An 82,732-nucleotide genomic window follows, 5' to 3' on the forward strand; every position below is an offset into this window, starting at 1 on the left:
TTCGGCGCCGACGGCAAGCCGCTGGGTGGCAGCACCCTGGCAGGCAGCGGCGACAGCCACCTGAAGGCTCCGGGCCTGCAGGATACGAATGGCAATGGCTTCCTGACAATCGGCAAGTAAGCCCGGCCGCGAGCGGGGCGGCGCAAGACGCCCCGCTGGCAGCGCAAAACGGCGACGGCATCCACGTCGCCGTTTTTTTTTGCAGTCACAATGTTGAATCTGGGATACAAATCCCTCCATGGCGCGGGCGCATCGCGGTAGAATCGCCCATGCGCTCCGCGCCACGTTTCCCAATTCCCGACGATGCAAGCAAAACATTCCCACACCGTCATCCAGTGCCTGACGGCGATCGCACAGCACCATGGATTGCAGATTAACCCGGAGCGTGTGATCGATGATTACGCACTGCAGACCGAAGAACCCTGGGGAGCCCGCCTGCTGCGCATCGCAGCGGATATCGGATTGAAAGCCAAGCATGCCAAGCTGTCATGGGACAACCTGCTGGCCCAGGGGGGCGTGTTTCCGCTGATCGCGCGCTTGAACAACGGCAATGCGGTGATCGTGGTGGGCGCGCGTGCCGATGAAGGCGATGGCAAGGTGGCCATCCTCGATCCGCTGGAGCAGGGCGCGGGCGTGATCCTGCTGCAGCGCTCGCAGTTCTGCACGCGCTGGGAAGGCGAAACTGTCTTCGTCAAGCGTCAGCACGCGCTGACCGATCCCAACCAGCCGTTCAGCCTGCGCTGGTTCATTCCCGAAATCCTGAAGCAGAAGGCGGCCTTCCGCGATATCGCGATTGCCGCCATTGCCATGCACATCCTGGCGCTGGCTTCGCCCATCTTCTTCCAGCTGGTGATCGACAAGGTGCTGGTGCACCAGAGCGCATCCACGCTGACGGTGCTGGGCTTCGGCATTATCGGCGCGCTGGCCTTCGACGCCACCTTCGGCTACTTGCGCCAGCTGCTGACGCTGGCGGCCACCAACAAGATCGATATGCGTCTGACGCGGCGCACCTTCGGCCACCTGCTGTCCCTGCCGATCGATTATTTTGAGACGACGACCGCGGGTATCATCACGCGCCACATGCAGCAACTGGAGAAGATCCGTGGCTTCCTGACCGGCAAGCTGTTCTTCACGGCGCTGGACTGCACGGCGCTGCTGATCTTCATGCCCATCCTGTTCAGCTACTCTGTGAAGCTGGCGCTGATCGCGCTGGCCTTCACTGCCGCCATTGGCACCACCGTGGCCATCATGGTGCCGCCATTCCAGCGCCGCCTGAACGCACTGTATGCGGCCGAGGGCAAGCGCCAGGGCATGCTGGTGGAGACCGTACACGGCATGCGCACCGTCAAGGCGCTGGCCATCGAACCGGCCCAGCGCAAACTGTGGGACCAGCGCTCGGCCGAAGCCATCACGCTGCATTTCAAGGTGGGCCAGATTGCCATTACCGGCAACTCGGTGGTGGACTTCCTCGGCAAGCTGCTGCCGGTGGTCATCATCATCATCGGCGCCGGCGACGTGTTCACCAACACGCTGTCGGTGGGCGCGCTGATCGCCTTCCAGATGCTGACCCAGCGCGTGACCCAGCCGTTGATCGCATTGGTCGGCCTGATCAACGAGTACCAAGAAACCGCGCTGTCGGTGCGCATGCTGGGCGAGGTCATGAACCGTGCGCCGGAAGGCCGCGGCGGCAACGCCGGATTGCGTCCCACGCTGCAGGGCAATATCACTTTCGACGCCGTCACCTTCCGCTACCCGGGCGCCGCCAACACGGCCCTGGACCGCGCCAGCTTCACCATCAAGGCTGGCACGGTGGTCGGCATTGTCGGTCGCAGCGGCTCCGGCAAGACCACGCTGACCAAGCTGATGCAGGGCCTGTATCCAGTGCAGGAAGGGCTTATCCGCTTCGATGCGGTAGACGCGCGCGAAATCGACCTGGCCCATATGCGGCGCCAGATCGGCGTTGTGCTGCAGGAGAACTTCCTGTTCCGTGGCACGGTGCGCGAGAACATTTGCGCCACCAAGCCGGAAGCGACCTTTGAGGAAATTGTCGAAGCGGCCAGCGCGGCCGGCGCCGACGAATTCATCGAGCGCATGCCGCAGGGCTACGATACCCTGCTGGAAGAAAATGCATCCAACCTGTCCGGCGGCCAGAAGCAGCGCCTGTCGATTGCTCGCGCGCTGCTGGCCAAGCCGCGCATCCTGATCCTGGACGAAGCGGCTTCTGCGCTGGATCCGGAAAGCGAAGCGATCTTCATTGCCAACCTGTCCAAGATCGCAGTTGGCCGCACAGTGGTGATGATCTCGCACCGCCTGTCCACGCTGGTCAACGCGGACGCCATCCTGGTCATGCAGCGCGGCAGCCTGATGGACAGTGGGCGCCACGAAGAACTGTTGCAACGTAGCGAAACTTATCAGCACTTATGGAACCAGCAAACAAGCCACCTGTAAGCCAGGTCGCGGTGCGCCGCAAGAAGCAGCCGGACGTCGAATTCCTGCCGGACGCCGACGAAATCGAGCTGCGTCCGCTGCCGGCTTTCGCCCGCATCACACTGCCCGTCCTGGCCGCGGCCTTGCTGATTGCCATCTTGTGGAGCAGCTTTTCCCAGGTCGACCAGGTGGTGGTGGCGCGCGGCCGTCTGATCAACCCCTTGCCGAATATCGTTGTGCAGCCACTGGAAAATTCCATCGTGCAGACGGTCGATGTGCGCGTTGGTCAGATCGTCCGCAAGGGCGAAAAGCTGGCCACGATGGATCCGACTTTCACCGAAGCTGATGAAGCCCAGTTGCGCACCCGCCTGGCCAGCCTGGATACCCAGCTGGGCCAGCTGCAGGCCGAACTAAGCGGCGGCAACAGCGTCCAGCACGGCAACAGCGCCGACAGCCAGCTGCAGTCGCGCCTGGCCGCCGAGCGCCGCGCGAACTTCCAGGCCCAGAGCGCGCGCATCGAGGAGAACATCGCCAAGCTGCAAGCCTCGCTGGAAACCAACAAGCGCGACCAGCAGGTGCTGACGGCGCGCCTGAAATCGGCGCAGGAAATGGAAACGATGCAGGAAAAGCTGGTGGCCCAGCAGTACGGCGCCCGCATCAAGTTGCTGGAAGCGCGCGATAAACGCCTCGAAGTCGAGCGCGACCAGCTGCTGGCCAACAACCGCGAGCAGGAGATCAAGAAGGACATCGCTTCGCAGCAGGCCGAGAAGTCCGCCTTCGACAAGGGCTGGCGCCAGAAGGCGATGGAAGACATGCTGGTCATCTCGCGCGAACGCGCCGATGTGGCCGAACAGCTGGCCAAGGCCGACAAGCGCCATCAGCTGGTCAGTCTGAGCGCGCCAGCCGATGCGGTGGTGCTGGAAATCGCCAAGCTCTCGCCGGGCTCGATCGCGCGCGGCACGGAAGCCTTCTTCACGCTGGTGCCGCTGTCGGCCGAGCTGGAGGCCGAAGTGCAGATCGATGCACTGGACGTCGGCTATATCAAGAAGGGCGATCCGGTGCACGTGAAAGTGGAAGCTTTCCCCTTCCAGCGCCATGGCTCGCTCGATGCCAAGGTGCGCACGGTGTCGGAGGACGCTTTCCGCCGCGACAGCGCTTCACCCAGCGCCCCCGAATCCTATTACCTGAGCCGCATCGCGCTCGGCAACAAACCGCTGAAGAATATGAAACCGCAATCGCGCCTGCTGCCCGGCATGACCATCTCCGCCGAGATCGTGGTCGGCAAGCGCTCGGTGATGTCTTACCTGATCTGGCCGCTGACCAAGGCGCTGGACGAATCGATCCGCGAACCATGACCACTCGCATCAATATCACGCTGTTCCAGCCTGACCATCCGCGCTTTACCGTGATGCAGGCATACCAGGAAGTTATCGACAGCCTGGTCTGGGGTTTCCAGTCGCTGGGCTACCCTGTCACCACGCTTCGCAACGCTGTCGATGGCCGCGCCGTCAACATCGTGTTCGGCTGGATGCCGGCCTTCGCCATGGGCGGCATGCCCGAGTTTCCGCCCAATACCATCCTGTATAACCTGGAGCAGGTTTCGGTTGGCAGCATGAAAGGCTCGAAGGTGCTGGAGGCCGCCGCTGCCGGCTTCCAGATCTGGGATTACAGCGCCGCCAATGTGCGCAACTGGCGGCAGCTCAACCCGCGCCTGCCGGTCTACTACGCGCCGGTGTCGTATGCGCCCACGCTGGATCGCGTGCCGCAGCGCGAGGAAGAAATCGACCTGCTTTACATCGGCAGCCTGGGACCAAAGCGCAGCGAAAAGCTGATCCAGATGCAGCATGAGCGTAACAATGTGTCGATGGTGACCCTGGCCAATGTGTGGGGCCGCCAGCGCGACGAATTCATCGGCCGTGCGAAGATCCTGCTGAACGTATCGAATGAAAACCCGCGCTTCAAGGTGTTTGAAGTGGCGCGCGTGTCGTATTACCTTGCGAATAACAAGGCGGTGCTGTGCGAGCTGCTGCCGGACCAGGACATCGAGCCGGATCTGCAGCGCGTGCTGCGCTTTGCGCCGGCCGCGGAACTGGGCGATGCAGCCGATATGTTGTTGGCTGATCCACAGTTGCGGCACCGCTATGCGCAAGAGTGCGGCGAAGTGTTCCGCCAGCGAGACGTACGCCAAGTAATCCGCCAATTCTTCGGCTAATTCCCTCCCCCGCCGCCCCGGTGAACGGGGCATAATACGGCGGTAAATGATGACCACGAATGGACTAACTCATGCTTAACAACAAGACTATCCTGATCACCGGCGGCACCGGCTCGTTCGGCAAGCAATTTGTCAAAACGATCTTCGAGCGCTTCCAGCCCAAGAAAGTCATCATCTACTCGCGCGACGAGCTGAAGCAGTTTGAAATGGCGCAGACCTACAATGCGCCGCAGATGCGCTACTTTATCGGCGACGTGCGCGACCAGGCGCGCCTGATGCAGGCGATGGATGGTGTCGACTACGTGATCCACGCGGCCGCGCTGAAGCACGTGCCGGTAGCCGAATACAACCCGATGGAATGCATCAAGACCAATATCTACGGCGCGGAGAACGTGATCCACGCAGCCCTGGCCGCCAATGTGGAAAAGGTTATCGCACTGTCCACAGACAAGGCCGCCAATCCGATCAACCTGTATGGCGCCACCAAGCTGGCATCAGACAAGCTGTTCGTGGCCGCCAACAATATGGTCGGCAACCGCCGCACCACCTTTGCCGTGGTCCGCTACGGCAATGTGGTCGGCTCGCGCGGTTCCGTGATCCCCTTCTTCCAGAAACTGCTGGACAACGGCGCCACCGAACTGCCCATTACCGATGCACGCATGACCCGCTTCTGGATCACGCTGCAGCAGGGCGTGGACTTCGTGATCCGGAATTTCGAGCGCATGCACGGCGGCGAAATCTTCGTGCCGAAGATCCCGTCGGCCACTGTCACCGCGCTGGCGAACGTGATGGCGCCCACGCTGCCGACCAAGATCATCGGCATTCGTCCCGGCGAGAAGCTGCATGAAGTGATGTGCCCGATGGACGATTCGCACCTGACGCTGGAATTCCATGATCACTTCGTGATCCAGCCCTCGATCGCCTTCACCACCCGTCCCGACTACAAGACGAACAATATCGGCGAGCAGGGCACTCCGGTGGAAACCGGTTTCGAATACAGCTCCGGCACCAATAAGGAAGTGCTGGATGAAACCGGCCTGCGTGCGCTGGTGAAGCTGGGCCTGGGAGCTGCCGAGTGATTCCCTACGGGCGCCAGACCATTTCGGAAGAGGACATCGCCGCCGTCGTCGACGTGCTGCGGTCGGACTGGATTACCCAAGGCCCCAGTATCGACCGTTTCGAGCAGGGCCTGGCCGCCTATTGCGGCGCGCGACACGGCGTGCTGGTGTCGAACGCCACGGCGGCGCTGCACATCGCCTGCCTGGCGCTGGGCGTGGGCGAAGGCAGCCTGGTGTGGACTTCACCGAACACCTTCATCGCCTCGGCCAACTGCGCACTGTACTGCGGTGCGGATGTGGACTTCGTCGACATCGATCCCGATAGCTACAATATGAGCGTGCCGGAACTGGAGCGCAAGCTGGTGGCCGCGCGCGCCGCCGGCCGCCTGCCTCAGGTCGTGATCCCGGTGCACTTCGCGGGCCAGTCCTGCGACATGGCCGGCATTGCCCGCCTGGCGAAGGAGTACGGCTTCAAGGTGGTGGAAGACGCGTCGCACGCGGTGGGCGCGGATTACCGCGATGGCAAGGTGGGCAGCTGCCAGTACAGCGACATCGCCATCTTCAGCTTCCACCCGGTGAAGATCCTGACCACCGGCGAAGGCGGCATGCTGATGACCAATGATGCGGCCCTTCAGCAGCAGCTGGCGCGTCTGCGCTCGCACGGCATGGTGCGCACGCCCGCGCTGGCCGAGGAGCACGGCCCCTGGTACTACGAGCAGCAGGATCTGGGCTACAACTACCGCATGACCGACATCCAGGCTGCGCTCGGCTTGTCCCAGTTGCGCCGCCTCGATGAATTCGTGGCGCGCCGCCGCCAGCTGGCCGCGCGCTACGACAGCCTGCTGCAAGGCCTGCCGCTGCGTACGCCCTGGCAGCACCCGGAGGGCCGCTCGGCCTTCCACCTGTACCCGATCTGGATCGACGAACAGCGGGCAGGCAAGAGCCGCCGTGCCGTGTTCGAAGCGCTGCGCGCCAGCGGCATCGGCGTCAACGTGCACTACATTCCCGTGCCGACCCAGCCTTACTACCAGCGCCTGGGCTTCCATCCTGGCCAGTTCCCGGCCGCCGAGCGCTATTATCAGGGCGCCATCAGCCTGCCCATGTACTTCAGCCTGAGTGAGGCGGAGCAGGATCAGGTCGTGGCTGCCGTGCGAAAGGCCCTGGCATGAGGATCGCGATCATCCCCGCCCGCGGCGGCAGCAAGCGCATCCCGCGCAAGAATATCAAGCCCTTTGCCGGCAAGCCGATGATTGCCTACGCCATTGATGCGGCGCGCGGCAGCGGCCTGTTCGATCATGTGGTGGTCAGTACCGATGACCAGGAAATTGCCGACATCGCGCGCCGGTGCGGCGCCGAAGTACCCTTCATGCGCCCGCCCGAGCTGTCGGACGACCATGCCGGCACCGTGCCGGTGATCGCCCACGCCATCGAGGCTTGCCGCGCCGCGGGCTGGGATGCGCAACAGGTCTGCTGCATATATCCGGGCGTGCCGCTGCTGCGTACCGAGGACCTGCGCGCCGCGCATGCCTTGCTGGAGGCGGGCGATGCCGACTACGCCTTTACGGTGGCCTCCTTCCCGGCCGCCGTGCAGCGCGCGCTGCGCCGTTCGCCGGAAGGCAAGATGGCGCCGATGAATCCCGAGTTCGTGCGCACCCGCACCCAGGACCTGGAACCGGGCTACTACGACGCCGGCCAGTTCTACTGGGGCACTGCAGCAGCCTGGCTGAAAGGCGATTCGCCGCACCAGAACGGCAAGGGCCTGGTGATTCCGGAATGGCGCGCGGTCGACATCGACACGCCCGCAGACTGGCGCCGCGCCGAGCTGCTGTTCAATGCGCTGGCGGGTGTCGATGACTGATGCGGCGCCCCGGCCCCATGAAAGTCGCAATCCGCACTGACGCTTCCCTGCACATCGGCACCGGCCATGTGATGCGCTGCCTGACGCTGGCCGAACGGCTGCGCGCCGCCGGCGCCGAGGTGCTGTTCGTGTGCCGCGAACACGAAGGCCATCTGTGTCAGCTGGTCGCGGCGCGCGGCTACCAGGTGGCGCGCCTGGCGCCGCCGGCGCCCGGCTGGCAAGCGCCCCCCTGCGCCCGCCCATGCGGCCTGGCTGGGCGCACCCTGGCAGCAGGATGCCGACGATACCGCAGCGGCCCTGCCCTGGCGGCCGGACTGGTTGCTGGTCGACCATTATGGCATCGAGCGCCAATGGCAGCAGGCGCTGCGCCCTGCCGTGGCGCGCATCATGGTACTGGATGACCTGGCCGACCGCGTCCATGACTGTGACCTGCTGCTGGACCAGAACGAGGCCGATCAGCCGCAGACGCGCTACGACGGCCTGGTGCCGGCGCACTGCCAGCGTTTGCTGGGTCCGCATTTTGCCGTGCTGCGTCCCGAATTTGCCGCGGCGCGCGCCACGCTGACCGCGCGCGATGGCCAGGTGCGGTGTGTCTTCGTCTTCATCGGCGGCGCCGACCCGGGCAATGAGACCGGCCGCGTGCTGCAGGCCTTGGCGGCCCTGGGACAACCCGGCCTGCAGATCGACCTCGTGATCGGCGCCGCCAACCCGCACCATGCGGCGCTGGCGGCGCAATGCGCGGCCATGCCGGGGGCCCGCCTGCACCGCCAGGTCGACAATATCGCGCAACTGATGGCGGGCGCCGACCTGGCCATCGGGGCCGGCGGCGGCGCCATGTGGGAACGCTGCTGCGTGGGGTTGCCCTCCATCGCGCTGGCGGTGGCTGACAACCAGCAAGCCGGCTGCGCGGCCATGGCGCGCCGGGGCCGGGTGCTGTACCTGGGCCAGTCCGCCGCGTTGGCACCGGGCGTGCTGCCGGCTGCAGTGCAACTGGCCAGCGCGTCGCCGTGGCTGCTGCAGCATCTGGCTGCCGCCAGCCTGGCGCTGGTCGATGGCCGCGGCGCCGAGCGCGTCGTGCGGCGCATGGCGGCGCTGCAGCTGGCCGGCGGCCTGCAGCTGCGGCGCGCACTGACGGATGACTGCGAGCGTTTGTGGGAGTGGCGCAATGCCGAGCCGGTGCGGCGTTTTTCCGGCGACAGTGCGCCGATTCCGCTGGCACAGCACCGCCAGTGGTTTGCTGCGGCGCTGGCCGACCCGGACCGGCTGCTGCTGATTGGCGAGATCGACGGCCAGGCCGCGGGTGTGTTGCGGTATGATCGCAGGCACCGGCAGGCCACGGTTTCGGTCTACCTGACTCCGGCCTTCCTCGGTCAGGGTATCGGCGCCAGCCTGATCGCCGCCGGCAGCGATTGCGCGGCGCGCCACTGGCCACAACTGGAAGTGATCGAGGCGCAGGTGCGCCCGCAGAACGTGGCCTCGGCCGCCGTCTTCGAGACGGCCGGCTTTGCCAAAGAATTTGACATCTACACTCAGCGGATCAAGGCGTGAACCATGCAAATCCAACATCGAACCATCGGCCCTGACGCCGCCCCCTTCATCATCGCCGAAATGTCCGGCAATCATAACCAGTCGCTGGAACGGGCGCTGGAAATCGTCGAGGCGGCCGGCAAGGCAGGCGCGCATGCGCTCAAGCTGCAGACCTATACCGCCGATACGATGACGCTGGCGCTGACCCAGGGCGAGTTCACCATCCGGGACGAGAACAGCCTGTGGAAGGGCGCCAACTTGCACCAGCTGTACCAGCAGGCTTACACGCCTTGGGAATGGCATGCGCCAATCATGCGGCGCGCGCAGGAGCTGGGCATGATCTGCTTCTCCACACCGTTCGACGAGAGCGCGGTGGACTTCCTGGAATCGCTCAACGTTCCGTGCTACAAGATCGCGTCCTTCGAGAACGTGCACCTGCCCCTGATCCGCAAGGTGGCGGCGACCGGCAAGCCGATGATCATGTCGACCGGCATGGCCAGCATCGCCGAGCTGGATGAAGCGGTGCGTGCGGCGCGTGGGGCCGGCTGCAAAGAGCTGGTGCTGCTGAAGTGCACCAGCACCTATCCCGCCACGCCGGCCAATACCAATGTGCTGACCATCTCGCACATGCGCCAGCTGTTTGGCTGCCAGGTCGGCCTGTCCGACCACACCATGGGCCTGGGCGCCTCGGTGGCGGCAGTGGCGCACGGCGCCACCGTGATCGAAAAGCACTTCACCTTGCGCCGCGCCGACGGCGGCGTGGATTCGACCTTCTCGATGGAGCCGGAAGAGCTGGCGGCGCTGGTCATCGAAACGGAGCGTGCCTGGCAGTCGCTGGGCCAGGTCACTTACGGCCCGACCGAGGCGGAAAAGAAATCGCTGCAGTTCCGCCGTTCCATCTACATCGCGGAAGACATTGCGGCTGGCACCGTGCTGACCGAACAGAATCTGCGCTGCGTGCGTCCGGGCATGGGCCTGGCGCCGAAGTACTACGAGCTGCTGCTGGGGCGCAAGGTCAACCGCGACGTGAAGAAGGGCACGCCGATGAACTGGGATCTGCTCGGTGGCGCCTGACCTGCACCGCGTGCTGCTGGTAGGCCTGGGCCAGATCGGCCTGGGTTACGACCTGCGCCTGGGGGACGACGTGGTGTATTCCCATGCACGCGCCTTCAGCCGCCATGCGGACTTCGCGTTGGCGGCTGGCGTCGACGGCGACGCCGGCCAGCGCGCACAATTCACCGGGGCCTATGGCGCGCCCGCCTACGCCACGCTGGCCGAGGCGCTCGATGCCCAGCCCGCGATCGACGTGCTGGTGATTGCGGTGCCGACCGCCGGCCATGGCGCCGTGCTGCGCGAAGTGCTGGCGCGCTGCTCACCGCGCGCCGTGCTGTGCGAAAAGCCGCTGGCGGACGATATCGGCGAAGCGCGCGCCATGGCGGCCCTGTGCGCCGAGCGCGGCGTGGCGCTGTATGTCAACTATATCCGGCGCAGCGATAGTGCCGTGATCGACGTAGCGCGGCGCATTGCCGGCGGCGCCATTGCCGGCCCCCTGAAAGGCGTATGCTGGTACTCCAAGGGTTTCCGCCACAACGGCTCGCACTTTTTCAACTTGCTGGAATACTGGCTGGGGCCGATGCGCGACTTTACCGTGATGGCGACGGGCCGCCTGTGGCAGGATCACGATCCGGAGCCCGATTTGCGCGTGCAGTTCGAGGGTGGCAGCGTGGTGTTCATGGCCGCGCGCGAGGAAGCCTTTTCGCATTACACCATCGAACTGCTGGCCGCCAACGGCCGCCTGCGCTACGAGCAGGGCGGCCAGCAGGTCGCCTGGCAGCCGGCTGTGGCGGGCGCGCTGGCCGGCTACACGGTGCTGGCGCCGCAGGCGGAGATGCTCGAAAGCGGCATGCGCTGCTACCAGCTGCACGTAACGCAGCAACTGGCCGCCGCCCTGCGCGGCGCGCCGCATGTGCTGTGCAGCGGGGCCGAAGCGCTGGCTACGCTGGAACACATGCAGCCCATCATTGAACAATGTACCCGGATGTAAAGGAAGTGAACATGAAAAACCTCGCAATCGCCGGCGGCGCCCCACTGCGCAGCGCGCCCTTCACTCTGCGCCGCACCATGGGCGAGGAGGAGCGCGCGGCCGTCAACGCCGTGATGGACAGCGACCAGCTGTCGTCCTTCTTCGGCAGTCCTGGCGACCAGTGGCTGGGTGGCCCGAAAGTGAAGGAGTTCGAGGCCAAGTGGGCGAAAAAATACGGCTTCAAGCATGCCATCTCGGTCAATTCCTGGACCACCGGCCTGCAGACCGCGGTCGGCGCCATGGGCATCGGCCCGGGCGACGAGGTGATCGTCTCGCCCTACACCATGTCGGCCAGCGCCACCGCCATCCTGTTCTACGGCGGCATTCCAGTGTTTGCCGATGTCGACCCGGACACCTATAACCTGACGGCCGAAACCATCGCCCAGCGCATCACGCCGCGCACCAAGGCCATTATGCTGGTGCATATCTTCGGCCAGGCCTGCGATATGGACCCGATCATGGAACTGGCACGGCGCCACAAGCTGAAGGTGATCGAGGATGGCGCGCAGTCGCCGGGCGTGCATTACAAGGGCCGGCCGGTCGGTGCGATTGGCGACGTCGGCGGTTTCAGCCTGAACTACCACAAGCATATCCATACCGGCGAAGGCGGCATGCTGGTCACCAATGACGACCAGGTGGCGTTGCGCTGCCAGCTGATCCGCAACCACGCGGAAAACCTGGTGGAAGCGCAGGGCGTCACCGACCTGACCAATATGATCGGCTCCAACTACCGCCTGACCGAGCTGCAGGCGGCAATCGGCATCTGCCAGCTGGACCGCCTGGATGGCTACCTGGCCACGCGCCGCCGGCTGGCCGCGCGCCTGGGCGAGCAGTTGGCCGGCATACCCGGCATCCAGGCAGCGCAGGTGGCGGACGGCGCCGAGCATGCCTACTATGTCTACCCGATCAAGTACGACGCCAGCGTCACCGGCATTCCGCGCGCCCTGTTCGCGCGCGCTGTGAACGCCGAACTGCCGGTGCCGGGGCACCCGGAGCAGGTTGGCCTGGCGCCGGCCTATGTGCGCCCGCTTTACCTGGCGCCGCTGTACCAGAAGAAGATCGCCATCGGCGGCCAGGGCTTCCCGTGGACGGTCAATGCGGATGTCGATTACGACTATCGAAAGGGCCTGTGCCCGGTGGTCGAGCGCCTGCACGAGGAGCAGATGCTGCTGACGATGCTGGTGCGCGAACCGCTGTCGGAAGCCGATATCGACGACTTCGCCGCCGCCATCCGTAAAGTGCTGGCGCACAAGGACGAACTGGCCGGCCTGGCCTGAGGCGCGCATGGCCAGTGCATTGGAGCTGCAGGAGCAGCATGACGACGCGGTTTGGGATGTCCTGGTGGACGCTTCGCCGCAGGGCACGGTGTTCGCGCGCTCGGGTTTCTTGCGCTCGCTGGGCGTGCCGTTCCGCCGCTTTGCCATCACCGCCGGCGGCAAGCCGCAGGCGCTGGTGGTGGGCGTCGAGCATGCCGACGGCACGCGCCTGGGCGGTTTCGACTACACGCCCTACCTCGGCATCCTGTTCCTGAACAGCCCGGACGAACCGGCGCGCCAGCGCGTGCTGGACGAATACCGCCTGACCGAGTTCGCCGTGCAGCAGCTGACGGCGCGCTATGCGGCGCTGGCGCTGCCACTGTCCTGGCTGGTGACCGATGTGCGCCCCTTCATGTGGCACAACTACCACGAGCCGGCGTTGGGCATGTTCCAGCTGACGCCGCGCTACACGGCGGTGCTGGACCTGTACGGCATCGACAGCGCGACCTTCCCGGCCCAGGTCCGTGCCTGCCGCCGCCAGGAATTGCGCAAGGCGGCGGCCTTCACTGTCAGCGATGCGCCGGATATCGAATGTTTCATGCACCTGTACCAGCAGACTTTCGCCCGGCAGGAAATCGCGCTGCCGCCGGCGCAGCTGGCGCTGGTGCGCCGCATCGTGCAGGATGCGCTGGAGCAGGGCTATGGCCGCCTGTCCGGCTGCGCCACGGCGCAGGGCATGGCCGCCATGACGCTGTTCCTGTTCGACCGCCGTCGTGCCTACTACCTGTTCGCCGCCAATGATCCGGAGCAGCGCAACACGGGGGCGGCCACCCGCCTGATGTTCGAGAATATCGCCCATGCCAAGCAGCGCGGCATGCGCGAGTTCGATTTTGTCGGCGCCAATTCGCCGCAGCGCGCCGATTTCAAGCTCAGTTTCAACCCCGAGCTGAAGCTGTATTTCGAGGCGCGCTACCAGCGCCCTGCGGCGCCATGAGTGGCAAGACCGCCATCGTGGCGCATGATGCGGGCGGCGCCGAAGTGCTGAGCAGCTATGTCCGGCAACAGCACCTGGATTGCCTGTTCGCGCTGGCCGGTCCGGCGCTGGCGGTTTTCCAGCGCAAGCTGGGCGCCATTGACAACCGCACGGTCGCGGAAGCGCTGGCCGGCAGTGCGCGCCTGCTGAGCGGCACCAGCTGGCAGTCGGACCTGGAGCGCAGCGCCATAGCAGCCGCGCGCGCGGCCGGCAAGCCATCGGCCGCCTGGCTGGATCACTGGGTCAACTACCGCATGCGCTTCGAGCAGGACGGGCAACTCTGCCTGCCGGACGAAGTGTGGGTGAGTGATGCCGAAGCGCAGGTCATCGCCGCCGCGGCGCTGCCGGAAGTGGCGCTGCGGCGCATGGAGAATCCGTATTTCGCCGAACTGCGCGACACGCTGCGGCAGGAAGCGCCGCTGTTCGCGATGCTGCCGGCGGGTCAGCTCGGAGTGCTGTTCGTGTGCGAGCCGGTGCGCGAACATGCGCTGCTGCGCTTCGGCAACGAGCGCCATTTCGGCTATACGGAGGAAGAGGCGCTGCGCTACTTCCTGTCGCACGTGGCGGCGCTGGGGCATCCGGTGGGGCGCATTGTGGTGCGCCCGCATCCGTCGGAAAAGCCCGGCAAATACGACGCGGTGGCAGCGGAGTTCGCGCTGCCCATCCAGTTCAGCGAGGGACATACGCTGAGTGCGGAAGTGGCCTCCAGCGATTGCGTGGTGGGCTGCAACAGCATGGCGATGGTGGTCGGACTGCTGGGCGGGAAACGCGTGATCAGCTGCGTACCGCCCGGCGGCCAGCCTTGCGTGTTGCCACACCCGCAAATCGAATCGTTGCAGCGGCTGCTGGCCTGAGGGCGCCGTTCAGACCGTTTCGCCGGGCGGCGTGAAATCGTCCCAGAAGCGGTTCAGCGGCGTGTCCAGCCCATTGTAGTAGATCGTGGACGTCATGCGCTCGCCCTGGTCCGGGCGGCCGTGGGCGTGGAAGCAGCGCGTGTCGAAGATGATGATGTCGCCCGCTTCGCCCGTCAGCTGCAGGGTTTGCGGCTTGTAGCGCGTGTACAGCGAGTAGCCCAGGTCGCCGTAGTCGGAACCGGCGGCGTAGCAGGCGAAGTCGATGATGCGGCGGTCCTGCTGGAAACGGTGGGTGCGCGGCACAATCTGCATCGGGCCGTTTCCCGGACTGACCTTGTCCAGCAATACCATCACCTTGTACTGGTTGCGCAGGCGGTCATAATGCCACCACTGGAATTCGTAGGCGGTCGACGGCAGCAGGTTGTCGACCACCATCACGGCGGGAATGATGCGGCGCGTGCGGTTGCCGATCGCGCGCTGCATCACCACTTCGAACAGAGGGTCCCAGCAGATCGACTGCGCCACCGGTGGCAGGTTGCTGGCCGCGAAAGAGGCGCGTGAATTCTGCCCCTGCATCATGCGCGGCCACAGCATGGCTTGCAGTTGCGGGTCCAGCACCTGCTCGCTGGTGACATCCAGCGTGTCCGCACGCTCGCGCACCTGGCGCGACAGCTGACGCATGCTTTCCAGCTGTTCCGGGTCCGTGAAATAGCCGCGGCACACCGTCAGCCCGGACTCGCGCAGCTGCCGCGCCATGATGGTGACGATGCGCTCGCTGTGGCTGTCGTCGTCCGGCTCGATGGGCGGCAGCGGGTAGCGCTCGTACACCTCCTCCACCGCGCTGCAGAAAACAGAATAGTCGCGCCGCAGCAGCGCGATGGCCTCGCTGCGGTCCATGGCATACAGTTGATCCAGGGTGCTCATTGGGCTCTCGGGAGATTACAGCAGCTGGCGCAAGGCGTAGCTGTCGCGGAACAGGCCGACATAATCGGCGAACTGGTGGAGGCGGAAGGCGTGCAAATTGCTGCTGTCGGCAACGAAAGTGTCGAGCAGCGCCAGGATGCCGCCCACGCTGTCGCGCGGCACCACGCGTGTGTCCGCGGTAGCCGCTTCCGCCTTGCCCAGCGGCGCCGGCACCGGGTTGACGACGGGGATGCCCTTGCGCAGGAAGTCGATGTCGGCATTGGTTGGCGCATCGTACATCAGGCACAGGTCGACGCTGTCGGCAAACGCTTGCAGCGAGCAGTTGATGCCAGCCAGCAGCGTCTCGCGCGTGATGCCCGTGCTGCCGCTCAGCAGCTCGACCAGCGACTGGCCCTGGCGGCAGCGCACCGCCAGCTCCAGGCCCTGCGCGCGGCACCAGCTGTCGATCTGGCGGATCCCTGCCAGGTAAGGTGCCCAGGCCGTGCACTGTACGCCGTTCAGTGACAGGCCGTTCAGCAGCAGGCCGACCTTCTTCAATGGCAGCGGCGGCGTGCTGCGCGCCGAGAATTCTTCCGCATAGCCCAGGCGGTGCTGCAGCAGGGCGCTTGCCGCGTCCGTCATACAGCGGCAGGCCCTGGATCGGGTGGGTCAGCATGGTGATGCCGTCGTAGCAGAATTCCGTGTCGTCGCTCGTTTTCGCGTGCGGCACCACCAGCACCGGCAACCGGTGGCGCGCGGCGAAGCTGACCAGCGGCCCGTGGTAGCCGGAGTCATGATCGGACAGCAGCAGCTTGCCCGGCTTGTGCTGCGCGAAATACCCCTCCAGCATGTGCAGCGACACCAGCTGTGACTGGTACAGGTTGCTCAGCTGGCGGGCCTGGCGTGCGCGGAAATCGGGCGTGGCGATATACGGCTGCAGCAACTGATCCAGGCACGCGGTCAGGGCCTGGTCCAGTTCCGCTAGCGGCGGCTGTTCACCATACAGGCGACGCTGGTCCGCCAGGCGCAGCAGGTTGGCGCGCGCCGTGGTTTCCAGCGTCACGCCCCAGTATTTCGGAATCAGGTCCAGGCTGCGTTTGCCGGCTGCCTGCAGCTCTGCGCTGAAGTAGGGGGCGTCGTAAAAACAGGTCGGGACGTGCGTCACGACATCCCAGCATTCGGTGGCCGGAGTCAGCGGATCGAGGTTCAGGACAACCGACGATTCATCCGGCCGCTGGCCGTAGCTTTGCGCCGCGAACGCGATGCGCCAGGTGCGCAGCTGCTGCAGCAGCAACAGCGCCGGCATGAAGGAGGGCCAGTAGTAGCTGGACGGGTTATCGTTCAGGAACACATGGACTTTGTGGTCCTTCAGCCTGGCCAGCACGTCGCGCCACAAGCCGTTGTACCAGTCGCAGGCAGTGAAAAAGTAGTACAGGTTCAGGTGCTGCCAGCCGAACAGCGAGGTGCCCGCCGGCAGCAAGCTGCCGACGGATTCCTGCAGTGCGCGCTCGAAGCTGTTGGCCTGGGCGTGGCCAGCCTTCACCAGCGCAGGATAGTCGGGGCAGGCATCCCACACGACCAGTTCCGTGTTGCGCAGCTGGCTGGCATTGATGGTGTCGACCAGGGTCGGGTCAAAGAACAGTACCCGGTATTTATCCAGCTTTTGCGCATATTCTTCCGCGATCGGGATATCGTAGGAAGCGGTGATGATCAGGATGTCGTCCATGCCCCGCCTGCGCTTAGCGTTTGATCACGAGGCCCTGGCCCGTCGGCAGCGGGAATACGCGGTACTTGCGGGCGTCGAACCAGGCGTCTTCGGCCATTTTCTGCAGGCGGTACTGGCCGGACCATTCATAGTCGTCCAGCACGACCATGCCGCCAGGCGTGACGCGGTCGAACAGCGCATCCAGCACGGCGATCTCGAATTCGGCGCTGTTCAGGTCAATGTGCAGGAAGGCGATCTTGTCCGGCGAATTGCCTTCCAGCGATTGCGGCAGCAAGCCCTTGACCAGGCGCACATTGTCGTAGCCGTCGAAGCGGGCCTGGATTTCCTTGAACAGGCCGTCCGCCTGCCCTTCGAAAGTGTGGTGCTCGACCGGGTTGTAGTCGTAGGTGTCGTAGCCCCAGAAAGTTTTGTTGAAGTTGTCCTTGCCGAAGTAGTCGACCACGGTCTTGATGCCGGTGCCGCGGTACACGCCGCATTCGACAAAGTCGCCTTCCACCTGGGCGCAGTGGTAGGCGGCGCAGGCCAGGATATAGCGGCGCCACGCGATGGCGCGGTCGGCGTCGTTCTGGGTGTTCGATTCCCAGGCCTGGACAAAGGCCTTGTCTTCGAACGGCGAGTTGCTCTTGCCCCAGGTGAACAGGTTGTCGCCCAGGTAGGTACCCGGCACGCACAACGCGCGGGCTTCCTCCATCAGCTGGTAGAAGCGGGCCGGATCGGTCAGGCCCCAGACGGTGCGCACCATGAAGTTGATGACGCGCTCTGGATTTTCGATCGGGGTGTGGGCCGGCAGTTTCATGGTCTTTTCTTTCGGTGCAGTGGTCGTGATGGCTGGCGCGGCGGGAGTCTTCACCACCGAACGCAGGGCGTTTTCCATATGGCGCACGAAGCGCGGGCTGTCGAACAGGATGCAGTTGCTGCGCGTGTCCTGCAGGTGCTGCTTCATGGCGGCGATGCGCTCCGGCTGGGCTGCCAGCTGCACCGCGGTGTCTTCATATTCCTGCAGCGAATGGGTAATCAGTTCCGGCAGGCCGACGGCATGCAGGAGGCTGCCCGCCATGCGCGCGCAGAACGTATTGCCCGCCACCGTCAGCAGCGGCAGGCCGGCCCACAGGGCGTCGCTGGCTGTGGTGCCGGCATTGAAGGGCAGGGTGTCCAGGAACAGGTCGGCCACGCCGTAGCGCGCCAGGTAGGCGGACGGGGTGGCGCGCTCGGCGAAATAGATGCGCTGCGGGTCCACACCCAGCCGCTGCGCCTCGGCGCGCAGGTTGTCGCGCACCACCTGGTGGTCGGACACCAGCCACAGCACGCTGTGCGGTACGCGCTGCAGGATGCGCATCCAGGCCGAGAACACGTCTTCCGTGAACTTGAAGTTGTTGTTGAAGGAGCAGAACACAAAGGCATCGTCCGGCAGGCCGACGTCGGCGCGCGTCGGGCGCGGGCCGATTTCGCGCTTGCGGTCGTTGATCTGGAAGCATTCCGGCACATACAGCGGCTGTTCACTCATGAAGGGCGCCAGATGTTCCGGCAGCACGAAGCGGTCGGCGATCACATAGTCGATGCAGGGCAACGCGGTGGTGCCCGGGAAGCCCAGGTAAGTCAATTGCACCGGCGCCGGGCGGTAGGACAGGATGTTAGGGCGGGTACCCAGCGTCAGCCCGTGCAGGTCGATCAGCACGTCGATCTCGTGGGCGCGGATGCACTGCGCCGCTTCCTCGTCCGTCATGGTGTCGATGCGGATATAGTGGTCCATGGCGGCCTTGACGCGGGCGCGCAGCGGCGTGCCGTCCTCGCGCGTCCAGGAGAAGGCATAGACTTCAAAATGCTGGCGGTCGTGCAGTTCGTACAGCTCCGCCGTCAGGATCGACACCGCATGCGAGCACAGGTCGGACGACAGGTAGCCGATGCGGATGCGCTTGTGCTGGTAGCCTTCGGCCGGCGCCAGTGCCGGCTCGACGGGGGGGATCACTTTCTCGGCCACGAAGCGGCGCGCCGCCTCCAGCTGTACCTGCGGGTCGTCGGAGGCGCTCAGCATGGCCAGCGCTGAAGTGGCATCTACCATTTCCTCGTGCGTGATGCCGGCAATGGGAGCAAACACCGGCCACTTGCACTGCTTTTGACGCAAGTGGATCACGTGCGTCAGCACCTTCGGCTGATGCGGATCGAGCGCCAGGCTCTTCATCATCATTTCTTCGGCCAGCGGCAGGTTCTTGTTGTTCTCCAGTACGCGGCCTAGGTTGTTCAGCGCCTGCACATGAAACGGGCGCTCGCTGGGCACATTAGGATTGGCCAGGGCTGTAGCCTGGTTCCAAACGGCGATGGCGTCGATGACCTGGCCCTTGCGCTCGAGCAGGGTGCCCAGGTTCATGTGCGCTTCGATGAATTGCGGATTCAGCTCGATGGCGCGGCGGTAGCAGGTTTCGGCGCCATGATCGTCGTTCAGGTTGGCCAGGGTCACGCCCAGATTGAACAGCACGGCGTAGGTCCCAGGCGATTGCGTTTGGTCCAGCCATTGGCGGAACAGCGCCACCGATCGCTGGCCGCGGCCGGCCTCGGTTTCGGCGGCGGTCACGGAAAACAGCTCGACGATGGGCAGGGCGCCGAGCGTGCTCAATTGCAGGGCCTGCTCGTAGGCGGCGCTCAGGTCATTGCGTTGCAGGGAAGTTGCCAGCTGCGCCAGCAGTTGTTGCGGGTTGTGATCCGGCTTTGTGCTCATGATGTGTTCTCAGTGGACTGGACCGGCGCCAGCCGATAATTTTCCCCAAGCAACTATTTTAAACCGAAACGGCGAGGTTTTTGCTCTCCGGCGCCACTATAGCGCAGATGTTTTCGTCCACGTGTATCATCGGTGTCTTACTGCCTCGACAATACGCGCCATGCTCCAGACTCCCCCGGGGTTCAGCCCCCTGCTGACGGCCGCCGACAGCGCCGAACCGCTGACTTTCCTGTTTCACCGCGAGCGTCTGCTGCTGCGGGAGTCCGATCTCAGCCTGCCAGCGGCCGAAGTGCTGGCCGCCGCCGGCCTGCTGCCGACCGAAGCCCATCCGCTAGGTATGTGGCAGGAACGCTATTGCCAGGCCGCCTGCGCCCAGCACGACACGCCGCCTGCGCCCGGCTACGCCTACGTCGGCCTGCGCTCCCTGTTCGGCAATGTGGACGACGGCTTTGTCGGCCTGGCCGGACGCGCCTTCCAGATCGCCGAGTGGGCGCGTACCCACCGCTTCTGCGGCGCCTGCGGCACGCCGATGGCGCGCGCGGCGGGCGAGCGCGCGTTCAAGTGCCCGTCCTGCGGCCACACGGCTTACCCGCGCATCTCGCCGGCGATGATGGTGCTGATCCGCAAGGGCGATTCCGTGCTGCTGGCCATGCACGCCCAGTCGCCGTACAAGCGCTACACGGCGCTGGCGGGCTTCCTGGAGGCCGGCGAGTCGGTTGAGGAAGCGATTCACCGCGAGGTGGAGGAGGAAGTGGGTCTGAAAGTGCATAACTTGAAATATTTCGGCAGCCAGAGCTGGCCTTTCCCGCATTCGCTGATGATCGCGTTCACGGCGGAATACCTGTCCGGCGAGATCCGCGTGGACACCAACGAGATTGCCGAGGCGCGCTGGTTCGGGCCGGACGATGAATTCCCCAGCATTCCGCCGGGCGTTTCCATTGCCTCGGAGCTGATCCGGGCTCACCGGCCGGAGCGCCGGTAAAGGCGCGCCTTTCACTGTATACTGGCGGATTGTTTCTTTTCGCACCGAATATCATGTCCCATAACGCAGAATTCACCGAACAAGACTGGCGCCGCTTCCTCGCGAGCATTGGCGAGGACCCCGACCGCCCGGGCCTGCACGAAACGCCGCATCGCGTGGCCAAGGCCTGGAAGCAGTGGACCGCCGGCTATGAGCAGGACCCGGTTGATCTGCTGAAGGCCTTCGAGGATGGCGCCGAGCAGTACAACGAACTGATTTTGGTGAAGAACATCCCTGTGTACTCGCATTGCGAGCACCACCTGGCGCCGTTCTTCGGCAAGGCCACGGTCGGTTATGTCCCGAATGGCAAGATTGTCGGCCTGTCCAAGCTGACTCGCCTGGTGGACTGCTTCGCGCGCCGCCTGCAGGTGCAGGAGCGCATGACGATGCAGATCGCCGAAGCGCTGATGCAGGTGCTGGACCCGAAGGCCGTGGGCGTGATCGTCAAGTGCCGCCACCTGTGCATGGAAAGCCGCGGCATCCGCACGCCGGGCGAAGAAACGGTGACTTCCGCCATGCTGGGCGAACTGCAGCCCAACCTGGCGATGCGCACCGAATTCCTGGCCATGGCGCGGGACTAACGCAATGGGTGGCGCGATCGAGTGGGTGGAGGGCGGTTTTGACGCGGCGATGGAGCTGGCCCGATCGGCCGGCCGTCCTGTGTTCCTGTACTGGGGCGCCGTGTGGTGCCCGCCGTGCAACCGGGTCAAGTCTGAGATCTTTGCGCGCGACGAGTTTGTCGACGCCACGCGCAGCCTGGTTTGCGTGCAGCTCGATGGCGACACGCCGGGCGCCCAGCAGCTGGCTGCGCGCCTGAAGCTGCGCAGCTACCCGACACTGGTGATGGTCCGCCCGGATGGCAGCGAGATCACGCGCCTGCCTTGCGAACTCGATGGCGAACTGTTTACCGAAGCGCTGATGGCGGCGCGCTTTGCCGCGTACACGGCCGCCGAATCGCTGGCCGCTGCGCTGGATGGCACGCGCGTACTGTCCGCTGCCGAATGGACGCTGCTGTCCAACTATTCCTGGGATACCGATGAGGGCGTGCTGCTGGGCGGGCGCGACCTCGGCGTGACCCTGGCGACCTTGTCGCAACTGGCTTTCTCGGCCGCCACTGGCGAAGCAGCTGCCGCTGCGGCGCAGATCGGCGCCGCCTCCGACCGCCTGCGCCTGCACGCGCTGGTGGCGCAGGCCGGCCGCGTGCCGGATGCTTCGGCCACCGAATTCCTGCTGCGCGTGTTCCGCGATGCGGCACTGGCGCGCGCCAATATGGACATCCTCGGCAACAGCGGCCACCAGCTGGTGCGCGCCGCCACTGCGCAGCATGCGGAGCTGGCAACTGCGCTCGCGCTGGCCGCGCAGGCCTGGGCGGACGATATGTGGCTGTCCGTCGCGGATCGCCTGACGGCTGTGCGCCTGCAGATGCGCATGGGGCGCATGGACTTTGCGGCTGAAGGCTTGCCGGCGCTGGTGCGCTCGCGCGTTGAAGCTGCGCTGGCCGAAGTGGACGATGCCTTTGCCCGCCACACGCTGGTCAACACCGCCGTCAGCGCCCTGAATGACGCCGGTCTTGCCGCCGATGCGGAAGCCCTGCTGCAGGCGGAGGCTCCGCGCGCGCATTCGCCTTACTACTTCATGCTGTCGCTGGCCGGCAGCGCCAAGCGCCGTGGCGACGCGGCCGGCATGCTGTCCTGGTACGAACAGGCATGGCGCAATGCCGTGGGCGCCTCTACACGCATCCAGTGGGCCGTGACTTACCTGAGCGCGGTGATCGACTCGGCGCCTGCCGACGCTGACCGCATCGAAGCCGCGTCCACCGCCATCGCCGCCGACTTCACTGCCGCCGGCGCCGATGCCTACGCCCAGCGCAACCTCACCCAAGCCGCCAAACTGCTCGCCAGACTGAACGCGCTCCCGTCCCCCCGGCGGCGGCGCTTCCGCCCTGCACGGGCAGCTGGTCCAGGGTATCCAGCCAGCCTGATCACCCTGGACTGCACGCATGGAGGGTGCCATTCTGTTTTGAGTCAGTCACTCATTCCGTCTCATTTGGGGTCCTCATTCTGTCTCGTTTCTTCTCATTCCGTCTCGTTTTGCCTAGGACTGAAAACGAGACAAGATGAGGAGAAACGAGACGGAATGAGAAGGGCAAACGAGACGAAATGAGTGACCGGCTCGGGAGCGAACAGGCATACACATGGCGCCCAGGCGGCGCCGGCACGACTAGCCGAGCTTCAGGAGATCGGCCAGCCAGTCGACGAAGACGCGCACGCGCGGCGAAAGCTGCTTGTTGTAGATGATGGAGACGGGCAGCGGCGGCGCGCGGTGCGTCGGCAACACCTCTTCCAACTCTCCTGAGGCGAGCATAGGATCGAGGCCGCAGCGCGGCATCTGGGCCAGTCCCAGGCCCGCGAGACAGGCGGCAACGTAGGCTTCCGTGCTGCCGACAGAAACGCGGCTGCGCAGCGTGAGCGTCTGCACGGCGCCGTGATCGTCCACATATTCCCAGGGCAGGTCGCGTCCCGTTTGCGATGAAAAGAAGTTGACCGCATAGTGGGACTGCAGATCCGCCAGCACCTGGGGGCGGCCATGCTCCGCCAGGTACTCGCGCGAGGCGCAATTGATTTGCTCCATGCTGCCCAGCGGCCGCGCGATCAGCGTCGAATCGCGCAGCGTGCCCACGCGCACCGCGCAGTCGATGCCTTCGCCGACGATGTCCGCAAAGCGGTCGTTCGAGTTCACGCGTACATCGATGTCCGGGTACAGCCTGCAGAATTGCGGCAGGGCGGGGATCACGGTCAGGTGGGCGAGGCGCGCGGGCATGTCCACGCGGATAGTGCCGGACGGTTTGCGGCCGGCGCCGACAAACAGGCCGTTGATGTCCTCCAGGTCGTTCAGCAGTGCACGACAGCGTTCCAGATACAGCATGCCCTCCACCGTCAGGCTCACCTTGCGCGTAGTGCGCTGGAGCAGGCGCACGCCGAGCTGCTGCTCGATGGCCTGCACGGCGTTGGTGACGCTGGGGCGCGGCAGGTCCAGCTGCTCGGCCGCCTGGGTGAAGCTGCGGGCGTCGGCCACGGCTTGGAAGATCTGCATGGCGCGGATCTGATCCATTGTTATCTCTAGCCGAACAAAGATGTAAGTAAAACGGCATTTATTGCCGCAATCGATAATAGCACAATGGTCTCCATCAACAACCTCCCTGGAGATCAGCAATGCAAACCCGCAAACTTGGCAAGACCGGTCCTGAAGTCGCGCAACTGGGCCTCGGCCTGATGGGCATGTCCGACCTGTATGGCCCGGCTGACCACGCCGAAAGCATCGCCACCATCCACGCCGCGCTGGACGGCGGCGTCACCCTGCTCGACACCGGCGATTTTTACGGCATGGGACACAATGAAATGCTGCTGGGCGAAGCGCTGCAGGGCCGCCGCCGCGACCAGGTGCAGATCAGCGTGAAATTCGGCGCGCTGCGCGATCCGGATGGCGTCTGGCTGGGGATGGACAACCGTCCCGCCGCCGTGAAGAACTTCGCCGCGTATTCGCTGAAGCGCCTGGGCGTCGAGCACATCGACATCTATCGCCCGGCGCGCCTGGACCCCAATGTGCCGATCGAGGAAACCGTGGGTGCCATCGGCGAACTGGTGAAGAAGGGCTATGTGAAGCACATCGGCCTGTCCGAAGTGGGCGCCGACACGCTGCGCCGCGCGCACAAGATCCACCCGATCGCCGATCTGCAGATCGAATATTCGCTGATCTCGCGCAGCATCGAGAACGGTTTGCTGCAAACGGCGCGCGAACTGGGCATCGGCATCACGGCCTATGGCGTGCTGTCGCGTGGCCTGATCAGCGGCCACTGGAGCAGGCAGCGCGAAGGCGAGAAGGATTTCCGCGGCGCGGCGCCGCGCTTCCAGGGCGAGAACCTGGAGCGCAATCTGGCCCTGGTCGAGCGCCTGCGCGAGATTGCACAGGGACTGGGCGTAAGCGTGGCCCAGGTGGCGATTGCCTGGGTGGCGGCGCAGGGGCAGGACATCGTGCCCCTGGTCGGCGCCCGCACCCGTCAGCGCCTGCAGGAAGCGCTCGGCGCCAACGCCGTCATGCTGAGCCGCGCGGACCTGGAGCGCCTGGAACTGGCCATCCCTGCCGGGGCGGCAGCAGGGGCGCGCTACAACGAGCACGCAATGGCCTCGCTGGACAGCGAACGCTAAGCCGCAAATAGCTCCGCCGCGAAGTCCACGAACGCCGTGACCTTGGCAGCGCGCTGCTGGCGCTGCTGGTAGAGCGCATGCACCACGGGGCCGTCGGCCTGCCAGGGCTCCAGCAGCGGCACCAGTTCGCCGCTGCGCAGCGCGTCCGCCACCGACAGCGACATGAACTGGCCGATGCCCGCGCCAGCCTTGCACATCTCGATCAGTGAATCGACATGGTCAAAGGTGGCGCGGGCGCGCGGCGTGAAGCTCTCGGCGCCGGCAAACTGCCACACACGCAGCCGGCGCGATTGCGGCGAGAGGAAGCCGAGGCAGGGATAATCCGCCAGCGCGGACGGGTCGGCGGGCGCACCCAGCTCGCGCAGGAAGGCAGGCGACGAGCAGCACACCCAGCGCGTTTGCAGCAGCGGCCGCGCCACGAGCCGCGCGTCCGCCACTTCGCCGATGCGGATCAGCACATCCACGCCTTCCTCCACCATATCGACCATGCGGTCGCTGGCGGTCGCGCGCAGCGAAACTTCGGGATACTGCGCCAGGAAGCGGGGCAGGGCGGGGGCTACGTAGAGCCGCGAGATCAGGCCCGGCATATCGACGCGCAGCGTGCCGCTGGGCGTGTCGGCCGCATCATGCATCGACGATTCCAGCTCCGCCACGTCCGCCAGCAGCCGCAAGGCCTGTTCATAGCAGGCGCGCCCTTCGCCGGTGAGGGACATGCTGCGTGTGGTGCGGTTCAGCAGCTTCACGCGGAAGTGGGATTCCAGCCCCGCCACCTGCGCCGTCACGGAGGACGTAGACATGCCCAGCCGCTCAGCCGCCCGGCTGAAACCGCCCGCTTCCACCACCGCGCAGAACACGCGCATCGCATCCAGCCTGTCCATAACTGCCCCCTCAGCAGCGATTATCCACGTTTCCTGGATTCTGTTTGCGGTGCCGGCCCGTTTTTCCGCCGGCGCGCCGCACCTACACTGGGCTCATCGAAAACCACGGAGCCTCACCATGAAAGCAATGATCCTCACCGCCCACAATGCGCCGCTGGCGCTGGCCGACATTGAACGCCCGCAGGCTGCGCCCGGCCAGGTGCTGGTGCGCGTCCACGCCAGCGCCGTCAATCCGCTGGATACCAAGATCGCCGCCGGCAAAGCTGCCCACGCGCAAATGCCGCTCAACGCCATCCTCGGCATCGACATGGCCGGCGTAGTGGAAGCCGTCGGCGAGGGCGTCAGCGCCTTCCAGCCCGGCGACCAAGTCTTCGGTATGACGGGCGGCGTCGGCGGCCACCAGGGTTCGCTGGCCCAGTACCAGGCGGTGGACGCCGCCCTTCTGGCGCACAAGCCGCGCAGCATCGGCATGCGCGAAGCGGCCGCGCTGCCGCTGGTCTTCATCACCGCATGGGAAGGCCTGGTGGACCGGGCCCGCGTCAGCCCCGGCAAGAAGGTGCTGGTGCATGGCGGCGCCGGCGGCGTAGGCCACATGGCGGTGCAGATTGCGCGCGCCTTCGGCGCCGAAGTGTGGGCCACGGGCGCGCCCGCATCGCGCGACATCATCGAAGGCTATGGTGCGACCTTCATCGACTACAGCAGCGAAACGGTGGACGACTATGTGGCAAGCCACACCGCCGGCGAGGGCTTCGACATCGTCTTCGACAACGTCGGCGGCCAGACGCTGGACAATTCCTTCCGCGCCGCCCGCCTGTACCACGGCCATGTGGTCAGCGCGCTGGGCTGGGGCACGCATGCACTGGCGCCGCTGTCCTTCCGCGCCGCCACCTACTCGGGCATCTTCGCGCTGCTGCCCCTCCTGTCCGGCAAGGGCCGCGCCGCCCATGGCGCCATCCTGCGCGAGGCGGCCCGGCTGGTGGACGAGGGCAGGCTGAAGCCGCGCCTCGACCCGCGCCGCTTCACGCTGGCGGCAGCCAACGATGCGCATACAGCACTGCTGGACGGCAGCGCAAGGGGCAAACTGGTAGTCGATATCGAATAAGCAGCCACGCAACACCGGTGAACGATTTTCGCGCAGCATCTCCTGAACAGACGGTATGCTTCTCCCATAACAAGAGGAGACATCAAGCATGAATAATCTGTCGTTCAGGCAGAAGCTGTGGATTCCGCTCGTCTGCAGCCTGCTGTGCATTGCCGCCATCTTCATCTACGACGCCATCCAGATCCGCAATCTGCGCGTCAGCGAGCGCATGGCGGACCTCTCCAATATCGACGACGCCGGCATCGGCGTGCTGAAACTCTACGGCGAGCGTGCCGCCTCCGGCGCCATGACGAAGCAGGCCGCCCAGGCCGAAGCCATCGCCGTGATCAAGAACATGCGCTATGCGAAAGATGGCTATATCACCATCGTCACCGGCGAGGGCGTATCGCTGATGAATCCCGTCAAGCCTGAAACCGACGGCAAGAATGTGCTGGACTTCAAGGACCCGAACGGGACCTATCTCTACAAGGACATCGTGCGCACAGGCGCCAGTGCGGAAGGCAAGGGCTTCGTCAGCTACCACTGGGCGCGGCCGGGCAGCACCGAGCCGGTGCCGAAAGTCAGCCGCGTGGCGCATTACCAGCCCTGGGACTGGAACCTCGTCACCGGCGTCTATACCGACGATATCGACGTGGCCTTCCGCCGCCAGCTGCTGCAATCGGGTGTCGTGCTCCTGGTCGTGGTCGGCATCCTGGCCGCGATTTCCAGCATGATTAACCGCAGCCTGCGCCACACCATCGGCGGCGAGCCGGAATATGCCGGCGAGGTCGCTGCGCGCATCGCTTCCGGGGACCTGAGCGTGGCAGTCGATACCCATGCCAACGACAAGGGCAGCGTGCTGTATGCGATGAAGTCCATGCAGGCCAGCCTGGCCGCCACCATCGGCGAAATCCGCCACAGCGCGGACACCATCGCCACCGCGTCCGCCGAAATCGCCAGCGGCAATATGGACCTGTCGGCGCGCACCGAATCGCAGGCCAGTTCGCTGGAGGAGACGGCGGCCTCGATGGAGGAGCTGACTTCCACCGTCAGCCAGAACGAATCCAACGCCCACCAGGCCAACCAGCTGGCGAAGACGGCTTCCGAGGTCGCGCAGAAGGGCGGCGCCGTGGTATCCGAAGTAGTGTCCACAATGGCGACCATCAACGCTTCCGCCACCCGCATCGTGGACATCATCTCCGTCATCGACGGCATCGCTTTCCAGACCAATATCCTGGCGCTGAACGCCGCCGTGGAAGCGGCGCGCGCCGGCGAGCACGGACGCGGCTTCGCGGTCGTGGCCAGTGAAGTGCGCAGCCTGGCGCATCGCAGCGCTTCCGCCGCCAAGGAGATCAAGGCGCTGATCGACGATTCGGTGGGCAGCATCGAGGCCGGCAGCGCGCTCGTAGCGCAGGCCGGGACGACGATGGAGCAGGTGGTGGCCAGCGTGTCGCGCGTGACCACCATCATGGGCGACATCACGGCCGCCTCCAGCGAACAGTCCACCGGTATCGGCCATGTGAACCAGGCGATCACGGAAATGGATTCGGTCACGCAGCAGAATGCCGCGCTGGTGGAGGAAGCTGCTGCGGCGGCGGGCGCCATGCAGGAGCAGGCCGCTCACCTGGCCGAACTGGTCAGCCGCTTCAAGCTGGGCGCCGGAACGCACGCGGCGGCAGGCGCCCGTCCAGCATCGCGCAGCAAGGCGCTGGCGATCCGCTCCGCTTAATTCGATTCGGCCGGGGACTGCGGCGCCGCGGGCGCTGCCGCCCCTGCCTCTTCCTGGTAGTACATCTTGTCGGCGCTGGCGTGGTAGGTGCCGATCTTCTGGCCCAATGGGTCGCCGCCGGTACCGAGCAGGGAGCAGGTCTGCGTCTCGACCTGCCATACCTGCTTGCCTGAGCGCAGCGACCAGTGATTGTCCCCGCCGGCAAACAGCTCCACTTCCGTATCTTCCAGCGGCAGTTCGGCCAGCGCGATCTGGCGCTGGCAATCCGGCATGCGCGTCGCCATCAGCGTATAGCGCGCTTCCTCGCTCCAGAAATAGTCCTGCTGGCGGCGCACGGTGAGGGTGTGTTCCTGGCTGGTGTCCGCATAGAAGGTGGCGGAATCGTTGTAGCAGCCGGCGAGCAGCAGTGGCAGAACGAAGAGGATCTGGCGCATGGGCGTCGTGGTCACGTGTGAGGAACTTGCGGTCCATTATAAAGGCACACGATTGCGCGGGGGTGCGCCAGTGAAATATCGGTTGGGATACACTCATGCAAAACAATAGCGATCAGACAATACTCTCATGCCGCGTACTGCCATCATCGATGACCTGAATTTCCGGCGCATTCTGGGCCGGAACATCACGCTGCCGCTGGCCGCGGGCGTGGTCACGGCCGGCGTGTTCGTCGCTATTTTCGCCTACCTGCTGAACGCCCTGGCCTGGGTCGAGCACAGCGAGCGCGTGATCGCCCAGGCCAACGAGCTGCGCACGCTGACGGTGGACATGGAATCCGGCATGCGCGGCTACCTGCTGACGGGCGAGGAAACCTTCCTCGCGCCCTACAAGCTGGCGCGCCCCAAGATCGGCACGTCCATCGACGCGCTGGCCGAACTGGTAGCCGACAACAGCGACCAGGTCAGGCGGCTGAAGAATATCCGTGTCCAGCAGCAGCAGTGGGAGCAAAACGCACAGGAAATGATCGCCGCCCGCCGCAGCAACGGCGATTACCTCGGCATGACCCGCTCCGGCCGCGCCAAGGTCGATTTCGACGAGTTGCGGCGCCAGTTCGATGACTTCATGCAGGTGGAGCGCCGCGTGCGCGACCAGCGCACCACCGAGGCGCGCAGCGTCACTTATTTCACCGTGGCCGGCTTCCTGGCGCTCAGCCTCGTGATCAGCGGCCTGCTGGCCTGGTTCGGCCGGCGCGATCTGCTGCGCCTATCATCCATCTACAGCAAGGCGCTGCACGAGCAGGACCTGCACGCGGAAAAGCTGGCGCACCAGGCCTGGGTGCGCTCGGGCCAAAGCCAGCTGGCGGAGCAGGGCATCGGCCAGATGGCGCTGCCCCAGCTGTCCACCACCCTGCTGCGCTTCCTGGCACGCTACCTGGACGTGGCCGTGGGCGCGCTCTATGTGCGCGAGGAGGATGGCACGCTGCGCCGCGCCGCGGCCTATGGTTTCAGCAGCGAGGATGAGGAGCATGGCAGGGTGCTCAAGCCGGAGGAGGGCATTGCGGGCCAGGCTGTGTCCACGCGCCGCCTGGTGCACATGAAGGACCTGCCGTCCGGCTATATCAAGGTCAGTTCCGCGCTGGGCGAGGGCATGCCGCTGGAGCTGATCGTCCTGCCGGTGGACAGTGACGGCGAAGTCAATGGCGTGGTGGAGCTGGGCTTCCTGCGCCCCGTCGGCGAGCGCGAGATCGATTACCTGAATCTCGTGGCGGGAAATATCGGCAATGCCATCGAGGCCACGCTGGCACGCCAGCGGCTGGCCGCCGTGCTGACCGAGACCCAGCAGCTGAACGAAGAACTGCAGGTGCAGCAGGAAGAGCTGCGCACCGCGAACGAGGAACTGGAAGAGCAGTCCCGCGTGCTGGAACAGTCGCAGGTCAACCTGGAGAACCAGAAGGCGGAACTGGAACAGACCAATGACCGCCTGGCCGAACAAGCCATTGTGCTGGATCAGCGGAATGAGTTGCTGGCCGAAGCGCGCGCCCAGCTGGAGGAGCGAGCGCGCGACCTGGAGAAGGCCAGCCAGTACAAGTCCCAGTTCCTGGCCAATATGTCGCACGAGCTGCGCACGCCGCTGAATTCGGCGCTGATCCTGGCCAAGCTGCTGGCCGATAACGAGCAGGGCAACCTGAACGAGGAGCAGGTGCGCTTCGCCAGCACGATCTACTCGTCCGGCAACGACCTGCTCAACCTGATCAACGATATCCTCGACATCTCCAAGGTCGAAGCGGGCAAGCTGGAGCTCTCGCCCGAAGAATTGCCGCTGCAGCGCGTGATCGACAATCTCTCGCAAGTGTTCGATCCGCTGGCGCGCCAGAAGGGTCTCGATTTTGTGATCGACGTGGAACCGGGCGTGCCGGAATCCATCTATACCGACGCACAGCGGCTGGAGCAGATCATGAAGAACCTGCTGTCCAACGCGCTGAAGTTCACGGACGAGGGCAAGGTGCTGCTGCGCGTGTCCGCCGCCGCCAGCGGGCAACTGAGCTTCATGGTGCAGGATACCGGCATCGGCATCCGCCCGGATCAGCAGGATGCGATTTTCGGCGCCTTCCAGCAGGCCGACGGCACGCCCAGCCGGCGCTATGGCGGCACCGGCCTGGGCTTGTCCATTTCGCGCGACCTTGCCACGCTGCTGGGCGGGGCGATCAGTGTCAAGAGCACGCCGGGGCAGGGCAGCGTGTTCACGCTCACGCTGCCCGTGCAATGGGCGGCGCCGCCGCCCCCCGCTTCAGCGCCGGGGGCCAGCATCGGCATTTCCGCTTCCTTCGCCAATGACGCGTCTCCTGCCGACGCTGGCCAGCGCGCCGCCATGATCGACGCGGCCACCGGCGCCGCCTCCACCCGCTCCGCCGCCGATGCTCCCCTCCGTCCGTCCGCCGCCGCGCTTGCCGCTGGCGCCGGCACTGCGGCCAGCGCGCGCACAGCGACGGGCCCTCTGGCGGCGATCGAGGGCGCAAGAGCCGCCGAAACGCCTGCCCCAGCCGCCCGCCCCTTCGACGACGACCGCGGCCTCCCGCCGCCGCCCGAGCGCCTGGTCCTGGTCATCGAAGACGAACCGAATTTCGCGCGCATCCTGTTCGATCTCGCCCACGAAAAGGAATACCGCTGCCTGGTCGCTTTCAACGCCGAAGAGGGCCTGCAGCTGGCCGAAGAACAGCAGCCAGCCGCCATCCTGCTCGACATCCGGCTGCCCGACCGCTCCGGCCTCTCCGTGCTGCAGCTGTTGAAGGAAAATCCGAAAACTCGGCACATTCCGGTCCACGTGGTTTCCGCCGCCGAGCATGGCGAAGCGGCCCTGCACCTGGGCGCCATCGGCTATGCCAAGAAACCGGCCACGCGTGAAGAACTGAAAGGAGTGTTCAGTCGCCTGGAACAGAAGTTCACGCAAAAGGTCAAGCACATCCTGCTGGTGGAAGACGACGACCGCCAGCGCGACAGCGTGGTGCAGCTGATTTCCGATGAAGATATTGACATCCAGGCCGTCGCCAGCGGCCAGGAAGCACTGACGCTGCTGCATGCGAATGTCTACGACTGCATGATCATCGACCTGAAGCTGCCGGACATGCAGGGCAAGGAACTGCTGGAGCGCATGAGCAAGGAGGGCATTGCGTCCTTCCCGCCGGTGATCGTCTATACGGGCCGCAGCCTCACGCGCGAAGAGGAAGCCGACCTGCACAAGTACTCGCGCTCCATCATCATCAAGGGTGCGCGCTCGCCGGAACGCCTGCTGGACGAGGTCACGCTCTTCCTGCACAAGGTCGAATCCGAGCTCTCCAGCGAGCGCCAGAACATGCTGAAGGCCGTACGCAGCCGCGACCGCGTGTTCGAAGACCGCCGCATCCTGCTGGTGGACGACGATGTGCGCAACATCTTCGCCCTCACCAGCGCTCTGGAACAGAAAGGCGCCATCGTGGAAATCGGCCGCAACGGCTTCGAAGCGCTGGAAAAGCTGGACAGCGTGCCGGACATCGACCTGGTCCTGATGGACATCATGATGCCGGGCATGGACGGCCTGGAAGCCACGCGCCGCCTGCGCGCCGACCCGCGCTTCGCGCGCCTGCCCGTCATCGCCATCACCGCCAAGGCCATGAAGGACGACCAGGAGCAGTGCCTGGCCGCCGGCGCCAGCGACTACCTGGCCAAGCCGATCGACCTGTCGCGCCTTTACTCCCTGCTGCGCGTGTGGATGCCCGCCATGGACAGGGTGTAAGCCATGCACAAGCCCCATCACAGCGATACGGAAATCGAGCTGAAACTGCTGATGGAGGCGATTTACCTGAAGTACAGCTATGACTTCCGCGACTATACGCTGGCATCGCAAAAGCGCCGCGTACTGCATGCGATGCGCGAACTGGGCTGCGCCACCATCTCGGCGCTGCAGGAGCGCGTGGTGCACCAGCCGAAGGCGTTCAGCGAACTGCTGCAATACCTGACGATTCCCGTTACTGAAATGTTCCGCGACCCCGGCTATTACGCGGCCCTGCGCGAGCACGTGATACCCGTGCTGCGCACCTATCCCTCGCTGAAGATCTGGGTGGCAGGCTGCAGCACGGGCGAGGAAGTGTTTTCGCTGGCCATCCTGCTGAAGGAGGAGGGCCTGCTGGAGCGCAGCATCATCTACGCGACCGACATCAACCCGAAGTCGCTGGAAAAGGCGCGCAAGTGCATGTTCCCGCTCGAGAATATGCGCGCCTACACGCAGAACTACCAGCAGGCGGGCGGCAAGCGCGCCTTCTCGGACTATTACACGGCCGCCTACAACGCGGCCCTGTTCGACCGCTCCCTGTGCGAGAACGTGACCTTTGCGGATCACAGCCTTGCAACGGACACGGTCTTCGCCGAAACTCAACTCATAAGCTGCCGCAACGTGATGATCTACTTTAAAAAAAAGCTGCAGGAGCGCGCGCTGGGACTGTTCCACGAATCCCTGTGCCACCGCGGCTTCCTCGGCCTGGGCAGCAAGGAAAGCATCGATTTTTCCAGCTATGCACGGCACTTCGAGCCCATTGTGAAACGTGAACGCATTTTCAGGAAACTGTGATGGACAAGCAGCCGTCGCTGGAAGAAGCAGTGCAGGGGCGGCAGCCGGAGGCGGTGATCATTGGCGCCTCCGCCGGGGGGGTAAGCGCCCTGCTGCAAATCCTGCCTGCCCTGCCGGCAAGCTACCGTTTGCCGGTGGTGGTGGTCCTGCATGTGATGGCTGGCCGCCCCAGCCAGCTGGCCGAGGTATTCCAGCAGCGCATGGAAATGAAGGTGGTTGAAGCGGGCGACAAGGACGAGTTGATTCCGGGTACTCTTTACTTTGCGCCGGCAGGCTATCATTTGCTTCTGGAAGCGGAGGGCGCGGTTTCGCTCAGCTGCGATCCGCCGCTGCACTTCGCCCGGCCTTCCATCGACGTCGCTATGGAGTCGGCGGCGGATGCCTATGGTCCGGAGCTGGTGGGCATCCTGCTGACGGGCGCGAACGACGATGGCGCGCACGGGCTGGCGGCCATCGGGGAGGCGGGCGGCCTGACCGTGGCGCAGGACCCTGCGGAAGCGGAAGTGGATGTGATGCCCCGGCGTGCGATTGAAGCGCGCAAGCCGGACCTGGTGCTGCCGCTGGCGGAAATCCAGCGGCTGCTGTTGATGCTGGAGAAGAGTGATGGTGAATGAGCCTGTCAATGTTCTGCTTGTTGACGACCTGCCGGAAAACCTGCGTGCGCTGCACGCCCTGATCCGGGCGGATGACCGCGTGGTCCACCAGGCCACGTCGGGCGAGCAGGCGCTGGCGCTACTGCTGGAGAACGAGTTCGCGCTGGCGATTGTGGACGTGCAAATGCCCGATATGGATGGCTTCGAATTGGCGGAGCTGATGCGCGGGATGGAAAAGACCCGCCATATCCCGATTGTGTTCGTCAGCGCGGCGGGGCGCGAGCTGAATTACTCGTTCAAGGGCTACGAGGCCGGCGCGGTCGATTTCCTGCACAAGCCGCTCGACCCGGACGCGGTGAAGTCCAAGGTCAATGTATTCGTGGACCTGCACAAGCAGAAGCAGGAAGTACGGCGCCGCGTGGAGGAGCAGGTGGCCATCGTGCGCCAGCTGCATGCCACGCAGGAAGAGCTGCAGCATGCGCTGAAGGCGCGCGACGATTTCATGTCCCTGGTGGCGCACGAGCTGCGCACGCCTTTGAATACGCTTTATCTCGAAACCCAGATGCGCAAGATGCAGCTCTCCATGGGCAAGGCCGAGGCGCTGGACCCGGACCAGCTGCAGCGCATGGTTGCGCGGGACGAGCGGCAAATCCACGCGATGATCCGCCTGATTGAGGATATGCTGGATGTGTCGCGCATGCGCAGCGGGATGCTGTCGATCCGTCCCTGCGATATGGACCTGGCGGCGATGCTGGCGCGCGTGGTCAGCGATTTGTCGCGCGCGGCGACCGAGGCGGGCAGCACGCTGGTGCTGAATGCGCCGGCGCCCGTTAACGGCTGCTGGGACGAGTTCCGCATCGAACAGGTGATCGTGAACCTGCTGACCAATGCACTGCGCTATGGCGGCGGCAAGCCGATCGAGATCCGCCTGTCGTCGGACGGCAAGTCGGCAGTCATCGAGGTGACGGACCAGGGCATCGGCATCCCCGAGGATGTCCAGCCGCGCATCTTCGAGCCTTTCGAGCGCGCGGCAGCCAACGAGGCGCCTGCCGGCCTGGGGCTGGGCCTCTATATTTCGCGCCAGCTGGTGGAGGCGCATGGCGGCACGCTTTCCGTGCGCAGCAAGCCGGGTGAGGGCTCGGGTATTTACAGTAGTGTTGCCGCGGGAGGCGCCCTGATGGCGCGGCCGGCGGGAACGCGGCTGGCGCCTGCCCGGCGCGGCGACCATATCCGCGCTTCGGACTTGCAGCATTCGGTGCTGCGCCTGGTGTCGCTTGCGGGCGACTTCTGCGGCGTTATCGACGACAACACCACCTTCACCGAGCAGCGCCAGATCCTGCGCCGCACGCACAGCCTGCTGAACCTGTCCGTGTGGCTTGACCGCGCTGCCGACATCGGCCTGGCGCCCAGCCAGCCTCGCGTCAGCGCCGCGCACGTGAACGGGGCGGTGGACTATGCCTTGTCCGCATACGCCCGCATCGCCGGCCTGGCCGACAGGCTGGCCTTCATCGATGTGCTGCTCGATTTCTTCCAGGCCGTGCTGTCCGGCGAAGGCGAGCGCATGGTCGCCGCCGCGCGCCAGCTGCGCGCCGTGTCTGACTCCGCCTCGTCCCGCGCCGCAGGCAGCGCCGCCATCGCCGCTGACTCAACCGGCGCCGCCGTTGCAGATGCGGCCGGGCCGAGCGGCGCCGTCGCCCCGCCCGCGCGGCGTCCGCTGCCGCCCCTGCCCCTGCTGGCCCCCTACCGCCTGGCCGACTTCCACCGCCGCGACTGGGAAGTCGGCGAATACGTGCTGCTGCCGATCCGCGGCATGCGCTCCCCCGAGCTGGCCGCCGTGCAGCAAACCGTCCCCGAAGTGCGCAACACACCAAAATCCGTCGCCCTGCTGGCCAAGGCCGCAGCGCTGCCGACGGTGCCGGAGCAAGCCATCGTCACGCCCCAGATCCTGCACTCCACCCACGACGACGGCGCCAAGCTGGCCGCCCTGACGCAAGACGAAGTGCTCGAATTGAAGGCCAAGGCCCCCGGCGTGCGCGTGCTGCCGCTGGTGATCTACGAAACCACGCGGCGGCCGATGCTGGAGATCAGCCCCCTGTTCAAGCAGGTCAAGGCCAAAGCCGCCAGGCTTGAGGTGAAGATCGTCCGCGATACGGACGGTGCGCCCGTGCAGGGCGCCCACGTGGTCGCCTTCACCAACTTCGAGCAGCGCGCCGGCGCCGAAGCCACCAGCGACGCGGGCGGTATCGCCAGCCTGGCAATCGACGCCAACCGAATGCTGGACGTGCTGCTGATCTACGGCCCGTCCGGCTACTGGGGCCTCTACAAGACAAAGGTCAAGCTGCGCAACGGAGCGAAGGTCGAGCTGAAGGCCGTCGACCTGAAGGAAGACGACTACCTTTCGCGCCTGTACGGCAAGAAGCCCGCGGATGCGGGCAAAGGTGTCACCGTCGGCATCATCGACACCGGTGTCGCGCTCGACCACCCGGACCTGAAAGTCGCCGGCGGCGCGGCCTTCGTGGTGGCGGAAAACGACGCCGGCGGCCCGGGGCCGGCAGCGGAGGAGGGCGAGCATGGCAGCCACGTGGCGGGCATCGTGTCCAGTCATGGCAAGGCGCCAACGGGCAAGCGCGGCGTGGCGCCCGGCGTGAAGCTGATGAGCTACCGCGTCTTCCCCAACGCGGGCGGCGGCGCCACCAATTACGACATCATCCGCGCCATCGACCGCGGCGTAACGGACGGCTGCGACCTGCTCAACATGAGCCTGGGCGGCGCCGAACGCGATGAAGCCGTGCGCGAAGCGATCAAGGATGCTTTCGACAAGGGCACGCTGTGCATCTGCGCCACCGGCAACGATGGACGCGGCCCGGTCAACTACCCCGCACGCTGGCCGGAATCGGTCAGCGTGTCCGCTATCGGCCGCAAGGGCAGTTTCCCCGAAGATTCCAGCGAAGCGATGGATGTGCAGGAACCCTTCGCGCCGAAGGACAAGGAAGTGTTCGTGGCCGGCTTTTCCAATATCGGCCCGGAAGTGGACCTGACCGGGCCGGGCGTGGGGATCGTGTCCACCGTCCCGGGTGGCGCCTACGCCGTGATGAGCGGCACGTCGATGGCCACGCCGGCCGTCACCGGCGCCGCCGCCGCGCTGCTGGCGCAAAACCCGAAAGTGCTGGCGATGCCACGCGACGGCAAGCGTTCGATTGAGATGCTGAAGGTGATCAACGGCGACGCGAAAAGCCTTGGCCTGGCGCGCGAGTTTGAAGGGCTGGGATTGCTGGACTAAACTGGACTGATGCTCAAGGTTCTTCTACGCCAAACCAAAACCGCATCGCTCTCGGCCGAGGATGCGGAAACGGTCGTGCGCAGCTTCGCCGCAGCCAAGGTGCTGGGGAAGGAAGGCAAGAACCTGCTGATCGATTTCGATCCCTGCGAGCTGGAGGCGCTGCGCCAGCGCCTGCCGGGGTGGCTGGCGGTCGAGCAGGGCCCCCCAACCCCGGTGCCCGACACCTGCCTGCATCCGGATAAACCGGCTTAGAACTCTTCCCACTCGTCCGTTTGCGGAGCAACCGCGACGCGTTTCGTGCTGCCGGTCGCCGTCCGCGCGGGCTTGGCCGCCGGCGCTGCCGTCTGCCGTACCGGCGCCGCCGGCTTCGCCAGGCGCGCCACCGCCGCCGCTTTCGCTACCTTGGCCACCGGCGCCGCCGTCACGTGTCCCGTCTTGAAGAAGCCCACCACCGACGCCAGGCTGGCCGCCTGTTCCTGCATGCTCTGCGAAGCCGCCGCCGCTTCCTCGACCAGGGCGGCATTCTGCTGAGTGACCTCGTCCATCTGCGCAATAGCGGAGTTGATCTGTTCAATGCCCAGCGTCTGCTCCTGCGAGGCGGACGTGATCTCGCCCATGATGTCCGTCACGCGCTGGATGCTGGTGACGATATCGCCCATGGTCTGGCCGGCGTCGTTCACCAGGCGCGAACCTTCGTCCACATTCGCCACGGAAGCCGAAATCAGCTCCTTGATTTCCTTGGCCGCCGCTGCCGACCGCTGCGCCAGGTTGCGCACTTCGGTCGCCACCACCGCGAAGCCGCGGCCCTGTTCGCCGGCGCGCGCGGCTTCCACGGCAGCGTTCAGCGCCAGGATATTAGTCTGGAAAGCGATTCCATCGATGACAGAAATAATGTCGACGATTTTTCGCGAGGAGTCGTTAATCGTGCCCATCGTCGTCACCACCTGGGACACGATATCGCCGCCCTTGGTGGCCACTTCCGAAGCACTGGCGGCCAGCGTGTTGGCCTGGCGCGCATTGTCCGCATTCTGCTTCACGGTGGAGGTGAGTTCCTCCATCGACGAAGCGGTTTCCTCCAGTGAGGACGCCTGTTGTTCCGTGCGGGAGGAGAGGTCCAGGTTGCCGGCCGCGATTTCGCTCGAAGCCGTGGTGATCGCATCGGTGCCGCTACGCACCTGGGACACCACATTTAGCAGCGCATCATTCATCGCTTTCAGCGCCTTCAGCAGGCGTCCCGTTTCATCGCCGCGCGAAGTTTCGATGCGAGAGGACAGGTCGCCCGACGCCACCGTCTCCGCCACTTCCACCGCTTCATTGATCGGCGCCGTGATCGAGTGCGTGATGAACCAGGCCACGGCGGCGCCAATCAGCACGGCCAGCGAACCAAGGGCGATCAGCATGGTCTGCGAGCTGGAATAGACGCTGTCCACTTCCGTGCCTGCTTCCTCCGCCTGCTTGGCCTCGTAGGCGATCAGCGTGTCCAGCGCCTGCAGGGCCTTCACCTGCACCGGGCCGGATTCCTTCAGCAGGTACTCGGTCGCATCCTGGATCTCGCCATCCTTGCGCAGCTGGATCAGCTTATTGTTCGTGGCCGCGCCGGTCTTCAGCGCTTCGTCCACGGCGGCCATCAGCTCTTTCTCCTTGTCAGTGGAGATCTTGCTGGCCAGGACGTCCTTGGCCTTGCCATACTTCTTGCGCGCTTCCGCCACTTTCGCCAGCTCGGCTTCCATCTGCGGCGTGCTGGGCACGACCACCATGGTCGTCAACGCCAGCGTGATGTTGCGGACGTTGTCGACCATATCATTGGCGGCCGCCATTTTTACATTCTTGTCCGTCACGATATCGTGCGTGCGGCTGCCGATGCGGGACATGGCGCCCAGCCCCATCCCCAGTATCACCACCAGCAGCGCAAGCACCGCAGCAAATCCCAGCCCAAGCCGGGCACCGATCTTCAGATTGGCAAACGACATTGATTTCCCCGTAGTCTTTTGTGAAAGAGGGCTCTCGCTATCCCTCGAGCCCTAATTCTCCCCAATTAACGCGCGGTTTTTCGGTTGTTTTGCCTAATTGAAAACGGATTTTTAGCTACTTGTCGTCCAGCAACAACGGCTTGTCAATCAGCCAAAGTTGACCAGATAAGCGTGGGCGTGGACTTCTGGCATAGAATAGGGCCGTGAGGATAGCAGGGGAAAACCGTGAAACGTGACCTGCCGATGGAAGGAAAGGAATGGCTGCTGCGGCGGAACTGTTCGCTCACGCCGGGGCAGCTGGGTGTCGCCTACGCGCTGATGTGCGTGTTCTCTTTCGGCGTGGCCGCCGGCTTCACGCTGGCCGGCTTGTGGCACATCCTGATTTTCACCGCGGTCGAAATGGCGGCCGTTGCAGCCGCCTTCCTCTACTACGCGCGCCACGCCACAGACTATGAGCACATCGTCCTCGCCGACGGCAGCCTGCTGATCGAGCAGGTCAGCGCCGGCCATATGCGCAGCGTGAAACTCGATACCTGCTGGCTGCGCATGCATGCACCGGAGCGCCCCGGCGAGTTGATCCACCTCGAATCGCGCGGAGTGGCCGTGGACATCGGCACCTTCGCCACCGCCCCCCACCGCCGCGCGCTCGCCCAGGAGCTGCGCTACGCCATCACGCACACTTAAAAGCGATAGCCGACGCCGACGCCAAGCAGCACCGGATCAACGCGCACCGCGCTCGCCTTCACGCCGCCGATCAGCACATCGCTGCGCAGGCGCATCTTCTTCACATCCAGGTTCAGTGACCAGTTGCCGGTCAGCTTCACATCCACGCCCGCCTGGACGGCCAGGCCCACGCTGTCATGCTCCAGGCTAGCCGCGCCGTTCAATAACCTGTTCTTCGAGAAGGTGGTCCAGTTCACGCCCGCGCCCACGTAAGGATCGAACTGCGCACCGGGCAGGAAATGGTATTGCGCCAGCAGGGTAGGCGGCAGGTGGCGGAAGGTGCCGATCGATTTGCCGTCCAGGTAAACATCGTGTTTTTGCGGGTACGTAAGCACCAGTTCTGCCGCGATATGCTGCGTGAAAAAGTAGGAAATATCTACTTCTGGTATCGTCCTGGAACTCACGCTGAGCCGGTCGGAAGCGCCCGCGCCGGCTACGGGGTCGGACTTGTCCGCCGTGTCGATGTGCACCGCGCGCGCCCTTACCAGCCAAGGGGTTTCAGCCACTGCATTCAGGGACAGCGCGCCCAGGATCATCGTCATCACTACTCGTTTCATGTCATTCCTCTGTCGTATTAACGAGTGAAAGTCTATTGACGCAGCGCAGCAAAATCTTTGATACAAATCAAAATTGCCCAAATGAATACGCGTATCAAAATTCCGGAGTAAGATGCGCGCTTAACCCACCTTTGGAGGCCGGCATGAAGCTAAACGTCAATGGACAAGTGCGTGAGTTCGAGGCGGAGGAGGACACGCCGCTCCTGTGGGTATTGCGGGAACAACTGGGCCTCACCGGCACCAAGTACGGCTGCGGCGTGGCCCAATGCGGCGCCTGCACCGTGCATATCGACGGCGAAGCGACCCGCAGCTGCGTGCGCCCCGTATCCACCGTTGACGCCAACGCGAAGATCGTCACGATCGAAGGCTTGTCCAAAGATGGCTCCCACCCGGTGCAGAAAGCCTGGGCCGCGCTGGACGTGCCGCAGTGCGGCTTCTGCCAGTCCGGCATGATCATGGCCGCCACCGCGCTGCTGAAGCAGAAACCGAAACCAACGGACGCCGATATCGACGCGGCCATGTCCAACATCTGCCGCTGCGGCACCTACAACCGCGTACGCAAGGCCATCCACGTTGTGGCGAAGGGCGGCGACGTGAAGAGCGCTGGCCTGAACATCGTTGAAGGGAGCAAAGCATGAGCCAGATCGCATCGCCATCGCGCCGCAGCTTCCTGGGCAAGTCCGCCGGCGCCGCCGCTGGCCTGATGTTCGGCTTCCATATCCCGTTTGACGCGATCGCGCAGACCGCCACGGCACCTGAAATCAACGCCTGGGTCGTGGTCAAGCCCGACGACACCATCGTGATCCGCATCGCCCGCTCCGAAATGGGCCAGGGCACGCTGACCGGCCTGGCCCAGCTGGTGGCCGAGGAGCTGGACGCCGACTGGTCCAAGGTCACCACCGAATACCCGACGCCCGGCCAGCAGCTGGCGCGCAACCGCGTGTGGGGCAGCTTCTCCACCGGCGGCAGCCGCGGCGTGCGCGAGTCGCACGAATACGTGCGCAAGGGCGGCGCCGCAGCGCGCATGATGCTGACGCAGGCCGCCGCCACGCAATGGAATGTGCCCGTCGCCGAATGCCTGGCCGAAAAGAGCGTAATCACGCACAAGCCGTCCGGCCGCAAGCTGACGTATGGCGCCGTGGCCGATGCCGCCGGCAAGCTGCAGGCGCCGGTCGACGTCAAGCTGAAAGACCCGAAGGACTGGAAGCTGGCCGGCAAGCGCCTGGCGCGGCTGGATACCGTCGACAAGACCACAGGCAAACAGATTTACGGCATGGACCTGACCATGCCCGGCATGCTGAACGCAGCGATCAAGGATTGCCCCGTCTTCGGCGGCAAGGTCAAGAGCTTCGACGCCGCCGCCATCTCCGGCAAGCCCGGCGTGAAGAAGGTGGTGCAGATCGGCGACTCCGCCGTGGCCGTGATCGCGGATACCTGGTGGCGCGCCCGCAGCGCGCTCGATGCGCTGCCGATCGAATGGGACAAAGGCCCCAACGCCGGCCTGCAGCAGGCGGACGTCAACAAGATGCTGAAGGAAGGCCTGGACGCGACTGAAGCAGCCGTCGGCAACAGCAATGGCGACGTGAAGTCCGGCCTGGCCGGCGCCGTGCGCAAAGTTGAAGCCGTCTACAGCTACCCGCACCAGAACCACGCCACGATGGAAGTGATGAATGCCACCGCCAAGTGGACGCCGGAGCGCTGCGAAGTGTGGACGCCGACCCAGAACGGCGAAGCCGCGCTGGCCGCTGCGTCCGAAGCTGCCGGCCTGCCGCAGAACAAGTGCGAGGTGTACAAGCTGCACCTGGGCGGTGGCTTCGGCCGCCGCGGCGCCGTGCACGACTGGGTGCGCCAGGCAGTATTGATCGCAAAAGAAATGCCAGGCACGCCAGTCAAATTGATCTGGACCCGTGAGGAAGACATGACCCACGGCCGCTACCACCCGATCACCCAGTGCAAGATGACCGCCGGGCTGGATGCGAAGGGCGAGGTAACGTCGCTGCACATGCGCATCTCCGGTCAGTCCATCCTCGCTGCGATTTTCCCGCAGAACGTGAAGGACGGCAAAGACCCGGCCGTGTTCCAGGGCCTGAACGCGCCCGGGCCGGAAGCCTCCATCGGCTACAGCGTGCCGAACCTGCTGATCGACCACGCCATGCGCAACCCGCCCACGCCGCCCGGCTTCTGGCGCGGCGTGAACCTGAACCAGAACACCGTCTACCTCGAATGCTTCATCGACGAAGTGGCCCACGCCACCAAGCAGGACCCGCTGGCGCTGCGCCGCAGGCTGATGAAGGACCATCCCAAGCACTTGGCGGTGCTGAATGCCGTGGCCGAGAAGGCCGGCTGGGGCAAGCCGCTGAAGAAGGGCGTCTACCGCGGCATCGCGCAGACCATGGGTTTCGGCAGCTACGTGGCTGCGGTGGCCGAGGTTTCGGTCGACAAGAAGACCGGCAAGCTGAAGATCCACCGCATCGTCGCCGCCACCGACCCAGGCTACGCCGTGAACCCGCAGCAGATCGAAGCCCAGGTTGAAGGCTCCTTCGTGTACGGCCTGTCCGCCGCGCTGTACGGCGAATGCACGCTGAAGGACGGTCAAATCGAGCAAACCAACTTCGACACCTACAACGTGCTGAAGATGGACGAGATGCCGGCCGTGGAAACCATCGTGATGCCAAGCGGCGGCTTCTGGGGCGGCGTAGGCGAGCCAACCATCGCCGTCGCCGCACCGGCCGTGCTGAACGCCATCTTTGCCGCCACCGGCAAGCGCATCCGCGACCTGCCGCTGAAGAACCACAGCCTGAAGGCATAGCATGCCCTCAACCCGAGGCGTGAACCAGGTGTCTGCCACATCGTGGCAGACACCTGGTTCACGCCTTTGGTTTCTGCTGGCCTACCTGCTCTTCACCAACACCCAGGCACAGGACAACCCCGTCCCCGGCGCCACCGCCGGTGACGCAACGCGCGGCCGTGCCATCGTCGCCAACCGCCAGCTCGGCCTCTGCCTGCTCTGCCACACCGCCCCGATCCCCGAAGAACAATTCCAGGGAAACCTCGCACCCGACCTGGCCGGCATCGGCGACCGCTACACCGCCGCCCAGCTGCGCCAGCGCATCGCCGACTCCAGTCAGCTGAACCCGCATACCATCATGCCTTCCTATTTCCGCACGGACGGCCTCACGCGCGTAGCCCCATCCCACAAGGGCAAGCCTATACTGACAGCACAGCAAATCGAAGACGTCGTCGCCTACCTGCAGACACTACGAAGCAAATGACCATCACAAGACGCCACCTGCTAGCCGCAATCCCCCTGCTGGCGCTGGTCAAACCGGCAGCCGCCACGCCGGAAAGCATGTCCGCAGCGGTCAACGCCTTCACCGGCAACAAGCTCCCCAAAGACGGCAAGCTCACTTTCGACATCGCAAAACTGATCGACAACGGCAACGCGGTTCCGATCACGATCCGCGTGGACAGCCCCATGACCGAGCAAGATCACGTAACGGACATCGCCATCTTCAACGAAAAGAACCCGCTGCCCGAAGTCGCCAGATTCACGCTCGGCCCGCGCGCCGGCAAGGCCGAGGTCTCCACCCGCATCCGCCTAGCCACCTCGCAAAAGCTCACCGCCATCGCGCGCATGAACGACGGCAGCTACTGGCAGCAAACGGTCGACGTCATCGTCACCCTGGCCGCCTGCATCGAAGGGGAGGCCATGTAATGCCCGCCCGCGCCCTGATCCACATGCCCGCCAGCGCCCGGCCCGGCGAAGTGATCGAAATCCGCGCCCTCATTGCGCACCCGATGGAAACCGGCTTCAGGGCCGGCAACACAGGCGGCGTGCTCCCGCGCGACATCATCCGCAGCTTCGTCTGCAAATACAACGGCGTGCAAGTGTTCGCCGCCGAGCTGCATCCGGCGATGTCCGCCAACCCTTACATCGCCTTCTTCACCCGCGCCACCGAAGCCGGCACCCTTGAATTCACCTGGACCGGCGACAACGGCTTCGCCCAAACCGAAACCGTCCAGTTGACAGTCGCGCCATGAATCCGTCCATCCTCCTGTGCGCCGCTGTCCTTGCCGCCACACCGACGGCAAACCCAGGTGTCAGCCACGATGTGGCTGACACCAGCTTTACGCCGTTGGTTTTAAATGGCCGCCGCTCCGGCGCCGACTACATGAGCCCCAGTACCCAGGCCATGCAGCGCGACGACACCCAAAACCCCGCCATGCTCTGGGTCGCAACCGGCGAGCAACTCTGGCGAACCACCGCCGGCGAATCCAACAAATCCTGTGCCTCCTGCCACGGCGATGCCCAAGCCAGCATGAAAGGCGTCGCCGCCCGATTCCCCCGATTCAGCAAAGCCGCCGGCCACGTCATCACGCTAAGCGATCAAATCAACCAATGTCGAAAAGGCGCCCTGAAAGCGCCCCCCTTCAAAGCCGAATCCGAAGACCTGCTGGCGCTGGAAGTCTTCATCGCCAGGCAATCCCGCGGCATGCCAATGAATCCACCAACCGACGCCAACACCGCCGCCTCCGCATCGCGCGGCCAAAAACTCTTCACCACGCGCATGGGCCAGATCAACCTCTCCTGCGCCCAATGCCACGACGACAACGCCGGCAAACGTCTCGCCGGAGCGCCCATCCCGCAAGGCCACGCCAACGCCTATCCCATCTACCGGCTCGAATGGCAATCTATCGGCAGCCTGCAAAGGCGTCTGCGCAACTGCATGAACGGCGTGCGCGCCGAAGTCCCGCCGTACGGAGCACAAGACCTGATCGACGTCGAGGCATACCTCGCGCTGCGAGCCAAAGGCATGCCACTGGAAACCCCCGGAGTCCGTCCATAAAGGAGCCAACGATGAAGCGAACCGCCACCATCCTGCTCGCGCTCTGCGCCACAACCGCCAGCGCCGCCGACGCCATCAAACCCGGCGCCCGGCTCGCATCCACCTGCGCGGGCTGTCACGGCACCAACGGCGCCACGCAAGGAACCTCCTTGCCGCCCCTCGCCGGCCAGCCCAAAGACGCCCTCCTGACGAAACTCAAAAACTTCAAAACCGGCGCCACCCAAAGCACGATCATGACCCAGATCGCCAAAGGCTACACCGACGAGCAGCTCGAAACCCTCGCCGCCTACTTCTCCAACCAGAAGAAATAAGGAGCCCGCCATGGACCGTCGCCAATTCCTGCAAGCCGCCGGCGCCAGCGCGCTCGTTGCCACCACCGGCTGCGCCAGCATCGCCACCAAAGCCAAGCCCCAGGTCGTCGTGATCGGCGGCGGCTACGGCGGCGCCACCGCCGCCAAATACGTGCGCATGTGGAGCGAAGGCAGCATCGACGTCACCATCGTCGAACCCAATGCCAGCTTCGTCTCCTGCCCGCTCTCAAACCTCGTCCTCGGCGGCAGCAAAAAGATCGCCGACCTCACGCGCGGCTACGATGGCCTCGTGCGCAACCACGGCATCAAGCTACTGAACGACGGCGCCTCGCGCATCGACGCCGAAAAGCGCGTCGTCACGCTGCTAAGTGGCGTCACGCTCAGCTACGATCGCCTCATCGTCAGCCCCGGCGTCGAATTCCTGTGGGACCAACTGCCCGGAATGAAGGCCGAAGGCGCGCAGGACAAGATCCTCCACGCCTGGAAAGCCGGCCCGCAAACCGTCGCCCTGCGCGCGCAACTCGAAGCCATGCCCGACGGCGGCGTCTACGTAATGACCATCCCGCCGCAGCCCTACCGCTGTCCGCCCGGCCCTTACGAGCGCGCCTGCCAGATCGCCCACTACTTCAGCAAGCACAAACCGAAGTCCAAAGTGCTGCTGCTCGACGCCAATGAGGACGTGGTCAGCAAACCGGCCCTATTCAAAAAAGTATGGAAAGAGCGCTACCCCAACATCATTGAATACCGCCCCAGCTTCCGCACGGTCGACATCGACGTCGCCGCCAATACCGCCATCTCCGAACTGGGCGACAAAGTAAAGGCCGACGTCCTGAACGTGATCCCCCCCCAACGCGCCGGCGCCATCGCCGCCGAAACGGGCTTGGCCAATATGAACAAGCGCTGGTGTGAAGTCAGCTTCCAGACCTTCGAATCCACGCAAGCGAAAAACATCCACGTGATCGGCGACGCCATCCAGACCTCGCCGCTGATGCCCAAGTCCGGCCACATGGCCAACCAGCACGCGAAAGTCTGCGCCGCCGCCGTAGTTGACCTCCTGAGCGGACGCACGCCCGATCAAGCCCCCATCATCAACAACACCTGCTACAGCTTCATCAACGACAAGGAAGTCATCCACGTAGCGAGCGTGCACTCCTGGAACGAAGAAAAGAAAACGCTGCTCGTCGTCCCCGGCAGCGGCGGCCTCTCATCCGGCCCCAACGAACTCGAAGGCGCCTACGCCACCGGCTGGGCCGCCAACATCTGGTCCGACATGCTGTCTTAGGTGCCAGGCACGAAATGTTACACGGCCCCAGCCGTTGCTTTGATCGATCGCAATAACTGAACCTTCGACGATGTCAGCATGAGGGGGCGGAAGTATTTCCGCCTTCGGAGGAAGCCTCATGCTGCAAGCCCTTTGCACCACTCAGTTCGACAATTGGATCTCACGCTTGAAGGACCGCTACGTAAAGGAGCGCGTCTTCAGCCGGATTGCGCAGGCAAGGGCGGGCAACGAAGACGTCTGGCAAGCGGCCGGCGCCAGCGTGTTCGAATTGCGCGGCCAGGGATATCGAATCTACTTCACCCGAGTGGGGACCAAGCTCATATTGCTCTTAGGGGGCGTGGATAAGACGAGCCAGAAGCGGCACCTGCTGTTGGCCAGCAGGCTGGCGTACGACCTCAGGAAACGCCATGGATCTTGAAATCAGTGAGTGGGACACGGCACGGTACCTCGAAACCAGGGATGATATTTATCGCTATCTGCTGGCCTGTCTTGAAGAAGTCGGACTCGATGCAGCGGCCCTCACCGTCGCGCTGAACGACATTGCGCGATCAAGGGGCTTAGCCGAAATCACCAGCGAAATCCCATCGGCCCGCCAATCCCTGGATGCTTTCCTTCGTCACCAGATCAGTCCCGATATCCAGGCCGTAGCGACAATGCTTGCACAGCTCGGCTTTCCGATAGCGGCCAAGCCAATTTGAGAACATGGGAGCCACATGCCCACGCAGATAAACGACCGCCTCGCCCGCGCGCGGCTGCTCGCTCACGTGACCAAGGCCAGAAAGGGAGGCGATATGTCCGAAGATTGGGATGGTGCAGAGTACCTGGAATCGAAAGAAGATATCTACCTCTACCTGCGGGCCTGCTTCGACGAAGCCGGCACCGACTCATCGCTCATCACGCTCGCCCTGGCCGAAATAGCCCGTTCAAAAGGCCTCGCCGAAATCTCGCGCGAAACCGGCATCGCACGCGCAAGCCTGAACAACGCCCTGTCCGGCGAGGGCGATCCCAGCCTCGCCACGATCGCGCTGATTTTGAAGTCGCTGGGCATGCAGCTCACCGTAAAGCAACTGCGTCCTTGAGCCGACGCCACCAGGAGGACGTATGGACAAGCTGCTGCCCTACTATGAACAAGAACTGAGCAAGCTTCGCCAGGCCAGCCACACCTTTGCCGACCGACACCCGCAACTAGCCGCGCGCCTCGAGCTCTCAGGCGAAACCAGCGCCGACCCCGAAGTCGAACGCCTGATCCAGTCAGTAGCCCTGCTCAACGCCCGCACCGCAAGCCACATCGACGACCAGCACGCCGACCTCACCTCCTCGCTGCTAACCGAACACCAGTCCCTGCGCTCAATTCCCTCCTGTGCCATCGCTCAAATCGACTTCGGCAACGCCAGGCCAAACACCATCAGCAACACAACGCGCATCCCACGCGGCACGATGCTCAAGTCCCCCGGCAGCACGCCCTGCAAATTCCGCACGGCCTACGACATCCACATCGCACCCATCACCATCAGCGACGCGCGCATCGCCCCCATCGACGTTCCCGCAGTCCTGCGCCTGCCGCCGAACGCCGCCGCCTCGCTGCGCGTGACCATCGAAAGCACGTCATCCAGCAAGCTGCTGCAAAGCGACGAACCGCTGCGCGTCCACATCAGCGGCGCCCCAGCGCAAGCCGCCGCGATCATGGACATGATCCTCCTGCGCACATTGTGCGTCTGCGTGCAGTTGGATGAGCAGTGGACGCTCTTGCCCACGTCCCCCTTCTGTCAGGCCGGGATGAGCGAAGCCGAAGCGCTGCTGCCCGAAACGTCAGCCGCGTCGTGCTACCGCCTGTTGACCGAATACTTCTGCTTCCCCGAGAAATTCAACTTCATCGACATCGACCTGGACGCGATCACCAGCCTCGCCCCGCGCAGCCACCGCCTGACCCTGCACCTGATCCTCCCGGACTACCCGCATCCACGCGCGCTCTCGCGGGACAATCTACGCCTCGGCTGCACGCCCATCATCAACCTCTTCCCCCACCGCGCGTCGCCCATCAAGCTGGACCCGTCCGCCACCGAATACACGCTCACGCCCGACCAGTTGCCCGAAGTCGCCTGCGAGATCTATAGCATCGATAAGGTCTCCTTGCTGCGCCGCGCATCCGGCGATGGCAGGGCACCTGAATTCGCGCCCTTCGACATGCCCTCGCCGGGCAACATCCACTGGTCCGCTACCAGCTCGGGCAGCGGCTACGAACATGCGCTATCGCTTGTCGAACGGAGCTGCACACCTGCCCGCCTTGGCTCCGGCACACTGGCCGTGCACCTCACCTGCAGCAACCGCAACTTGCCGAAATCCCTCACCTGCGGCGCCAAAGGCGGCGACCTGGCGACAGAAATCAACACCGCCGGCCTGCCCATCTACCTCCTCGAGAAGCCCACCGCCACGCAACACGTCGCCGCCCACAACGCCCACTGGCCACTGATCGCCAGCCTCACCCGCGCGCCCACATTGCCGACCTGATCGACTTCCTCCGCCTCCACGCGCCGCCCACCAGCACGTCCGCCCAGCACCTGCTCCAGGGACTGCGCGCACTAAGCTGCCAGCCCGCCAGCGCCTGGATCAACACCCGCTACCTGCGCGGCAGCGAGTTCCATCTGACCGTGGACGAAGAGACATTCACAGAGCAAAGCATCTACACATTCAACCAGATTCTGAGCCGCTATTTTCGACAGCATATCCACTACAACCGATATGCGCAGTTGATCATTAAGTCGACCAGCGCTGAGCAACTTCTGCTTCGGAGCGCGCCTGCGATCGGTGAGTGTGCCTTGATCTGATTCGCAGGGCTTGGCCTCCTGATCCGGTGCATTAAGGTCGCGCAAAGGGGCCACGGAAACCAGTCTATTTGTGCAAGGTCAATTAACACCGAGCCTATCCATGCAACCATGTGTTCTCACGCGCGAAGAATAAGAGAGCCCGCCATGCAACTGGAAAATGCCCTGCTTACCTTTCTCCTGCAACAGCGTGATCTAATTACTGAACATCGTCCGCTCCGCCTGCGTCTTTCTCATCCAACCCAAATTCTCGAAGACGTACTGCTACCGCAGCGCGTGTACGGAACTGAATCTATCTGCGGGGGCCTCGAGTACCGAATCCTTTGTGTCGCGTTGGACGCATATCTGCCCTTAAAAGAACTGATCGCGCTCCCGGTGGCCATCGACTTCGTCACCGACCGAGGTAGTTTGCGTAGCGTGTGCGGCATCGTGACCGAGGCAGCGGCCGGCGATAGCGACGGCGGTTTGGCCAGCTACCAGCTCGTGTTGCGCGATGCGCTGGCGATCCTCGAAAAGCGCGCCAACACGCGCGTCTTCCGCAATAAGAACGAGGTGGAGATCGTAAAGCTGATTCTGGACGAGTGGCGCCAGTCCAATTCCGTTCTCGGCACGTGCTTCGACTACGAGACTGACGAGCTGTTTGACCAGCACGAGTATCCCAAGCGCGAATTCACGATGCAGTACAACGAGTCCGACGCCGCGTTTATCCGTCGCCTGCTGAAGCGCCGCGGCATCGCCTGGTATTTTCGCGCCGATGATGAGTCATCGCCTGCGCATAAGCTGATCATGTTCAACAACGCCGAGAGCATCCAAGCCAACGCCGCCGGCGTCGTGCGCTATCACCGTGACAACGCCACCGAGGAACGCGACAGCATTACTGCCTGGTGTGCTGTCCGTACCCTGCAACCGGGCCGCGTTACGCAGCATAGCTGGGACTACATGAACCCGCAGGGGCGCGACTTCATGACCACCACCGCGGCCAGCGGCGTGGACCAGGGACCGAGCGGCAACGAGATGTCCGCCAGCCTAGACGATTACCTGGTCCAAGCGCCGCATGTCGGCGAGGACCACGAAGACCTGTGCCAGCTGGGACAACTAGCCATGAGTCGGCACGACTACGAGTCAAAATGCTTTCATGGAGAAGGCAGCGTGCGTGATTTGTGTGCGGGCGAGTACTTCACGCTGCTCGGACATCCGGAAATAGACATGCACGCTGAAGCTGAGCGCGACTTTGTCGTGACCTCGCTTCAGGTCGCTGCGTTGAGCAACCTTCCGAAGGGACTAGCCGAACGCGTCGAACGGCTGTTCGCCGGCAGTCGCTGGATGACGTCCCAAACTGATGTGATGGAACGTGCAACAAAAGGTTTAATCCGCACAAAGATCCAGCTTACGGCCGTGCGACGGGGCATCGGAATTGTGCCAGCGTGGGACCCGAGCACAGAGCTACCGAACGCACCGCTTCAGAGTGCGATGGTGGTTGGACCCGAGGGCGAAGAAGTTTATTGCGACTACCTAGGTCGAGTTAAGGTCCGCTTTTCGGGTACTCGCGAGCAAGACCATGCTCACGCGGAAGGTGCGGGTGCATCAAATACTGATCGGGATTCGGCTTGGCTACGTGTTGCTACGAGCTGGGCCGGAAATGGTCCCGGTGCCCAGAACCAGTGCGGCTTCCTCGGGCTCCCACGAATTGGTAGCGAGGTGTTAGTGGCGTTTATCGATGGGAATCCCGATAGGCCAGTGATTGTCGGACAGCTATATAACCATGAGGCCCCGCCTCCGGTATTCAGCGTTGCCGATGCTCTGCCAGGTAACCGATATCTCTCGGGAATTCGAAGTCGCGAAATTGCCGGCGCACGTGGAAACCAACTGTGCTTTGATGACGCCCCCCAGCAATTAAGGGCGCAACTGTCCAGTGACCACGGGCATTCACAACTTAACCTAGGGTTTCTAACTGGTCCGAAGGTGAATGGACAAGGTCAAGAACGTGGTGAGGGTGCTGAGCTATACAGTGAGAATAATGTTGCCGTGAGAGGGCAGTTCGGCGTGTTAATCAGTACGGCAGCGCTTGCCTCGGCTGACTCTCACCAACTCGAAAGAAGTCGAATGACCGAGCTTTTAGAAGGAATTCTAAAGCTTGGAAAGGAGCTTAGCGAAAGAGCAGCTGAAAGAGCAGACGACAAGCGATGTGGCGACCAGTTTGAAACGGCTGCAGCTAATTTGAGAGTTATGCATGAAGCCGCATCACAACTAGTCGCTATCTCCGCCGAAGGAGGTCTCATTGCCGCGACACATGAGGGTCTCTCGATGGGAGCCGCTAAGGACATTGACCTTATTTCGGGCTCGTCAATTACTGCCGTGGCCGGCGAAAGTGCCGCGATACGCACTGTTCGTGATATTTGTATTTATGCGAATGAGGGCTCGATTAAGGCCGCTGCCGCGAGTGGCAAAGTGTCTGTTCAAGCGCAGGGTGGGCAACTTGAGCTCCTTGCACAAAAGGTAGTGGACATTATCAGTAATTCGGATTGGATCACTTTAAAGGCAAAGAAAGGGGTACGAATAAACGGCGGCGGCACTGAGATTGAGTTAAGTCCCGAGGGAATAAAGGGTTACACATCAGGAAAGCACCAGATGCACGCCGCGGTTCACGAAATGCATGCTGGGCAGAGCAAGCATGTTGAATTCCCAGGTGATAAGAAACTCCACAAGGTTTGCGTCCCATGCCTGCTCATCGCGGCACGAGCCCATAGTCCATTCGCGCCATGCAAAAAATGACACCTGTCTACACCTACCTCTTGTTGGACACCGCGATGATTGATAGTAGCTTTCGCAAGGCTTGGATGAGGCGAGAACGAAGAGCTCCATGGGCCGCTCACCTGTACGAGCTCAGCGCACAAGCGGTTACTCCATTGTTAATCGACCTTTCTCGAGCATATAGCTCCAATGAAATAGGCCTTGTGATGATGTATCTGAACTCACGGCGGCCTCAGCTCCACGCGTCCATACTTGAATCGCAATTAACATTATCTGAACTAACCGATCATCTTCAAAGGTGTATGTATTTCGTTTGTGAAGACGGTACAGAGATGACTCTCAGGTTCGCGGATTGCGCGGTCTTGTCGTCCATTCGAATGGTGCTATCGCCTTCCCAATGGGCAACTTCGAGTGCGCCAATCTCGCGTTGGCTTGTGCATGGACGAGACGGGCGGTTAGGGCAGATGTCGAGTGATAGTGGCGTGGGTCCCTCAAAACTCCCACTTCGTCTCAGCGATGATCAAGTCTTCAAGCTCCGGTCCGCCCAGATCCCTGACCAAGTTTTGGAAAATTTGAGGGTATTTCGACTAACTCATCAATGGACTCTTGATGAAGAGACCGAGTTCCGTTTGGTTTGTGACGTGTGTAACCTCTGGCACAGCGCCGGGCACAGCGATTTGGCGACGCTAGTTTTTTTTGCCAAAGCAGCTTTCGATACACAAGGCAAGATCCTCAAGGCTCCGGATATCGATAAGGCTATTTTGCACACCGACATTTCGCTTGTTCGCGAAAATATTCAACGTTTGGTCAACCTTCACATGGAAGAGCGAGGGACGCCGTGACGCGCTGGCGAGGACTAACTATCGGTGCTGCAATCTTGCTGACTTGCGGCCTCATTTATGCCTTCGCCAGTCAGCTTTTCTCTGCAGAGAAATGTCCAATTGACATAGAAGGTTACCAATATTTGCCCAAAGGACAAAGGGTATATGACTTTTATTTGAACACAACCCAAATAGATGTCTCAAGTGAGGGCGGTGGAGTCATATGCTGCATACTCCTTCCACGAAAATGGCGGGCGTCACTCTTCGTAGACGTACGCTGGTCGGTTTGGGATTGGAGTGAAGTTTCGAATGAAGATCTCGGTCGGTCCGATGGCGAGAAGCCTAGGCAATTGGCGATATATCGGGCAAGGGTGCCAGTGGAAAGATATGGTGAGTTGGGCCGCGTCTATGTTCACGTCTTTGAAGGGGGAAGAGTAAGAATAGTGCCGAGCCAATATGGGCCGAGCCACGAGGAAAGCCCTGTAAAGCCCGGTGATCCACTTGCTACTTTTAACGCCACTCAAGGAACGCTGGTGACTGAACTCTTCACAAAAGAAGAGCATGCGTTGCGCGAACGGGAATATAAGGAAAATAGAAAAAAATATGGAGATTGGAGATGATTCCACTAGGTTATGTCCAGCCCGCGACTAATCGGCCGCCTCGACTTTCAATTCACTCAGTTGAAATCTTTCCGTTGGACCCGGCGAGATGTGAAACCAATTTGCAGATCGGCCTGTTTTTCGATGGTACAGGCAACAATCGCCAAAGTGGTATGCCAAAGTTTTCGGATAGCAATGTCTCCAGGCTGTATGATTGTTATCCGCACAGCCGAAAGACGGTATTGCTCGGATCTATGTTCCCGGCGTAGGCACTCGTTTTGATGAGATTGGAGAGCAAAGCGAGGCCTTGCTCGGTTCAGCTTTTGGCCAAGGGTGCGAGTTCGCGAGTACTTTACGCTCTTCTGACGGTTCTCGAGGAAATTCATCGACACGCAATATCTGACTCGGCCTTATTTGGCCGAATACAGAGAATACTGCTTTGCAGCCGGAAAGATGATCTATCGTTACGCGAAAAATTAATTCTGAGCTCTCATGAGCAAGCTGCCGGCCTTTTGGAAACGGAAGATGGCTCGGCGAGGAAGCGATTCCTGCGCAAGGTCTCTAGTCGCCTGAAGAATGAAATGTCGTCCCTCGTCGGTCCCAATTTGAAGCAGTGCGTTGTAGATGTGTTTGGATTTTCCAGAGGAGCAGCCGAAGCCAGGGTCTTCTGTTCTTGGCTGAACGAAGCTTTAGAAAATGGCGAGTTGGCGGGGGTGCCGCTCAATATAAGGTTCCTTGGAATTTACGATACGGTTGCCTCGGCAGGCATTGTTTCATCGATAGTCGCTGGCAGACGCAATGAAACAAAAGGACATGATGGCTGGGCGGCGGCCACGTCGTTGCGCATTTGTCCTCTTGTCAGAAATTGTGTGCATATGGTGGCAATGCACGAGTTCCGAAAGAATTTCCCGCTCGATAAAGTAGACGTTGCGGGAGCGCTTCCAACCGGAACGGTTGAGGTGGCATATCCGGGATGTCATAGTGATTTGGGCGGAGGATATGCACCCGGGGAGCTGGGCGTATCTACCAGTACCACGGCAGAATATGCTGACTCGCTGAAGCTATCACAACTCCCTCTGAACCATATGTTGGAGTGCGCCCGAGCGTGCGGTACTCCATTGAACAAAAAACTAGCAATTGATAGACGAAATGGACGTGATCCTTTCCAAGTAGCTTCGCAGCTTGCAACTGACTTTGATGGCATCTTGAAAAGTATAGGCTCCTCTCCAAAAAGGCTGCTTAGTTGGGGCAACGACTACCTTTCTTGGCGGTGGCATGTACGCAACAGTTACACGCAGCTTAGCCAGTACAAGAATGCGGCTCCCGAAGCACAAAAGTTGATGCTGGAGCAAAACAACAAGTTGATACGTGACGCGAAGCTTCTTTTAGAGCATGCTAATTTGAATATGTCTCGACGGCAGCAGCGTGAGGTTTTGGTGGGAAATTCCGGGGTAAATAATCCAAAAAATGCTCCTTTTTACGCAGGTATTTCCCACTTGGACCCCGTTGGCCGGGCAAAATCCCCCACCCCTGGCCGGGTCAAAATCCCCCACCTCCTGACCGAGTAGCGCTGCTGTAGGCTGGCGGTCCCCGGAGAGCAATCCCGCTGGCAGGACGTAACCTTACCCCTTCGACCATCGAAGGGGAGCATGGAGGGTGAACGTCTTGAAACCAAACAAACGCACCACAGTCGCCACGCTGCTGGCAACCGGCACCAGCCAGCGCGAGATAGCGCGGCTGACCGGGGTGGACCGAAAAACCATCCGCCGCCTGGCGCTGGGCACGACCGGGCCGGAACCAAATTCCCCCACCCTGGCCGCCGGATCAGCGACAGCAAATTCCTCCACCCCGGCCACCGGCGCCCCGCTTGAAATTCCCCCACCCCGGCCACCGGCTCCAGATACCGGCCCGCAGTCCCTGTGCGAACCACACCGTGCCTTCATCGAGGCCCAGCTGCGCCTTCGCCGCAACTACACGGCGATCTATCAGGACCTGGTCGACCAATTCGGCTTCACGGGCCGCTACAACAGCGTCAAGCGCTTCGCCGGCCGTCTGGTGCAGCGCGATCCGGAGCAGTTCGACCGCCTTGAGTTCGCGCCCGGCGAGGAAGCCCAGGTCGACTACGGCGAGGGCGCGCTGACGCGCATCGCCGGCAGCGACCGATACCGGCGGCCACGCCTGTTCGTCATGACCCTGCGTTACTCGCGGCGCTGCTTCCGGCGTGTGGTCTGGAAATCATCGAAGGAAACGTGGGCCCAACTGCACGAGCAGGCCTTCCGGTACTTCGGCGGCACCACGGCCTACGTCGTGCTCGACAACCTCAAGGAAGGCGTCATCAAGCCCGACCTGTACGAACCGGAGCTGAACCCCGTCTACAGGGACGTGCTGGCCCACTACGGCGTCGTCGCCGACCCGGCCAGGGTGCGTGACCCAAACCGCAAGGGTACGGTCGAAAACGCGATCCAGCACACCCAGAGCACCGCGCTCAAGGGACGCCGCTTCGAGACCATCGAGGAGCAGAACGCCTTCCTCGAACAATGGGAAATCAAGTGGGCGGCGCCGCGCATCCACGGCAGCGCAAAGCGCCAGGTCGAGGCCATGTTTCAGGAGGAACGCGCCCACCTCGGCGCGTTGCCGCAGCAGGGCTTCGGCTATTACACCGAGTGCGAGCGCACCGTCGCCGACGACACCTGCATCCGCATCGACCATAGCAGCTACGCGGCGCGCCCGGCGAAGATCGGCAGCCGGGTGCTAGTGCGCCTGTTCGAGCGCCACGTCGAGATCCGCGACCGCTTCACGCTGGCCCTATTGCGCACGCATCCGCGCGCCCAGCGCCCCGGCAGCGTGCTGCTGCCCGACGATGAGCGGCCCTTCAACCCCTCACGCGAAACGCGCCGCATCCTGGCCCAGGCCGGCGACATCGGCGACGCCGCGCTGGCCCTGTGCCAGCAATGGTTCGAGCATGAAGGGCGAGTGGGCCAGCGCAAGCTGCGCGGCGTGGTGGGTCTGGCCAAGCGCTTTCCGCGCCGTCTGATCGACCAGGCTTGCGCCCAGGCTTTGCAGGAGAACGTGCGCAACTACAAGTCGATCAAGGTCCTGACCGAACGCTTGCTGGCGCAGGCGCTGGCCAAGATCGACGCGCCGCTCCAGGCCGAACTGGACCTGCAGCAGCACCATCCACTGATCCGCGAAGGCGAGGACTACGCCGACCTGTTCACGCGCGCGGCGAACGCCAGCGCCGCCATTACACCGACCACGGAGGCACCATGAGCATGAGCATGAACGAAATCGAGCGCGCCCTGCGCGAGCTGCGTCTGTCGGGCATCCGCGCCACTCTCGACACCCGCATCTTGCAGGCCCAAGCCAACCAGGAGCCCTTCCTCGACACCTTCTCGCTGATCCTGCAGGATGAACTGGACCGGCGCCGTTCGCGCCTGATGGAACGGCGCTTCCAGCAAAGCGGACTGGATGAACGGATGTCGCTGGCCGACTTCGACTGGCGTTTCAACCCCAAGCTGCCACGGGCCGCCTGCTTCGAGCTGCACACCCTCAAGTTCGTCGCCGAGGGGCAGAACGCCCTGATCATCGGCAGGCCAGGGACCGGCAAGAGCCACATCGCCAAGGCGGTGGCCTACCAGGCCACGCTGCAGGGGCACAACGTGCGCTACCTGGAGGCCGACGGCGCGTTCGCGGCCTATGCGCTGGGTGGCGATGCCGAACAACGGCAGCAGCTACGTACCTTGATCGACGCCGATCTTCTGGTCCTCGACGATCTGTTCCTGGCGCGCCGTATCGGCGACAAGGCCGGTGAGCTGCTGCAGACGCTAGTGCACCAGCGTTACAAACTCAAGCGCAGCATCGTGGTGACCTCCAACCGGGTCGTGCAGGACTGGGGCAAGTACCTTGGCGACAACACGATGGCGACCACCATCTTGGATCGGCTCATGCACAGGGCGCAGATCCTGGAGTTCGAGGGAAAAAGCTACCGACTGAAGGAGGCAGCGTCGCGGCTTACGCGCTTGACGTCTGCCGACGTCAAGCAGGACTGACAAGGCCGGCGGCAGGAACATGAACTACAATCCGGACTGTCCTGCCTGGGGGAATTTGACCTGGCCAAAGGTGGAGGAATTTAACCTGGCCAACGGGGCACTTGGACTATGAAGCGAGAGCCGTTCTTGAAGATGCATCGCAGACTCCTTTTTCGGCTGATTTTGCTAAGTTCTTTGATCTTTACGTGCATGATTCAATTGCAGGGTTCTCGGGGACGATTGAAGAACCAACAGGATTTTGGCGTTATCGGAAAGGATTTCAGGGGGATGATAACGCTACTTTTGCAGGTGACAGTAATAGTGGAACAAATCAGGTTGCTTAGGTCATCAGACGTAAATACTGGGCATAAAGAGGTAGGGCTACGGAACGGGTGATCCAACAGCAAAGTGAGTTCGTTGTCACTCTAGGCGAATGGACACATCGAATATCCATGTACGGCGGATTTCAATCACGTCGTACTGACGTGCGAGAGATGGCGGGAATACGCCATAGGGACCTTGGCTGGTCACGATTTTTCTCACTGCGTCATCGATAGCGGGTACGCCGCTGGATACCGTGAAAGTGATCTTTTCCACCGTGCCGTCGGCGCGGACTGCAATGGTCACAACCGGGCTGACGTGACGCTGTTTGGCCAAGTCGCGGACCATGTCGAAGGTCATGTTTTTCTCGATCTTTCGGCTCATGGCTTCCGCGTAGAGAACGAGATCGGCGTTCGTATCGGCGCGGCCGAAGAGCCAGCCGCGGCGGAGGGGGCTTACTGTGGGCAGAGGGGAGCGTGACGCGGCGTCGCGCTGGGCGGCTTCCTGGTCGAGTTGCCGGCCGATTGCTTTCAGGCGCTCTTCGCGTTCGGCTTCCTGCTTTGCTTTGTCGCGCAGGGCTTGGTCTTTTTTCGCTTGCTCTAGTCGGGCAGCCTCTTGTCTTGCGGCTTCCTGGCGGGCTGCCTCTTGCTTGACTGCTTCCTGCCGCGCGGCTTCGGTGCGTTCCAGTTCTTGGCGGGCGGCGTCCTGACGCGCTTTTTCGGCTTGCCTGGCCTGTTCCTGGCGAAGCGCTTCCTGACGGGCAAGTTCCTGGCGTTGGGCTTCCAGTTGGGCCTGCTTTGCTTGCTCTAGACGCGCGGCTTCCTGGCGGGCTTTTTCGGCCTGTTTGGCTTGCTCCTGTCGTTGAGCTTCCAGTTGTGCTTGCTTTGCCTGTTCCTGGCGGACGGCCTCCAGTCGCGCGGCCTCGGCGCGCTCCTGCTCTTGTCGCAGTGCCTCGCGGCGCAAGGCCTCCTGCCGGACGAGTTCTTGACGTTCAGCTTCCAGACGGGCGGCTTCGATTTTGGCGGCTTGCTCGGCGCGGGCGGCTTCCAGGCGGAGCTGTTCTTGTCGCGCGGTTTCTCGCTGGGCGGCTGCCATTAGTTCTGTCTGGCGCAAGTTTTCCTGGCGCTGCCTTTCCTGCTCGAGGCCTGCCTGTTCAAGCGCGGCGCGGTCTTGCATTGGCTGTTCGATTGGGTCAGGCGCGGCTTCGCGGGCGGAGCTGGGCGTGGCTGCTTCGCTGGTTTGTGCGGGAGTGTTTTGCGGCACGGGAGCAGCCGGCAGTGGCAGGGCTGACGGCTTTGGCGCAGTAATGACTGGCTCAACGGCCGGCGCTGGAGCAGCGGCTACGGCAGGTTCGGGCTTGGGCAGTGGCGTAGCGGAAGGGGAGACTGCCATTGGGGTCACTGTGCGGCCAATTGTGGGCCTGTCCACTGTGGCGAGGACGGGGTTAGATTTTTCCGCAGCCAAGGGGACCGGAGCCGGCGGGAGCGCGCTGGTGGGCGCAGGGGCGGAGGGTGCGGGACGTACTCGCTCGAGGATGACGTACAGGTCGTCGGCGCCGAGGCGGCGTTGTTTCCAAGGCAGGGCGAGGCCGGGGAGGCCGAATGTCTGGCCTCCAAAGGTCAGGCTCAGGAGCAGTGCGTGGAGCAGCAGGGCGATCAGCAGTGCTGTGCTCATACGCTTGTTGTCGCCCTGGATGTGAAGCCCGATTCTCATCGGTACAGCGTATCATAAGGGCATTGCATATTGATAGAAAAACAAAGGCCTGTGGGGTTTCATGGGCTCTTGGACGTTTGGACTGCAACAGTCACTGCAGGCCGACTTACCAACTAGTTCGTTTTTGGTGAGCTGGAAAAAAGAAGCCCACGCAATGCATGGGCTTCCTTGGTAATTCTGATGAGTCCGATTACACGTCGATATTGCCGGCGCGGAGCGCGTTGGTTTCGATGAAGTTGCGTCGTGGCTCAACGTCGTCGCCCATCAGGGTGGTGAAGATCTGGTCGGCGGCGATGGCGTCTTCGATCTGCACCTTCAGCAGGCGGCGCACGGTTGGGTCCATGGTGGTTTCCCACAGCTGCTCGGGGTTCATCTCGCCCAGACCCTTGTAGCGCTGCTTGGAGACGGTGCGTTCGGCTTCGTCGCGCAGCCATTGCATGGCGTGGTGGAAGTCGACCACGGCGCTTTCCTTGGTGCGCTCGCCTTCGCCGCGGCGGATCACGGCGCCTTCGCCGATCAGGCCGGTGAAGGTGGCGGCGGCGTCGGCCAGTACGCGGTAGTCGGCGCCCTGCACGAAGTCGGCGTCGATGCCGGACACTTTCACGTTACCGTGATGCAGGCGTTCGATACGCAGGGTGTGCTTGTCGGACAGTTCGTCCGTGAACACGCCCACTTTCACGGCCGGGTCGTTGATGTTGGCCGCCAGCGCCCTGGCCGAGGCCTCGGCCGCTTCGGTGGTGGTCAGGTCCAGCGTTACGCCGGTCATGATGGCGGTCAGCGCGGCGCGGTCGATCACGCGGGTCAGGCGGGTCATCACGGCGTTGGCGATGTTGTACTTGTCCGCCAGCGCGGCAAGGGCCTCGCCCTGGATCGGGTCGGCGCCTTCGCGCGGGGTGAGCACGGCGGTGTTCAGCGCCACGTTCATCATGTAGCCCGCTTCTTCCAGGTCGTCCTTCAGGTAGCGCTCGTCGCGGCCGGCCTTCACCTTGTACAGCGGCGGCTGGGCGATGTAGATGTGGCCACGCTCGACCAGCTGCGGCATCTGGCGGTAGAACAGGGTCAGCAGCAGGGTGCGGATGTGGGCGCCGTCGACGTCCGCGTCGGTCATGATGATGATGCGGTGGTAGCGCAGCTTGTCGACGTTGAATTCGTCCGCGCCAATCGAAGTGCCCAGCGTGGCGATCAGGGTGGTGATCTGCTCGGAGCTCAGCATCTTTTCGAAGCGCGCTTTTTCCACGTTCAGCACTTTACCGCGCAGCGGCAGGATGGCCTGGAACTTACGATCGCGGCCTTGCTTGGCCGAGCCGCCTGCGGAGTCACCCTCGACGATGTACAGTTCGGACAGGGCCGGGTCCTTTTCCTGGCAGTCGGCCAGCTTGGCCGACAAGCCCAGGCCGTCCATGATGCCCTTGCGGCGGGTCAGGTCACGCGCCTTGCGGGCCGCTTCACGGGCACGCGCCGCTTCCACGATCTTGCCGCAGATGATCTTGGCGTCGTTCGGCTTCTCCATCAGGAAGTCGGTCAGCGTCTTGGCGACGATTTCTTCCACCGGGCCGCGCACTTCGGAGGACACCAGCTTGTCCTTGGTCTGGGACGAGAACTTCGGCTCCGGCACCTTCACGGACAGCACGCAGGTCAGGCCTTCGCGCATGTCGTCGCCGCTGATTTCGACCTTGGCCTTCTTGGCGAATTCATTCTCGTCGATGTACTTGTTGATCACGCGGGTCATCGCCGCGCGCAGGCCGGTGAGGTGGGTGCCGCCGTCGCGTTGCGGGATGTTGTTGGTGAAGCACAGCACCTGCTCGTTGAAGGCGTCGTTCCATTGCATGGAGACGTCGACCGAGATGTTGGTGCCCTGGTCGGACTGGCGCTCGCCGGTGGCCTGGAACACGGTCGGGTGCAGCACGGTCTTGGCCTTGTTGATGTATTCAACGAAGCCGCGGGTGCCGCCTTCGAACGCAAAGATTTCTTCCTTGCCGGTGCGCTGGTCGGTCAGCTTGATGTTGACGCCGTTGTTCAGGAAGCTCAGCTCGCGGATGCGCTTGGCCAGGATCTCGTAGTGGAATTCCACGTGCGTGAAGATGGTTTCGTCAGCCCAGAAGTGCACGTCGGTGCCGCGCTTGTCGGTCTCGCCGATCACCTTGATCGGGGACACGGCTACGCCGTCGCGCATTTCGAGTTCGCGGTTCTGCGGCACGCCGCGCACGAATTCCATCTGGTGCACTTTGCCGTCGCGGCGGATGGTCACGCGCAGCAGCTTGGACAGCGCGTTCACGCAGCTCACGCCCACGCCGTGCAGGCCGCCCGATACCTTGTAGGAGTTCTGGTCGAACTTGCCGCCGGCGTGCAGCTCGGTCAGCACGATCTCGGCCGCAGAGCGCTTTGGTTCGTGCTTGTCGTCCATCTTCAGGCCGACCGGGATGCCGCGGCCGTTGTCGGTGATGGAGATGGAGTTGTCGCTGTGGATGGTGACGTGGATTTCCGAGCAGTAGCCGGCCAGCGCTTCGTCGATCGAGTTGTCCAGCACTTCGAACACCAGGTGGTGCAGGCCGGTGCCGTCCGAGGTGTCGCCAATGTACATGCCGGGGCGCTTGCGGACCGCTTCCAGACCCTCCAGGATCTGAATCGAGGAGGCGCCGTATTCTTCAGACTTGTTCGGTTGTTCGTTGTGGCTTTCGGACATTGACACTGCTTTCATCAAAAACGTTTACTGGTCGGTTTTGTAGGGCGGACTTTTGATCGGCCGTACAACCAAGTAGAACCCAAGGCGTAAACCTGGTGTCTGCCACGCCGTGGCAGACACCTGCTTTTGGCCGCGGGTTCTTAGATGCGCATTGGCATGACTACGTACTTGAAGTCTGGGTTGTCGGGGATCGAGATCAGGGCGGAGCTGTTGCTGTCGCCGAGGGCTACGTTGATCTGGTCGCACTTCAGGTTGTTCAGCACGTCCAGCAGGTAGGTCACGTTGAAGCCGATGTCGATGTTGTCGCCACCGTAGTCGATTTCCAGCTCTTCCACGGCCTCTTCCTGGTCGGCGTTGGTGGACGAGATCTTCAGCGAGCCCGGGCTGATGATGCAGCGCACGCCCTTGAACTTGTCGCTGGTCATGATGGCGGCGCGCTGCAGGGAGCGCAGCAGCTCGTCGCGGCTGATGGTGAAACCGTTGTTGTAGCCTTTAGGGATCACGCGCGTGTAGTCGGGGAACTTGCCCTCGACCAGCTTGGAGATCAGTTCGATGTCGGCGAACTTCAGCTTCACTTGCGAGGCGGCGATGTCCAGCGACACGGCGTCGTCGGATTCTTCCAGCAGGCGCTGCAGTTCAATGATGGTCTTGCGCGGGATGATCACTTCCTGGCGCTCGAAAGCCTGTTCGGTTTCGACCTGGCAGAAGGCCAGGCGGTGGCCGTCGGTGGCCACGGCGATCACGTTCTTGCCGTCCAGGACCAGCAGCAGGCCGTTCAGGTAGTAGCGGATGTCCTGCTGGGCCATCGCGAAGTGCACCATGTTGAACAGGTGCTTCAGCGTTTTCTGCGGCAGCTCGAAGCTGGCGTTGAAGCTTTCGGCCTGCTGCACGGTCGGGAATTCTTCCGCGGCCAGGGTTTGCAGGGCGAAGCGCGACTTGCCGCTCTGGACGGTCAGGCGCTTGTTGACCAGGGTGATCGAGACGTCGCCGGCTTCCGGCAGGGCGCGCAGGATGTCCAGCAGCTTGCGTGCGGCCACCGTGGTGCCGGTGACATCGGCACCCGAACCGATATCAGCGTGCGTAGTGATCTGTACTTCGGTGTCCGTGGACAGGAACGAGACGCTTTCGCCTTCCTTGCGGATGAGGATATTGGCCAGAATCGGCATAGTGTGCCGACGCTCGACAATACCGCTCACGATCTGCAGTGGCCGGAGAAGCGTATCTCGGGTGGTTTTGACCAGTTGCATAAATATCCTCGAAAAAAGTTGGTACGGTTAATACTTGTTAGCCATGCAGTATAGCAATATTGCTTTACAACCCAAGGCTTGAACCAAGTGTCTGCCACATCGTGGCAGACACTAGATTTTGGCTGGTGGTTCTAAGGAAGCCATCAGCCCTTTAAGGTTTGTTCCAGCACGTGCAACTCGTGATTGCACTCCGGATTCTTGGTGCGGTCCATGGCGATCTTGCGCACGGCGTGCAGCACGGTCGTGTGGTCGCGTCCACCAAACAGTTCGCCGATTTCCGGCAGCGATTTCTGGGTCAGCTCCTTGGCCAAATACATGGCGATCTGGCGCGGACGGGCGATGTTCGCCGGACGGCGCTTCGAATACATATCCGCCACCTTGATATTGAAGAAGTCCGCCACGGTTTTCTGGATGTTTTCCACAGAAATCTGGCGGTTCTGAACGGACAGCAGGTCCTTCAGCGCTTCCTTCACGATATCGATGGTGATGTCCTTGCCGTGGAAGCGCGAGTAGGCCAGGATCTTGCGCAGCGCGCCTTCCAGTTCGCGCACGTTGGAGCGCAGGTGCTTGGCAACAAAGAAGGCCACGTCGTCGCTCAGGGTCACGCCTTCGGACTTCGCCTTCTTCAGCAGAATCGCCACGCGCATTTCCAGTTCGGGCGGTTCGATCGCCACGGTCAGGCCGGAGTCGAAGCGCGAGATCAGGCGGTCGTCCATGCCCGTGATCTCTTTTGGATACGTGTCGGACGTGATGATGATCTGCTTCTTGGCCGCGATCAGCGCTTCGAAGGCGTAGAAGAACTCTTCCTGGGTACGCGATTTGCCGCCGAAGAATTGAATATCGTCGATCAGCAGCATGTCCAGCGAGTGGTAGTAATGCTTGAAGTCGTCGAAGCCCTTGCGCTGGTAGGCGGTCACCACGTCGCGCACATACTGCTCAGCGTGGATGTAGCGGATGCGGGCGCCCGGCTGGTCGGCCATCACCTGGTTGCCGATGGCATGGATCAAGTGGGTCTTACCCAGGCCCACGCCGCCATAGAAGAACAGCGGGTTGTAGGACACGCCCGGATTGTTCGCGACCTGGATAGCGGCAGCACGCGCCAGCTGGTTGGCCTTACCTGTCACGAAGCTTTCAAAGGTCAGGTCGGGATTGATGCGGCTCTGCTCGCGGCCTTTCGGGTTGGCGTACTCGGCGGCGGCGGTCGGCGCGGCGGCCTGGGCCGGCGCTTCGGGACGCATATCGCCCAGCGGACCGGCGATCACGGTCGGCGCAGCCGGTTTCTTGGCGGCGTTCAGGCGCGGGTCGAGCACGAACTGCACTTCGATCGGCTGTTCCCAGTATTGGCAGGCCAGCGCCGTGATGCGGCTGGCAAACTGGGTCTTTACCCAGTCCAGCTTGAACCGGTTTGGCGCAGCAACGCGCAGCTTGCCATTCTCGTAATCGAGGGGGACAAGCGGCTTAATCCAGGCCGTGAATTGTTGCGGCGTCAGCTCAAGCTCCAACTGGGCGGAGCAGGTCTGCCAGAAATTTTCCATGAATCGTCTTAATCTGCAAAAGGTGTGGGAGGGCGTTCTGATCGCCACACGTAACGCGCTATTCTAACCTCGACCGGGCAAGTTATCCACAGGTTAACCGGAATTTTTGCACAACCGTGCAATCTGCTGGGGACGGGGTCAGGCCCGTGGGGCCAGACCCCGGATTGAAGTTCCCGGGTTGACAGGACACACCAAAATGCTGATAATTCAGGGTTCCCCGCCCGTACTCCGTGATTTTTCAGTTTACGATGCGCGGATGAAGCGGGCGATGAGATTGGCCAGCTTGTGCCGAGGATTGTTGGCATAAGTGCGCGAAATGTCATTGGCACCAATATTTAGCGGGACACGCCTGTTCCGATTTTGTATTTTTAAGCGAGACCAACATGAAACGTACTTACCAACCTTCCGTTGTGCGTCGCAAGCGCACCCACGGTTTCCGTTCCCGTATGGCTACCCGTGGCGGCCGTCAAGTCCTGAACGCACGCCGTGCCAAGGGCCGCAAGCGTCTGGCTGTATAAGTCAGTTGCTTGTTGCTGATCGCGTGGAAAGCTGCAACAACAGCTCGACAGGCGAGGGACAACACGACTTCGCACGCGCTCGGCGCATCGTTAAAACGGATGAATTTTCATCCGTTTTTCGTTTGCGCCCGACGCAAAAAAGCGCGCACTTCGTGCTCTACACCCGCCAGAATCAGCTGCCCCATGCGCGGCTGGGTGTAGTCGTTGCCAAAAAGTTTGCGCCCCGCGCGGTCACCCGCAACACGATCAAGCGCGTTACGCGTGAGGCTTTCCGCGTGGCGGGCCTGCCGTCCATCGACTGCGTGGTGCGCCTGGCGCGCCCGGTCAACAAGAAGGACGGCCCCGCCACGACCGCCAGCCTGAAGGCCGAACTGCGCCAGGAAATTGTGCGCCTGTTCGCCTCGCAAAAGAAGCCCCGCCCCGCGCAATGAAAGCCCTGCTGACCGCGCTCGTGCGCTTCTACCAGGTAGCCATCAGCCCGATGCTGGGGCCGCGTTGCCGTTTTTATCCGACCTGTTCGAATTACGCGATCGAGGCGCTGCGCGTGCATGGCGCGGCCAAGGGCAGCTGGCTCACAGCGCGACGCGTCTGCCGCTGCCATCCCTGGAACGCGGGCGGGATCGATCCCGTGCCGCCCAAGAATTCTCCCCATTCAACCGCTTGCGGTTGCAACCATTCCTGACTGTACCCAATGGATATCAATAAACGCACCATCCTGTGGATCGTCTTCGCCGTATCACTGGTCATTCTGTGGAACGACTGGATGGTATCGACCGGCCGGCCGTCCATGTTCAGCCCGGCTCCGCCGAAGACCGCCGCGACTGCGCCGGCCAAGGCTGGCGCCACCGCTGGCACCGTACCCGCTCCCGCTGCGCAAGTCGGAGCTACCGCCGCAGCTCCGGGCGCCGTAACCGCGCCTGCCGCCGCTGCGCCGATCAAGACGGAAATCGTCACCATCACCACCGATGTGATGCGCGCCGATATCGACACCCTGGGCGGCCAGATCAAGCGCCTGGAACTGCTGAAGTATAAGGACGGCTTCGACGAGAACAAGAACCAGGTCCTGTTCAGGCAGGATGGCAAGAATACCTACCTGGGCCAGACCGGCCTGGTGGGCGCGCCTGGCCTGCCGAACCACGCTACAGCCTTCGTGGCCAAGCCGGGTTCGCGCGTGCTGGCTGACGCCAATCAGGTGCAACTGGTGCTGGAAGCGGAGCAGGGCGGCGTGAAGCTGACCAAGACCTTCACCTTCAAGCGCGGCGACTACACCGTCGACGTGCGCCATGACGTGACCAATATCGGCACCGCGCCGATCACGCCGGAGCTGTACATGCAGCTGGTCCACGACGGCAACAAGCCGGAAGGCTCGACCTGGTTCAACCAGAGCTTCACCGGCCCGATCGTGTACACCCCGGAAGCGAAGTACGAGAAGCTGTCGTTCGAGAAGGTCGAGAAGGAAGACGCGCACCAGAAGGAAAGCCCGGGCAAGCCGTTCACGCCTGACCATGCCGTGAAGTCGGATTCCGGCTGGGTGGCGATTGCGCAGCACTTCTTCGTGTCCGCCTTCGTCCCGCAGGACAAGCTGACCCGCAATATCTTCACCAAGAAGGAAGGCGACAACCTGTACTCCGTGGGCGTGGTGCAGCCGCTGGGCACCCTGGCGCCGGGCGCCACCGTGTCGAACTCCGCCAAGCTGTACTCCGGCCCGCAGGACGAGAAGTCCATGGCAGCCGTGACCCCAGGCCTGGAACTGGTGAAGGACTACGGCAAGCTGGCCATCGTCGCCAACCCGATCTGGTGGGTGATCGAGAAGATCCACGGCGTGCTGGGTAACTGGGGCTGGACCATCATCGCCTTTACCATCCTGATCAAGCTGCTGTTCTTCCCGCTGTCCGCGGCAAGCTTCCGCTCCATGGCCAAGATGAAGCTGGTCACGCCGAAGATGACGGCCATCCGCGAGCGTCACAAGAACGACCCGCAGAAGATGAACCAGGAAATGATGCAGCTGTATAAGACCGAGAAGATCAATCCTCTCGGCGGCTGCCTGCCTATCCTGGTGCAGATGCCGGTGTTTATCGCCTTGTACTGGGTGCTGAACGCGTCGGTCGAAATGCGCGGCGCACCGTGGGCCCTGTGGATCCACGACCTGACCAAGCCTGACCCTTACTTCGTGCTGCCGGTGCTGTACGCGATCTCGATGTACGTGACCACCCGCCTGAACCCGCAGCCGGCCGATCCGGCCCAGGCCAAGATGATGCTGTTCATGCCGCTGGCATTCTCGGTCATGTTCTTCTTCTTCCCGGCCGGCCTGGTGCTGTACTGGGTGGTGAACAACGTGCTGTCGATTGCACAACAGTGGGTCATCACCAAGAAGTTCACGGACGGCGCGGCGAAATAAGCTTTCGCGCTGTTGCCAAAAAAGCCCGTGCGAGCCACGGGCTTTTTTTTAAACCCACGGCACGAAACAGGTGTCTGCCACGATGTGGCAGACACCAGGGTTACGCCTCTGGTTTTTAAATTAGAATTCGACCATGAATCTTGACTCCTCCCCCATCGCCGCCATCGCGACCGCCCCCGGCCGCGGCGGCATCGGCGTCGTGCGCGCCTCCGGCAAGAATTTGAAGGGCCTGGCGTCCGCGCTGTTCGGCGAGGCCGCGCTGAAGCCGCGTCACGCCACCTACATCCCCTTCACCCAGGCGGACGGCAGCATCATCGACCAGGGCATCGCGATCTACTTCAAGGGTCCGAACTCCTATACCGGCGAGGACGTGCTGGAGCTGCAGGGCCACGGCGGCCCGATCGTGCTGCAACTGCTGCTGCAGCGCGTGCTGGAAGCCGGCGCCGAATCCGGCCTGCGCCTGGCCGAGCCGGGCGAGTTCACGCGCCGCGCTTATATGAACGACAAGCTGGACCTGGCCCAGGCCGAAGCGGTGGCCGACCTGATCGACGCGTCCACCGAAGCGGCGGCGAAATCGGCCAGCGCCTCGCTGTCCGGCGCCTTCTCCAAAACCATCCACGAACTGGTGGACCGCGTGACCCACCTGCGCATGCTGGTCGAAGCCACGCTCGACTTCCCGGAAGAGGAAATCGACTTCCTCGAAAAGTCGGACGCGCGTGGCCAGTTGAAAGGCATCGTGGAAGCGCTGGACCATGTGTTCCGCCAGGCTTCGCAGGGCGCGCTGCTGCGCGAGGGCCTGAACGTGGTGCTGGTGGGGCAGCCGAACGTTGGCAAGTCGTCACTGCTGAACGCACTGGCAGGCGCGGACGTGGCCATCGTCACACCGATCGCCGGCACCACGCGCGACAAGGTCAGCGAGACCATCCAGATCGAAGGCATCCCGCTGAACATCATCGACACCGCAGGCATCCGCTCGCACGATGAAACGGTGGATGTGGTGGAGCGCATCGGCATCGAGCGCACCTGGGGCGAAGTGGGCAAGGCAGACGTGATCCTGCACATGCTGGATGCAGACCAGGGCCCGACCCGCGCCGATGAAGCGATCGTCGCCGGCTTCCCGGAAGGCGTGCCGGTGCTGCGTATCTGGAACAAGATCGACCTTTCGGGCCACAAGCCTTCGGTGGATCGGATGGAGGATGCGACGCACATCTATCTGTCCGCGCATGATCATATTGGCATCGACCTGCTGCGCACGGAGCTGCTGCGCATCGCCGGCTGGCAGCAGACGGGCGAGTCGCTGTACCTGGCGCGCGAGCGTCACCTGATCGCGCTGAAAAACGCGGCCCGCCATCTCGATATCGCCGGCCAGCATGCGGCGCAGACGGACCAGTCGCTGGATCTCTTTGCCGAAGAACTGCGGCTGGCGCAGACGCAGCTTTCCACCATTACCGGTGCGTTCTCTTCTGACGATTTGCTGGGCGTGATCTTCTCGCGCTTCTGCATCGGCAAATAGACCCAAACCAGAAGCTGGTGTCAGGCACTGAAGTGCCGGACACCTGATCGAAGTCCGCGGCTACAAGCAGGTGTCTGGCACTTTAGTGCCAGCCACCAGCCTCTATCGGTTTACCGCTTTCAATAAAAAAATAATTTCCCACTCTCTGCCAAACGGCAGTGTTGGTTTTGTGTGCGTTGGCGCACGATGGGCTTCCAAACCACCTGATTTAATCCTGCTATTATTTGTTCAGGCAAAACGAAACTTTGCCCGCGGCTACCGGCGTTCTTGATGTCGCTCATATCCGCCGCGGCAAGTTGCACTAAGCTGGGATCAGGGTCTCGAAAGGGGAACATCGTGGAACCGACACAAGACACAACGCCGACCGAAGTCGCCTTGCCCGCGACGGCCGCTGCGCCGCGCACCAGGCAGTCCTTGCCGCCCAAGGGCTCCTGCTGGTATTGCGAAAAACCCCTCGATAGCGTGCGCCGCTTCTGCGGCAAGGAATGCGCCGACTCCTTCGACGAAGAAGCAGAATACGAGCGGTAAACAGTTTTAGGCTAAAAGATTTTCAGCGCGCCGAATAGAGCGCGTCCAGAGCCGTCTCGAAATCGAAGGCGTGTGCGGCGGCAGCAACCGCCTCGTAAGCCGTCACTCCCAGCGCGGCAGCAAGCAGGCCGGCATGCTGCTCCACCAGATCGATCGCCGCACCATCCCCCTCATTCAGCAGGAAGGACAGCTTGTGCAGCAGTTCGTGCAGGTTGATCGGGCCATCTTCATTTTCGCTTTCCTCTTCCGACGGCAGTTCCGGCAGCACGCGCTCGATGGCGACCGCCAGTCGCTTGATCGCGTCATCGAGGAAGGGGAGGAGGGTGGAGATGTCGGTGCCCGCCGCCAGGGCGTTCTCCAGCAGCACGGAAAGGTCATGCACCTGCTGCGCGCCGATCAGGCCCGCCGACCCTTTCAGCAAATGGGCCTCGCGCTGCGCCTGGGTGCGGTCGCCCGCCTGCAGCATCAGCGTCATGCGCGGCACGGAGCCGCTGTAATCGATCAGAAAGCGCTGCAGGATCTGCCGGTATAGCCCGCGTTTGCCCATCAGACGGCCCAGGCCGTCCTCGGTATCGAGGCAGCGGCGGATCGGGGCGTCGGGTACTTGCTTGCTCATGGGGAACACGATAGCAGAGCGCCCCGAAACGGGTCTAGCTTTTGACACCTTATTTTGTGGTGAACGACCAGTTACGCGACACCGCCACCGAATCCACGGTGCCGCTGAAGCTCACGTCATACGTGGTGCCGGCGCGCAGCGTTGTCAGCGGAATAATAGCGGCGGCGGAGGTTGGCGTCTCCGTGTCGGTGGCGCGCGAAAGCAGGCGCACCGTGAGGTCGGAGGTGGCGCCGCGCTGGCGCACGGTGAAGCTGGTCACGCGCAGCTGCGCAGTGATGTCGGCGTGCACGCTGATCGGATAGCCGACTTCGTTCTGGTTCGGCACCGGGTCCGGCGACTCGTTATCGCTGAAGAAGCTGGTGGGCACGCCGGTCTGGCCGGTGGCGGGATAGTTGGCGACATTGCCACGTCCCACGCCGGCGCCATAGCCGTTGATGGCCGCCAGGTCGGCGGTGAAGTAGGTGTAGTTGTTATTGTTGGTGGAGGCGCCTGTGCCCATCTCCTTGAACACCGGCTCGAACACGACGAAGCGGTGGTAGATGGCGGCGATCAGTTCTTCTGCGTGATAGAAGCCGCTGCGGTCGGAGGCCGCCGAAATCACTTCGCCATAGGCGTAGGGCTGCACCAGCGTGTAGCCGGCGGCGGCCAGGCGGTCGCTCAGCTCCATGCCGGTGAAGCCGGGATTGCCCGGGGTCTGGCTGTGCACCACCGTATTATTCAGGCGCAGGTAGTTCGAGTGGCCGGCGGCCGCCGTATCGATGCGGCTGTTGCGCGTGAGCGTGGAGAGGCCGATCTGGTTGCGGCGATAGTTGAACCAGTTGAAACCGTCGGTGGCGGTGTCGCCGGTGGCCGTGGGCGCGCCGGGCTGGGTAGGCGTTGGAGTCGGCGTAGTGGGCGGGGTGACAGCGTCATTGCTGCCGACGGTGGGACCACCGCCGCCACCTCCACCACAGGCGGTCAACAGTGCGGCCAGCACACAGGCCGGGAGCGTAGTATTCAAACGCATGGTGGGCTCCGGAAAAATCGCCGGACAGACGAGCCGGCCATTCCCCGATTCTATGCCAATTTCCCTGGGGATGCGGTTCCGTTACGTCTTAGTTACATTTGGTTGGTAGAGGTAAAATAGACCATTCCAATCCACCATCATTGCCATATTTTGAACACCCTTCGACAACAGCGCCTGCAGCGCGCCAAGTTCGCCTTGCCCAGCTCGGTCACCCTGCTGTCGATTGCCTGCGGCTTTGCCAGCATCGTGATCTCGGTCGACAACGCCTACCTGGGCTTCGCGCAGGACTACCGCCTGTCCGCCTTCCTGCTGGTGCTGGCCGGGATCTTCGATGCGCTGGACGGCTTCGTCGCGCGCGCCACCGGCACCAGTTCCGAGTTCGGCGTGCAGCTCGACTCGATTGCGGACGTGATGAACTTCGGCTGCGCGCCGGCGGTGCTGCTGTACTGCTGGGGCTTCGTGCAGATCGGCCCCTTTGACCCGACGCTGCTGCGGGCGGGGGGTATTGCCGCCTTCTTCTTCGTCGCCTGCGGCGCCCTGCGCCTGGCGCGCTTCAATGTGAATGTGGGGCGCACCGATCCCAAGTACTTTGTCGGCATGCCGATCACGGCGGGCGCCGCCTGCGTGGCCTCGGTGGTGGTGTGCTGGCCGGAGTATCCGGACACGGCGCTGGAAGGCTACCTGGTCGTCGCGCTGTTATTCGCGATAGGCAGCCTGATGGTATCGACGGTGCGCTTCCCCAGCTCCAAGCAAAAGAAAAGCAAGGCCGCCCTCGTCATACTGGCCGTAAACCTCGGCCTGCTGGTCTGGCTCCGGTTCAACTACTTCGTCCTCTTCTTCCTGCTCTACATCACCGGCACGCTGCTGCTCAACATCGCCTGGAAAAACGGCTGGCGCGGCATCGCCCCACCCCAAGTCTTCCCCGACGATTGAAAAAGGGGTCAGGCACTAAATGTTACATGGGCTCGCTTTGCAAGCGAGCCCATGTAACATTTAGTGCCTGACCCCTTTAAATTAAGCGACTTCGTGGCCGCGGGCGGCGCGGAGGATTTCGAACCACTGCGTGCGGCTGAGCTGGAATTTGGTGGCTTCGACGGCGACTTGCACGCCTTCGATGCGGCCGGTGCCCGTCAGCGGGACGGGCTTGCACGGCAGCTGCATGATCCACGCGAACACCACGCTGGCGAACGGCTTGCCCAGTTCGTCCGCGATTTCCTTGATCTTCAGGCGCAGGCGCTCGCTGGCGGCGTCGCCTTCGGAGAACAGGCGGCCGCCGGCAAGCGGGGGACCAGATCATCGGCTGGATGCCCTTGTCCTGCAGGCCGTCGAAAGTCTCATCCCACATCGGATCGAGGTGCAGCGGTGAAAACTCAACCTGGTTGGTGGCCAGCGCGATGCGCTTGTGCAGCATCTCGAACTGATGGCGCGAGAAGTTCGATACGCCAAATTCCTTCACCTTGCCTTCAGCATGCAGCGTGCTGAAGATGTTGGCCACTTCGTCGAAATCCATCAGCGGGTCCGGGCGGTGAATCAGCAGCAGGTCCAGGTAGTCCGTGCGCAGTTCCTTCAGCGAATTCTCCACCGAGGCGCGGATGTGGGCCGCGCTGGTGTCGTAATGCTGGATGGTGTGCGCGGGACGGCGCGAGGATTTCAGCTTGATGCCGCACTTGCTCACCAGCTGGATCTGGTCGCGCAGCGACGGCTTCAGTGCCAGCGCTTCGCCGAACAGTCCCTCCACGCCATAGCCGCCGTAGATATCCGCATGATCGAAGCTGGTCACGCCCAGCTCGATGCATTGCTCGATGAAGGCCAGGCGCTGTTCAGGCGCCAGGTTCCATTCGGTCATGCGCCACATGCCCGCCACGATGGGCGACAGATTGAGTTTGTTCATTTGGTTTATTTGAGCCAGAGTCGGATCGAGTCCCACGCGCGGCCGAAGATGGACGCCTGCTCCACCGTTTCCAGCGCCACCACCGGCAGTTCCAGCAGCGGTTTGCCATCGACCATCATCTTCAGCGAGCCGACTTTCGAGTTCTCGGCCACCGGCGCCACCAGCGGATCCTTGCGCTCCAGCACAGGCTTCATCTTGGCGGCCACGCCCTTCGGCACGGTGACCAGGATGTCCTGTTTGAAGCCGATCTTCATGCTGCTCTTCGAACCCTTCCACACTTCCGGCGTCTGGATCGCCTGGCCCTTGGAGTAGAGCTTGACGGTGTCGAAGTTCTGGAAGCCCCAGTTCAGCAGCTTCTGGCTTTCCTGGGTGCGGGCCGAGTCCGACGTCGTGCCCATCACCACCGAAATCAGGCGGCGGTCGATATTGCCGGCCGGGCGGTGTGCGGAAGCGACCATGCAGAAACCGGCAGCGTCGGTGTGGCCGGTTTTCATGCCGTCGACGGTCGGGTCCAGCCACAGCAGGCGGTTGCGGTTCTGCTGCTTGATGCGGTTGTAGGTGAACTCTTTCACCGAGTCGATCTTGTAGAACTCGGGGTAGTCCTGGATCACGTGGCGCGCCAGCACGGAGAGGTCCTGCGCCGTGGTGTAGTTCTCCGGCGACGGCAGGCCGTGCGGATTGGCGAAGTGGGTATTGGTCAGGCCCATGCGCTGGGCTTCGCGGTTCATCAGGGTGACGAAGGTCGCTTCGTCGCCGGCCACCGCTTCGGCCAGCGCCACGGCAGCGTCATTCCCGGACTGCACCATCAGGCCGTACAACAGGTCGTTGATCGATACCGGCACGGCGGGGTCGATGAACATCTTCGAGCTGGAGGCGTCCACCTTCCACGCTTTCACGGAAACGTTCACCTTCTGGTCGAGGGCGAGCTTCTTGTCCTTGACCGCCTGGAAGGTCAGGTAGGCGGTCATGATCTTGGTCAGCGATGCCGGCTCCACGCGCGCGTTCGGATCCTGGGAAGCGATGATCTGGCCGCTGGTTGCGTCCAGCAGCAGCCAGGACTTCGCAGCGACGGTTGGAGGAGGCAGGGTCTGCGCCACGGCAGACGTCATGAGCATGACACTGGTAGCCAGTGCCGCGAGAATTTTTTTCATAATCGGAATGTAGGGCGGACCATCGATCCGCCGAGAGTGAAAGTTGCGCTCAGATTATAGAGCCTTAGGCGTGCTCAGCGGTGTCCTTTTGCCCTTGCCACAGCGCAATAACCCAGCTCTTGATATGGCCCAGCTTGCGGTGGAAGAAGTGGTCGGCGCCCGGAATCACGATCACCGGCACATCCTGCGGCCGTGCCCAGTCGAAGACATCGGTCAGGGGGATGGTTTCGTCATGCTCGCCGTGGATAAGAATGGTGTTGGCAGGAATATCGGCCATCTGCCACTTGCCTGCCGCGGCGCCCACCAGCACCAGGCGCTCGGCCGGGGTGCCGGCGGCGATCAGGCGCTGCTGCAGCTGCGACTGCACGAAGGTACCAAACGAGAAGCCGGACAGCGCCACCGGCAGCCCCGGATACTGCTCCGTCATGTGCTTGTACAGGATCATCATGTCATCGGTCTCGCCGTGGCCATGATCGTGCGTGCCTTCGGACGTGCCCACGCCGCGGAAATTGATGCGCGCCACCACATAGCCCAGCGCCACGAAAGTGCGGGCCAGGGTCTGTGCGACCTTGTTTTCCATCGTGCCGCCGTACAGCGGGTGCGGGTGCGCCACCAGCGCGATGCCCTTCGGGGCGCCCACGGGCATGTCGATCATGCCTTCCATCTGGCCGGCGCCGCCCTGCAGGGTAAATTTTTGCGAATTCTTATTCATCATTCTTGATCTTCAAACGCTCTACTTCCACGCCATTGACGAGATGGCTGTCGATAATTTCGTCGATATCCGCCGTGTCCACATAGGTGTACCAGGTGCCTTGCGGGTACACCACGACCACCGGGCCGTGCTCGCAGCGGTCCAGGCAGCCCGCCTGGTTGATGCGCACTTTGCCGGCGCCGTTCAGGTTCAGTTCCTTGCAGCGCTTCTTGGCATGCTTCTGCGCCTGTTCCGCGCCGCGCGGGCCGCAGCTTTCGCGGCCGTCATCACGGTGGTTCATGCAGAAGAACACGTGATGTTTGTAGTATTGCTCACTCATGGCGACCTCTGTTACTTGGTGAATTCGTAATGATACCCGCGATCAGGCCTTATTGAGCTTATGGGACGGCAGCCACAGGAACCACAGCGCGGCCAAGGGCCACAGCAGGGGACAGGAATTGCGCCGCCCCGTTGAAGTTCAGGAACTTGCCTTGCACCCAACTTTGCAGCGTCTCGCTGAAGTAGGGGTTGATCGGCGTGGTATTGATGATCAATAGGCTTAGCAGCAGCGCGGCCGCGGCCAGCCGGCGCTGCGACTGGTGGGGCGCGAAAGCCAGGCCGGCCAGCATGATGGCGCCGATCAGGAAGCCGCCCTGCGCGCCCGGCGTGATCCAGATAAAGGCATTATCGGGCGAGAACAGCAGGGCGGTAGCCACGGTCTTGACGGCGACAGCCGCCAGCACCAGCAGCGATACCAGCACGCCGCGCGGCGCCGTCTTGCGCAGCAGGCAAAGCAGCGTCAGCCCGCCGCCCACCATGCCGCAGGCGGTGACGATGGTCTCGGACAGCCAGTACTGCTCGACCGACAGCACCACATCCGGCCGCACATAGGCCGTCAGATCAATGTCCGTTTCCAGCAGTTCGCCCAGCCACTCGGACAGGATGGGCAGCAGCTGCCCCAGGCCGAACAGGAAGGGCTGCGGATAAATCATGGCCAGCGGCCACAGGCCCACCAGCACCAGGCCCTGGCTGGCGTGCTGGGCGAACCAGCGCTGGCGCAGCTTGTACAGGTGGCTGGTGTCCATCAGCTTGCGCGCGCTGAGCGCGCCGATCAGGGCGCCGATGGTGCCGCCCGCGGTATTGGTATAGAAATCGAGATTGGACGAAACGCGGCTGGGCAGGTAAGTCTGCGCCGCTTCCATCGAGCCGGAAACCAGCATGCCGATCAGCGAAGCAAGGAGGAAGGCCCACACGCCGCGCATCTGCGGCCGCAGCGCATACACCAGCAGCATGCCGAAGGGGATGTAACCCACCACATTGATGCCGGCGTCGAACACTGTCCAGTAGCGCGGCATCCCCGTGTGTTCCAGGAAGATCAGGGGGGACAAGCCCTGGTTGTGCCAGCCGGAGAAGGGGTACAGGCTGGCGTAGACGATCAGCAGGATGTAGGCCAGCAGCGCGGCGCGCGCCACTGGTGAACCTCGCTTGATTCGACTCTCTTCCGTCATCGATTACTGTTGCGGCAGGGTGGCCATCCAGGCCAGGATGTCGGCGGCAATCGCGTCGGACGCGGCGGCCAGGGCGCGCGCACCGCCCGGCGCATCGGCGCTGCCGGCCGGCGAGCGGCGGCTGAAGGTGCGCTGGTCTACCAGCTTGTGGTTGCGGAACACGGAAGCGCGCAGGGACACGCTGGCGTTGGCGCTGGTGGCGCTATCGAAGTTCTGCGAGAACTCGTCTGCTTCAAGACGCAGCAGCGGCAGGCCGCCCGCCGCGTCGGTGGTATTCAGCACCTTCACGCCGGCCTGGGCGAAGCGCGCCTTCATGCGCTGTGTCAGGAGCTGCAGCGGCGTCACGCTCCAGTTGTTGAAGGCGTAGGGGCGCGACTGCTGCGCGTCCGAATACAGCAGGCGGTAATACATGCGCTGTGTATCCAGCGATGCGGGGCCAGTCACGTCTGCCACCACGATGGCCGGGAAGATGGCGGTGGCGGGCACGGCTCCGTTGGTGCCGCTGCTTTCGGCGACCGCGGCCGGCGTCAATGGGCCAAAGTCATAGCTGGTCTGGGACTGGCTCTTGCTGGCGACGGCGCAGCCGGCCAGTGCGGCCGTGAGGCTGAGGAGGATCAGGGTAGTCTTCACGGGAGTGTCCTTATTTGGTCGTGGACTCGAAGCCGGGTTCGCCCGGGCCCGGCGGCGTGTTCGGCGCGCCGAACAGGATGCTGGTCGGGCGGTCGCTCAGGTTGTTCATGGTGCGGCGCACGGCGCGCATCGAGGACTTGGTCTCGTCGGCCAGGCCGTTAAAGCTGGGCAGCGTATCCAGTTCGACGCCGCTGGTGACGGCTTCCAGCGACGTGGTCGCACGGTCCACCGCGCCGGAAATGCGCGCCACGGCGCCGTCCGGACCCTGCAGGCTGGCGGTCACGCGGTTGGCGTCCGCCGCCAGCTGTTCCACCGTGTTTAGCGTCTTCTGGGTTTGTGCGGCCAGGGCCGGCAGCTTGTCGATGGTCGGGCCCAGCTGGGCGGGGATCTGCTGGTAGGCGCGCGCGGTTTCGCTGATGTCCTTGAAGGCGCCCAGCATCTGCTTCTGGTTCTCGTCGCTGAGCAGGGTGTTGATGCGCTCCGTGACCTTCTCCGTCTGCGACAGGATGGCCTTGCCCGTTTTCTCCAGCTGGTCGAACAGGCCCGGATGCAGCGGGATATGGCTTGGATTGCCCTTGCTGGTGCCCAGGCGCGGCGAGCCGGTGGATTCGTCATCCAGCTGGATATAGGCGATGCCGGTCACGCCCTGGTAGCCCAGCGTGGCGTAGGTGGTCTTGGTGATCGGCGTTTCCGGATCGATGGAGAGGTGCACCAGGATCTGGCCGGTGACCTTGGGATCGAAGTCGATATCGTCCACCTTGCCCACTTCCAGGCCGCGGTAGCGCACGGCGGCTTGGGGATTCAGGCCGGGCACGGCGAGCGAGGTCGCGATCAGGTAGGGATCGTATTGCACGCGGTCGCGGTTGAACCAGATGCCGAACAGGACGGCCGCGATCAGCAGTGTGATCGTGAATATCCCGGTCATCAGGGCATGTGATCTGTTTTCCATATGTGCTCCTTATTCGAGGCCGGCCAGCGCGCGCTTGCCGCGGTCGCCCAGGAAGAATTGCTTGATAAACGGATGATCGGTCTTGATCACTTCCTTCGTCGGACCGCATACCAGCACATGCTTTTCGGCCAGCACGGCGATGCGGGTCGAGAGTGCAAACAGCGTATCCAGGTCGTGCGTGACCATCACCACGGTCAGCCCCAGCTCACGGTGCAGGGACTTGATCAGCGAGACAAAGCTTTCGGAAAGGTCCGGGTCCAGGCCGGCCGTCGGCTCGTCCAGGAACAGCAGCTTCGGTTCCAGCACGAGAGCGCGCGCCAGCGCCACGCGCTTGATCATGCCGCCCGAAAGGTCCGAAGGCATCTTCATCGCGTGCTCCGGGCCCAGGCCCACCATATTCATTTTGAGCAGCACCGAGTCGCGGATCAGGTTCTCCGGCAGAACCTTCAGTTCCCACAGCGGCTGCGCGATGTTCTCGAACACGTTCAGCGCGGAGTACAGCGCACCCTGCTGGAACAGCATCCCCCAGTGGTTGCGCAGTTCCTGCAGGTGGGTGGAGGAAGCGAGCGAAATATCCTCGCCGAACACGCGCACGCAGCCCTTGGTCGGTCGCTCCAGCCCAAGCATCTGGCGCAGCAGGACCGTCTTGCCCGTGCCGGACCCGCCGACGATGGACAGGATCTCGCCCTGCCATATTTTCATGTTCAGGTCATTGTGGATCACCGTGCGGCCGAATTTGGTCACCAGGTTGGTGATTTCCACCACTGGCACGCTGCCATCGAGCGTGAGCTGGCCGTCGCCCTCGGGACAGGCGCAGCTTTCTTCTTCCTTGGGCTTATCTTCATTCATCAGTAGCCCACTCCATTGAAGACGATGGCAAACACCGCATCGGCCAGGATCACGACGGTAATCGCCGTCACCACCGAGGTGGTGGTGCCGCGGCCCAGGCTTTCCGTATTCGGCTTGATCCGCAGGCCGAAGTGACAGGACACCAGCGCGATCAGCATACCGAACACGCAGCCCTTCAGCAGGCCGATCATGTAGTTGGCGACCGGCACGGCGGACGGCAGCTTCTGGATGAAGTAGCGCGCCGAGAGATTCAGCTCGATCTTGGCTGCCACCATGCCGCCGATCAGCGCGCTCATGTCGGTCCAGATCACCAGCAGCGGCATCGAGATTGCCAGCGCGATTACCTTGGGCAGGATCAGGCGGAAACCATGCGAGATGCCCATCACCAGCATCGCGTCCAGTTCTTCGGTCACGCGCATCACGCCCAGTTGCGCCGTGATCGACGACCCTGAGCGGCCCGCGACAAGAATCGCCGCCAACAGCGGGCCCAGTTCGCGGATCACGCTCATGCCGAGCAGGTTGACCAGGTAGATGTCGCCGCCGAAGTTGCGCAGCTGCTGGGCCGACAGGTAGGAGAGCACCACGCCAATCAGAAAGCCCACCAGCGCCGTGATGCCCAGCGCCTGGAAACCGGCGTGGAAAATGTTGGCGGAAATTTCGCGCCATGGGCCGCGTATCGGCTGCCTGAAGAAGCGGCCCATATCCTGCGTGACGGAGCCGATCAGGCTTACGAAACCGCGCAGGTGTTCGAGGAAATGCAGCACGCCGAAACCGAGCGTGGTCACCCAGCCGAAGTGCTCCTTGCGCGCACGCGGGATGGCGATCTTGCCGGTGGTTTCGAGGCGCTTGAAGAATTCTTCCTGGCCTTCCGCCAGCTTCAGCGACGCGGGACGGGCATAGTCCCAGGCTTCCCAGAAGAGTTGCGCGCCGATGTGATCGAGGCTGTCGATGCCGCTCAGGTCCCACTCCACGTTCTTATTGCCGTGGAGCTTGTCCAGGCAATTCGAGATCGCCTTCATCACGCGCTTGCTGGCGAGCGCATGGACCTGCCACGTCCCATCGGCCGTAACAGTGCGCCCACCTGGGCTGAAGGTTAGGGTTGGCTCGTTTGCAATAGGCATGTCGCCAGTGTAAGTGAGTTTTGTTTACTACGCTACATTGTGCATCTCTACCGTGTCCAGCCCCGGACGCACATAAGCGCGTCAGGCCGCGAGGTGCCGTGCCTGCCGCTGCGGCGCCGCGCCTGCCTGGGCGGACTTTTGCTTCACACCATGGCCATCGCGCGCCAGCAACTCCGCCACTTCGCCAGCCGGCATACGCTGTTCGAGCCAGCGCCCGACCAGTACGGCCAGCCGGTCCAGCGCAATGCGATGGGTCGCGTCCGTGTTCGCATACAGCCAGTCAGAGAACGCCATGAAGTTTGCGAACGGGTGTTCGCCCAGCAGCACCGGCGTGGCATGCGTGAAGCGGCCCGAGTTCGCGACCAGGTCCCAGTAGCGGGCAAAGCGCACCAGGCGCTGCATGGTCGGGAAGTCGATATCGCGGTTGGCGAGGATGGTGTACGGCGGATAAGGATCGTACACCATGCCGAATTCCTCGGTGTGGCGGATGATCGGCGTGCCGCGCAGGCGCTTCAGGATGCCGAACTGGATTTCGTGCGGGCCCAGCGCCCACAACTTGTCGAAGCCTTCGGCGAAACTTTCCACCGTTTCGCCGGGCAGGCCGGCAATAAGGTCCACATGCATGTGAACGTTGGAGTGGGTGCACAGCCAGCGGATATTGTCCGCCGCCTTCTGGTTATCCTGCTTGCGGCTGATATTCGCTTGCACCACCGGGTTGAAGCTCTGGATGCCGATCTCGAACTGCAGCGTGCCGGGCGGGAACTTGGCGATGCCTTCCTTCAGCGCTTCCGGCAGGTGGTCGGGCACCAGTTCGAAGTGGGCGTAGACGGGATCGTCCGGATTCGCGGCCAGCTTGTCGAGGAAGAACTGCATGATCTTCAGGCTGGTCTTGATGTTCAGGTTGAACGTACGGTCCACGAACTTGAACAGGCGCGCGCCGCGGGCGTGCAGCGACTCCATCTCCTGCAGGAAGTGCTCGATATTGAAAGGCCAGGCCGTCTTGTCCAGCGAGGACAGGCAAAACTCGCACTTGAACGGGCAGCCGCGGGAGGCTTCCACATATAAGGTGCGGTGCGCCAGGTCCTGGTCGGTGTACTCCGCATAGGGCAAGGTGATTTCCGCCATCGGCGGCTGCACGCCGGCGTGCACCTTCATCAGCGGCTTCGGGCCGTGCAGGATTTCGCCGCACAGCTTGGGGAAGGTGACGTCGCCCCAGCCGGTGACCACGTAGTCCGCCAGCCGCGCGATTTCCTGTTCGCCGGTTTCATATGAGACTTCCGGTCCGCCCAGCACGATCGTTACCTGCGGCGCCACACGCTTCAGCGTCGCCACCAGGCGTGTGGTCTCCTCCACATTCCATATATAGACGCCGAAGCCGACAATTTTCGGCTGCGCCGCCAGGATGCGCTCCACCATCTCGGTCGTCTTCGCGCCGATTACGAATTCCTGGATACGCGTCTGCGTTTTCAGCTCGCCCATATTGGCAAGCAGGTAGCGCAGGCCCAGCGAAGCGTGGGTGTAGCGGGCGTTAAGAGTGGACAGCAGGATGGTCATAATGCGAAAGGACAGTGAATCGCCAAACCACCGATTGTACCCCTGCCGCCGGCGCCCCTTAAAACCCACGGCGTGAACCAGGTGGCTGCCACATCGTGGCAGCCACCAGTTTTTTGCCGTGGGTTCTA

The 82,732-nt window shown here is 63.2% G+C and carries 78 protein-coding genes and 2 pseudogenes (1 of these 80 only partly in view); 55 read left to right on the top strand and 25 right to left on the bottom strand.

Annotated elements, in window-relative coordinates; genetic code table 11:
• From ACHMW6_RS35765 to ACHMW6_RS35830, 14 genes are all read left to right on the top strand, one after another.
• On the top strand, positions 1 to 120 hold the 3' portion of the coding sequence (locus ACHMW6_RS35765) for a hypothetical protein (protein ID WP_395408791.1). Its footprint begins 1,605 nt before the window's first position; only the last 120 of its 1,725 coding nucleotides appear in the window; its start codon lies off the left edge, out of view; the stop codon is at positions 118 to 120.
• Between the two features lie 183 nt (positions 121 to 303).
• On the top strand, positions 304 to 2,448 hold the full coding sequence (locus tag ACHMW6_RS35770) for a peptidase domain-containing ABC transporter (RefSeq protein WP_395404450.1): 2,145 nt from the start codon (positions 304 to 306) through the stop codon (positions 2,446 to 2,448).
• Positions 2,421 to 3,782 (top strand): HlyD family type I secretion periplasmic adaptor subunit, encoded by a 1,362-nt coding sequence (locus tag ACHMW6_RS35775; RefSeq protein ID WP_395404452.1) that lies wholly within the window; start codon positions 2,421 to 2,423, stop codon positions 3,780 to 3,782. The genes ACHMW6_RS35770 and ACHMW6_RS35775 overlap by 28 nt, the downstream gene beginning before the upstream one ends.
• Entirely contained in the window at positions 3,779 to 4,639 is an 861-nt protein-coding gene (locus ACHMW6_RS35780; protein ID WP_395404454.1) for a hypothetical protein, read from the top strand. Before ACHMW6_RS35775 ends, ACHMW6_RS35780 begins: the two co-directional genes overlap by 4 nt.
• 71 nt (positions 4,640 to 4,710) lie before the next feature.
• Positions 4,711 to 5,718, top strand: a complete 1,008-nt coding sequence (gene pseB / locus ACHMW6_RS35785; protein WP_395404456.1) for a UDP-N-acetylglucosamine 4,6-dehydratase (inverting) — start codon at positions 4,711 to 4,713, stop codon at positions 5,716 to 5,718.
• Positions 5,715 to 6,866 (top strand): UDP-4-amino-4,6-dideoxy-N-acetyl-beta-L-altrosamine transaminase, encoded by a 1,152-nt coding sequence (pseC, locus tag ACHMW6_RS35790; protein ID WP_395404458.1) that lies wholly within the window; start codon positions 5,715 to 5,717, stop codon positions 6,864 to 6,866. The genes pseB and pseC overlap by 4 nt, the downstream gene beginning before the upstream one ends.
• Positions 6,863 to 7,555 (top strand): pseudaminic acid cytidylyltransferase, encoded by a 693-nt coding sequence (gene pseF / locus ACHMW6_RS35795; RefSeq protein ID WP_395404460.1) that lies wholly within the window; start codon positions 6,863 to 6,865, stop codon positions 7,553 to 7,555. Before pseC ends, pseF begins: the two co-directional genes overlap by 4 nt.
• Before the next feature lie 17 nt (positions 7,556 to 7,572).
• Positions 7,573 to 7,956 carry a hypothetical protein gene (locus ACHMW6_RS35800; RefSeq protein WP_395404462.1) on the top strand — a complete coding sequence of 128 codons (384 nt, stop codon included), beginning with the start codon at positions 7,573 to 7,575 and terminating at the stop codon, positions 7,954 to 7,956.
• A complete protein-coding gene (pseG, locus tag ACHMW6_RS35805; protein ID WP_395404464.1) occupies positions 7,874 to 9,103 on the top strand; it encodes a UDP-2,4-diacetamido-2,4,6-trideoxy-beta-L-altropyranose hydrolase in 1,230 nt (409 codons plus the stop codon). Before ACHMW6_RS35800 ends, pseG begins: the two co-directional genes overlap by 83 nt.
• A gap of 3 nt (positions 9,104 to 9,106) precedes the next feature.
• A complete protein-coding gene (gene pseI, locus ACHMW6_RS35810) occupies positions 9,107 to 10,156 on the top strand; it encodes a pseudaminic acid synthase (RefSeq protein WP_395404466.1) in 1,050 nt (349 codons plus the stop codon).
• Entirely contained in the window at positions 10,146 to 11,126 is a 981-nt protein-coding gene (locus ACHMW6_RS35815) for a Gfo/Idh/MocA family protein (RefSeq protein ID WP_395404468.1), read from the top strand. The genes pseI and ACHMW6_RS35815 overlap by 11 nt, the downstream gene beginning before the upstream one ends.
• An 11-nt stretch (positions 11,127 to 11,137) precedes the next feature.
• On the top strand, positions 11,138 to 12,442 hold the full coding sequence (locus ACHMW6_RS35820) for a DegT/DnrJ/EryC1/StrS family aminotransferase (protein ID WP_395404470.1): 1,305 nt from the start codon (positions 11,138 to 11,140) through the stop codon (positions 12,440 to 12,442).
• Positions 12,443 to 12,449: 7 nt separating this feature from the next.
• The gene (locus ACHMW6_RS35825) at positions 12,450 to 13,415 is read left to right on the top strand and encodes a GNAT family N-acetyltransferase (protein ID WP_395404472.1); all 966 of its coding nucleotides are present in this window, start codon (positions 12,450 to 12,452) and stop codon (positions 13,413 to 13,415) included.
• Entirely contained in the window at positions 13,412 to 14,308 is an 897-nt protein-coding gene (locus ACHMW6_RS35830) for a hypothetical protein (protein ID WP_395404474.1), read from the top strand. Before ACHMW6_RS35825 ends, ACHMW6_RS35830 begins: the two co-directional genes overlap by 4 nt.
• A 9-nt stretch (positions 14,309 to 14,317) precedes the next feature.
• Here the strand turns inward: ACHMW6_RS35830 and ACHMW6_RS35835 are convergent, their stop codons facing one another.
• Together ACHMW6_RS35835 and ACHMW6_RS35840 are read right to left on the bottom strand one after the other, a co-directional pair.
• Positions 14,318 to 15,232 (bottom strand): phytanoyl-CoA dioxygenase family protein, encoded by a 915-nt coding sequence (locus tag ACHMW6_RS35835; RefSeq protein WP_395404476.1) that lies wholly within the window; start codon positions 15,230 to 15,232, stop codon positions 14,318 to 14,320.
• A gap of 15 nt (positions 15,233 to 15,247) precedes the next feature.
• Positions 15,248 to 15,853 carry a hypothetical protein gene (locus tag ACHMW6_RS35840; RefSeq protein WP_395404478.1) on the bottom strand — a complete coding sequence of 202 codons (606 nt, stop codon included), beginning with the start codon at positions 15,851 to 15,853 and terminating at the stop codon, positions 15,248 to 15,250.
• Positions 15,854 to 16,367: 514 nt separating this feature from the next.
• On the opposite strand from ACHMW6_RS35840, the gene ACHMW6_RS35845 reads away from it, so the two are divergent.
• Complete coding sequence (locus ACHMW6_RS35845) at positions 16,368 to 16,961, top strand: hypothetical protein (protein ID WP_395404480.1); 594 nt, start codon at positions 16,368 to 16,370, stop codon at positions 16,959 to 16,961.
• Here ACHMW6_RS35845 and ACHMW6_RS35850 read toward each other — a convergent pair.
• Positions 16,951 to 19,650 (bottom strand): tetratricopeptide repeat protein, encoded by a 2,700-nt coding sequence (locus ACHMW6_RS35850; protein ID WP_395404482.1) that lies wholly within the window; start codon positions 19,648 to 19,650, stop codon positions 16,951 to 16,953. The two genes, ACHMW6_RS35845 and ACHMW6_RS35850, sit on opposite strands and share 11 nt — an antisense overlap.
• A gap of 160 nt (positions 19,651 to 19,810) precedes the next feature.
• Here ACHMW6_RS35850 and nudC point away from each other — a divergent pair, with 160 nt between their 5' ends.
• The 3 genes from nudC to ACHMW6_RS35865 are packed head-to-tail and all read left to right on the top strand — an operon-like array spanning position 19,811 to position 22,834.
• A complete protein-coding gene (gene nudC / locus ACHMW6_RS35855; RefSeq protein WP_395404484.1) occupies positions 19,811 to 20,632 on the top strand; it encodes an NAD(+) diphosphatase in 822 nt (273 codons plus the stop codon).
• A 53-nt stretch (positions 20,633 to 20,685) separates the two neighbouring features.
• Positions 20,686 to 21,252, top strand: coding sequence for a GTP cyclohydrolase I FolE (gene folE / locus ACHMW6_RS35860; protein ID WP_395404486.1), 567 nt, complete (start codon positions 20,686 to 20,688; stop codon positions 21,250 to 21,252).
• Positions 21,253 to 21,256: 4 nt separating this feature from the next.
• On the top strand, positions 21,257 to 22,834 hold the full coding sequence (locus ACHMW6_RS35865; protein ID WP_395404487.1) for a thioredoxin family protein: 1,578 nt from the start codon (positions 21,257 to 21,259) through the stop codon (positions 22,832 to 22,834).
• A gap of 57 nt (positions 22,835 to 22,891) precedes the next feature.
• Here the strand turns inward: ACHMW6_RS35865 and ACHMW6_RS35870 are convergent, their stop codons facing one another.
• Positions 22,892 to 23,782 (bottom strand): LysR family transcriptional regulator, encoded by an 891-nt coding sequence (locus ACHMW6_RS35870; protein ID WP_395404488.1) that lies wholly within the window; start codon positions 23,780 to 23,782, stop codon positions 22,892 to 22,894.
• Between the two features lie 101 nt (positions 23,783 to 23,883).
• Between ACHMW6_RS35870 and ACHMW6_RS35875 the strand changes: the two genes are divergently transcribed.
• Positions 23,884 to 24,876, top strand: coding sequence for an aldo/keto reductase (locus tag ACHMW6_RS35875; RefSeq protein ID WP_395404490.1), 993 nt, complete (start codon positions 23,884 to 23,886; stop codon positions 24,874 to 24,876).
• Here ACHMW6_RS35875 and ACHMW6_RS35880 read toward each other — a convergent pair.
• A complete protein-coding gene (locus tag ACHMW6_RS35880) occupies positions 24,873 to 25,754 on the bottom strand; it encodes a LysR family transcriptional regulator (RefSeq protein ID WP_395404492.1) in 882 nt (293 codons plus the stop codon). The genes ACHMW6_RS35875 and ACHMW6_RS35880 overlap by 4 nt on opposite strands.
• A gap of 118 nt (positions 25,755 to 25,872) precedes the next feature.
• On the opposite strand from ACHMW6_RS35880, the gene ACHMW6_RS35885 reads away from it, so the two are divergent.
• On the top strand, positions 25,873 to 26,856 hold the full coding sequence (locus tag ACHMW6_RS35885; protein ID WP_395404494.1) for a zinc-dependent alcohol dehydrogenase family protein: 984 nt from the start codon (positions 25,873 to 25,875) through the stop codon (positions 26,854 to 26,856).
• A gap of 88 nt (positions 26,857 to 26,944) precedes the next feature.
• Positions 26,945 to 28,564: a methyl-accepting chemotaxis protein gene (locus tag ACHMW6_RS35890; RefSeq protein WP_395404496.1), complete on the top strand. Its 1,620-nt coding sequence runs from the start codon at positions 26,945 to 26,947 to the stop codon at positions 28,562 to 28,564.
• On the opposite strand, the gene ACHMW6_RS35895 is transcribed toward ACHMW6_RS35890, so the two are convergent.
• Entirely contained in the window at positions 28,561 to 28,998 is a 438-nt protein-coding gene (locus ACHMW6_RS35895; RefSeq protein WP_395404498.1) for a hypothetical protein, read from the bottom strand. The two genes, ACHMW6_RS35890 and ACHMW6_RS35895, sit on opposite strands and share 4 nt — an antisense overlap.
• Positions 28,999 to 29,125: 127 nt before the next feature.
• Between ACHMW6_RS35895 and ACHMW6_RS35900 the strand changes: the two genes are divergently transcribed.
• Genes ACHMW6_RS35900 through ACHMW6_RS35920 form a run of 5 tightly spaced genes read left to right on the top strand, consistent with a single transcriptional unit; the run spans position 29,126 to position 37,723 of the window.
• Positions 29,126 to 32,767 (top strand): response regulator, encoded by a 3,642-nt coding sequence (locus tag ACHMW6_RS35900; protein WP_395404500.1) that lies wholly within the window; start codon positions 29,126 to 29,128, stop codon positions 32,765 to 32,767.
• A gap of 3 nt (positions 32,768 to 32,770) precedes the next feature.
• Positions 32,771 to 33,598, top strand: coding sequence for a CheR family methyltransferase (locus ACHMW6_RS35905; protein WP_395404502.1), 828 nt, complete (start codon positions 32,771 to 32,773; stop codon positions 33,596 to 33,598).
• On the top strand, positions 33,598 to 34,212 hold the full coding sequence (locus ACHMW6_RS35910; RefSeq protein WP_395404504.1) for a chemotaxis protein CheB: 615 nt from the start codon (positions 33,598 to 33,600) through the stop codon (positions 34,210 to 34,212). Before ACHMW6_RS35905 ends, ACHMW6_RS35910 begins: the two co-directional genes overlap by 1 nt.
• Positions 34,202 to 37,471 carry a S8 family serine peptidase gene (locus ACHMW6_RS35915; protein WP_395404506.1) on the top strand — a complete coding sequence of 1,090 codons (3,270 nt, stop codon included), beginning with the start codon at positions 34,202 to 34,204 and terminating at the stop codon, positions 37,469 to 37,471. The genes ACHMW6_RS35910 and ACHMW6_RS35915 overlap by 11 nt, the downstream gene beginning before the upstream one ends.
• Before the next feature lie 9 nt (positions 37,472 to 37,480).
• Positions 37,481 to 37,723: a hypothetical protein gene (locus ACHMW6_RS35920; RefSeq protein WP_395404508.1), complete on the top strand. Its 243-nt coding sequence runs from the start codon at positions 37,481 to 37,483 to the stop codon at positions 37,721 to 37,723.
• Here ACHMW6_RS35920 and ACHMW6_RS35925 read toward each other — a convergent pair.
• Positions 37,720 to 39,441, bottom strand: coding sequence for a methyl-accepting chemotaxis protein (locus ACHMW6_RS35925; RefSeq protein WP_395404510.1), 1,722 nt, complete (start codon positions 39,439 to 39,441; stop codon positions 37,720 to 37,722). The genes ACHMW6_RS35920 and ACHMW6_RS35925 overlap by 4 nt on opposite strands.
• Before the next feature lie 225 nt (positions 39,442 to 39,666).
• On the opposite strand from ACHMW6_RS35925, the gene ACHMW6_RS35930 reads away from it, so the two are divergent.
• Positions 39,667 to 40,125, top strand: a complete 459-nt coding sequence (locus ACHMW6_RS35930) for a DUF2244 domain-containing protein (RefSeq protein ID WP_395404512.1) — start codon at positions 39,667 to 39,669, stop codon at positions 40,123 to 40,125.
• On the opposite strand, the gene ACHMW6_RS35935 is transcribed toward ACHMW6_RS35930, so the two are convergent.
• The gene (locus ACHMW6_RS35935) at positions 40,122 to 40,721 is read right to left on the bottom strand and encodes an OmpW family protein (protein WP_395404514.1); all 600 of its coding nucleotides are present in this window, start codon (positions 40,719 to 40,721) and stop codon (positions 40,122 to 40,124) included. The two genes, ACHMW6_RS35930 and ACHMW6_RS35935, sit on opposite strands and share 4 nt — an antisense overlap.
• A 143-nt stretch (positions 40,722 to 40,864) precedes the next feature.
• Here ACHMW6_RS35935 and ACHMW6_RS35940 point away from each other — a divergent pair, with 143 nt between their 5' ends.
• The 21 genes and pseudogenes from ACHMW6_RS35940 to ACHMW6_RS36040 all read left to right on the top strand — a co-directional run bounded on the left by ACHMW6_RS35940 (position 40,865) and on the right by ACHMW6_RS36040 (position 58,526).
• On the top strand, positions 40,865 to 41,359 hold the full coding sequence (locus tag ACHMW6_RS35940) for a (2Fe-2S)-binding protein (RefSeq protein WP_395404516.1): 495 nt from the start codon (positions 40,865 to 40,867) through the stop codon (positions 41,357 to 41,359).
• Positions 41,356 to 43,530 (top strand): molybdopterin cofactor-binding domain-containing protein, encoded by a 2,175-nt coding sequence (locus ACHMW6_RS35945; protein WP_395404518.1) that lies wholly within the window; start codon positions 41,356 to 41,358, stop codon positions 43,528 to 43,530. The genes ACHMW6_RS35940 and ACHMW6_RS35945 overlap by 4 nt, the downstream gene beginning before the upstream one ends.
• 1 nt (position 43,531) lies before the next feature.
• On the top strand, positions 43,532 to 43,993 hold the full coding sequence (soxX, locus tag ACHMW6_RS35950; protein ID WP_395404520.1) for a sulfur oxidation c-type cytochrome SoxX: 462 nt from the start codon (positions 43,532 to 43,534) through the stop codon (positions 43,991 to 43,993).
• Complete coding sequence (locus tag ACHMW6_RS35955; protein ID WP_395404522.1) at positions 43,990 to 44,436, top strand: SoxY-related AACIE arm protein; 447 nt, start codon at positions 43,990 to 43,992, stop codon at positions 44,434 to 44,436. Before soxX ends, ACHMW6_RS35955 begins: the two co-directional genes overlap by 4 nt.
• Complete coding sequence (gene soxZ / locus ACHMW6_RS35960) at positions 44,436 to 44,762, top strand: thiosulfate oxidation carrier complex protein SoxZ (RefSeq protein WP_395404524.1); 327 nt, start codon at positions 44,436 to 44,438, stop codon at positions 44,760 to 44,762. The genes ACHMW6_RS35955 and soxZ overlap by 1 nt, the downstream gene beginning before the upstream one ends.
• Positions 44,759 to 45,568, top strand: coding sequence for a sulfur oxidation c-type cytochrome SoxA (gene soxA, locus ACHMW6_RS35965; protein ID WP_395404526.1), 810 nt, complete (start codon positions 44,759 to 44,761; stop codon positions 45,566 to 45,568). Before soxZ ends, soxA begins: the two co-directional genes overlap by 4 nt.
• Positions 45,569 to 45,579: 11 nt before the next feature.
• Complete coding sequence (locus ACHMW6_RS35970; RefSeq protein ID WP_395404528.1) at positions 45,580 to 45,879, top strand: c-type cytochrome; 300 nt, start codon at positions 45,580 to 45,582, stop codon at positions 45,877 to 45,879.
• A gap of 10 nt (positions 45,880 to 45,889) precedes the next feature.
• Complete coding sequence (locus ACHMW6_RS35975) at positions 45,890 to 47,161, top strand: FCSD flavin-binding domain-containing protein (protein ID WP_395404530.1); 1,272 nt, start codon at positions 45,890 to 45,892, stop codon at positions 47,159 to 47,161.
• A 118-nt stretch (positions 47,162 to 47,279) separates the two neighbouring features.
• Positions 47,280 to 47,579 carry a type II toxin-antitoxin system RelE/ParE family toxin gene (locus tag ACHMW6_RS35980; protein ID WP_395404532.1) on the top strand — a complete coding sequence of 100 codons (300 nt, stop codon included), beginning with the start codon at positions 47,280 to 47,282 and terminating at the stop codon, positions 47,577 to 47,579.
• A complete protein-coding gene (locus tag ACHMW6_RS35985) occupies positions 47,569 to 47,859 on the top strand; it encodes a DNA-binding protein (RefSeq protein ID WP_395404534.1) in 291 nt (96 codons plus the stop codon). The genes ACHMW6_RS35980 and ACHMW6_RS35985 overlap by 11 nt, the downstream gene beginning before the upstream one ends.
• A gap of 15 nt (positions 47,860 to 47,874) precedes the next feature.
• Positions 47,875 to 48,240: an addiction module antidote protein gene (locus tag ACHMW6_RS35990; protein ID WP_395404536.1), complete on the top strand. Its 366-nt coding sequence runs from the start codon at positions 47,875 to 47,877 to the stop codon at positions 48,238 to 48,240.
• Positions 48,241 to 48,262: 22 nt separating this feature from the next.
• Positions 48,263 to 49,669, top strand: a complete 1,407-nt coding sequence (gene tssF, locus ACHMW6_RS35995) for a type VI secretion system baseplate subunit TssF (protein WP_395404538.1) — start codon at positions 48,263 to 48,265, stop codon at positions 49,667 to 49,669.
• Between the two features lie 50 nt (positions 49,670 to 49,719).
• Positions 49,720 to 49,986 carry a type VI secretion system baseplate subunit TssF gene (locus tag ACHMW6_RS36000; RefSeq protein WP_395408792.1) on the top strand — a complete coding sequence of 89 codons (267 nt, stop codon included), beginning with the start codon at positions 49,720 to 49,722 and terminating at the stop codon, positions 49,984 to 49,986.
• Between the two features lie 144 nt (positions 49,987 to 50,130).
• Positions 50,131 to 52,755, top strand: coding sequence for a type VI secretion system Vgr family protein (locus ACHMW6_RS36005; RefSeq protein WP_395404540.1), 2,625 nt, complete (start codon positions 50,131 to 50,133; stop codon positions 52,753 to 52,755).
• Positions 52,752 to 53,126: pseudogene (locus tag ACHMW6_RS36010) on the top strand (DUF4123 domain-containing protein); the annotation flags it as partial. The gene ACHMW6_RS36005 and the pseudogene ACHMW6_RS36010, both read left to right, overlap by 4 nt.
• A gap of 90 nt (positions 53,127 to 53,216) precedes the next feature.
• Entirely contained in the window at positions 53,217 to 53,576 is a 360-nt protein-coding gene (locus ACHMW6_RS36015; RefSeq protein ID WP_395408807.1) for a hypothetical protein, read from the top strand.
• Positions 53,573 to 54,175, top strand: coding sequence for a DUF3304 domain-containing protein (locus ACHMW6_RS36020; protein ID WP_395404542.1), 603 nt, complete (start codon positions 53,573 to 53,575; stop codon positions 54,173 to 54,175). Before ACHMW6_RS36015 ends, ACHMW6_RS36020 begins: the two co-directional genes overlap by 4 nt.
• A 560-nt stretch (positions 54,176 to 54,735) precedes the next feature.
• Positions 54,736 to 55,722 carry a phospholipase effector Tle1 domain-containing protein gene (locus tag ACHMW6_RS36025; protein ID WP_395404544.1) on the top strand — a complete coding sequence of 329 codons (987 nt, stop codon included), beginning with the start codon at positions 54,736 to 54,738 and terminating at the stop codon, positions 55,720 to 55,722.
• 88 nt (positions 55,723 to 55,810) lie between these two features.
• Positions 55,811 to 57,424, top strand: coding sequence for an IS21 family transposase (istA, locus tag ACHMW6_RS36030; protein ID WP_395400544.1), 1,614 nt, complete (start codon positions 55,811 to 55,813; stop codon positions 57,422 to 57,424).
• Between the two features lie 2 nt (positions 57,425 to 57,426).
• Positions 57,427 to 58,203: an IS21-like element helper ATPase IstB gene (istB, locus tag ACHMW6_RS36035; protein ID WP_395408548.1), complete on the top strand. Its 777-nt coding sequence runs from the start codon at positions 57,427 to 57,429 to the stop codon at positions 58,201 to 58,203.
• 101 nt (positions 58,204 to 58,304) lie between these two features.
• Complete coding sequence (locus ACHMW6_RS36040) at positions 58,305 to 58,526, top strand: hypothetical protein (protein WP_395404546.1); 222 nt, start codon at positions 58,305 to 58,307, stop codon at positions 58,524 to 58,526.
• A gap of 76 nt (positions 58,527 to 58,602) precedes the next feature.
• Here the strand turns inward: ACHMW6_RS36040 and ACHMW6_RS36045 are convergent, their stop codons facing one another.
• The 4 genes from ACHMW6_RS36045 to dnaA form a co-directional block, all read right to left on the bottom strand.
• Positions 58,603 to 59,679 carry a TonB C-terminal domain-containing protein gene (locus ACHMW6_RS36045; RefSeq protein ID WP_395404548.1) on the bottom strand — a complete coding sequence of 359 codons (1,077 nt, stop codon included), beginning with the start codon at positions 59,677 to 59,679 and terminating at the stop codon, positions 58,603 to 58,605.
• 727 nt (positions 59,680 to 60,406) lie between these two features.
• On the bottom strand, positions 60,407 to 62,899 hold the full coding sequence (gyrB, locus tag ACHMW6_RS36050) for a DNA topoisomerase (ATP-hydrolyzing) subunit B (RefSeq protein ID WP_395404550.1): 2,493 nt from the start codon (positions 62,897 to 62,899) through the stop codon (positions 60,407 to 60,409).
• A 140-nt stretch (positions 62,900 to 63,039) separates the two neighbouring features.
• Positions 63,040 to 64,146, bottom strand: a complete 1,107-nt coding sequence (gene dnaN / locus ACHMW6_RS36055; RefSeq protein WP_395404552.1) for a DNA polymerase III subunit beta — start codon at positions 64,144 to 64,146, stop codon at positions 63,040 to 63,042.
• A gap of 143 nt (positions 64,147 to 64,289) precedes the next feature.
• Positions 64,290 to 65,681 (bottom strand): chromosomal replication initiator protein DnaA, encoded by a 1,392-nt coding sequence (dnaA, locus tag ACHMW6_RS36060; protein WP_395404555.1) that lies wholly within the window; start codon positions 65,679 to 65,681, stop codon positions 64,290 to 64,292.
• A 383-nt stretch (positions 65,682 to 66,064) separates the two neighbouring features.
• Here dnaA and rpmH point away from each other — a divergent pair, with 383 nt between their 5' ends.
• The 5 genes from rpmH (at position 66,065) to mnmE (ending at position 70,110) form a co-directional block, all read left to right on the top strand.
• The gene (gene rpmH / locus ACHMW6_RS36065) at positions 66,065 to 66,199 is read left to right on the top strand and encodes a 50S ribosomal protein L34 (RefSeq protein ID WP_395404557.1); all 135 of its coding nucleotides are present in this window, start codon (positions 66,065 to 66,067) and stop codon (positions 66,197 to 66,199) included.
• Positions 66,200 to 66,222: 23 nt separating this feature from the next.
• Positions 66,223 to 66,630 (top strand): ribonuclease P protein component, encoded by a 408-nt coding sequence (rnpA, locus tag ACHMW6_RS36070; protein WP_395404559.1) that lies wholly within the window; start codon positions 66,223 to 66,225, stop codon positions 66,628 to 66,630.
• Positions 66,627 to 66,881: a membrane protein insertion efficiency factor YidD gene (gene yidD, locus ACHMW6_RS36075; protein ID WP_395404561.1), complete on the top strand. Its 255-nt coding sequence runs from the start codon at positions 66,627 to 66,629 to the stop codon at positions 66,879 to 66,881. The genes rnpA and yidD overlap by 4 nt, the downstream gene beginning before the upstream one ends.
• A 9-nt stretch (positions 66,882 to 66,890) precedes the next feature.
• Positions 66,891 to 68,597, top strand: a complete 1,707-nt coding sequence (yidC, locus tag ACHMW6_RS36080) for a membrane protein insertase YidC (RefSeq protein WP_395404563.1) — start codon at positions 66,891 to 66,893, stop codon at positions 68,595 to 68,597.
• Positions 68,598 to 68,730: 133 nt separating this feature from the next.
• Entirely contained in the window at positions 68,731 to 70,110 is a 1,380-nt protein-coding gene (gene mnmE / locus ACHMW6_RS36085; protein ID WP_395404565.1) for a tRNA uridine-5-carboxymethylaminomethyl(34) synthesis GTPase MnmE, read from the top strand.
• 119 nt (positions 70,111 to 70,229) lie between these two features.
• Here the strand turns inward: mnmE and ACHMW6_RS36090 are convergent, their stop codons facing one another.
• Positions 70,230 to 70,391, bottom strand: coding sequence for a hypothetical protein (locus ACHMW6_RS36090; protein WP_395404567.1), 162 nt, complete (start codon positions 70,389 to 70,391; stop codon positions 70,230 to 70,232).
• A 55-nt stretch (positions 70,392 to 70,446) separates the two neighbouring features.
• On the opposite strand from ACHMW6_RS36090, the gene ACHMW6_RS36095 reads away from it, so the two are divergent.
• A complete protein-coding gene (locus tag ACHMW6_RS36095; protein ID WP_395404569.1) occupies positions 70,447 to 70,638 on the top strand; it encodes a hypothetical protein in 192 nt (63 codons plus the stop codon).
• Positions 70,639 to 70,660: 22 nt separating this feature from the next.
• Here ACHMW6_RS36095 and ACHMW6_RS36100 read toward each other — a convergent pair whose 3' ends face one another.
• A complete protein-coding gene (locus tag ACHMW6_RS36100) occupies positions 70,661 to 71,254 on the bottom strand; it encodes an Hpt domain-containing protein (RefSeq protein WP_395404571.1) in 594 nt (197 codons plus the stop codon).
• Positions 71,255 to 71,303: 49 nt separating this feature from the next.
• Positions 71,304 to 72,260 (bottom strand): CAP domain-containing protein, encoded by a 957-nt coding sequence (locus ACHMW6_RS36105; protein ID WP_395404572.1) that lies wholly within the window; start codon positions 72,258 to 72,260, stop codon positions 71,304 to 71,306.
• Between the two features lie 150 nt (positions 72,261 to 72,410).
• Between ACHMW6_RS36105 and pssA the strand changes: the two genes are divergently transcribed.
• Entirely contained in the window at positions 72,411 to 73,193 is a 783-nt protein-coding gene (pssA, locus tag ACHMW6_RS36110) for a CDP-diacylglycerol--serine O-phosphatidyltransferase (protein WP_395404574.1), read from the top strand.
• A gap of 76 nt (positions 73,194 to 73,269) precedes the next feature.
• Here the strand turns inward: pssA and ACHMW6_RS36115 are convergent, their stop codons facing one another.
• The 10 genes and pseudogenes from ACHMW6_RS36115 to ACHMW6_RS36160 form a co-directional block, all read right to left on the bottom strand.
• Positions 73,270 to 74,151 carry an aldo/keto reductase family oxidoreductase gene (locus ACHMW6_RS36115; RefSeq protein WP_395404576.1) on the bottom strand — a complete coding sequence of 294 codons (882 nt, stop codon included), beginning with the start codon at positions 74,149 to 74,151 and terminating at the stop codon, positions 73,270 to 73,272.
• Between the two features lie 5 nt (positions 74,152 to 74,156).
• Entirely contained in the window at positions 74,157 to 75,302 is a 1,146-nt protein-coding gene (locus ACHMW6_RS36120) for a D-alanyl-D-alanine carboxypeptidase family protein (protein ID WP_395404578.1), read from the bottom strand.
• Positions 75,303 to 75,366: 64 nt separating this feature from the next.
• Positions 75,367 to 76,014 carry an alpha/beta hydrolase gene (locus ACHMW6_RS36125; RefSeq protein ID WP_395408793.1) on the bottom strand — a complete coding sequence of 216 codons (648 nt, stop codon included), beginning with the start codon at positions 76,012 to 76,014 and terminating at the stop codon, positions 75,367 to 75,369.
• Positions 76,007 to 76,333, bottom strand: a complete 327-nt coding sequence (locus ACHMW6_RS36130; protein ID WP_395404580.1) for a (2Fe-2S) ferredoxin domain-containing protein — start codon at positions 76,331 to 76,333, stop codon at positions 76,007 to 76,009. Before ACHMW6_RS36130 ends, ACHMW6_RS36125 begins: the two co-directional genes overlap by 8 nt.
• A gap of 42 nt (positions 76,334 to 76,375) precedes the next feature.
• Positions 76,376 to 77,501: pseudogene (locus ACHMW6_RS36135) on the bottom strand (VanZ family protein).
• 3 nt (positions 77,502 to 77,504) lie between these two features.
• Positions 77,505 to 78,131 (bottom strand): ABC-type transport auxiliary lipoprotein family protein, encoded by a 627-nt coding sequence (locus ACHMW6_RS36140; RefSeq protein ID WP_395404582.1) that lies wholly within the window; start codon positions 78,129 to 78,131, stop codon positions 77,505 to 77,507.
• 10 nt (positions 78,132 to 78,141) lie between these two features.
• A complete protein-coding gene (locus ACHMW6_RS36145) occupies positions 78,142 to 79,080 on the bottom strand; it encodes an MlaD family protein (protein ID WP_395404584.1) in 939 nt (312 codons plus the stop codon).
• A 9-nt stretch (positions 79,081 to 79,089) separates the two neighbouring features.
• Positions 79,090 to 79,929 carry an ABC transporter ATP-binding protein gene (locus ACHMW6_RS36150; RefSeq protein WP_395404586.1) on the bottom strand — a complete coding sequence of 280 codons (840 nt, stop codon included), beginning with the start codon at positions 79,927 to 79,929 and terminating at the stop codon, positions 79,090 to 79,092.
• A complete protein-coding gene (locus tag ACHMW6_RS36155; RefSeq protein WP_395404588.1) occupies positions 79,929 to 81,050 on the bottom strand; it encodes an MlaE family ABC transporter permease in 1,122 nt (373 codons plus the stop codon). The genes ACHMW6_RS36150 and ACHMW6_RS36155 overlap by 1 nt, the downstream gene beginning before the upstream one ends.
• Before the next feature lie 81 nt (positions 81,051 to 81,131).
• Entirely contained in the window at positions 81,132 to 82,604 is a 1,473-nt protein-coding gene (locus ACHMW6_RS36160) for a DUF4080 domain-containing protein (RefSeq protein ID WP_395404589.1), read from the bottom strand.
• Positions 82,605 to 82,732 lie beyond the last annotated feature (128 nt).

Source organism: Pseudoduganella sp. UC29_106, assembly GCF_044055365.1.
Taxonomy (GTDB): Bacteria; Pseudomonadota; Gammaproteobacteria; order Burkholderiales; family Burkholderiaceae_D; genus Rugamonas.

Coding starts and splice junctions, on each gene's coding strand:
- ACHMW6_RS35900 (WP_395404500.1), top strand. CDS start 29,126: ATGCCGCGTACTGCCATCATCGATGACCTGAATTTCCGGCGCATTCTG.
- ACHMW6_RS36120 (WP_395404578.1), bottom strand. CDS start 75,302: ATGAAAAAAATTCTCGCGGCACTGGCTACCAGTGTCATGCTCATGACG.
- yidD (WP_395404561.1), top strand. CDS start 66,627: ATGAAAGCCCTGCTGACCGCGCTCGTGCGCTTCTACCAGGTAGCCATC.
- gyrB (WP_395404550.1), bottom strand. CDS start 62,899: ATGTCCGAAAGCCACAACGAACAACCGAACAAGTCTGAAGAATACGGC.
- soxX (WP_395404520.1), top strand. CDS start 43,532: ATGCCCTCAACCCGAGGCGTGAACCAGGTGTCTGCCACATCGTGGCAG.
- ACHMW6_RS35890 (WP_395404496.1), top strand. CDS start 26,945: ATGAATAATCTGTCGTTCAGGCAGAAGCTGTGGATTCCGCTCGTCTGC.
- ACHMW6_RS35870 (WP_395404488.1), bottom strand. CDS start 23,782: ATGGATCAGATCCGCGCCATGCAGATCTTCCAAGCCGTGGCCGACGCC.
- soxZ (WP_395404524.1), top strand. CDS start 44,436: ATGCCCGCCCGCGCCCTGATCCACATGCCCGCCAGCGCCCGGCCCGGC.
- mnmE (WP_395404565.1), top strand. CDS start 68,731: ATGAATCTTGACTCCTCCCCCATCGCCGCCATCGCGACCGCCCCCGGC.
- ACHMW6_RS36125 (WP_395408793.1), bottom strand. CDS start 76,014: ATGAATAAGAATTCGCAAAAATTTACCCTGCAGGGCGGCGCCGGCCAG.
- ACHMW6_RS36045 (WP_395404548.1), bottom strand. CDS start 59,679: ATGCAAGACCGCGCCGCGCTTGAACAGGCAGGCCTCGAGCAGGAAAGG.
- ACHMW6_RS35915 (WP_395404506.1), top strand. CDS start 34,202: ATGGTGAATGAGCCTGTCAATGTTCTGCTTGTTGACGACCTGCCGGAA.
- ACHMW6_RS36105 (WP_395404572.1), bottom strand. CDS start 72,260: ATGCGTTTGAATACTACGCTCCCGGCCTGTGTGCTGGCCGCACTGTTG.
- dnaN (WP_395404552.1), bottom strand. CDS start 64,146: ATGCAACTGGTCAAAACCACCCGAGATACGCTTCTCCGGCCACTGCAG.
- ACHMW6_RS36005 (WP_395404540.1), top strand. CDS start 50,131: ATGCAACTGGAAAATGCCCTGCTTACCTTTCTCCTGCAACAGCGTGAT.
- dnaA (WP_395404555.1), bottom strand. CDS start 65,681: ATGGAAAATTTCTGGCAGACCTGCTCCGCCCAGTTGGAGCTTGAGCTG.
- ACHMW6_RS36115 (WP_395404576.1), bottom strand. CDS start 74,151: ATGAACAAACTCAATCTGTCGCCCATCGTGGCGGGCATGTGGCGCATG.
- ACHMW6_RS35850 (WP_395404482.1), bottom strand. CDS start 19,650: ATGAGCACAAAGCCGGATCACAACCCGCAACAACTGCTGGCGCAGCTG.
- ACHMW6_RS36090 (WP_395404567.1), bottom strand. CDS start 70,391: ATGAGCGACATCAAGAACGCCGGTAGCCGCGGGCAAAGTTTCGTTTTG.
- ACHMW6_RS36025 (WP_395404544.1), top strand. CDS start 54,736: ATGTCGTCCCTCGTCGGTCCCAATTTGAAGCAGTGCGTTGTAGATGTG.
- ACHMW6_RS36150 (WP_395404586.1), bottom strand. CDS start 79,929: ATGAATGAAGATAAGCCCAAGGAAGAAGAAAGCTGCGCCTGTCCCGAG.
- ACHMW6_RS35880 (WP_395404492.1), bottom strand. CDS start 25,754: ATGGACAGGCTGGATGCGATGCGCGTGTTCTGCGCGGTGGTGGAAGCG.
- ACHMW6_RS35975 (WP_395404530.1), top strand. CDS start 45,890: ATGGACCGTCGCCAATTCCTGCAAGCCGCCGGCGCCAGCGCGCTCGTT.
- ACHMW6_RS35875 (WP_395404490.1), top strand. CDS start 23,884: ATGCAAACCCGCAAACTTGGCAAGACCGGTCCTGAAGTCGCGCAACTG.
- ACHMW6_RS36160 (WP_395404589.1), bottom strand. CDS start 82,604: ATGACCATCCTGCTGTCCACTCTTAACGCCCGCTACACCCACGCTTCG.
- istB (WP_395408548.1), top strand. CDS start 57,427: ATGAGCATGAACGAAATCGAGCGCGCCCTGCGCGAGCTGCGTCTGTCG.
- soxA (WP_395404526.1), top strand. CDS start 44,759: ATGAATCCGTCCATCCTCCTGTGCGCCGCTGTCCTTGCCGCCACACCG.
- ACHMW6_RS35840 (WP_395404478.1), bottom strand. CDS start 15,853: ATGACGGACGCGGCAAGCGCCCTGCTGCAGCACCGCCTGGGCTATGCG.
- ACHMW6_RS36100 (WP_395404571.1), bottom strand. CDS start 71,254: ATGAGCAAGCAAGTACCCGACGCCCCGATCCGCCGCTGCCTCGATACC.
- ACHMW6_RS36130 (WP_395404580.1), bottom strand. CDS start 76,333: ATGAGTGAGCAATACTACAAACATCACGTGTTCTTCTGCATGAACCAC.
- pseI (WP_395404466.1), top strand. CDS start 9,107: ATGCAAATCCAACATCGAACCATCGGCCCTGACGCCGCCCCCTTCATC.
- ACHMW6_RS35925 (WP_395404510.1), bottom strand. CDS start 39,441: ATGTCGTTTGCCAATCTGAAGATCGGTGCCCGGCTTGGGCTGGGATTT.
- ACHMW6_RS35775 (WP_395404452.1), top strand. CDS start 2,421: ATGGAACCAGCAAACAAGCCACCTGTAAGCCAGGTCGCGGTGCGCCGC.
- yidC (WP_395404563.1), top strand. CDS start 66,891: ATGGATATCAATAAACGCACCATCCTGTGGATCGTCTTCGCCGTATCA.
- ACHMW6_RS35910 (WP_395404504.1), top strand. CDS start 33,598: ATGGACAAGCAGCCGTCGCTGGAAGAAGCAGTGCAGGGGCGGCAGCCG.
- rpmH (WP_395404557.1), top strand. CDS start 66,065: ATGAAACGTACTTACCAACCTTCCGTTGTGCGTCGCAAGCGCACCCAC.
- ACHMW6_RS35940 (WP_395404516.1), top strand. CDS start 40,865: ATGAAGCTAAACGTCAATGGACAAGTGCGTGAGTTCGAGGCGGAGGAG.
- ACHMW6_RS35770 (WP_395404450.1), top strand. CDS start 304: ATGCAAGCAAAACATTCCCACACCGTCATCCAGTGCCTGACGGCGATC.
- ACHMW6_RS35780 (WP_395404454.1), top strand. CDS start 3,779: ATGACCACTCGCATCAATATCACGCTGTTCCAGCCTGACCATCCGCGC.
- ACHMW6_RS35980 (WP_395404532.1), top strand. CDS start 47,280: ATGCTGCAAGCCCTTTGCACCACTCAGTTCGACAATTGGATCTCACGC.
- ACHMW6_RS35955 (WP_395404522.1), top strand. CDS start 43,990: ATGACCATCACAAGACGCCACCTGCTAGCCGCAATCCCCCTGCTGGCG.
- ACHMW6_RS35885 (WP_395404494.1), top strand. CDS start 25,873: ATGAAAGCAATGATCCTCACCGCCCACAATGCGCCGCTGGCGCTGGCC.
- ACHMW6_RS35985 (WP_395404534.1), top strand. CDS start 47,569: ATGGATCTTGAAATCAGTGAGTGGGACACGGCACGGTACCTCGAAACC.
- ACHMW6_RS36155 (WP_395404588.1), bottom strand. CDS start 81,050: ATGCCTATTGCAAACGAGCCAACCCTAACCTTCAGCCCAGGTGGGCGC.
- folE (WP_395404486.1), top strand. CDS start 20,686: ATGTCCCATAACGCAGAATTCACCGAACAAGACTGGCGCCGCTTCCTC.
- ACHMW6_RS35945 (WP_395404518.1), top strand. CDS start 41,356: ATGAGCCAGATCGCATCGCCATCGCGCCGCAGCTTCCTGGGCAAGTCC.
- ACHMW6_RS35905 (WP_395404502.1), top strand. CDS start 32,771: ATGCACAAGCCCCATCACAGCGATACGGAAATCGAGCTGAAACTGCTG.
- ACHMW6_RS35800 (WP_395404462.1), top strand. CDS start 7,573: ATGAAAGTCGCAATCCGCACTGACGCTTCCCTGCACATCGGCACCGGC.
- pseF (WP_395404460.1), top strand. CDS start 6,863: ATGAGGATCGCGATCATCCCCGCCCGCGGCGGCAGCAAGCGCATCCCG.
- ACHMW6_RS35825 (WP_395404472.1), top strand. CDS start 12,450: ATGGCCAGTGCATTGGAGCTGCAGGAGCAGCATGACGACGCGGTTTGG.
- nudC (WP_395404484.1), top strand. CDS start 19,811: ATGCTCCAGACTCCCCCGGGGTTCAGCCCCCTGCTGACGGCCGCCGAC.
- ACHMW6_RS35970 (WP_395404528.1), top strand. CDS start 45,580: ATGAAGCGAACCGCCACCATCCTGCTCGCGCTCTGCGCCACAACCGCC.
- ACHMW6_RS35990 (WP_395404536.1), top strand. CDS start 47,875: ATGCCCACGCAGATAAACGACCGCCTCGCCCGCGCGCGGCTGCTCGCT.
- ACHMW6_RS35820 (WP_395404470.1), top strand. CDS start 11,138: ATGAAAAACCTCGCAATCGCCGGCGGCGCCCCACTGCGCAGCGCGCCC.
- ACHMW6_RS35920 (WP_395404508.1), top strand. CDS start 37,481: ATGCTCAAGGTTCTTCTACGCCAAACCAAAACCGCATCGCTCTCGGCC.
- tssF (WP_395404538.1), top strand. CDS start 48,263: ATGGACAAGCTGCTGCCCTACTATGAACAAGAACTGAGCAAGCTTCGC.
- ACHMW6_RS35830 (WP_395404474.1), top strand. CDS start 13,412: ATGAGTGGCAAGACCGCCATCGTGGCGCATGATGCGGGCGGCGCCGAA.
- ACHMW6_RS35865 (WP_395404487.1), top strand. CDS start 21,257: ATGGGTGGCGCGATCGAGTGGGTGGAGGGCGGTTTTGACGCGGCGATG.
- ACHMW6_RS35895 (WP_395404498.1), bottom strand. CDS start 28,998: ATGCGCCAGATCCTCTTCGTTCTGCCACTGCTGCTCGCCGGCTGCTAC.
- ACHMW6_RS35835 (WP_395404476.1), bottom strand. CDS start 15,232: ATGAGCACCCTGGATCAACTGTATGCCATGGACCGCAGCGAGGCCATC.
- pseB (WP_395404456.1), top strand. CDS start 4,711: ATGCTTAACAACAAGACTATCCTGATCACCGGCGGCACCGGCTCGTTC.
- ACHMW6_RS35935 (WP_395404514.1), bottom strand. CDS start 40,721: ATGAAACGAGTAGTGATGACGATGATCCTGGGCGCGCTGTCCCTGAAT.
- ACHMW6_RS36145 (WP_395404584.1), bottom strand. CDS start 79,080: ATGGAAAACAGATCACATGCCCTGATGACCGGGATATTCACGATCACA.